The following is a 111,641-nucleotide window of genomic DNA, read 5'->3' on the forward strand; positions in this document are numbered from 1 at the left end:
CCGAGACGCCGATGGCGCGCACGCGCCGTGCGGGCTCGAAGACGATGGAAGTGGCGGTAGCGGCGGTCACTTGGCGTAGGCCTCCAGCGGCTTGTCGTTGGGTTCGGCGATGAGCTGCTTCAGCGTCGCGCTCATCGGCAGGTTCAGGCTGGTGTTCTTCGGCGGGATGGCCGCCACGAACCACTTGGTGTAGATCTTCTCGAGCTCGCCGCTCTTCATCATGCGGCGCAGCGAATCGTCCACCGCCGACTTGAAGGCCGGGTCGTCCTTGCGGAAGAGCAGTGCGATCGGCTCCGAGCCCAGCGGCTCGCCCACGATGCGGTAGGCCGAGGGGTTCTTCGAGTTCGCGATGATCCCGGCCAGCAGGTTGTCGTCGAGCACGAAGGCATCGGTGCGGCCCGACTCCATCAGGAGGAAGCTCTCGAGGTGGTCCTTGCCGAGCATGGTGTTGTACGAGACGTTCTGCGTGCGCTCGCGCTTGCGCAGCAACTGCACCGCCGTGGTGCCGGTGGAGGCCGACACGTTGCGGCCCGCGAGCTGGTCGAGGTTGGCGATGCCCGAGTCGACCCTGGTGGCCATGCGCACCTCGCTCACGTAGGTGGTGAGCGCGAAGGCCACCTGCTGCTGGCGCGCGGTATTGTTGGTGGTGGGGCCGCAGCCGATGTCGAGCGTGCCGTTCTGCACCAGCGGGATGGTGTTCTGCGCGGTCACGGCCATGTACTCCAGCTTCGCCTGCGGCGCGATCTCCTTCAGCACGCGCTCGCACAGCTCGACGTGGTAGCCCACATACTTCTCGCCCGCGCCCAGCATGTAGGCCATGGGTGGCGAGGCCTCGCGCACGCCGAGCACCACCTTGCCGCTGGACTTGATCTTGTCGAGCGTGCCGCCGGTGGCTGCCGCGGTCTGCACGGTCTGCGCGGCGGCGCCGAACGAAAGCGCGAGCAGGCCGACTGCTGCAATGGTCTTGAAGGGGATATTCATGTGCTCTGTCTCCTGATGGTTGTTTTTGACGGGAGGCGAAGGCCGTCCTGGCCTCGCACGGCCCTTTCGCGGGACATCGCGGAACCGGCTTTGCCGGGCCGCCGATGTCGCCCCCGGTGAGGGGGTTGGCGTAGCGACACGAAGTGCGCGAAGCCTGGGGAGAGACTCAGTCCCCGATGTCGAAGGTCACGCCCTGCGCAAGCGGCAGCGCGGTCGAGTAGTTGATGGTGTTGGTGGCGCGGCGCATGTACGCCTTCCAGCTGTCGGAGCCCGCCTCGCGGCCGCCGCCGGTCTCCTTCTCGCCGCCGAAGGCACCGCCGATCTCGGCGCCGCTCGGGCCGATGTTGACGTTGGCGATGCCGCAGTCGGAGCCCGAGCTCGACATGAAGCGCTCGGCCTCGCGCATGTTCAGCGTGAAGATCGACGACGACAGGCCCGCGCCCACCGCGTTGTGCTGCTCGATGGCCTCGTCGAGCGAGCTGTAGCGCACCACGTAGAGGATGGGCGCGAAGGTCTCGCGCAGCACCGGGCCCTGGTGCGACTTCAGCTCCACCAGCGCGGGGCGCACGTAGTAGGCGTCGCTCGTGCCGATGCCCTCCACGCGCTGGCCGCCGTGCACCTTCGCGCCGATCTCGCGGCTTTCGGAGAGCGCCTTCTGCATGCCGTCGAAGGCCGCGCGGTCGATCAGCGGACCGACCAGCGTGCCGGCCGCGCGCGGATCGCCCACCTGCACGTTGCCGTAGACCTTGGCGAGCTTGGGCACCAGCTGGTCGTACACGCTCTCGTGCACGAACAGGCGGCGCAGCGTGGTGCAGCGCTGGCCGGCCGTGCCCATCGCGGCGAAGGCGATGCCGCGCAGCGCGAGGTCGAGGTCGGCCGAGGGCGTGACGATGGCGGCGTTGTTGCCGCCGAGTTCGAGGATGGCACGTGCGAAGCGCGCGGCCAGCTTCGGGCCCACCTGGCGGCCCATGGCGGTCGAGCCGGTGGCCGACAGAACGGGCACGCGGTGGTCGTCCACCAGCACCTCGCCGATGTCGCGCTGGCCCAGCAGCAGGCCCAGCAGGCCTTCGGGCGCGTCGCCGAAACGCTCGAGGGCGCGCTGCGCGATGGCATGCACGGCCAGCGCGGTCAGCGGCGTCTTCTCGGAGGGCTTCCACACCACCGGGTCGCCGCACACCAGCGCCAGCGCCGCGTTCCACGACCACACGGCCACCGGGAAGTTGAAGGCCGAGATCACGCCGCACACGCCCAGCGGGTGCCAGGTTTCCATCATGCGGTGCTCGGCACGCTCGGTGGCCAGCGTGAGGCCGTAGATCTGGCGCGAGAGTCCGACCGCGAAGTCGCAGATGTCGATCATCTCCTGCACCTCGCCCGCGCCTTCGGACGGAATCTTGCCGGCCTCCAGCGTGACGAGGCGGCCCAGGTCGGTCTTGGCGGCGCGCAGTTCCTCGCCCAGCAGGCGCACCAGCTCGCCGCGGCGCGGCGCCGGAACGTTGCGCCAGGCCTTGAAGGCCTCGTGCGCGCGGCCGATGACTGCCGTGGCCTCGGCCGGCGAGGTCTGCGGCACCTGCGCCACCACCTCGCCGCTGACGGGCGAACGCACCGTCAGCTCGCCGCCGGTGTGGGCCGAGCGGGGCACGCCCAGGCGCTGCAGCAGCTGCGCGACTTCGGTGGCGACGGGAAGGGAGGTTTGGGCTTCGGACATGAGCGCTCCGGGGGACAGATGAAGGGAAAGACGGGAAGGCGGCGAGAGGCCTGATCCGCCCAATATCAGCGAATCGAACCCGATCGCCAAATGAAAATATCGAAGGATCTGGTGCGTTTCAGGAAGGACCTCAGCCTTTTGACGTGCGTCTAGCGCACCAACCTGGCTGCCGCCAGGACCCACAGCGCCACCAGCACCACGTTGCTCGCCGCGAACACGCCCAGCCGGTGCAGCACGTGGTTGTAGGTCAGGTGCACCGCGGTGTGCAGCGCCCGCAGCCCCACGTAGGCCCAGGCCAGCCACACCGCCGCGGGCGTCGGCTGCACCGCCACGTAGAAGAGCAGGCACACCACATAGAACAGCACCGGCAGCTCCAGCAGGTTCATATAGTTGCGGTTGGGGATGCGCACCGCGTCCGGCACCGCCGCCGACTCGCCCAGCCTGAAGTCGGCCGTGCGGACTTCGCGGCGCAGCAAGGCACGCACGCGCGTGAAGGGGATCAGCAGCAGCACCATGCCGGTGAGGGCCGCGAGGGCGAAGACGGGGTAGAGGATCGAGGGGTTGTTCATGGTCGCCTCCCTGCTCAGTCCGGCCGCGAGGCCTCGGGCAGCGGAATCTTCTGCCCCGCCGGCGAGCTCGCCAGGCTCTGCGCCGGCCGCCTCAGGGTCGCATCGAAGGGATTGATCCTCGGCCCGATCGCCGCCGCCTCGCGTTTCAGCAGCTCGACCACGGTCGGCATGCGGTCGGCGTTGAGCCGGTCGGCGATGGTGCCCACGCTCAGCGCGGCCACCGCGCGGCCTTCGCGGTCGAGGATGGGCACGGCCACGCCGGCCATGCCTTCGAGCAGGCCGGTGTTGCGGCCTGCGTAGCCCGCCTGGCGCACGCGCTCGATCTCGGTGCGCAGGTAGACCTCGTCGTACACGCCGTACTCGCGCACCCGCGAAAGGTTGAAGCGGATCACCTCCTCGCGCTCGGCCTCGGGCAGGAAGGCCAGGATCGCCAGCGCGCCCTGCCCCACGCCCAGCGCGATGCGCCCGCCGATATCGCCGGTGAAGGAGCGGATGGGAAAGGGCCCTTCGCTCCTGTCGAGGCACACGGCGTCGAAGCCGCTGCGCGCCAGAAGGAAGATGCTGTCACCGAGGCTCGCGCACAGGCGCAGCAGCACGGGCCGGCAGATGGAGCGCAGGTCGCCGGGATTGCCTGCGCTGGCGGCGAGCGCGAAGAAATCGATGCTCAGGCGGTAGAGCTTGCTGCGCTCGTCCTGCTCGACCATGCCTTCGGCCATGAGCGACTGCAGCAGCCGGTGCGTGGTGGCCTGCGTGAGGCCCACGGAACGCGCGATCTGGGTCACGCGGCCGCCCTCGGCCTGCACCGCGCCGAGCGCGCGGATCACCGAAAAGACGCGCGGCACGCCGCCGCTGGCCGCCGCTGCCGCCCCTGCACCGGCCGGGGTGTTCGCCGAAGAGCTCTCCATACCTTCCTCCTGCGGAATTCGATTCATCGATCGAAGCCATGATATTCCATTGAACGGAATAAATTGAAGAAAAATTCTGATTAATGGAATACCCGAGGCGATCTGGCGCAATCGTTGCAATAGAGTGAATTAAGGACAGCAAGCTGTCCATGGCCCGCACCAAGTCGAAGCAAGGTGCCCGGAGCCATCTTTTCGCCCCCGAAGAAAGGCCCGTTCCATGTCATTCCTGCGGCTCACCGACGTGACCAAGTTCTATGGCGCCACCCGCGCGGTGGCGGACATGAATCTCTCGGTGGAAAAGGGCGAGTTCGTCTCGCTGCTCGGGCCCTCGGGCTGCGGCAAGACGACCACGCTCCAGATGATCGCGGGCTTCGAGGCGGTGAGCGGCGGCCGCATCGAGCTCGCGGGCAAGGACATCACGCACGCCAAGGCCAACACGCGCGGGCTGGGCATCGTGTTCCAGACCTATGCCCTCTTCCCGCACATGACGGTGGCCGACAACGTGAGCTTCGGCCTCGAGATGCGCAAGATGCCGAAGGCCGAGCGCACCGAGCGCGTGAAGCAGGCGCTGGCGCTGGTTCATCTCGAGCAGCACGCCGCGCGCTACCCGCGCGAGCTTTCGGGCGGCCAGCGGCAGCGGGTGGCGCTGGCGCGCGCGCTGGTGATCGAGCCGCCGGTGCTGCTGCTGGACGAGCCCCTGTCCAACCTCGACGCCAAGCTGCGCGAGGAGATGCAGTTCGAGCTGCGCCAGATCCAGCGCAAGGTCGGCACCACCACGGTGATGGTCACGCACGACCAGAGCGAGGCCATGTCGATCAGCGACCGCGTGGTGGTGATGGAAGGCGGCCGCGCCACGCAGATCGACCATCCGCAGCGCGTGTACGAGCATCCGGGCACGCGCTTCATCTCCACCTTCGTCGGCAAGGCCAACCTGCTGGACTGCCGCGTGTCCGGCAGCGGCCCCGGGCGCACCTGCGTGGAGGTGGGCGCGCTCTCGCTCGACGTGGACGACACCGGCTTCGACGTGAACGCGGGCGCGCTGCTGAGCGTGCGGCCCGAGAAGCTGCAGCTGGTGGCCCCGGGCCGGGGCCGCATCGACGGCGAGGTGCTGGAGCGCTTCTTCCTCGGCAGCCAGTGGCTCTACCGCGTGGCGACTTCGGTCGGCGAGCTCATCGTGCTGAGCCCCAACGACGGACGCGAGGCGCTCGCGGAAGGCAGCCGCACCGGCCTCGACTGGCCGGCGCACTGCATGCGGCTGCTGCCGGCCGATGAGAAGGCTGTCGCGGCATGAGCACCTCGAAGAGCAAGGCCACGCCCTGGTGGCTCTCCGGCCCCGCGCTGCTGCTGTTCACGGTGCTGCTGGTGGTGCCGCTGGGGCTCACCGCGGTGCTGTCGTTCAACGCCTACGACCCGGCCACCGGACCGAAGACGGGCGAGTTCACGCTTGCGCACTACGCGCTGGTGTTCTCCGACTCCTACTACCTCGGCATCTTCTGGCGCACCTTCTGGGTCTCGGCGCTGGTCACGCTGATCTGCGTGCTGATCGGCGCACCCGAGGCCTACGTGCTCAGCCGCATGCGCAACCCGTGGCGCTCGGCGCTGCTGCTGGTGGTGCTCGCGCCGCTGCTGGTGTCGGTGGTGGTGCGGGCCTTCGGCTGGAGCATGCTGCTGGGCCCCGAGGGCGCGGTGAACGCGCTGCTGCAGCTCGTGGGCATCGGGCCGGTGAAGATCCTTTACACCAACGCGGCGGTGGTCATCGCGCTGGTCCACGTGATGCTGCCCTTCATGGTGATCCCGGTGTGGACATCGCTGCAGAAGCTCGACCCCGGCGTGGAGAACGCCGCCCTCTCGCTCAACGCCACGCCCTTCACCACGCTGCGGCGCATCGTGCTGCCGCAGGTGATGCCGGGCATTCTCTCGGGCAGCCTGATCGTCTTCGGGCTGGCGGCGAGCTCCTTCGCCATTCCGGGGCTGCTGGGCGGACGACGGCTGAAGATGGTCGCGACCATCGTCTACGACGAATACCTCAGCGAGCTCAACTGGCCGCTGGGGGCGGCGGTGGCGCTGGTGCTGCTAGTCGCCAATCTTGCGGTGATGCTCAGCTACAACCGGCTGGTCGAAGGCCGCTACAAGAAAGCGCTGGGATGAACATGACCCCCACGCTCCATCACTTCGTGTATTCGCTGCCTCCCGAGGGGGCGCGTGCCTCCCTTGTGACGGCCCGGCGGGAGGCGCCATGAACAGGAACGGTCCCATCGCCCTCGCGTTCAACGCGCTCGTCATCGTCTTCATGCTGGCACCGCTGGTGGTGGTGTGCGTGGTGGCGTTCACGCCCGAGAACACGCTGACCATCCCGACCACGCATTTCTCGCTGCGCTGGTTCGAGGCGGTGTTCGCGCACCCCGACTTCATGCAGTCGTTCTGGAACAGCCTGTGGCTCGCGCTGAGCTCGGCCACCATCGCGACGCTGCTCGCGGTGCCGGCCGGCATGGCGATCACGCGCTACGAGTTTCCGGGGCGCGACTTCCTCAACGGCCTGTTCCTCTCGCCGCTGATCGTTCCGCACCTGGTGCTGGGCGTGGCGCTGCTGCGTCTGTTCTCGCTGGTGGGCGGCGCGGGCAGCTTCGGCTGGCTGGTGCTGGCGCACGCGCTCATCGTCACGCCCTACACGCTGCGGCTGGTGGTGGCGGCGCTGGTGGGCTTCGACCGCAGCGCCGAGCAGGCCGCGCTCTCGCTGGGCGCGAGCCAGGCCACGGTGTTCCGCCGCATCACGCTGCCGATGATCCTGCCGGGCGTGACGGGCGGCTGGATGCTGTCGTTCATCAACAGCTTCGACGAAGTGACGATGTCGATCTTCGTCACCTCGCCGAGCACGGTCACGCTGCCGGTGCGCATGTACATGTACGCGACCGAATCCATCGATCCGCTGATGGCCGCCGTGTCGGCGCTGATGGTGGCGGTGACGGCCTTCGCGATGGTGCTGCTCGACCGCGTGTACGGCCTCGACCGCGTGCTGGTGGGGCGCAGATAGATGAAGACGACCATGACCGCACACGCATTGCTCCACCGCGTGGCCGAGAAGACCGGCCGCGCGACGGTGCCCTTCACGCTCGATGGCCAGCCGGCTAGCGCGCTGGCCGGCGACACCGTGCTGACCGCCGTGCTCACGCAGTGCGGCCAGCTGCGCCGCAACGAGTTCAGCGGCCTGCCGCGCGCGGGCTTCTGCATGATGGGCGCCTGCCAGGACTGCTGGATCTCCACCGACGAAGGCGAGCGTCTTCGCGCCTGCTCGACCTTCATCGCTCCGGGCATGGCGCTGGTCACAGGAAGGGACGGCGCATGACCGCCACACCGACAGCGACGTCGACACCGACAGGCGAAGTCCGCCCCGTGATCGTCGGCGCAGGCCCGGCCGGCGTGCGCGCCGCGCAGACGCTGGTGGCGCATGGCCTGAAGCCGGCGGTGATCGACGAGGCCTCGCGCGCGGGCGGACAGATCTACCGCCGCCCTCCTCCCGGCCTGGCCGCGCGCGACAAGCAGACGCTCTACGGCTTCGAGTCGAAGCGCGCCGACGCGGTGCACACGGCCTTCGACGCGCTGCAGGGCCGCATCGAACACCATGCCGACAGCCTCGCGTGGAACGCGCAGGACCAGGTGCTCGACGTGATGCACAACCCCACGCGCAGCAACCGCCGCGTGCCCTACAGCCATCTGATCGTCGCGACCGGCGCCACCGACCGCGTGCTGCCGCTGCCGGGCTGGACGCTGCCCGGCGTCTACACGCTGGGCGGCGCGCAGGTCGCGCTCAAGTACCAGGGTTGCGCCATCGGGCGCCGCGTGGTGTTCATGGGCACGGGGCCGCTGCTCTACCTGGTGGCTTATCAATATGCCAAGGCCGGCGTGGACGTGGCCGCAGTGCTCGACACCGCGCGCCTTGCCGACCAGATCGCCGCCGCACCCGCGATGCTGGCGCAGCCGGCCGTGCTCGCCAAGGGCATGTACTACGTGGGCTGGCTGCGCGCGCACGGCGTTGCGCTGCATGGCGGCGTGCGTCCGCTGCGCGTGCTCGGCGACGAGGCTCAGGCGCGCGTCACCGGCGTGGCCTGGCTCGACGGCGAGACCCAGCGCACGATCGACTGCGATGCGGTGGGCTTCGGCTACGCGCTGCGCTCCGAGACGCAGCTCGCCGACCTTCTCGGCTGCCGCTTCGACTACGCGCCGCTGCACCGCGCGCACCTGCCGGTGCGCGACGCGGCGGGACGCTCCAGCGTACGGGGCGTGTACCTCGCGGGCGACGGCGCCGGCATCATGGGCGCGGACGCGGCCGAATGGGCGGGCGAGCGTGCGGCGCTGGCGCTGCTGCAGGACGCGGGCATCGCATTCGACACCGCGCGTGCATCGGAACTCGAACGCAGGCTCGACAGGCTCGCCGGCTTCCGCCGCGGCCTCGAGCGCGCCTTTCCCGTACCGCAGGACTGGGCCGGGAACGCGAGCGACGACCTCGTGATCTGCCGCTGCGAGAACGTCACCGCCGGCACGCTGCGCCAGACCATCGCCAGCACCGGCGCCGACGAGATGAACCGCCTGAAGGCCCTGTCGCGCGTCGGCATGGGCCGCTGCCAGGGGCGCATGTGCGGCGCCGCGGCCGCCGAGATCCTCGCGCATGCGACGCGGCAGCCGTTGCAGCAGGTAGGCCGGCTGCGCGGGCAGGCGCCGATCAAGCCGATCCCGATCCGGCTCGTGCCGGCCGATGGGAGCGGCGCATGAGCTCGATCAGGAAGCTTCGCACCGACGTCGCCATCGTCGGCGGCGGCATCGTCGGCTCTTCCGCCGCGCTGGCCCTGCGCCGCATGGGCGTCGGCGTGGTGCTGCTGGAGCGCGATCTCTGCGGCTCGCGTTCCAGCGGCGTGAACTACGGCGGCGTGCGCCGCCAGGGCCGGCCGGTGAGCCAGCTGCCGCTGGCGCAGCGCGCGCACCGCATCTGGGGTAACCTGGCCGGGCTGCTGGGCACCGACGGCGAATACATCCGCTCGGGCCACTTCAAGATCGCGCGCAGCGAATCGGACATGGCCTCGCTCGAACGCTACCGCGCGCTGAGCAGCGACTTCGACCTGGGCCTGGAGCTGATCTCCGGCGCGCGCCTGCGCGAGCAATGCCCTTGGCTCGGCATGCGCGCGGTGGGCGGCTCGCTCTGCGCGGAAGACGGGCAGGCCAATCCGCGCCTGGTGTCGCCGGCCTTCGCGCTCGCGGCGCAGCGTGCCGGAGCGCAGGTCTTCGAGCGCCACAAGGTCGACGAGGTGGCGCACGACGGCGCGATGTTCATGGTGCGCAGCGGCAATGCGCTCGAGGTGCAGGCGCCGGTGCTGCTGAACTGCGCGGGCGCGTGGGCCGGCGCCATCGCCAGCCAGTTCGGCGAGACGCCGCCGATGTATGCCCGCAGCCCGCTGATGGCGGTGACCGAGCCGGTGCCGCATTTCATGAAATGGAGCCTGGGCGTGGAAGGCGGCGGCATCTACTGCCGGCAGGTCGAGCGCGGCAACGTGGTGCTGGGCGGCGGCACGGGCATCACGCTCGACGCCGAACGCTCCCGCGCCGAGCGCGAGGGCATCGCCGCGCTGGCGGTGCAGGCCATCGAGCTGCTGCCCGCGCTGCGCCACGCGCACATCATCCGCACCTGGGGAGGCACCGAGGGCTACCTGCCCGACCGCGAACCGGTGCTGGGCCCGAGCCGCACCACGCCGGGCCTCTTCCACGGCTTCGGCTTCGCGGGCGCGGGCTTCCAGATCGGCCCGGCCGCCGGCGAGGTGCTGGCCGAACTCGCACGCGACGGCCGCACCGACACGCCCATCGACGCCTTCGCCATCGAGCGCTTCGACGGCGCCGACGAATCACTCACCGCATCCCCCACCTGAACCTGAATGGAGAGCATCGCCATGTCCCAGAAGTCCTCGATCAGAACCCTTCCGCTGCTGGCCGCGCTGCTCGCGGCCGCCGGCATCGCCGGTGCGCAGACCAAGACCCTCTACATCGGCATGAACGGCGGCACGATGGAGAAGGCGTACACGCAGTACGTCTTCCCGGCCTTCGAGAAGGCCTACGGCGCGAAGGTGGTGGTGGTGCCGGGCACCTCGTCCGACATCCTCGCCAAGGCGCAGGCCAACAAGGACAAGCCGCAGATGCACGTGATGTTCCTCGACGACGGCGTGATGGTGCGCGCCATCGGCATGGGCCTGTGCCAGAAGCAGAAGCCCAGCCAGTCGCTCGGAGAGATCTACCCGGCCGCGCGCTTCAAGGACGACATGGCCAGCGGCGTGAGCCTGGGCATGACGGGCCTGGCCTACAACGCGAAGATGTTCAAGGAGAAGGGCTGGGCGCCGCCCACCTCGTGGATGGACCTGGCCGACCCGAAGTACAAGGGCAAGGTGGTGTTCCAGTCGGTGTCGTCGTCCTCCTTCGGGCTGCACGGCTTCCTGATGTTCAACCGCATCCAGGGCGGCAACGACAAGAACGTGGAGCCCGGCTTCAAGGCCTGGCCCACCACCATCGGGCCGAACGTGCTGGAGTACATCCCGAGCTCGGCCAAGCTCTCTGAGATGGTGCAGACCGGCGAGGCGGCGATCTTCCCGCTCACGCCCACGGCCGTGGCCGCGATGAAGAGCAAGGGCATCCCGGTCGAGTACGCGCCGCCCAAGGAAGGCGCGGTGGTGCTCATGGTCGGCCAGTGCGTGATCGCCAATAACACCGAGCCCGAGCTCTCGCAGAAGCTCGCCGAGTTCCTGCTGAGCCCGCTGGCGCAGGCCAACGTGCTGCAGTACGGCGCGCAGATCCCGACCAACCCGAAGGCGCCGGTGGTGGGCGACGGCGTGGCGCAGGTGGCCGACATCAACAAGTGGATGAAGACCGCGGTGACCATCGATTGGGAAAGCATCAACGCGAACCGCCCGGCGTGGAACGCGCGCTGGAACAAGACCATCGAGAAATAAGGCTCGCCCCCAGGCTGCGCGCACTTCGTGTCGCTTCGCCAACCCTCTTCCGGGGGCAACATCGCAGGCCCGGCAAAGCCGGTTCCTCGGTGTTTCCGGCATCACCGAGGTCAAAGCCAAGCTAGGTCCTGGGAGCCTTGCGCAGCAGCACCGGCATGCACAGCAGGTAGACCACCGCGCCCGCCAGCCACGCGATGCCGGGAAAGCGCAGGCGGAAGGCGAAGTAGAGCTGGCTGATGAGTAGCGGTCCGAACACCGAGGCCAGGCTCGACAGGCTCGCGAGCACGCCCTGCAGCCGTCCCTGCTCGGCCTCGCCCACGCGGGCCGAGAGCATCGACTGCAGCGCGGGCGCGCCGATGCCGCCCATGCAAAGCAGCGGCAGCAGCGCGAGCGCCATCCAGCCCTGCGTGGCGAAGGCCAGCAGCGCATAGGCGGTGCAGTCGGCCGCGGTGCCGATGGCGATGGCCGCGCGCTCGCCCCAGCGCTCGACCAGCGGCCCCGCCACGAAGCCCTGCATCAGCGCCTGGATCAGGCCGAAGACCGCGAGCGAGACGCCGACCATGGTGCCGTTCCACGCGAACTTGTCTTCGCCGTAGAGCACCCAGGTCGTGCCGGCGACCTCGCCCACCAGCATCAGCACCGTGAACACGCCGAGGATGGGCAGCAACGCGGGAAAGCTCTTCGCCCAGCGCAGCGGCGCGAGCGGATGCAGCACGCCTCGGTCGAAGGGCTGCGTGGCGAGCTTCGCGGGGCGCGACTCGCGCAGCAGCAGCAGCAGGGCCGCGAGGAAGGTCAGTCCGTTGAGCACGGCGGCGGCGATGAACGGCAGCCGCACGCCGTGGTCGCCGAGCACGCCGCCGAGCGCCGGCCCTGCGATGAAGCCGATGCCGAAGCACGCGCCCATGCGGCCGAACCAGCGCGCGCGCTGGTTCTCGGGCGTGAGGTCGGCGATGGCGGCGGAAGCCACCGCCATGTTCGCGCCCGTCATGCCGGCGATCGCGCGGCCCACGAACAGCATCCACAGCGAGGGCGCGAAGGCCATGAAGAGCGCGTCGACGGCCGCGCCCGCCACCGAGACCAGCAGCACCGGACGGCGGCCGAAGCGGTCGCTGAGCGCACCGAGCACCGGCGCGCAGAGGAACTGCATCAGCGCGTAGAGCGAGAGGAATGCGCCGAAGCGCCAGCCGAGGTCGCCCGTGTGGCCGACTTCGCGCAGCAGGCTGGGCACGATCGGCATGACCAGGCTGATGCCGATCGCGTCGAGCGTGACGATCGCGAGGATCACGGCCTGCGCATGGCGACCGCTCGCGAGGGGGTTTGGAAATGCGTCTGAATTTATCATCGATAAGGGATTATCAGCGATAAATTCCTGGGGCGTGAAGTACCCTCCCCGATCGACATCGGCACACACACGCACGCACGCGCGCACATCGGAAGAATGAAACTGGACCGCGAAGTGATCCTCGAGACAGCCCTCACGCTGCTCGACGAGGTGGGAATGGACAAGCTCAGCACGCGGCTCCTGGCCGAGCGGCTCGGCGTGCAGCAGCCCGCGCTGTACTGGCACTTCAAGAACAAGCGTGCGCTGCTCGATGCGATGAACGGCGAGATCCTGCGCCGCACCCACGAACGCAAGCTGCCGGAGCCCGGCGAGACCTGGGACGCCTTCCTGCGCGAGAACGCGCGCAGCTTCCGCCGTGCGCTGCTGGCGCGGCGCGACGGCGCGCGGCTGCATGCGGGCTCGGAGCCCGATCCGGCCGACCTCGACATGGTCGAGGCGCAGCTCGCCTCCGTGGTCCGCCTGGGCCTGCCCGCGCCGCAGGCGATGACGCTGCTGATCGCCCTGGGCCGCTACACCGTGGGCTGCGTGCTGGAACAGCAGGCGACGCCGCCCGACGCGGCCGAGCAGCAGCAGGCGCTCGACGCCGCCGCGGCCTCGCGCCCGCTGCTGGCCGAGGCCTTCGCCAACTACCGCAAGGCGGGGCCCGACGCGCTGTTCGAGATCGGCGTCGACCTCATGCTGGAAGGCGCGAAGGCGCGCATGGCGGGCAATGCCCCGGCCGCGCGCCGCCGCGCGATGGCGGACAAGCCGCCCGCAGCACCGCGTCGCTGAAGCCGCTCAGCGGTTGTCCTCGACGATCCAGCCGGCGGCCTTCTCGGCCATCATGAGCGTCGGGCTGTTGGTGTTGCCGCTGGTGATGGTGGGCATCGCGCCCGCATCCACCACGCGCAGGCCCTGCACGCCGCGCACGCGCAGGCGCGAATCGAGCACCGCCGCCGGGTCGTTGTCGGCGCCCATCTTGGTGGTGCCCACCGGATGGAAGATGGTGGTGGCGATGTCGCCGGCCAGGCGCGCCAGGTCCTCGTCGGTCTGGTACTGCACGCCGGGTTTCCATTCCTCGGGCTTGTACTTGGCGAGCGCGGGCTGCTGCGCGATGCGGCGCGTGACGCGCAGCGACTCGGCCGCCACCTTGCGGTCTTCGTCGGTGCTCAGGTAGTTGGGCGCGATGGCCGGGGCGTCCTCGAAGCGGTTGCTGCGGATGCGCACCGAGCCCCGGCTCGTCGGGTTGAGGTTGCACACGCTCGCGGTGAAGGCCGGAAAGCTGTGCAGCGGATCGCCGAAGGCGTCGAGCGACAGCGGCTGCACGTGGTACTGCAGGTTGGGCCATTCGCGATCGGGCGAGCTGCGCGTGAAGGCGCCGAGCTGCGACGGCGCCATGCTCATCGGGCCGCTGCGCTTGAGCACGTATTCGAGGCCGATCTTGGCCTTGCCGATCATCGACGAGGCCATCACGTTGAGCGTGGGTGCGCCCGCGATCTTGTAGACGGCGCGGATCTGCAGATGGTCCTGCAGGTTGGCGCCCACGCCGGGCGCGTCGAGCACCACGTCGATGCCGTGCTGCCTCAGCAGCTCGGAAGGGCCCACGCCCGAGAGCTGTAGGATCTGCGGCGAGCCGATGGCGCCGGCGCTCAGCACCACCTCGCGCGTGGCGCGCACCGTGACCTTCTCGCTGCCGTTCCACACCTCGGCGCCGGTGCACCGGCGCGTGCCGTCGGGCTGCGTCTCGAAGAGCAGGCGCGAGACCTGCGCGCCGGTCCAGAGCTCGAAGTTGGGCCTGCCGTAGCAGGTCGGGCGCAGGAAGGCCTTGGCGGTGTTCCAGCGCCAGCCGTTCTTCTGGTTGACCTGGAAGTAGCCCACGCCCTCGTTGTTGCCGCGGTTGAAGTCGGTGGAGTGCGGCACGCCGGCCTGCTCCGCGGCCGCGGCGAAAGCGTCGAGGATGTCCCAGCGCAGGCGCTGCTTCTCGACGCGCCACTCGCCGCCCGCGCCATGCATCTCGTCGGCGCCCAGGTAATGGTCTTCGTGCTTCTTGAAGGCCGGCAGCACGTTCTGCCAGCGCCAGCCGTCGTCGCCGGTGAGGTCGGCCCAGTGCTCGTAGTCGCGCGACTGGCCGCGCATGTAGATCATGCCGTTGATGCTGGAGCAGCCACCCAGCGTCTTGCCGCGCGGATAGCGCAGCACCCGGCCGTTGAGGCCCGCGTCGGGCTCGGTGCTGTAGAGCCAGTCGGTGCGCGGGTTGCCGATGCAGTAGAGATAGCCGACCGGGATGTGGATCCAGTGGTAGTCGTCCTTGCGGCCCGCCTCGATGAGCAGCACGCGCCGATTCTTGTCGGCGCTCAGGCGGTTCGCCATGAGCGAGCCGGCGGTGCCGGCGCCGATGACGACATAGTCGAAGGTGGTCTCGCTCAAGTGGTTGTCTCCTTCTGCTCGTTCTTGTCTGCATACGGCGCCCAGTGCACCGTTGCCATTTATCCGTCAGTACCAGTGCTCCCGCGGAACCGGCTCCGCCGGGCCGCAGGGAGCGCCCCCTCGAGGGGGGATGCGAGCGACACGAAGTGCGCGAGAGTCGGGGGTGGACTTATTTTGCCGTGGGCATCACGAACTCGGCGCCCTTGCCGATGCTCTCGGGCCAGCGCTGCATCACCGACTTCTGCTTCGTGTAGAAGCGCACGCCCTCTTCGCCGTAGGCGTGCATGTCGCCGAAAAGCGAACGCTTCCAGCCGCCGAAGCCGTGCCAGGCCATGGGCACCGGGATCGGCACGTTGATGCCGACCATGCCCACCTGGATGCGACGGCTGAACTCGCGCGCCACGTTGCCGTCGCGGGTGAAGCAGCTCACGCCGTTGCCGAACTCGTGCGCGTTGACGAGGTCGATCGCGTCCTTGAAGTTGGCCACGCGCACGCAGCTCAGCACCGGGCCGAAGATCTCTTCCTTGTAGATGCGCATCTCGGGCGTGACGTTGTCGAACAGCGTGCCGCCCATCCAGAAGCCGTCGCCGCAGCCTTCGCCGGCGGTGTTGCCGTCGAACTTGCGGCCATCGACCAAGAGCTTCGCGCCTTCCTTCTCGCCCAGGTCGATGTAGCCGGTGATGCGCTCGTGCGCGGCGCGGGTGACGATCGGGCCCATCTCGGCCGCGAGGTTCTCGCCGTTGAGCACCTTCAGCGTCTTCGTGCGCTCGACGAGCTTGGGAATGATCTTGTCGGCCACGTCGCCCACCAGCACCGCCACGCTGATGGCCATGCAGCGCTCGCCGGCCGAGCCGTAGCCCGAGCCGATCAGCGCATCCACGGTCTGGTCGATGTCGGCGTCGGGCATCACCACCATGTGGTTCTTCGCGCCACCCAGGGCCTGCACGCGCTTGCCGTGGCGGGCGCCGGTCTCGTAGATGTAGTTGGCGATGGGCGTGGAGCCGACGAAGCTGATGGCCTTGACGTCGGGGTGCTCCAGCAGTGCGTCGACCGCCGCCTTGTCGCCCTGCACCACGTTGAACACGCCGTCGGGCAGGCCGGCTTCCTTCAGCAGCTCGGCGATGCGCAGCGAGGGCGTCGGGTCGGTCGGGCTGGGCTTGAGCACGAAGGTGTTGCCCGCGGCGATGGCCACCGGGAACATCCACATCGGCACCATCACCGGGAAGTTGAAGGGCGTGATGCCGGCGACCACGCCCAGGGGCTGGCGCAGCGTCCAGTTGTCGATGCCGGTGCTGACCTGGTCGGTGTAGTCGCCCTTGAGCAGCTGCGGAATGCCGCAGGCGAATTCGACGATGTCGATGCCGCGGCTGACTTCGCCCTGCGCGTCGGTGAAGACCTTGCCGTGCTCGGCAGTGATCATGTGGGCGAGTTCGTCCTTGTGCTCGTTGAGCAGCTGCAGGAACTTGAACATCACGCGCGCACGGCGGATCGGCGGCGTGTCGGCCCAGGCCGGGAAGGCGGCCTGCGCGGCGGCGACGGCGGCGCCGACCTGGTCTGCATTGGCCAGGCCGACCTTGCCGGTGACGGCGCCGGTGGCGGGGTTGGTCACGTCCTGCGTGCGGCCGGAGGTGTTGGCGGCGAGCTTGCCGGCGATGAAGTGGTCGATGGAGGTAGGCATGGGGAGAACCCTGATGGAGGCTGTGTCCGGAGGAAGAATGCGGCCAGTTTAGGCAGCGCGTTGTTCCTCGCCTAGTCACGATGCTTGAACTTATTGTTCGCAATGGCGAACAATGCAGGCATGAAACCCCAAAATATCGAGTCGCTCTGGACCCACCTGCACTGGCTCACCGTGCTGGCGCAGCAGGGCAGCTTCACCGCCGCCGCGCTGCGCCTGGGCGTGAGCAAGGCGGCCATGAGCCAGCGCATCGCCGAACTCGAGCGCGCGGCCGGCGCGCCATTGGTGCAGCGCACCACGCGCAGCGTGCGGCTCACCGAGGCCGGCCAGCGGCTGGTGGACGACATGCGCGGCCCCTTCGAGCAGATCGCTCACAGCTTCGCCGGCGTGCGCGACCTCGCGGGCGTGCCGCGCGGGCTGGTGCGGGTGACGGCGCCTGTGGCCTTCGCGCGCCAGCAGCTGGTGCCCAGGCTGGCCGATTTCCTGCGCGCGCAGCCCGAGGTGCGCATCGAGCTCGACCTGTCCGACCGGCTCAGCTCGCTCGCGATGGAGGGCTTCGACCTCGCCATCCGCCACACCGCCGCCCCGCCCGACACGCACGTGGCCTGGACGCTGTGCGAGACCCGCTCGATGCTGGTGGCCAGCCGCGCCTACCTGCGCCGCCGCGGCACGCCGCGCGAGCCCCAGGCCCTGGCCGGCCACGACTGCCTGCACTACCCGCGCGCGCAGGAAACGCCGACCTGGCACTTCGAGACCAGGTCTTCGGCGCCGCGCATCACGGTGCCGGTCTCGGGTCCGCTGGTGGCCAACAACAGCGAGGCGCTGCGCGACGCGGCGCTCAGCGGCCTGGGCATCGCACTGGTGCCCGACTTCAGCGCGCAGTCGGCGCTGCAGTCGGGCAAGCTGCAGCAGGTGCTGCCGCAGTGGCGCTCGGTGGGCGCCTTCGGCGAGCGCCTGTACGCCATACGGCCCTACGCCACGCACGTGCCTCAGGCGGTGACGGCCTTCGTGGCCTGGCTGCGCGAAGCCCTGTCCAATGGCTTCGCACCCTGAAGGAAACATGAAGAAACGGCGTGGTGCCCTACGCGAACGAAGGGTCTGGCGTACCTTGACCTCGGATGCACGCGGTTACGATGCGCGCACCCGGCCCGGGTTTTGTTAACTTTTCCGCTCACCCGCCTCATTCTTCATCCCGCCATGTCTCCCGCCCCATCGCCTGCCGACGCCTCCGCCGCCGACAGCGCGTGGCCCCGCGTCGCGCAGCGCGAGCAGGACGGCCGCCAATGGACGGTGGCCAGCGGCCGGTGGACCACGCTGGCGATGTCGTCCAAGGCGGCGTGGCAGGCGCTGGCCGACAGCCTGAAGGCGGCCCCGCCCGCCGACGACCGCGCCTGGGACCTCCGGCCCGTCGAGCAGCTCGACCACATCGGCGCGCAGCTCCTGTGGGACCACTGGCGCCACGAGTGGCCCGCGACCATCGAGCTGTCGCCGCAGCACAAGGCCGTGCTCGATCACGTGGCGCAGCACACCGTCGCCACGCCCGACGAGCCCGCGCCCACGCTGAGCGACCGCATCCGCGCGTTCTCGCACAACGGGCCGCGGCTCATGTACGTGGTGCGCGACTTCACCGCGCTGGTCGGGCAGCTCGCGCTCGACCTGTGCCGGCTGGCGCGCGCGCCGCACCGCGGGCCGTGGCGCGATTTCTCCGGGCACCTCTACCAGTTCGGTGCCACGGCGCTGCACATCACGGCGCTGGTCGGCCTGCTGATCGGCGTGGTGCTGGCCTACCTGATCTCGCAGCAGCTGCGCCAGTACGGCGCCGAGACCTTCGTGGTGAACATCCTCGGGCTCTCGCTGATCCGCGAGCTGGGGCCGGTGCTGGCGGCCGTGCTGATCGCCGGCAGGTCGGGCTCGGCCATCACGGCGCAGATCGGCGTGATGCGCGTGACCGAGGAGCTCGACGCGATGCGGGTGATGGGCATCCCGCACGGCTTTCGCCTGGTGATGCCGCGCGTGCTGGCGCTGGCCATCGCGATGCCGCTGATCAGCCTGTGGACCTCGATGGCCGCGCTCGCGGGCGGCATGCTCGCTGCCGACGCGGCGCTCGACATCTCGCCGGCCTACTTCCTTTCGGCCCTGCCGCGCGCGGTGCCGATCTCGAACCTGTGGCTGGCGATGGCCAAGTCGGCGGTGTTCGGCATCCTGATCGCGCTGATCGGCTGCCACTTCGGCATGAAGGTGAAGCCGAACACCGAGAGTCTCGGGCGCGGCACGACCTCGTCGGTCGTCACGTCGATCACCGCGGTGATCCTGGTCGACGCATTGTTCGCCGTGCTCTTCAAGGGCATCGGCTTCCGTGCATGAACATGACCTGCTCCCCCAGTCTTCGCGCACTTCGCGTCGCTTCGCCAACCCCCTCGCCGGGCGCGACACCCGCGGCCCGGCAAAGCCGGTTCCGCGGTGTCCCTGGCCTCGGCCATGCGGTGTTCACGTATCGCGCACCTCGCTGGCGAAATGGATCAGCCGCATGAGCATGCCCGTGCGCCCCGACACCGACCCCACCGTGGTGGACATCCGCGGCCTTTGGACCGTGTTCGAGAGTCCCGACGGCGAGCAGGTGGTGCACCGCGACCTGCAACTGCACATCGACCGCGGCGAGGTGCTCTCGCTGGTGGGCGGATCGGGCACGGGCAAGACGGTGCTGCTGCGCCAGATCCTCGGACTGGAGAAACCCACGCGCGGCCATGTCGAGGTGCTGGGCCAGGAGCCCGGCGAGCTCAGCGCCTCGGGCGCGGCCAACGTGGGCATGCTGTTCCAGCACGGGGCGCTGTTCTCGGCCTTCAGCGTGCTGGAGAACATCGCCTTTCCGCTGCGCGAGCTGAAGCTCCTGCCCGACGAGCTCATCCGCCACGCGGCGCTGGTGAAGCTGCAGATGGTGGGCCTGGGCCCGCAGCACGCCAACAAGAGCCCGGCCGATCTTTCGGGCGGCATGATCAAGCGCGTGGCGCTGGCACGCGCGCTCATCATGGACCCGCCGCTGCTGCTGCTGGACGAACCCACGGCCGGCCTCGACCCCGAGGCCTCCGACAGCTTCTGCAACCTGCTGCGCGGCCTGCACCGCGAGCTGGGCCTCACGGTGGTGATGGTCACGCACGACCTGGACACCCTCTTCGACCTGAGCACCCGCATCGCGGTGCTGGCCGACCAGAAGGTGATCGTCACCGGCGCGGCGCGCGAGGTCATCGCGTATCCGCATCCCTTCATCCACGAATACTTTCTCGGCGGGCGCGGCCAGCGCGCCCTCGAAGCGCTGCATGACAAGCCGGCCCCCGAGCGGGCCGCTGAAAGGTAGGTAGCCACCATGGAAAACAAGGCCCACGCCCTCGCCGCCGGCGCCTTCGTGCTCGGACTGATCGCCGCGCTCGTCGCGCTGGTGGTCTGGTTCACGCGCGACAACACCGTGCGCAACATCTACGAGCTCTCCACCCGCGACGCGGTCAGCGGCCTGCAGCCGCAGGCCATGGTGCGCTACCGCGGCATCGCGGTGGGCAAGGTGGCGTCGATCGACTTCGACCCGAAGGTCAAGGGCAACGTGCGCGTGCGCATCACGGTCGACGAGCGCGTGCCGCTCACCACCTCCAGCTTCGCCACGCTGAGCTACCAGGGCGTGACCGGCCTGGCCTTCATCGCGCTGGACGACAAGGGCGAATCGACCGTCTCGCTCAAGCCCAACAACGACGACCCGCCGCGCATCCCGCTCAAGCCCTCGATGCTGGCGCAGCTGCAGGACCGCGGCGAGGCCATCATCAACCAGGTCGAGGAAGTGACCAAGCGCGCCAACCAGCTGCTGAGCGACCCCAACCAGAAGCGCGCCGCCGATGCGCTGGAGAACATCGCAGCCGCCTCGGCCAGCGCCAACACGCTGCTCCAGACGCTCGACAACACGGTGAAGACCGGCCTGAACCCGGCGCTCTCGAAGATGCCAGACGCACTGGCCTCGGTGAAGAAGGCCGCCGGCGACGTCTCGCGCGTGGCCAACAACTTCAACACCACCGTGGGCCGCCTGAACGCACCCGATGGCCCGGTCGAACGGCTGAGCGACGGCACCAAGGCGCTGGCGCAGGCGGTCGATTCGTTCAACGCCGCCACGCTGCCGCGCGTGAACCGCGTGGCCGACGACACCTCGCACGCGGTGCGCCGGCTGGGCCGCGCGGCGGACAGCATCAACGACAACCCGCAATCGCTGCTGTTCGGCAACGGCGGCGCGGCTGCGGGCCCCGGCGAACCGGGCTTCCAGGCGCCGGCCGCGACGCGGCCCTGATTCCCGACGAAGGGAGGATCACCGACCATGAACGCCATTCGCAAGACCCCTGCCGCCCTCGCGCTCGGCTGCGCCCTGCTGCTGGCCGCCGGCTGCGGCGCGCTGCCCGACAAGCCCGCGCGCGCCACGCTCTACGACTTCGGCCCCGGCCCGGCGATGCCTGCCGCGGCACCCGCGGCGGCCACGCTCCCGACGCTGTCGCTGGCCGAGTTCGAGAGCAATTCCCGCCTCGACGGCACGCAGATCCTCTATCGCCTGGGCTATGCCGACGCCAACGAACTGCGGCCCTACGGCCAGTCGCGCTGGAGCCTGCCGCCCTCGCAGCTGCTGCGCCAGCGGCTGCGCGACACGCTCTCGGAGCGCCGCATGGTGCTCGGCCCCGAAGAGGCGGCCACCATCTCGCGCGGCCGGGGCCAGGCGCCGGACACGCTGCGCATCTCGCTGGACGAGTTCAGCCACTACTTCGAATCCGCGAGCGCCAGCGTGGGCCTGGTGCGGCTGCGCGCCACGCTCGTGCGCAGCACCGCCGCCGGCGACCGCGTGCTGGGCCAGCGCCTGTTCACCGTGCGCCGCCCCGCGCCCAGCGCCGACGCGCCCGGCGGCGTGAAGGCGCTCATCTCCGCCAGCGACGCGGCCGTGGCCGAGGTGGTGCAGTGGGTCGACCAGTTGCAGCAGCAACAGCCGCGGCAGTAACCTGCGGCACCGCACGGAAGGAAGGAGCATCGTCCCATGAACGCAACCCGCATCGTCGGCATCCTGCTGATCGTGGCCGGCATCGCCGCATTGGCCCTGGGCAGCTTCAGCTTCACCAAGGAAACCCACCAGGCCAAGCTGGGGCCGCTGGAGTTCTCGGTGAAGGAGAAGGAAACGGTCAACCTGCCGGTGTGGGCCGGCGTGGCGGTGATCGTGGTGGGCGGGGCGCTGGTGCTGCTGGGCGGCCGGAAGGGCTGAGCCCCCTTCAGGCCCGCTGGCCCGACAGCCCGGCCAGCAACTGCGGCAGCAGGTCTTCGGAAGCACCGCGCAGCACCACGGCCGCCGCGTCGTCCAGGTGCGGCAGCGGCTCCAGGTTCAGCGTGATGAGGCGCGCGCCGTGCGCGAGCGCGGTCTGCGGCAGTTCGGCCGCCGGGTGGACGATGGTGGTGCTGCCCACCACCATGAACAGATCGCACTCCTGCGCCGCCACCTGCGCGTCGAGCAGCACGCCGGCATTCAGCATCTCGCCGAACATCACCACGTCGGGCCGCGCGTGCGCGCCGCAGCGCAGGCAGCGGTGGAAGGGCCAGGGGCCGCTTCGGTTGCCGCAGCGGTCGCAGCGCCAGCGGCGCAGCGAGCCGTGCAACTCCAGCACGTCCTGGCCGCCGGCCAGCGTCAGCAGGCCGTCGACGTTCTGCGTGACCAGCCGGGTCGCAGGGCGCAGCCGCTGCAGCAGCGCGAGCGCGGCGTGGCCCGGGTTCGGCTGCGCCGACTCGATCGTCGACAGGCGCTGCGCCCAGAACTTCGTGAAGCCCGACGGGTCGCGCTGCAGGTCCTCGGCGTGGGAGAACTGCAGCGCGTTCTGGCTCTTCCACAGTCCGTCGGCATCGCGGTAGGTGGGAATGCCCGAGGCGCGCGACAGGCCGGCGCCCGAGAACACGACGATGCGCCGGGCATTGCAAAGCAGCTCGATGGCCGCGTGGATGGGAGAAGCGGAAGAAGGGATATATGTTGTGACTGGCATCATCGCTCTGGTCTTGGGGAACTGGCTCCGGCCGCGGCCGCCTGCACCGGCGAGGCGCCGAGCCGCTGCGACACCGTGTCGGCGCAGGCCTTGAGCGCGCGGGCGATCTGGCCGTCCCACGCGGTGTCGAAGATGCCGGCCGGGCCGATGGCGGTGACGGCCAGCACGATGGCGCCAGTGTGGTCGAAGACGGGCGCGGCCATGGCGCTGACGCCCTCGATGACCTCGCCGTCGGAACGGCTGATGCCGTGGTCGCGCACTTCCTGCAGCTGGCGCTCGAAGTCGCTCCATGAAGGCAGCGGCTGCACCGGCGGCATGCCCGCGGGCGGCTGCGGCTCGCCGCCCTTGCGCTGCTTCTGGCGCTGGCGCTCTTCCTCGAGCAGGCTGCGCACCACATCGGCATCGAGGTAGGTGGCAAAGACGCGGCCCGAGGCGGTGTTGGTCAGCGAGAACACCGTGCCGTGCCGCATGTTCACGTGCACCGGCGAGGGCGACTCGGCCGTGCGCACGATGGTCGCGCCGCGCGCGCCCCAGACGGCCAGTGCCACGGTATGGCCGATCTGCTGCGCGAGCTGGCCGATCATCGGCGTGGCGATGTGCACCGGGTCGGCCTGCTGCAGGCTGATGAGGCCCAGTTGCAAGGCGAGCGGGCCGAGCAGATAGTGGCCGCTGGCGCGGTCCTGCTCGATGAGGCCCAGACGCCCGAAGCTGACCATGTACGGATGCGCCTTGGCCGCCGTCATGTCGGCCTCGCGCGCCAGGTCCTTCAGCGCCATGGGCCGGCCGTGATGCACCAGTGCGCGCAGCAGCTGGCCGCCGACTTCGATGCTCTGGATGCCGCGCTGGGCGCGGTCGCTGTCACTGGCTGCCATGGCCGGCCTCGCCTTCTGGTCGTTCGTTCATGAAGAAGGGATTAGACATTAACTGATCTGCGGCTTACACTGCGGTCATTCGTTAACTGCGAATTCGTTCGACTTAGACGAATTTCAAGATTCCACCCACCGACGGAGACACCCGATGAGCCAAGCCAAGAAATTCGCCAGCCAGGCCGACATGGAAGAGAAGAAGGTCACCTTCAGCCAGATCTCGGAACATGCCTGGGCCTACACCGCCGAGGGCGACCCCAACACCGGCATCGTGATCGGCGACGACTGCGTGCTGGTGGCCGACACCCAGGCCACCCCCGCCATGGCGGCCGACGTGGTGCGCCGCATCCGCGAGGTGACCGACAAGCCCATCAAGTACGTGGTGCTGACCCACTACCACGCGGTGCGCGTGCTGGGCGCGGCGGGCTACGGGGCCGAGCACATCCTGGCCAGCCAGGACACGCGCGACCTGATCGTCGAACGGGGCGAGCAGGACAAGGCCAGCGAGATCGGCCGCTTCCCGCGCCTGTTCCAGAACGTCGAGACCGTGCCGCCGGGCCTGACCTGGCCCACCATGACCTTCACCGGCAAGATGACCCTGTGGCTGGGCAAGCTCGAAGTGCAGCTGATCCAGCTCGGCCGCGGCCACACCAAGGGCGACACCGTCGTCTGGCTGCCGCAGGAACGCACGCTGCTGTCGGGCGACCTGGTCGAGTTCGGCGCCACGCCGTACGCGGGCGACGCCTACTTCAAGGACTGGCCGCAGACGCTGGACAACATCGCCGCGCTCAAGCCCGTGGCGCTGGTGCCCGGCCGCGGCGCCGCGCTGACCACGCCGGCCGAAGTGGCCGAGGGCCTGACGGGCACGCGCGACTTCATCTCCGACGTCTACGCCAGCGTGCAGGAAGGCGTGAAGGCCGGGCGCGACCTGAACGCGGTCTACAAGGAGACCTACGCGAAGCTGCAGCCCAAGTACAGCAAGTGGGTGATCTTCGACCACTGCATGCCCTTCGACGTGAGCCGCGCCTACGACGAGGCCTCGGGCCACGCCGACCCGCGCATCTGGACGGCCGAGCGCGACGTCGAGATGTGGAAGGCCCTCGAAGGCTGATCGAACTGCGCCCTCCCCCTCTGGGGGAGGGTTGGGGTGGGGGCAGGCAGAGCGCCCGAAGTGACGGCAGCTTGCCCCCATCCCGGCCTTCCCCCAGCGAGGGAAGGAGCGAAGACCCAAGACACGGAGACAAGTACGTGATCGACTATCAGAGCCTGCGCTTCGACTACAGGCGCCACGCCGACCAGGACGCGGCGGCACCGGCGCACCACCCCGTCGTGATCGTCGGCGCCGGCCCGGTGGGCCTCACGCTGGCCATCGACCTTGCATTGCGGCAGGTGCCCGTGGTGCTGCTGGACAACGACAACACCCTCTCGAGCGGCTCGCGCGCGATCTGCTTCGCCAAGCGCACGCTGGAGGTGTTCGACCGCCTGGGCTGCGGCGACCGCATGGTCGACAAGGGCGTGTCGTGGAACGTGGGCAAGGTGTTCTTCCACGACGAGCAGGTCTACCGCTTCGACCTGCTGCCCGAGCCCGGCCACGAGCGCCCGGCCTTCATCAACCTGCAGCAGTACTACGTCGAGGGCTACCTCGTCGAGCGCGCGGCGGCGCTGCCGCTGGTCGACCTGCGCTGGAACAACAAGGTCACCGGCATCGAGCAGGGCGACGACGGCGCAGTGCTGACGGTGGAGACGCCCGAGGGAAGCTACAGGCTGCAGGCGGACTACGTGGCCGCCTGCGACGGCTCGCGCTCCAACATGCGCCAGATGCTGGGCCTGGAGGCCAAGGGCCGCGTGTTCCGCGACCGCTTCCTGATCGCCGACATCACGATGGACGCCGACCTGCCCACCGAGCGGCGCTTCTGGTTCGACCCGTCGTTCCACCCCGGCCAGAGCGTGCTGCTGCACAAGCAGGCCGACGGCATGTGGCGCGTGGACTTCCAGCTCGGCTGGGACGCCGACCCGGTGGAGGAGCGCAAGCCCGAGAACATCACGCCGCGCGTGCGCGCCCTGCTCGACAGCATCGGCTTCGAAGGCGTGCAGTTCCGGATCGGCTGGGCCAGCGTCTACACCTTCGCCTGCCAGCGCATGGAGCGCTTCCGCCATGGCCACGTGCTGTTCGCGGGCGACTCGGCCCACGGCGTGTCGCCCTTCGGCGCGCGCGGCGCCAATTCGGGCGTGCAGGACGCCGACAACCTCGCCTGGAAGCTCGCCGCCGTGGTGCAGGGCCAGGCGCCCGATGCGCTGCTCGACAGCTACGCCAGCGAGCGCGAATACGCCGCCGACGAGAACATCCGCAACTCCACCCGCGCCACCGACTTCATCACGCCCAAGAGCGAGGTGAGCCGCCTCTTCCGCGACGCGGTGCTCGAGTTGACGAAGCGCCACGCCTTCGCACGCACGCTGGTCAACAGCGGCCGGCTCTCGGTGCCCTCGGTGCTGCGCGACTCGCCGCTGAATACGCCCGACGCCGACGCCGACGCCTTCGCGGGCGCGATGGTGCCCGGCGCAGCCGCGGCCGACGCGCCCGTGGTGCACGCGGACGGCAGTACGGGCTGGCTGCTGCGCGAATGCCATGTCGAGCAGTTCACCGCGCTGGTGTTCGGCCAGGGCGAGGCGGCAGAGCGCAGCCTGGCCGAGCTGAGCGCCAGCGACCGGCCGCTGCACGTGGTGCGCATGGAAGACGGCGCCCGAGGCAGCGAGCTCGCCGCGCAGCGCTACGACGCCCGGCCCGGCACCGTGTACCTGCTGCGTCCCGACCAACACGTGTGCGCGCGCTGGCGCGCCCCTTCGGCGGCGCAGGTGCGCAGCGCCGTCGATCGCGCGCTCGGCAAACACTGACACTGATGGGAACGACCCCATGACCGCATCCAACCCCAAGCTGATCACCGAAGCGCACCTCGAGGCGCCCGACGATTTCTACGAGGCGCTGATCGACGCGCACCAGGGCCTGAGCACGGAAGAGAGCAACGCCTACAACGCGCGCCTCGTGCTGGTGCTGGCCAACCACATCGGCTCGCTGGCCGTGCTGCGCGAAGCGCTCGCGGCTGCCAGGTAGGCAGACGAATGCGGACAGCCAGACGCCGGGAGCGTGAAAAGGCAAAGGAAGTCTTTGCAATTCCTTCTGCGTCCTTTGCGAAACCTTCGCGCCCTCTGCGTCCCGAGCCCGCCTTCCTCCCCAATTCAAGTCAATCCATGAGGACCCAATGACCGCCGCAACCTCCTCCACCGAGCGCCGCTACCAGAGCGGCTTCGGCAACGAATACGCCTCCGAGGCCGTGCCCGGCGCACTGCCGCAGGGCCGCAACAACCCGCAGCGCGGGCCTTTCGACCTGTACACCGAGCTGATCTCCGGCACCGCCTTCACCGCGCCGCGCCACGAGAACCGCCGCACATGGCTGTATCGCCGCCAGCCCTCGGTGGTCTCGGGCCGCTACCAGCCGTATGCGCAGCCGCTGTGGACCACCGGCGCCGACCGCGAGATCGCGCTGCCGCCCGAGCCCCTGCGCTGGCACCCGCAGCCGCTGGACGAAGCGGCCGCCAAGGCCGACTTCATCGACGGCATGCGCACCATCGCGGCCAACGGCGACGCCGAGGCGCAGACGGGCGTGGGCTCGCTGATGTACCTGGCGGGCCGCTCGATGGAGCGCCGCGCCTTCGTCAACGCCGACGGCGAGATGCTGGTGGTGCCGCAGCAGGGCCGCCTCGTCATCACCACCGAGCTGGGCGTGCTCGACGTGAAGCCCGGCGAGATCGCCGTGCTGCCCCGCGGCATGGCCTTCAAGGTGGCGCTGCCCGACGGCCTCTCGCGCGGCTACGTCTGCGAGAACTACGGCGCGCACTTCCGCCTGCCGGAGCTGGGCCCCATCGGCTCGAACGGCCTGGCCAATGCACGCGACTTCCAGGCGCCGGTGGCGGCCTTCGAGACGGAAGAAGGCGGCTACGAGATCGTCAAGAAGTTCGGCGGCCGCTTCTGGCAGGCGCCGATGAAGCAGTCGCCCTTCAACGTGGTGGCCTGGCACGGCAACCTCTCGCCGGTGAAGTACGACACGGCTCACTTCATGGTGATCGGCTCCATCAGCTTCGACCATCCCGATCCGTCGATCTTCACCGTGCTGACCTCGCCCAGCGACACGCCCGGCACGGCCAACTGCGACTTCGTGATCTTCCCGCCGCGCTGGATGGTGATGGAGAACACCTTCCGTCCGCCGTGGTTCCACCGCAACCTCATGAGCGAGTTCATGGGCCTGGTGCTGGGCGAGTACGACGCCAAGCCGGGCGGCTTCAAGCCCGGCGGCGCGAGCCTGCACAACTGCATGGTGCCCCACGGCCCCGACGAGGAAGCCTTCGACAAGGCCACCCACGCCGACCTGAAGCCGCACAAGCTGGACAACACGCTGGCCTTCATGTTCGAGAGCCGCTACCGCTTCATCCCGACGAACTTCGCGCTGAAGAGCCCGGCGCTGGACACCGACTACGCCGACTGCTGGGCCGGCCTCAAGGATCAATTCAAGAAATGAAGCCCACCCCCGTTTCTTGCTCACTTCGTGTAGCCGAATCCCCCCTCGAGGGGGCGACACCAGCGGCCCGGCAAAGCCGGTTCCGCGGTGTCTCCCGAATGGTCTTCGCTTCGCTCGCCGTTGCCGCGAGCGTCACGCTCGTTTCGCCGGTCACAGCGTTTGCTGCGGACTTCCCCTCAAAGCCCATCCGCTTCATCGTGCCCTACACCCCCGGCGGCACCACCGACCTGGTGGCGCGCACCGTGGGCCAGAAGGTGTCGGAGAAGCTGGGCCAGCCGGTGCTGATCGACAACCGCGGCGGCGCGGGCGGCAACATCGGCATGGATGCGGTGGCCAAGGCCGCGCCCGACGGCTACACCATCGGCTTCGGCGCGATCTCGACCAATGCGCTGAACCCGCACATCTACAAGTCGATGGCCTTCGATCCGCGCAAGGACTTCACCGCCATCAGCCTGCTGGGCACGTCGACCATCGTGCTCGAGGTGCCGGCGGCTTCGGCCATCAAGTCGGTGCCCGACCTGATCGCCGCCGCGAAGAAGAACCCAGGCCTGCCCTACGCCACCGCGGGCGCCGGCACCTCGATGAACCTGGCGGGCGTGATGTTCGCGCAGATGACCGGCACCGAGCTCGTGCACGTCGCCTACAAGGGCAGCGGCCCGGCCATCACCGACATGCTGGGCAACAACATCGGCGTGATGTTCGACAACCTGCCGGCCTCGCTGCCGCACATCCAGGCCGGCAAGCTGCGCGCGCTGGCGGTGGCGGGCCCGACGCGCTCTCCCTCGCTGCCCGACGTGCCGACCATGGCCGAGGCGGGCCTGAAGGGCTACGCGCTGGAGCCGTGGTTCGGCGTGTACGGGCCGGCGAAGCTGCCGGCGCCGGTCGTGAAGGCACTGAACGAGGCTTTCGTGGAAGCGCTCGCGATTCCCGACGTGAAGGCCAAGCTGGCGCAGGCCGGCTTCTCCCCGCGCGGCTCGACCGCGCAGGAGCTCGCGACGCTGACCGAGACCGAATACAAGCGCCTCGGCGAAGTCGCCAAGAAAGCGGGCATGACCGCGGAGTGAAGCTCGCCCCCAGGCTCGCCCACTTCGTGTGGCCGCCAACCCCCTTCCGGGGGCGACACCTGCGGCGCGGCGAAGCCGGTTCCGCGGTGTTCCCTGAAAAAGTCCGGACTCTTCTGAACATCTACTTGAAAGACACCCATGACCGCACTGAACGCCACCCATGACCCGAAGCTGCGCAGCTGGGTCGCATCGGCCAACGAGGCCGGCACCGACTTCCCGATCCAGAACCTGCCCTTCGGCCGCTTCCGCACCGCCGGCAGCAGCGAAGACTTCCGCATCGGCGTCGCCATCGGCGACCAGGTGCTGGACCTGCGCGCCACGGGCCTGATCGACACCGACGACATGAACGTGCTGATGAACGCCGGCACGAAGGAACGCCAGGCGCTGCGCGCCGCCATCTCCGCCGGCCTCGCCGAAGGCAGCGACAGGCAGGCCGCCTGGTCGAAGGCGCTGCTGCCGCAGGCCGAGGCCGAGATGACCGTGCCCTGCCGCATCGGCGACTACACCGACTTCTACACGGGCATCCACCACGCGACCACCATCGGCAAGCTGTTCCGCCCCGACCAGCCGCTGATGCCCAACTACAAGTGGGTGCCCATCGGCTACCACGGCCGTGCCTCGTCCATCGGCGTGAGCGGCCAGGTCTTCAAGCGCCCGAACGGCCAGACCAAGGCGCCCGACGCGGCCGAGCCGACATTCGGGCCGTCGAAGCGGCTGGACTACGAGCTGGAGCTGGGCTTCTTCATCGGCCGCGGCAACGCGCAGGGCGAACCCATCGCCATCGCCGACGCCGAGGAGCACCTGTTCGGCGTGACGCTGCTCAACGACTGGTCGGCACGCGACCTGCAGGCCTGGGAATACCAGCCGCTCGGCCCCTTCCTGTCGAAGAACTTCGCAAGCACGCTGTCGCCGTGGCTCGTGACGATGGAGGCGCTGGCGCCCTTCCGCTCGAAGTTCGAACGCCCCGCGGGCGACCCGCAGCCGCTGCCGTATCTCGACTCGGCCGCCAACCGCGAGAGCGGCGCGCTCGACATCACGGTCGAGGTGCTGCTGCAGACCGCGAAGATGCGCACCGAGGGCGTGGCGCCCGTGCGCCTCACGCGCGGCAGCGTCGCCGAAGCCGCCTACTGGACCGCCGCGCAGCTCGTCGCGCACCACACGGTGAACGGCTGCAACCTGCAGCCGGGCGACATGCTGGGCTCGGGCACGCTCTCGGGCCCGAAGCCCGACGAGGCAGGCTCGCTGATCGAGCTGACGCAGGGCGGCAAGCAGCCGATCACGCTGCCGAACGGCGAGAAGCGCACCTTCCTGGAAGACGGCGACACGCTGGTGATCCGCGGGTATTGCGAGCGCCTGGGCGCGGTGCGGATCGGGCTGGGCGAGGTTTCCGGCACCGTCGTCTGAGGGGCTTTTTTTCCTCTCCCCAAGGGGAGAGGGAGCAAGACATCAGGGCGCGGTGGCGGGCGTGGTCGACGCAGCCGGCCAGGCCACCTCGCTCGCCACGCGCGGCTTGCCGATCGGCGCGGTCGCCTTGCCGATCTTGATGGCGGCCATGTCGGCCTCGCTCGGGTATTGGTCGGCGAGCCAGTAGTCGAACACCCGGCGCGCGATGGGCGCGGCCGCGCCGGCGCCCCAGCCTGCGTTCTCCACGATCACCGCCAGGGCGATCTTCGGGTCGTTCACCGGCGCGTAGGCCATGAACAGGGCGTGGTCCCGCTGGTGCTCCTCGAGCGCGCGCGCGTTGTACTTGGTGTTCTGGCCCATCGACACGGCCTGCGCCGTACCCGTCTTGCCGGCCGCCTGGTAGCTCGCGCCTGCGAACACGCCGCGCGCAGTGCCGCTGGTGACCACGCTCGTCAGGCCCTCGCGGATCACCGCGATGTTGGCGGCCGTGAAGCCCAGGTTCTCCGCGGCGGGCTGCGGCAGGGGCATCACGCTGCCGCTGACGGTGTCGCGCGTGGCCAGCGCGAGGTGGGGCTTGTGCTTGAGGCCGCCATTGGCGATGGTGGCGGTGGCCTGCGCCAGCTGCAGCATGGTGAAGTTGTTGTAGCCCTGGCCGATGCCCAGCGAGATGGTCTCGCCCGCGTACCACTTCTTCTGCTCGGGGCGCTTGTAGGTGTTGCGCTTCCACTCGGTGCTGGGCAGCACGCCGCGCACCTCGCCGCCGAGGTCGATGCCAGTGATCTGGCCGAAGCCCAGCGGCTTCATGAAGTCGTGGATCATGTCCACGCCCATCTCGTTGGCCAGCGAGTAGTAGTAGATGTTGCTCGACAGCTGGATCGAGCGGCGCATGTCGACGCCGCCCAGGTTGCCTTCGGGACTGCCGAAGCGGTGGCCGCCGAAGTTGAAGTAGCCCGGGTCGTTCACCACCACGCTGGGGCCGCGCTTGCCGGTCTGCAGCGCCGCCAGCGCCATGAAGGGCTTGTAGGTGGAGCCCGGCGGGTAGGTGCCGCGCAGGGCGCGGTTCAGCAGCGGCTTGTCGATGGACTCGGTGAGCGCCGCCCAGCTCTCGTTGTCGATGCCTTCGACGAAGAGGTTCGGGTCGAAGGTGGGCTTGCTCACGAAGGCGAGGATCTCGCCGGTCTTGGGGTCGATGGCCACCAGCGCGCCGCGGCGGTCTCCGTACATGTCCTCCACCAGCTTCTGCAGCTTGATGTCGAGCGACAGCATGACCGTGTTGCCCGGCGTGGCCGGATGGCTGGCGAGGCGGCGCACGGCGCGGCCGCCGGCGGAAGTCTCCATCTGCTCCACGCCGGTCTGGCCGTGCAGCGTCTTCTCGTAGCTCTGTTCGATGCCGAGCTTGCCGATGTAGTCAGTGCCCTTGTAGTTGGCCTGGTCCTCCTCGTCCCAGTCCTCCATCGCGGTCTTCTCGCGCTGGTTGATGCGGCCGATGTAGCCCAGCACGTGCGAGGCGAGCTCGCCCTGCGGGTAGTTGCGGAACAGGCGCGCCTTGATCTCCACGCCCGGGAAGCGGTAGCGCTGGGCAGCGAAGCGGGCGACTTCCTCGTCGCTCAGGCGGGTGCGGATCGGGATGGAGTCGAAGCTGCGCGAGTCCTCGCGCAGGCGCTTGAAGCGGCGGCGGTCGCGCGGCGAGATCTCCAGCACCTGCGTGAGGCTGTCGATGGTTTCCTCGACATCGCCCACCTTCGAGGGCGTGATCTCCAGCGTGTAGGCCGAGTAGTTGGAGGCCAGCACGATGCCGTTGCGATCGAGGATGAGCCCCCGGTTCGGCACCACCGGCACCACCGCCGTGCGGTTGCTCTCGGCCTGCTCGGCCAGGTCCTCGTGGCGCGTGACCTGCAGGTAGACCAGCCGCGCGCACAGCAGCCCGAATGCGAAGAGCACCGCCAGGCCGATGACGATGACGCGGCGCTTGAAGCGCGCGAGATCGGCGGCGACGTTGCGGATTTCGGTCATGGCGATGGGAGCTTAGGCGCGTGCAGGTGCGAAGGCAAATGGGAGCCGAATGCCGCACGAAAGCGGGACGGATTGACTGGGGGACACCGCGGAACGGGCTTTGCCCGGCCGCCGGTGTTGCCCCCGGCGAAGGGGTTGGCGAAGCGACACGAAGTGCACGGAGCCTGGGGGAGAACTCATAGCGGACGGTTCTCGTCCGGTTCGGGGGTGCGGCGTTGAGGGGCCAGCAACAGCGCGGTCGCCAGGGGCCACAGCGCCGCCTCGATGGCCGGCGATGCCAGCACCGTCCAGCCCGGGAACACGCCGCCGCCGATCATCCGCGTGACCACTTCGATCAGCTGCGAGAGCGCGAAGAGCGGCAGCACCTGCAGCGCCTGCGAGGCCACCGGATACCACAGCAGCCGCCGGTGGATGGTGATCGCGAAGAAGCCCAGCGTGGTGTAGGACAGCGCATGCTGGCCCAGCATCGACGACTGGTGCACGTCCATGCACAGGCCGAACACGAAGGCCGCGCCGATGCCCACGCGCGCGGGCTGGTGCACGCCCCAGAACACGATCACCAGCGCCAGCAGGTCGGGCATCCAGACGGCGCGGCCGATCGGGATCATGTTGATGAGCAGCGCCACCACGAGGCTGCTCCACATGAAGACGGGGCTGACGGGCAGCAGCAGCTGCTGCTGGCCTGGACGCTTGATCATGGGCGTGCTCCCGGCTTCTTCTCGTTCTTGCCCGCGCCCGGCTTGCCCTCGGGGCGCTTGCGCTGGGTCACGGTGGACTGCGCGGGCGGCGGCGCGGCAGGCGTGCCCGTGGGTTCGAGCACCAGCACGTAGCGCGCGGCCGTCACATGGGCCAGCGGCACACAGTAGATGCGGGCGAAGGCGGAATCGGCGCGCCGCTCGATGCGCTCGATCTTCGCCACCGGCAGGCCGGCGGGGTAGATGCCGTCGACGCCGCTGGTGGAGAGCAGGTCGCCCTCCTGCAGGTCGGCGTTGGCGGCCATGAAGCGAAGCTCCAGCCCGCCGCCGTGCGCCGAGGCGTCGCCGAAGGCCACGCTGCGCACGCCGGTGCGGGTGTTCTGCACGGGAATGGAAAGGTCGCGGTCGATCACCAGCGTGACCTCGCTCGTGAAGGGCAGCACCTGCGTGACCTGCCCGAGCACGCCGCGCGCGTCGATCACCGGCGAACCGGGCTGCACGCCCTGGGCCATGCCCTGGTCGACGACGATCTTGCGGGTGTAGGGGTCGGCCGCGTCGTAGAGCACCTCGGCCGCGCGCCCGGGCGTGGTGGTGGTCTGGCGCAGCTCGAGCAGCTCGCGCAGGCGCGCGTTGTCCTGCGCCAGGGTGTCGGCCTGCGCGGCGCGCTCCGCCTGCGCGATCAGCGCCTTGCGGGCGTCGTCCTCGTTGCGCTGGGCAGTCTGCAGGTCCTCGAAGTAGCGCCCGCCGCCGAGCACCGCCTGCACCGGCTTCAGCGCCACCCACTGCACCGGATAGAGCACGGCCCCGATGGCCGCGCGGATCGGCTGCACGATGTGGAAGCGCGCGTCGGCCACCATGAGGAACAGGGAGAGCGCGCCGAAGAAGATCAGCTTGCTGAGTGCCGACTGGCCCTGGTTGAACAGGGGTGGCGCTGTGCGATCGAGCGTGCCCAGGGGCATGAATTCGGCCTAGTTTTCACCGCGCCTTGCGCGAGTTACGGCACAAGAAATTAACACATGACGATGCCAGGAATACCGCGGAACCGGCTTCGCCGGGCCGCTGGTATTGCCCCCTGCAAGGGGGTTGGCGCAGCGACACGAAGTGCGCGAAGCCTGGGGGTGTACCTCGGTTATTCGCTCGTGAAGATGCTGCCCAGGCGGTCCATGCGCTCCAGGGCGATGCCGCAGCCGCGCACCACGCAGGTCAGCGGGTCCTCGGCCACCAGCACCGGCAGGCCGGTTTCCTCGGCCAGCAGGCGGTCGAGGTCGCGCAGCAGCGCGCCGCCGCCGGTCAGCATCATGCCGCGCTCGGCGATGTCGGCGCCCAACTCGGGCGGCGTCTGCTCCAGCGCGTTCTTCACGGCCGAGACGATGTTGTTGAGCGGATCGGTCAGGGCTTCCAGCACTTCGTTGCTGCTGATGGTGAAGCTTCGCGGCACGCCTTCGGAGAGGTTGCGGCCCTTGACTTCCATTTCCTTGACTTCGGAGCCCGGGAAGGCCGAGCCGATGTTCTTCTTGATGACTTCGGCCGTCGGCTCGCCGATCAGCATGCCGTAGTTGCGGCGGATGTAGTTGATGATGGCTTCGTCGAAGCGGTCGCCGCCCACGCGCACGGAGCCCTTGTAGACCATGCCGCCCAGCGAGATCACGCCCACCTCGGTGGTGCCGCCGCCGATGTCCACCACCATCGAGCCCGAGGCCTCGCTGACGGGAAGGCCGGCGCCGATGGCCGCGGCCATGGGTTCCTCGATGAGGTAGACGGAGGTGGCGCCTGCCGCCTCGGCCGCGTCCTTGATGGCGCGACGCTCGACCTGGGTGGAGCCGCAGGGCACGCAGATGATGATGCGCGGGCTCGGCGTGAGCAGCGTGCGCGGGTGCACCATCTTGATGAACTGCTTGATCATCTGCTCGGTGATCACGAAGTCGGCGATCACGCCGTCCTTCATCGGGCGGATCGCCTCGATGTTGCCGGGCACCTTGCCCAGCATCGCCTTGGCCTCGCGGCCGACGGCCTGGATCACCTTCTTGCCATGCGGACCGCCTTCGTGGCGGATGGCGACGACCGAAGGCTCGTCGAGCACGATGCCCTTGTTGCGGGCGAATATCAGGGTGTTGGCGGTGCCGAGGTCGATCGCAAGGTCGGTGGAGAAATACCGACGGAAAGCTCCAAACATGTGCGGAATCCTCTGAGCACGGCCTGCGCGTCGGCAGGTCGTCGCTCTATTTTTTGGGTCGTTTGATGGGGTGAATTGATCGTTTTTGGCGCAAAAGCCGGCGCGTTCGCGGGGGTTGCGGCAAAGGCGGGATAATACCCGAATCCCCTCTGATTCCCGTATTAGCACCGGCTCCGGCGTGCGAATACCTAAGCTTTTCCGGGCCGTTCCGACCTATGTCACTCTCCGCTTCCGATATTGAGCGCATCGCCTCGCTGGCGAGGCTGCAGCTGGCTCCTGATGAAAGCGAGCGCATGCTCAGCCAGATCAACGGCTTTTTCGACCTCGTCGAGCGCATGCGTTCGGTGGACACCACCGGCGTCGAGCCGCTGGCCCACCCCGTCGCCGCCATCGAAGACGTCACGCTGCGCCTGCGCGACGACGTGGTGAGCGAACCGAACAACCGCGAAGCCAACCAGAAGAGCGCCCCGGCCGTCGAAGCCGGCCTGTTTCTCGTGCCCAAGGTAATCGAATGATGAGCAGCAGCGGTGAATTGCACCAATTGAGCGTTGTCGAGCTGGCGAAGGCGCTGGCCGAGCGCAAGGTATCGGCCGTCGAGGCCTCGCAGGCCTTCCTGGGCCGCATGAAGGCGCACGAGGCGCTGGGCACCTTCCTCGACGTGAACGAGGAAGCCACTCTGGCCCAGGCGCGCGCCGCCGACGCCCTCCTCGCCAAGGGCGACGCCCCGGCGCTGGCCGGCGTGCCGATCGCGCACAAGGACATCTTCGTCACCACCGACTTCGCCACCACCGCCGGCTCCAAGATGCTCGCGGGCTACCGCTCGCCCTTCGACGCCACCGTGGTGCGCCGCCTGGCCGATGCCGGCGCGGTCACGCTGGGCAAGCTGAGCTGCGACGAGTTCGCCATGGGCTCGGCCAACGAGAACGTCGCGGTGCCCGCCGTGGGCCACGACAAGGCCGCTCCCGTTCGCAACCCCTGGAACCTCGAACGCATTCCGGGCGGCTCCTCCGGCGCCAGCGCGGCTGCGGTCGCTGCACGGCTGGCTCCCGCCGCCACCGGCACCGACACCGGCGGCTCGATCCGCCAGCCCGCATCGTTCTGCGGCATCACCGGCATCAAGCCCACCTACGGCCGCGCCTCGCGCTACGGCATGGTTGCCTTCGCCTCGAGCCTCGACCAGGCCGGCCCGATGGCCCGCTCGGCCGAAGACTGCGCGCTGCTGCTGTCGGCCTTCTGCGGGCCCGACCTCGACCGCGACTCCACCTCGCTCGACAAGCCGGCCGAGAACTTCGGCCGCTCGCTGAACGACTCGCTCGAAGGCCTGCGCATCGGCGTGCCGAAGGAGTTCTTCGGCGAAGGCGTGGCGCCCGGCGTGCGTGCGGCCATCGACGCGGCGCTCGCGCAGTACGAGAAGCTCGGCGCGAAGCGCGTCGAGGTCACGCTGCCGCGCACCGAGCTGTCGATTCCCGTCTACTACATCCTTGCCGCGGCCGAGGCCTCGAGCAACCTGAGCCGCTTCGACGGCGTGAAGTTCGGCCACCGCGCCAAGGACTTCATCGACCCCGCGAGCAAGAAGAGCGCGCTCACGCAGATGTACGAGCGTACGCGCGCCGAAGGCTTCGGCGACGAAGTGAAGCGCCGCATCATGATCGGCACCTACGTGCTCTCGCACGGCTACTACGACGCCTACTACCTGCAGGCGCAGAAGGTGCGCCGCATGATCGCCGACGACTTCCAGCAGGCGTTCAAGCAGTGCGACGTGATCGCCGGCCCCGCGGCGCCGACCACCGCCTGGAAGATCGGCGAGCACGGCGACGACCCGGTGGCCGACTACCTTGCCGACATCTTCACGCTGCCGGCATCGCTGGCCGGCCTGCCCGGCATGAGCGTGCCCGCGGGCTTCGACGGCGGCATGCCCGTGGGCCTGCAGCTGATCGGCAACTACTTCGGCGAAGCGAAGCTGCTGAACGCGGCGCACCGCTTCCAGCAAGCCACCGACTGGCATTCGCGCACGCCGGAGGGCTTTTGAGATGAGCGAGACCGTGAACACATTCGAAGCACAACAACAAGGCCGCCCGACCGGCCCGCTGGTGCGCGGCTATGAAGTCATCATCGGCTTCGAGACGCACGCGCAGCTCTCCACCGCGAGCAAGATCTTCAGCCGCGCCTCCACCGCCTTCGGCGCCGAGCCCAACACGCAGGCCTGCGCGGTCGACCTGGCGCTGCCCGGCACGCTGCCCGTGATGAACAAGGGCGCGGTCGAACGCGCCATCAAGCTCGGCCTGGCGCTGGGCTCGCACATCGCGCCGCGCAGCGTGTTCGCACGCAAGAACTACTTCTATCCCGACCTGCCCAAGGGCTACCAGATCAGCCAGTTCGAGATCCCCGTGGTGCAGGGCGGCGCGGTGTCGTTCTTCGTGGGCGAGGAGCAGAAGACGGTGCGCCTGGTGCGCGCCCACCTCGAGGAGGATGCGGGCAAGTCGCTGCACGAGCACGAGGACTTCGTCGGCCAGAGCGGCATCGACCTGAACCGCGCGGGCACGCCGCTGCTGGAGATCGTGACCGAGCCCGACATGCGCTCCACCGCCGAGGCCGTGGCCTATGCGAAGGAGTTGCACAAGATCGTCACCTGGATCGGCATCTGCGACGGCAACATGCAGGAAGGCAGCTTCCGCTGCGACGCCAACGTGTCGGTGCGCCGCCCCGGCGAGAAGCTCGGCACGCGCCGTGAGATCAAGAACCTGAACAGCTTCAAGTTCATGCAGCAGGCGATCGACTACGAGATCCGCTGGCAGATCGACGAGATCGAGGACGGCCACAAGATCGAGCAGGCCACGGTGCTGTTCGACCCCGACACCGGCGAGACGCGCGCCATGCGCGCCAAGGAAGACTCGGCCGACTACCGCTACTTCCCCGACCCCGACCTGCCGCCGCTGGTGATCGCCGCCGACTGGATCGAGCGCGTGAAGGCCGAGATGCCCGAACTGCCGCGCGCGATGGCCGAGCGCTATGTGCGCGACCACGGGCTGTCGGAATACGACGCCGCGCAGCTCACGCAAAGCGCCGCGCTTGCCGGCTACTTCGACGAAGCCGTGAAGGCAGGCGCCACGCCCAAGCTCGCGAGCAACTGGATCACCGGCGAGATGGCGCGCCGCCTGAACGCCGCCGAGATCGGCATCGAGGCCGCTCCCGTGAAGGCGCAGCAGCTGGCTCAGCTGGTGAAGCGCATCGCCGACGGCACCCTGCCCAACAACGCCGCCCGCCAGGTGTTCGAGGCCCTCTGGACCGGCGAAGGCAGCGACGTCGACGCGATCATCGAGGCCAAGGACCTGAAGCCGATGAACGACGCCGGCGCGCTCGACAAGATCCTCGACGAGGTGATCGCGAAGAACGCGAAGAACGTCGAGGAATACCGCGGCGGCAAGGAGAAGGCACTCAACGCCCTCGTCGGCCAGGTCATGAAGGCCAGCGGCGGCAAGGCGAACCCGGCGCAAGTCACCGAGTTGCTGAAGGCCAAGCTCAGCTAAGTCTTTTCGGGAAACACCGCGGAACCGGCTTTGCCGGGCCGCAGGTGTTGCCCCCGCAGGGGGGTTGGCGAAGCGACACGAAGTGCGCGCAGCCTGGAGGGTTACTTCGGGTTCCCGCCGTTCTGCGGGGTCCAGAGCGCCTTCAAGCGAATGCGCTCCTCGTCGAAGCGCGCATTCACCCGCTTCTTCTCGTCTTCCTGCTCCGCGATGAAGCGGTTCTGCACCGCCACGCTCTTCGCGTTGTCGTCGATCCTGCGGCGCAGCGCGGCCGGCGCCTTGGTGGGGTCCTGCTTGTAGAACTCCATCTCCTCGTCGATCTTCTTGCGGTCTTCGCCCAGCTCGGAGATGCGTTTCCTCGCCGCTTCCGACACCGCATCGATCTGCGCGAGTGCCTCGGCGCGTTCGCGATCGTGCGTGGCGCTGTTGGGGTAGCGCACCAGCAGGGCACGCTCGCGGCGCCGCTCGTCGGTCTGCCGGGCGGCCACGATCGCGGCTTCGCGGGCACGGTCCTCGCGCTCCTGGAGTTCGCGCGCGGTGTAGGTCGGCTCCAGCTTGCGGCGGGTCGAGCCGCTCGGGTTCAGCTCGCGCTGCTCGCGGTCGTTGCACTCTGCGATCGGGCGGTCGGCCGTCAGCGTGCGGCCGCGGGCGTCGACGCAGGTGTAGATGCCGGCGGAGGCGCCTTCCACTTTCTGCGGTTGCGCTTGCAGAGCGCCGCAGAAAGAGGAAGCCGTGATGAAAAGGGATGCCGCCGCCAGCAGGCGGAACGTTCGGTCGTGATCGTCGCGTGCGCGGTGCATTCGGCGGCCCCGGTTCAGCTGGCGCCGTAGCGCGCGCGGTAGGCCAGCACGCGTTCGCGGTGCGCGCCGAGGTCGGCCGCGGCATCGCCCGAGAGGTAGCTCAGCAGGTCGTCGAGCGTGGCGATGGCGATCACCGACAGGCCGAGCTGGTTGCGCACGTACTGCACGGCGCTGTGGTCCACGTCGACGCCGTTCTCGGTGGCCTTCTCCTGCCGGTCGAGCGCGATGGCCACGGCATGCGGCGTGGCGCCTGCGGCCTCGATGGCGGCGATCGACTCGCGCACCGCAGTGCCGGCGGACATCACGTCGTCGACGATCAGCACGCGGCCCTTGAGCGGCGCACCGACCAGGTTGCCGCCCTCGCCGTGCGCCTTGGCTTCCTTGCGGTTGTAGGCGAAGGGGTAGTTGCGGCCCCGGCGGGCCAGCTCGGCGGCCACCGTGGCGCCCAGCGGGATGCCCTTGTAGGCAGGGCCGAAGATCATGTCGAATTCGAGGCCGCTCTCGATCAGGCGGTCTGCATAGAATCCCGCGAGCCGGGCGATCTTGGCGCCGTCGTCGAAGAGGCCCGAATTGAAGAAGTAGGGACTCATCCGACCGGCCTTGGTCTTGAACTCCCCGAAACGCAGTACGCCGGCATCCAGGGCGAACTGGACGAAATCCTGGGCGATCGCGCTGCTTTTGCTTTTCTCACCATCTACAGCCATCGGAAATTCCTTGTGTTCAAACTGACCAGTCTCAATCTCAATGGCCTGCGTTCGGCCGCAACCAAAGGCGTGGCCGACTGGGTGGCCGAACTTGCGCCGGATTGTATTTGCATGCAGGAGATCCGCGTCCAGGCCAGCGACATCGAGGGCCGGTTCGAGGAAATGGCCGGCCTCAAGGGCCATTTCCACTTCGCCGAGAAGAAGGGCTACGCCGGCACCGCCATCTACACCAAGCACGCTCCGAGCCAGGTGGTGGTGGGCTGGGGCGACGCCGAGTTCGACGCCGAGGGCCGGTACCTCGAACTGCGCTTCGACACTCCCAAGCGCAAGTTCTCCGTCATCAGCTGCTACTTCCCCAGTGGCAGTTCGGGCGAGGAGCGGCAGGAAGCCAAGTTCCGCTTCCTCAAGGGCTTCTTCCCGCACCTCGTGGCGCTCAAGAAGGAGCGCGAGTTCGTGCTGTGCGGCGACATCAACATCGCCCACAAGGAGATCGACCTGAAGAACTGGCGCGGCAACCAGAAGAACAGCGGCTTCCTCCCCGAGGAGCGCGCCTGGATGACGAAGCTGCTCGACGCCGGCGCCGACGGCGCGGGCCTGGTGGACGTCTACCGCATGCTCAAGCCCGACACCACGGGCGAGGCCTACACCTGGTGGAGCAACCGCGGGCAGGCCTATGCGAACAACGTGGGGTGGCGGCTGGACTACCACCTGGCCACGCCGAAGATCGCGGCGCTGGCGCGCACCGAGCAGATCTACAAGACCGTGAAGTTCAGCGACCACGCGCCGATCACGGTGGACTACGACTTCGAGCTGTAGGGCATGCGCGCGCCGCTCAGCGCGACAGCTCCGGCAGCGCCTTCTCCAGCGTAGTCACGAAGGCCTGCATCGCCTCCGTCTCGTACGCCCCGCGCTTGGTGATGCGGTAGAAGTCGAGCCCGACCTTCGGCTTGGTCAGAACGTCGGTGCGCACGCGATGGCGGCGGCAGGCGGCGAGCGCGAAGGTCGGCATCACGGCGGTGCCGAAGCCGGCCTCCACCATCGCGATCAGCGTGCCGAAGAAGTTGAAGGCGGTGCGCTGCGCGTCGGCGCGGCCGATGGCGGCGAGATGCTGGTCGATCACCTTCTGGATCGGATTGCCCGGCGGCAGCCCGACGAGCTCGGCGCCGCGCAACGCCGACCAAGGCGCAGAGCCCACGCCCCCCGGCTCCCCGTTCCCGGCCTCGTCCATCGGCGCCACCCGCATCAGGTGAAAGCGCCCCACCGGCTCGCGCGCCAGTCCCGGCGCCGCCTTGAAGAAGAAGCCCAGCCCCACGTCGGCCTCGCCAGCCGCCACCATCGCCTCCACGTCGCGCAGGTCGGCGTCGAACAGACGCAGGCTCACCTGCGGATGCGCTTCGCGGAAGCTGGCGAACACCTGCGGCAGCAGGTTCGACGACACCAGCGGTGTGGCCGCGATGCGCAGCGTCTGGCGCGCGGCGTCGCCCTCGGCGCCCAGCTCGGCGGCCACGTCGTCGAGGTCGGTCACCATGCGCTCGACCACCGGCAGCAGGCGCCGGCCCGCGGGCGTGAGGCTCACCACGCGCGTGGTGCGGTCGAAGAGGCGGCAGCCCAGCTGCCTTTCCATCTCGCGGATCAGGATGCTGAGCCCGGCCTGCGTGATGTGCGCCTGCTCGGCCGCGCGCGTGAAGTTGCCCACGCGTGCCACCTGCAGGAAGGCGCGCAGCTGGCGGATCGACAGATTCATATGGATTGATGATAAATCCATATCACATCTAAATTTCCCAAATGATCTTTCTGCGTTCCTAATGCGGGCCGAGACAAAGCAAGCAACGCATCGCAAAGACCGATCATCATGAGCAACGAAGTCATCATCCTGGGCGCCGGCATCGGCGGCCTCACCCTCGCGCTGAGCCTGCACCAGGCCGGCATTCCCTGCCGCGTGTACGAAGCCGTTCCCGAGCTCAGGCCGCTGGGCGTGGGCATCAACCTGCTGCCGCATGCGGTGCGCGAGCTCACCGAACTCGGGCTGCTGGAGGCCCTCGACAAGGTGGGCGTGCGCACGAAGGAAGCGGTGTTCTTCACCGAGCACGGACAGCTGGTCTTCCGCGAGGCCGCGGGCCAGCATGCGGGCTACGACTGGCCGCAGTTCTCCATCCACCGCGGCGACCTGCAGACGGTGCTGTACGAAGAGACGCTGAAGCGCCTCGGCCCCGACAGCGTGGTGTGCGGCCGCCGCTGCACGCACGTGGAGCAGGATGCGGACGGCGTCACCGTCCATTTCGCCGATGCGCCACCGGTGCGCGGCGCCGTTGCCGTGGGCTGCGACGGCATCCACTCCGCGCTGCGCAAGCAGCTCTATCCGGACGAGGGTGCGCCGCGCTACTCGGGCATCAACATGTGGCGCGGCACCGCGCGCCGGAAGCCTTTTCTGTCCGGCGGCAGCATGGTGCGCGCGGGCTGGCTCTCGGTCGGCAAGATGGTGATCTACCCGATCCGCAACAACATCGACGCCGAGGGCAACCAGCTCGTGAACTGGGTGGCCGAGATCCATGCACCGCAGCCCGCGATGCGCGACTGGAGCCGAACGGGCCGCGTCGAAGACTTCCTGCCGGCCTTCGCCGACTGGCATTTCGACTGGCTCGACGTGCCGGCGCTGATCCTCGCCTCCGACACCATCCTCGAATATCCGATGGTCGACCAGGACCCCCTGCCACGCTGGACGCACGGCCGCCTCACGCTGCTGGGCGACGCCGCGCACCCGATGGTGCCGCGCGGCTCCAACGGCGCGGGGCAGGCCATCATCGACGCGCGCTACCTCGCGGGTGCGCTGAAGAAGATGGGCGTCGGCACGGCCGCGCTCGATGACTACGACCGCGTGCGCGTCAAGGCCACCACCGACGTGGTGCTGACCAACCGCAGCAATCCGCCCGACACCATCCTGCGCGAAGTGTTCGAGCGATCGGGCGGCAAGCGCTTCGACAGCATCGAGGAGGTCGTGCCCGTCGCCGAGCTGCAGGCCATCTCGGACAACTACAAGCGCGTGGCCGGCTACGACCCGGCGGCCCTGAAGGCGCGCGCTTCCTACCTTTGAACAGCCCACCCCAAGAAGAACACGGAGACAAGAGACCATGCGATCGCTGATCAAGAAGACCCTCGCCACCCTGCTCGTCGCGGCCAGTACCGCGACTGTCGCCACCAGCGCCTTCGCCTGGCCCGACCAGGCCGTCACGCTGGTCGTGCCCTACACCCCCGGCACCGGCATCGACCTGATCGCCCGCCAGCTCTCGGCGAGGCTGCCCGCCAGGCTGGGCCAGCCGGTGATCGTGGAGAACGTGGCCGGCGCCAGCGGCAACATCGGCAGCGAGCGCGTGGCGCGCGCCAAGCCCGACGGCTACACGCTGCTGGTCCAGGTCAACACGCTGGTGATGAACCGCAGCCTCTACCGCTCGCTGAGCTACGACCCGGTGGCCGACTTCGCGCCGGTGTCCCTCACCTCGTGGGGCACGCTGCTGCTGGTGACCAACCCGAACGTGCAGAAGGCCTCGTCGGTGCAGCAGATGGTGAGCGCGGCCAAGGCCGAGCCCGGCAAGCTGACCTACGCCACGCCCGGCGTGGGCACGCCGCACCACCTGTCGATGGCGCTGCTCATGCAGGGCACGGGCACCGAGCTGCTGCACGTGCCCTACAAGGGCACGGCCGGCGCGGTGACCGACCTGCTCGGCGGACGCATCGACTACATGTTCCTGCCGGTGCACGTGGCGCTGCAGCACATCCAGGCCGGCAAGCTCAAGGCCATCGCAACCGGCAGCGGCAAGCGCCTGCCGCAGCTGCCCGACGTGCCCACGCTCGCCGAGGCCGGCGTGACCGCCGACAACGTCGACATGTGGTACGGCGTGCTCGCCCCCAAGGGCACGCCGCCGGACGTGGTGGCGCGGCTCAACAAGGAGATCGCGGCGGTGCTGAAGCAGCCCGAGGTGGCGAAGTCCTTCGAGTCGCAGGGCATGGTGCCGGCGAGTTCGACGCCGGCGGAGTTCGGCGCGTTGGTGAAGAAGGATGCGGACCGCTGGGCCGGCGTGGTGAAGCGCGGGAACATCACTGCCGACTGATCGGCGCACGGGCCGGCCTACATCGCCTCGAACAGCACGTCCTGGGCGCCCTCCCACAGCACCTTCGTCCCCAGCGCGCGCAGCTTCTCGCGCCCCTGGACGATGGTGAGGAAGTGGTTGCCCGCGAGCGTGCCCATCTTGCTGGCGAAGCTGCATGCGCCGTACGCCAGGATGATCTCGGTCTCACTGTAGCCGCCGGGATAGAACAGGATGTCCCCCGCCGACGGGTGGCTGGTGTGGTTCTCGAAGCCCACGCCGAGCTGGAAGTCGCCCAGCGGCACCCAGCATCCCTCGCCGCTCCATCGCACGTGGATGAGCTTCTGCCGGTAGGGCAGCAGCTTCTCGAAGGCCGCCACGGTGAGCGGCGCGTCGGGATGGGTCCGGGCGACGAAGTCGAACCCGCCCGCGACGATGCGGATGTGTCTTTCGCTCATGCCATCACCATCTCGTTCTTGCGCTGCGCCCAGCCGGTCATGCGGCGCTCGACCAGCGACGACACGGCATACAGCGCCACGCCCATCGCCGCGAGCAGGAAGAGCCCGGCGAACACCATCGGCACGTCGAAGTTGCCGCTGGCGATCATCATCACCGTGCCGATGCCCTTGTTGGCCGCCACCGTCTCGCTGAGCACCGTGCCGACGAAGGCCAGCGTGATCGCGATCTTCAGCGACGCGAACAGGTAGGGCAGCGTGCGCGGCAGTCCCACGTTCCACAGGATGTCCCGCCTGCGCGCACCCAGCACGCGCAGCACGTCCTCGAGTTCAGGCTCGGTGCTCGCGAGGCCGGTGGCCACGTTGACCACCACCGGGAAGATGCTGATGACCATCGACGTCAGCACGGCCGGCACGGTACCCGCGCCGAACCACACCACGAACAAGGGCACCACCGCCACCTTCGGGATGCTGGAGAAGCCCACCAGCAGCGGGTAGGTCACGTCGTAGGCGAGCTTCGAGGAGCCGATCGCCACGCCGATGACCACGCCGGCCGCCACGCCGAGCACGAAGCCCGCAAGCGTCGTGTAGAGCGTCTGCGCGGTGTGCGGCCACAGCAGAGGCATCTTCTCGAACAGCACCTGCGCGACCTGGCTCGGCCGCGGCAGCACCAGGTCCGAGATGCCGCTGGCCAGGCACAGCACTTCCCACAGCACGAAGAAGCCGACGAGCGCACCGGCGGAAAGCAGGCGCTGGCGCAGCACGGGAGAGATCGTCTTCATGCGGCCACCTCCGCGACGGGAAGCGACGCACGCGCCAAGGTCTCGTTCATCGCCGCGCCATCCACGCCTTCATCGCCACCGCGTGCCTGGGCGATGCGCATGCGAAGCTGCTGCACCAGCGCGGCGAACTCGGGCGCATAGCTGCTCTCCAGTGTCCGCGGGCGGGCGAAGCCGACCTCGCGCGTCTCAAGGATCCGCCCCGGCCGCGCACTCATCACGCAGATGCGGTTGGCCAGGTAGGCCGACTCGCGCAGGTCGTGCGTCACCAGCAGCACCGTGGGCCGACGCTCGATCCAGAGCTTCTGCATGATGTCCCACAGTTCCTCTCGGGTGAACTGGTCGAGCGCGCCGAAAGGCTCGTCCAGCAGCAGCAGCTCGGGTTCGTGCACCAGCGCGCGGCACAGCGAGGCACGCTGCAGCATCCCGCCCGACAGTTGCCAGGGCCGCCTGTCCCCGAAGCCCCTGAGGCCGACCTGCGCCAGCAGCGCATCGGCGCGCTCGGCGTATTCGCCTTTCTTCTTTCGCCGGTAGTCCTGGCGGAAGGGATCGACGATCTTCAGCGGGATCATCACGTTCTCGCGCACGGTGAGCCAGGGCAGCATCGTCGGGTTCTGGAACGCAAGGCCGATGCGCAGCCGCGGTGCGGCAGATGCGTGGTTGCCCGCCGGCGGCTGCACGCCGGTGGCGCCCACCTCGCGCCCGCCGGCGATCACGGCGCCGGCACTCGGCCGAAGCAGGCCGGCCACCAGCTTGAGGATGGTCGACTTGCCGCAGCCGCTGGGGCCCACGAGCGCCACGAAGTCGCCCTTCTCGATGTCGAGCGTGGTGTGGTCCAGCGCGATGGTGCCGCCGCCGTAGCGCAGCATCACGTCGGAGAGTTGGATGAATGCCTGTGCCATGGTTGCCTTCACAGTGTTGGATCGGATTCGGCCCGCGCCGCTCCGGCCGGCTCCTCGACGCGGACGATCGCGGCCACCGGCCCGCCTCCCGCCGGCCCCTGGTGCTCGGCGCCGCCGGAGACATACAGCGCGGTGTGGCCGGCTAGCGAAGCCAGCACGCCGCCGACCACCGCCCGCGCATGGCGCGTGGCGTGGATGTCCGAGTCGTTGAGCATGGTGTGGCGCTCGCCGCGCACGCGCCCGTCGGGGCTCGCCTCGGCCTTCGCAAGCAGGTTGACCAGCCGCCGCGAGACGGCCTGCGCATCGCGCTCGGCATCGAGGCCGAAGGCATCCCGCAGCAGGGCACGCACGCTGTGGCCGTCGATCGCATCGCGCATCACGCCATGGGCTATGCGCAGCGCGGAGACGCTCGCGCGCGCTTCGCCCAGCACGATGATCACGTTGCCCTCCAGCTCGATGCCGGCCGATGCAGAGGCGCGCGCGGAGAAGAGGCGCCAGTCGGCCAACACGCTCGCGTCGGCGATCGCCTCGCGCGCCGCCTCGCCGAGCGCGACCGCCACGCCCAGCGCCGAGGCGCCGCGCGAGTAGCCCATCGACTCGTAGCTGTCGTGCGTGGCCGGAGGCACCCCGCGCGACAGCGCATCCGCCACCTTGGCCGATGTCAGCAGGGGACACTTGACCTGCACGAAGTGCACGTCATCGGCGCTGTCGATCCCCGCATCGCGCATCGCCTCCGCCACCGCCTGCGCGGTGGCGTCGATCTGCGCGGCACGGCCGATCTCCTCGGGCAGGAAGTCGCGCGTGTGCGCGACGCCCACAGCCAGCCGCTTGCCGGCATGCGCCGGCGGCCATGCCGCCTCTGGCTCCCAGCGCCGCGCGAAGACGGTGAAGTGCGGCGACAGCACGCCCTCGGTGCCGCCCGACATCACCAGCGCCACCCGGCGGTGCACCTCGTCGGGCGTGCAGCCCAGCTCGGGCGCGAGCAGCTGGCACCACGCGGCCGATGCGTACTCGCGCGTGAAGTCGTTGACGCAGCCGTTGCCCTCCGTCTTGCCCATCACGGCGACGATCTCCGACGGCACGAGCTCGCCCGTCTCGATCAGCGCCCGCACGCCCTCCAGGTCACCGGGCCCGCGGCACGGAATGCGCCAGGCGCTGACCTTCTGGATGCGCGGCACGGTGCTCGACGGGCCGCCTGCGCCTGCGGCGGCGGAATCAGCCCGGCTATTCATGCCGCATTCCAGTCGAGTTCGCCGGTGGGCACTGCATTGGCTGGCACGCCCGGCGGCGTCTGCAGGATCGCGCTGCTGTAGTGCTCGGTGTTGCGCGGCTTCGACGCCGGCATGCGCTGCACCGCCTTCACCGAACGGCCCCAGCCCGCGGCACCGTCCACCAGGCGGCCGTCGCGCATCACGAAGCGGCCGCGCAGCAGCGTATGGAGCGGATAGCCCTGCACCGTGCGGCCATTCCAGGGCGAGATCTTGCTGATGCTCTGCAGCCTGTTCTGCGACAGCACGCCGGTGCGGCCCATGTCGACGAAGGCGATGTCGGCATGCGCACCCGGCGCGATCACGCCCTTGGTGCCGTACAGGCCCCAGGCCTTGGCCGGGTTCACGGCGCTCCAGCGCACGTAGTCCATCAGCGTGGCACGGCCCCGGTTGACTTCGGTGAGCATCAGCGGCATCTGCGTCTCGACGCCGGGAAAGCCGCAGTCGCATTCCCAGATGCTCTCGCGCGTCTTCTCTTCCGGCGCATGCGGTGCGTGGTCGGTGGCGATCATGTCGAGCGTGCCGTCCATGAGCGCGTCCCACAGCGGCTGGTTGTGGCGCGGCTCGCGGATCGGAGGGTTCAGCCGCATCACGCCGCCCAGCGTGCGCATGTGGTCGGTGTTCAGCAGCAGGTACTGCGGACAGGTCTCCGCGGTCACGTCGACGCCGCGCTCGCGCGCCTGGCGAAGCAGGAAGAGCGAATCGGCCGCGCTGTGGTGGGCGATGTGCACCCGCGCGCCGGTCCATTCGGCCAGCGCCAGCACGCGGCCCATGGCCTCGATCTCGGCGACCGCCGGTCGCGCCGCCAGATGCGCCATCGCGTCGATGCGGCCGGCGGCCTGCATCTTCTTCTGGCGGCGAAAGAGGATCGACGAGTTCTCCGCGTGCACCACCGTGCGGATTCCCAGCGGAGCGAGCTTCTCGAAACCCTCGAGCAGCGCGCCGTCGGTGGGCGCGGGCAGGTTGCCGAAGGTGTTGCCCACGAAGGCCTTGAAGCTGGTCACGCCCGCGTCGAGCAGTTCCTCGAGCCGCTCGACGGTGTCGTCGCCCAGCAGCCCGTGGATGCCGAAGTCCACGTAGGAAGACTCCGCCGCCTTCTGCTTCAGGCGCAGCGCCTCCACGGTGCCGGTGGGCGGATTGGTGTTGGGCATCTCGAACACCGTGGTCACGCCGCCCATCGCCGCGGCGGCCGAGCCGCTCTTCCAGGTTTCCTTGTGCGGGTAGCCCGGATCGCGGAAGTGCACGTGGCTGTCGATGGCCCCCGGCAGCAGGTACAACCCGTCCGCGCGCATTTCCTGCCGCGCCGGCGGCATGGTGTCGTCATGACCCACGGCCACGATGTGCTCGCCGGCCACGGCCACCGCGGCCTGGCAGATGCGTTCCGGCGACACCACGCTGGCGCCGCGGATCACGAGGTCGACTTCCTTCGTCATGTCGTCGCCCTCCTCAGAGCATCGCCCAGCCGCCGTCGACGGGCAGGTCGACACCGGTGATCTGGCGCGACACCTCGCTGGCCATGAAGAGGCATGCGTTGGCCACGTCGGTGTCGCTCGACACGCGGCGCAGGGCGTAGTCGGCGGCATGGCGCGTCATCGCCTCTTCCAGCGTGATGCCGAGCTTGCGGGCCATGTCGGCACAGACCTTCTCGCGGAAGCGCGGGCCGTCGACCATGCCGGGCGCCACGCAGTTCACGTTGATGCCGTAGGGCCCGGCCTCCAGCGCGAAGCTCTTGGTGATGCCGCGCAGGCCCCACTTGGATGCGGAGTAGGCCATGCGGCCGGCCCGCCCGCGCATGCCGAACGTGCCCCCGACGTTCACCACCTTGCCGCTCCTGCGCTCGATCATCGAGGGCAGCACGGCGCGCATGGTGTTGAAGCAGCCCGTCATGTTGAGCTGCACGATCTCGTCGAACTCTTCGGAGCTGGTCTCCCAGCCGGTCTTGCCTATCGGGCCCGAGCCGCCGGCCACGTTGACCAGCACGTCGATGCGCCCGAAGGCCTCCAGCGCGTGCGCGGCCAGGGCCTGCGTCTGTTCGCCCTTCGTGAGGTCGCAGGGCACCACGACGGCCGCGACACCGAGTGCGCGCGCCTCCGCGGCCACCGGTTCGATCGCTGCCGTGTCGCGCCCCGCGAGCACCAGCTTCGCACCTTCGCGGGCGAAGGCCAGCGTCACCGCGCGTCCCATCCCCTTGGCGGGGCCGGTGATGAGCACCACCTTGTCTTCGAGTTGCAGGTCCATGTGATTCCTTTTCGTCGTCTGTCGTTGTTCGGTCGTTGTTCGGTCGTTCCTGGCTATCGGTCGAGCCGGCCCGGGCCCGCGCTCAGGGCTGCCCCGCCTGCGTGCCCGAGGGCCGCTCGGCGCGCGCGGGCAGGAAGCCGCGGTCGAAGACCTCCTCGGGCGCCGGCAAGCGCGGCAACTGGTTGGCTTCGGCCACGATGGCGATCGCGCGCTTCATGCGCTCGAGGTCGATGTCGCCCAGGCCGATGCGCGCCACCTCGGGGTGGCTCATGTCGTTGCGCAGCGTGGCGAGCAGCTTCTCCTTTTCGACATCGCGCTTGAGCAGCGGCTCTCGCTTCATGACGGCGGCCACGCCTGCATCGGGATCGGCGATCACGTCCTTCACTGCGCGGTTCAGCGCCTTCACGAAGCCCTGCACCGCCTTCGGGTTCTCCTTCGCGAAGCTGCGCGAGAAGAACACGGTGTTCGAATACAGATCCATGCCGTGGTCGCCGTAGCGGATGAAGCGCAGGTCCTTCGCCGGATCGAGGCCCATCGCCTTGGCGCTGAAGCTCACGGTGGTGACGTAGCCGAAGGCAGCGTCGATCTGTCCGCGCGAGAGCATCTGTTCGCGCAGGTTGGGCGCCATGTTGGTGATGTTCACCTTGGCGGCATCGACCTTTGCGATCCTGGCGAAGGCCGGGAACAGCTTCAGCGCCCCGTCGTTCGCCGGGCCGCCGATGGTCTTGCCTTCCAGGTCAGCGGGGGTGCGGATCGGGCTGTCCTTCTTCACCACGAGCGTGAAGGGCGGCGTGTTGTAGAGCATGTAGACCGCCACCGGCGCGTCGGCCGGGCGCCTGGCCGAAAGGTCGATCAGCGCGTTGACGTCGCCGAAGCCGGCCTGGTATGCGCCAGCGGCCACCTTGGGAATGGAGGCGGCCGAGCCTTCGCCCTGGTCGATCTCGACATCGAGGCCTTCGGCCTTGAAGTAGCCCCTGTCCTGCGCCAGGAAGAACCAGGCCTGCGGCCCTTCGTACTTCCAGTTGAGCACGAGCTTGACCGGGGTCTGCGCTGCCGCGGGCAATGCCGAAGCGGCGAACCCACCGGCGGCGAGCAATGCTGCGGCCAGCAGGCGCGGCAGACGGCCGGGCCTGGAAGCGAAGGGAGTGGAAGAGAGCTGGAATGCGGGCATGTCGGTAACTCCTAGCGAAGGTTCTTGCGTTGGGAAAGCGACGTGCGCAGCGCCTCGGCCGTGGCCACGAAGCCGTGGAGCTGCTGCACGATGAAGTGGATGCCGCGCACGACATACGACGGCGAAGGCGTGCCGCAGGCGTCCTCCAGCAGCACGCAGTCGTAGCCGAGGAAGGCCGCGTCCTGCAGCGTGGAGAACACGCAGCGGTCGGTGTTGATGCCGGCGAAGAACAGCGTGCCCAGGCCCTGCTGGCGCAGCAGGCTGTCGAGCTCGTTGTCCCAGAAGCCGCTCAGGCGGTGCTTGTGGACGATGAAGTCGGCCGGATCGACCTCGAGCTCGTCGATCACCTGCGCGCCCCATTCGCCGCGCACCAGCGAAGGGCCGTGGTCGATGGGCGAGCGCTCCGCATAGCCCACGCCGCGTGCCGTGCGCTTGCCCTTGAAGTGGATGGTCGGGCTCAGGTTGCGCGCATCGGCGCGGATGCCCCAGTTGAGCCACACCACCGCGCCGCCGGCCGCACGCCACGCGGGCAGGAGCCCGGCGATCACGGGAATCGGCTTGCGCGCGGCCTTCACGCCGAGGCCCTTCTGCGCGAACCAGCCCTCGGGGTGGCAGAAGTCGTTCTGCATGTCGACCACCACCAGCGCGCTGCGCGCAAGGTCGAAGGTCACCGGCTGCGGCTCGGCCGCGATGCGCATCGGCCTGGGCCTCGGCACCGTGCGCACCAGGCTCACGCCCTCGGCGTCGAGCGTCCATGCGTTGTGCGGCGTGGGGCCGAATCGTGCGGCCTGTTCGTCTTTGGTGCGCCGGATGCGGGGGTTGCGGTTCATGCCTGCGAGGCACGCAGCCAACATGCCAAAAGGTGCGTCGTATCCGTACCTTTTCGCGGACTATGCGTTGCCGCAACGGCAACAGTTGATTGGCGCGATTCATGCAACCCGGTGCGGCGATCCGTTCACTTCCGGGCCGAATCCGACCCGGCCGTCCTCGCCTCGCCTCGCCTCGCCATGAACCATCTGCGATTCCTCCGCTACGCCGACGAGGTTGCCCGTGCCGGCTCGATCCGGCAGGCGGCCGAACGCCTGCACGTCGCGCCCTCGGCGGTGAATCGCCGCATCCAGGACATCGAGGAGGAACTCGGCACGCCCATCTTCGAGCGGCTGCCGCGCGGCATGCGGCTCACCACGGCGGGCGAGCTGTTCATCCGCTATGTGCGCGGCCGATCGGCCGAACTCGATCGCGTGCGCTCGGAAATCGAGGAACTCAAGGGCCTGCGGCGCGGCACGGTGCGGCTGGTGGCCAGCCAGGCGCTGGCCCCGCGCTTCCTGCCGTCGGCCATCCAGGCCTTTCGCGAGAGCCATCCGCTGGTGGCCTTCGAAGCCCGCATCGGGGACCACGTCCAGGCCGCCGATGCGCTGCGCAGCTTCGAGACCGATCTGGCGCTGGTATTCAACCTCGCACCGGAGGCCGACATCGAGCGTGCCGCCGCACTGGAACAGCGGCTGATGGCCATCATGCATGCGCGGCACCCGCTTGCGCAGGCGCCCGGCCTGCGGCTGCGCGACTGCGCCGACTATCCGGTGGTGCTGCCGAACCGCGACACGGGCGGGCGGCAGCTGCTGGAGCGCTTTCTTGCGCGCAGCTCGATCCGCATGCCGGCCATGGTCGAGAGCAACAGCTTCGAGTTCCTGCGCGGCTGCCTGCTCGACCGGCAGTCGATCTCGTTCCAGATGGCGATCGGTGCGCCGACGGACGACAGGGACTTCGTCGCACGCGAGATCGAAGACCGGGGCTTCCCGCGCGGCGAACTGGTGCTTGCCAGTTTGCGCGGACGTCAGCTGCCGGTCATCGCGTACGCGTTCGCGGAGTTCCTGCGCAAGCGGCTCGCCCAGACCCGCACGGACTGACCCGCCGCGGAGCCTGTCGGCATCAGCGCGTTGACGAGGCCTTCCCCGCGTGCCGCGCCAGATGCACCTGGTGCAGCGTGATCTTGCGCACCTCGGCCTGGCTGGTCTCGATGTGGGCGCGCAGCAGCATGGCGGCCTGGTCGCCGCGGTTCGCGCGCACGGCCTTCAATATCTTCGCGTGCTCGTCGTAGGTGGCGTCGATGCGCGGCTGCTTGGTGAAGTCGAGCCGGCGGATGATGCGGATGCGGTCGGTCACGTCGCCGTGCACGCGCGCCATCTCGGCATTGCCGGCGGCCGCCACCAGCGAGCAGTGGAAGGCCTCGTCCCACTGCGCCACCTGGGCCATGTCGGTGCTGCGCTGCGCCGCGGGCACGAGCCAGATGTCGGCCAGCGTGTCGAGCATGCCGCGGTCGATGTGGCGGTCGGTCTCGCACAGGCGGTGCACCGCGGTGGTCTCCAGCACCATGCGCAGGTCGTAGAGCTGCTCGAACTGGTCGAAGTCGAAGGGCAGCACGCGCCAGCCGCTGCGGAAGAGCACCTCGACGAAGCCCTCCTGCTGCAGCCTGAAGAGCGCCTGCCGCACCGGCGTGCGCGACACGCCGAGCCGGTCGCTGATCTCGCCTTCGGTGAAGCGGTCGCCGGGCACGAGGATGAAGTCGGCCACGTCGCGCTTGAGCTGCGCGTAGACCTCGTCGGCACGCGTGCGGAAGGCGGACGCGTCGGTGGCGGCTGGAGCGGAGGCTTCTGGGCGGGGGCGAACGGTGGACACGGATTGGATGTTAGTCGCTGGCGCGTTCGGCCATGGTCATGGTCATTGCTGCTGCCTGTTCTTCAGCGCCGCGACGAGCGCGGGGCCCGGCGCCGTCCAGCCGACGATGGCGCCCTGCGCGCGCACCATGTCCAGCGTCGCCGCCTTGAAGGCGGGAAAGTAGCTCTCGGTGCAGTCCTCGAGCAGCAGGCAGTCGTAGCCGCGGTCGTTGGCTTCGCGCATGCTGGTCTGCACGCAGACCTCGGTCGTGACGCCGCCGAATAACAGATGCGTGATGCCGCGCGCCTGCAGCAGCTCGTGCAGGCCGGTGGCGTAGAACGCGCCCTTGCCAGGCTTGTCGATCACGATCTCGCCCTCCACGGGCGCGAGCGCCTCGATGATCTGGTTGCCCGGCTCGCCCGCCACGAGGATGCGGCCCATCGGCCCATCGTCGCCGATGCGCAGCGTGGGGTTGCCGCGGTTGCGCTTGGCGGGCGGGCAATCGGAAAGATCGGCCTTGTGCGCCTCGCGCGTGTGCACCACGAGGCCGCCCGCCTCCCGCCATGCCTCCAGCACGGTCCTGGTCGCAGGCACGATGGCTTCGAGCAGCGACACGTCGTTGCCCAGCGTCTCGCCGAAGCCGCCGGGCTCGATGAAGTCGCGCTGCATGTCGATCAGCACGAGCGCAGTGTGCGAGATGTCGAATTCGTAGGGGAATGGGTTGGCTTGTTCTATGCGCATGCTGGTTCTCAAGAATGTGCCGGCCAACGACGGCCCTCGCCCAAAGACAGAGCCCGGCGGGCGGTGCGGCGCGGTCGCCCCCTCTGTGCCGCCGAGGAGCGCAGCGTTTCGCGGACAAGGGCTCGCGGCTGTTTGAGCGAAGCGAGTTCTGCGAGACCCCGCGAAACACGAGCACCGCAGGGCAGCCGCGAAGCGGCCGGCATCGTGGGGGCGGCCGGGCCGTGCCGCTCGCCGGGCGGAGCCGAAGAAGCAGGAAGAGCATTCATGCAGCCACCTAGTGATGCCCACCGCCCATGTGCGCCCCGATCACATGACGCTCGGCGCCAGCAGCCGATGTCTCGAACACGATCCGCCCCTCGCTCATCACGACGATGCGATCCGCCAGTTCGAGCAGCTCGTCGAGGTCCTCGCTGATGAGAAGGACAGCTCCGCCCTTCTCCCGCACCTGCACGATGCGCGAATGGATCTCCGCGACCGCCGCGAAGTCCAGCCCGAACACCGGGTTCGCCGCGATCAGCACATTGATGTCGCCCGCCAGCTCGCGCGCCAGCACCGCGCGCTGCACGTTGCCGCCAGAAAGGCTGCGGATCGGCGCGCCCTCGCCCCGCGTCTTCACGCCGTACTCGGCGATCCACTCGCGCGCCCTGCTGCGCCAGTAGGGAAAGTTCAGCACGCCCGCGCGCGACAGCGGCGGCCGGTCGAAGTCGCGCAGCGCCATGTTCTCCGCGACGCTCAGATCGCCGACGCAGGCATTGCGCAGTGGCTCCTCCGGCAGGCTGCGCACCTTGAGTTCCCGGTTCTCGGCGCGGCGCGCGGCGTAGGGCTGCCCCATCACGCTGACCTTGCCGGCCAGGCGAGGGCGCTGCCCGACGAGCGCTTCGACCAGCTCGCGCTGCCCGTTGCCGGAGACGCCCGCCACGCCGAGGATCTCCCCGGCACGGACCGACAGGCTCAGCCCGTGCAGCGCCAGCGTTCCGCGATCGCCCTGCGCCTGCAGTCCTTCGACCTGCAGAGCCACCGGCGCACCCGTCGACACGGCCCTTCTCGCGACCGCAGCCTGCGCCGGCGAAGCTGCAGCCTGCTCGCCGCCCATCATGGCCTGCGCCAGCTGCGCCGGACTGGTGTCGGCCACGCGGCAATGGTGCACCGCCCTGCCGCGCCTGAGCACCGTCACGCTGTCGGCATACGACATCACCTCGCGGAACTTGTGCGTGATGATCAGCACCGTGCACAGCCCGCTGCGCGCGAACTCGCGCACGTGGCCGAGCACCTCGTCGGCCTCCTGCGGCGTGAGCACCGAGGTCGGCTCGTCGAGGATCAGGAGGCGCGGCTTCAGGTACAGCTGCTTGAGCAGCTCCAGCTTCTGCTTCTCGCCGGCCGCGAGCTCCGAAGGCCGCACGTCGAGATCGAGGCTGAACGGCGTGGTCGCCAGGAAGGCCTCCAGCTCCGCGCGCTTGCTCTTCCAGTCGATGACCGCGGGCGTCTTGCCGCCGGCAAGCAGCAGGTTCTCGGCCACCGTCATCCCAGGTGCCAGCGTGAAGTGCTGGTAGACCATGCCGATGCCCAGCGCGCGCGCCACGATCGGGTTGGCGATGTCCTGTTCGCGCCCGTCGATCAGGATGCTGCCCTCCTCCGCGCGCTGGAAGCCGGCCACGCACTTCACCAGCGTGCTCTTGCCCGCGCCGTTCTCGCCGAGCAGCGCGTGCACCGTGCCGGGCTCGACGTGCATCGTCACGCGGTCCATCGCCGTGAAGTCGCCGAAGCGCTTGGTGAGCTCGTAGGTGTCGAGCGCGAGCGCACCGCTGCCCGCCGGCAGGCCGCCGATGGCGCGGGGGGAGGAAGACGCGGCGCCCATCGCGGTCAGCCGAGCGCGGCCAGCAGCGCCTGCGATGTGGCGTGCGCGCCGAACACGCCGCCCTGCATCGTGATCATCTTCAGCGCGGCGAGGTGGTTGCCGTAGTCCGTGGCGGCCGTGCAGTCGGACAGCAGCAGGCACTCGAAGCCGCGGTCGTTGGCATCGCGCATGGTGGTGTGCACGCACACGTCGGTGGTGATGCCCGCGAGGATGATGTTCTCGATGCCGCGCGTGCGCAGGATCAGCTCGAGGTGGGTCGCGTAGAACGAGCCCTTGCCGGGCTTGTCGATGATCACCTCGCCCGGCAGAGGTGCCAGCTCCGGAATGATCTCCCAGCCCGGCTCGCCGCGCACCAGGATGCGCCCGCAGGGCCCGTCGTCGCCGATGCCGACGCCGTTCGCGCCGATCTGCCGCGAGCGCCATCGCTTGTTGGCCGGCAGGTCGCCGAGGTCGGGCCGGTGGCCCTCGCGCGTATGGATGATGTGATAGCCCAGCGGCCGCAACGCCGCCAGCGTGCGCGCGATCGGCTGGATCGGCGCCTGCACCAGCGACAGGTCGTAGCCCATCACGTCGACATACCCGCCCTTGCCGCAGAAGTCGGTCTGCATGTCGATGACGACGAGCGCGGTGTTGTCGGGGCGCAGCGCGCCGTTGTAGGGCCAGGCGTAGGGCTCGGCGGCGACGTGGCGTTCGGTGGTATTGGCGATGGAGGTGGTCATGGGTTCATCCTGCGTAGTTGCGCTGCGGCGGCGCGAAGCCGCAACTCGTACCGTCGGTCACCTTCACCTCGGCGCTCCACCGCAGCCTGTAGGTGCCGGCGGCCATGTCGTGCATGTAGGTGTAGGGGCAATCCTGCGCGCCGCCCTTCACCGCGACGTATCCGCGGTGGTAGAGCTGGTAGATGTTGTTCTCCACACCCCAGCCCGTGCGGGCCTCGCGCACGAGGTCGGGGCGCAGTTCGGCGGTGATGATCTCGTCGACGCGGCCGCCGCCCTCGACCAGCACCGTGCCGTCGAAGTTGCAGAACATGCCCTCGCCCATCGAGTCGAAGCTGCCGTCGCTGCCGCACAGGCACACGCTCGCGGTGTAGGCGAGATTGCAGAAGGCGTTGGCCTGGTTGGTGATCTTCCAGGCGTGGCGGATGGGCGCGGTGTAGCCGGCGGTGCGCAGGATGATGTCCGCACCCTTGTACGCGGCCTCGCGCGCCATCTCGGGGAACATGCCGTCATGGCAGATGATGAGCGAGAGCTTGCTGCCGTTGGGTCCATCGCATACCGGAATGCCGAGGTTTCCGGGCTCCCATGGCTCGACCGGCACCCAGGGGTGCAGCTTGCGGTAGTAGAGCCTGATCTCGCCATGGTCGTCGATGATCAGGCCGCTGTTGTACGGGTTGCCGCCGGGGTTGGCCTCCATGATGGAGAAGCAGCCCCAGATGCGGTGTTCGATGCAGGCACTCCTGAAGGCCGACACTTCCGGGCCGTCGAGCGTGCACATGATCTCCGGGTTGGTGTCCATCGAGAGCCCGTGCAGCGCGTACTCCGGGAACACCACCAGGTCCATGGTCGACTGGTTGCGGCGCGCCTTGCCCACCATCTCGCAGATGCGCTGCGCTTGTGCGCGGAGATCGGCCGGTGTCTTCACGTTCGGCAATTGCAGCTGCACGAGCCCGACGACGACGCCGTGCGGCGATTTGTTGAGGCCTCCGAGACCGCTCATGAGGTTCAGCTCCTTGTCGATGAAAGTTCGCCGGGGCTGCCGGCGGCGGCGCTGCCCGGCCTGCAGGTGAGCACGAGGATCACCAGCGTGAGCACATAGGGCACGGTGTTGAAGAGGTGGTAGCCCCAGCCGATGCCGATGGACTGCAGCGCCGGCCCGATGGCTCCGGCCCCGCCGAAGAGCAGCGCGGCGCCCACGCAGCGCAGCGGGCTCCAGCGCGCGAAGATCACCAGCGCCACCGCGATCAAACCCTGGCCGCTGGAAATGCCTTCGTTCCAGCTGCCCGGATAGAAGAGCGTGAGCGATGCACCGCCCAGCCCCGCGATGAAGCCGCCCGCCGTGGTGGCCGCGATGCGCAGGCCCGAGACCGAGTAGCCGAGCGCACGAGTCGCCTGCGCCGAGTCGCCCGCCATGCGCACCAGCAGACCGGCGCGCGTTCGGGCGAAGCCCCACCACAGCAGCACCGCGAGCGCCACGCCCACCGGCACCAGCGCATTGAGCTGCAGGGCCGAACGCACGACGGGGTTGTCGCTCCAGAAGCCCAGCGGGATTGCCGGGATCTGCGGCGCCTGCGGCTGGATCAGCGGCTTGCCGAGATAGAACGCGAGCCCCGTGCCGAGCAGCATCAGCGCGATGCCGGTCGCCACGTCGTTCACACGGTCGAGCGAGCACAGCAGCCCGTGCAGCAGCGCGAGCGCGGCGCCGGCCACCGCGCCGATCAGCACGCCGAGCCACGCGGAGTCGGTGAGGTACGCGCCGCCGAAGGCCGCCATGGCCGACAGCACCAGCACGCCTTCGAGGCCGAGGTTGATGCGGCCCGACTTCTCGGTCAGGCACTCGCCCAGGCTCACGAAGAGGAAGGGCGCGCCCACGCGCAGCGCACCGCCGACGATGCCTGCGATCAGCGCGATCCACTGGTCGGCGGTCATGTGTAGCTCCTTGCCTCGGGCAGCATGCGGTCGCCGAACTTCTTCCAGTTGACCGTGCGCAGGCCCTCGCTCGCGAGGATCAGCACGAAGGCGATGCCCTGCAGCACCAGCACCGACGCATCGGGCAGGCCGAGCCGCCGCTGCAGCAGGCTGCCCGCCGCGCCGAAGCCGCCGAACAGGATGGCCACCGGCACGATGGCCACCGGGTTGTGCCGCGCGATGAAAGAGACGAGGATGCCCGCGTAGCCATAGCCCGCGATCAACGAGGCGTTCGCATTGGTGTGCACTGCCGCCACCTCGATGGCGCCCGCGAGCCCCGCGCATGCGCCGCCGAGCCCGCAGGCCGAAAGAATCAGCCGCGTGGCCGGCAGTCCCACGAGCTGCGCGGTGCGCGGATTGCCGCCCACCACCCGCACCGAGAAGCCCGAGGCCGTGGCGCGCAGCCACCAGCCGAGGCCCAGGCAGGCCACCACGCCGACCACCAGGCCCCAATGCACGTCGGAGCCGCCGATGCCGCCGATCAGCAGCCCGTCGTTCAGCGCGTAGGTCGATGGCTTGTTGAGGCTGGCCGGATCGCGCAGCGGCCCTTCGACCAGGTGCTTGAAGACGCCGATGGCGATGTAGGCCAAGAGCAGGCTGCTGATGGTCTCGTTGATGCCGCGGTACTGGCGCAGCCAGCCCGCGAGCACGATCCACAGCGCGCCGATGACGGCGCCCGCGATGCAGACGATCGCCGTGCCGACGGCGTTGCCGGGCAGCGGCACCGCATGCGCCAGCGCCGCGCAGGCCAGCCCGCCCAGCACCAGCGCGCCCTCGCCGCCGATCACGATGAGGCCCGCGCGCGCAGGCAGCGCCACGCACAGCGCGGTCAGCATCAGCGGTGCCGCGCGCTGCAGCGTGTTCTGCCACGAGAACCAGTCGCCGAACGCGCCCTTGAACAGCGTGGCCCACACCTCCGCCGCGTCGATGCCGGCGAAGGCCACCACCAGCCCGAACAGCAGCAGCGCCGCAGCGATGGCGAACACCGGCAGGGAGAACTCCTTGAGGACACTGCGCATGATGAGGTTTGCTTTCAGGCCAGGGCCGTCGCGGAACCGGCTTCGCCGGGCCGCTGACAGCGCCCTCTTGCAACGGGGGTGGGCGAAGCGCCGCGCAGTGCGCGAAGCCGGGGCGATGTCATCCGATGCTTCCCAGGACGCCTTCGACCAGGTAGTTCATCTTCTCGAGTTCCAGGTCGGTCTGCTTCAGGACCTTGCCCGCGGGCACGACGACCGCGCCCTTGTTGTCCTTGATGCCGTCCTTGAAGATGTCGAAGCTGCCGGCGATCATCTTCGCCTTGATCTCGTCGGCCTGCTTCTTCGCGGCGTCGGGCACCATGGGGCCGTAGGCCGACATCTTCACGTAGCCCTCCTTCAGGCCTCCGCGCAGGAAGTTGGGGTGCGGCTTGCCGGTCTGTGCGGCCTCGATGACGGTCTTGTAGGCAGTGAGCCAGTTCCACTCGGCGCCCGTGAGGTACGCATTGGGCGCCAGCTTGGCCTGACTCGCGTGATAGCCGCAGACCATCTTGCCGCGCTTTGCGGCCGTCTCGACCACCACCTTGGGGCCGTCCACGTGCATGGTGAACACGTCGCAGCCCTGGTCGGCCAGGCTGTTGGTGGCCTCGGCCTCCTTCACCGCCATCGACCAGTCGCCCGTGAAGATCACGCTGCAGGTGATGTTCGGCTTGACCGAGCGCGCGCCGAGCGTGAAGGCGTTGATGTTGCGCAGCACCTGCGGAATGGGCTTGGCGGCGACGAAGGCGATCTTGTTGCTCTTCGTCATGTGCGCGGCGATCACGCCGTTGAGGAACTGGCACTCGTCGATGTAGCCGAAGAAGCTGCCGACGTTCTTCGGATGCTTGCCTTCGGTCCAGAGGCCGCCGCAGTGCGAGAAGCGCACGTCGGGGTTCTTGGGCGCCACCGCGAGGATGTGCGGATCGAAGTAGCCGAACGAGGTGGGAAAGAGCAGGCCCGCGCCGTCCTGCGAGATCATGCCGGTCATGGTCTTCTGCACCGCGGCGGTCTCGGGCACGTTCTCTTCCTCGACTACCTTCACACCGGGCAGCTTCTTGATCTCGGCGGCGGCCATGGCGTGCGCCTGGTTGTAGCCGTAGTCGTCGCGGGCGCCGACGTAGATCACGCCGACGGTGAGCGGCTTGGGCTTGGCCTGGGCGGCGGCGAGCGCACTCCAGCTTCCGAGGCTGCCGGCGGTGCCCAGCGCGGCAAGTGTCTTGAGCGAATCGCGGCGATTGAGATGGCGGGTCATGGCGTTCTCCGTTACAGGTTGGGGTGCAAAAAACGTGCCCTTGCGAGGGCTCAGCCGAGCAGACTCACGTGGGCGGCGACCACGCGCCAGCCTTCGTGCGTGCGCATCCAGGTCTGGCTCTGGCGGCCGGTCTGGAAGCTGCCCTCGCGGCGGAATTCGACGTTCGCGGTCGCGAAGTCGCGGCCGTAGGTGGTGATGACGGTGCTCAGCAGCTCGCGCGGCGGGCTCTGCACGGGCAGCGAGGCGCGGAAGGCCGCGATGTCGGCGTGGCCGTAGTGGTTCTCAGAGAAGCCGTAGCGCAGGGTGTGCGGGCTGTCCCAGAACAGCTCGTCGAGCGTCGCGCGGTCGTTGCCGATGAGCGCCGCCTCGTAGCGCGCGAACACGGCCTGCACTTCGGCGAGCACCTCGGGAATGTTGATTTGGGGCGTCATGACCCATCCTTTCCAGAAATACCGCGGAACCGGCTTTGCCGGGCCGCGGGTACTGCCCCTGCAAGGGGGAAGGCGTGAGCGACACGAAGTGCACGAAGACTGGAGGTGGGTTTCATGCTACCTGCGGACCTCGCGCTGGAAGATGTCGAGGCTGAGCTTCTTCATCGCGACGAAGCTCTCGGTGCTGAGCGTGTCGACGGTGCGCGGGCGCGCGTCGCCGTAGCGCAGGATCTCGGCCACTCTCGTGGGCCGCTTGGTCAGCAGCAGCACCTCGTCGGCGAGGTACACCGCCTCCTCGAGATCGTGCGACACCAGCAGCATCGTGGTGCCGGTCTGCATGAAGACCTCCTGGAGCTTCTCGCGGATGAAGAGCGTCATCTCGAAGTCGAGCGCCGAGAAGGGCTCGTCGAGAAACAGCACTTCGGGGTTGGGCGCGAGCGCACGCATGATCGACGCGGTCTGCTGCTGGCCGCCCGAGAGTTCGTACGGGTAGCGCGCGAGGTCGAACTTCACGTCGAAGGAAGCCACCAGTTCCTCCATGCGCCGGTCGACCTCGGCCTTGCTGCGCCCTTCGAGCTTCAGCGGATAGGCGATGTTGTCGATGGTGCGCATCCACGGGAACATCGCCTCGCGGTAGTTCTGGAACACGTAGCCGATCTTGGTGTCCTTGCGCTGCTTGCCGTCGAACAGGATCTCCCCCGAGTCGATGGGAATGAGCCCCGCGATCATGTTGATGAGCGTGGACTTGCCGCAGCCGTTGGGGCCGAACACCGAGACGATCGCGTGCTTGGGGATGTCGAGGTCGAAGTTCTCGTACAGCGGCCAGCCCGCGAAGTACTTGGTGAGCCCGCGGATTGTGATGTGCGTGCCTGCGGGGCCGGGTTTGAAGGCCGGCTTCGGCACGTCGGCGTACACCGGGCCGTTGAGAACGATTTCGGATGAAGCTCGCATGGATACGCTCCTGTGCTGATCAGTACATGGGCCGACGCGGAAGCGGCTTTGCCGGGCCGCAGGCGGCGCCCCCTTGCACGGGGTTGGCGGCTACGCGAAGCGAGCAGGCCTGGGGGTGGTCCATTACCTTCCGCTCCAGTGCACGATGCGGCGTTCTGCGACCAGGAAGAGGATGTTGAGCGCGTAGCCCAGCGCACCCGCCGAAAGGATCGCCGCGTACATGCTCTTCACGTTGAGCACCTGCTGCGCGTCGATGATCCGGTGGCCCAGCCCGGTGTCGGAGCCGATGAACATCTCGGCCACGATGACGATCACCAGCGCCATCGACACCGCAGAGCGCAGGCCCACGAAGCTGGGCTGCAGGCTTTCCCACACCAGCACGTCCTTGAAGATCTGCCAGCGCGAGGCGCCCATGACGCGCGCCGCCATCACCCGCTGCTTGCGTGCGTTGATGACGCCGTAGGCACTGTTGAACACCACGATGAGCAGCGCGCCGAAGGCCGCGATGGCCACCTTGTTGACGTCGCTCACGCCGAAGATCAGCAGGAACAGCGGAATGAGCGCCGACGACGGCGTGGAGCGGAAGAAGTCGATCAGGAACTCCACGCTGCGGTAGGCCTTCTCGTTGCTGCCCAGCAGCACGCCCAGCGGCACGCCGACGACCGCCGCGATGACGAAGGCCTGCACGGTGCGCCACACGGTCATGGCGAAGTCGGTGAGCAGCGGTCCGCCGGCCAGGCCGGTGACGAGCGCGGAGACGGTGTCGGCGGGCGTGGGCAGCAGGATCGGCTTGATGAAGCCGAGCCGCACCACCAGGTCCCACACGATGAACAGCACCACCGGACCGATGAAGGGCAGCATGCGGTCGCGCAGCGGCGGCTTCGGCGCAGCGGTGGCCGTGCCGGCCGGCGGGGTCCACGGCACGGCCGTGGTCGAGCTTGCGTCGGCCATGGTCGTCAGGCTTTGTAGAGCAGGCCGTCCACCGCCACCTTCTTCTCGAAGATGCCTTTCTCGGTGAACAGGTCGTAGAACTTCTGGAAGTACGCGACGTCGCTCGGCTTGAACTCGTTGTAGAGCATGTACGACGCGAGCGGCACCTCGGCGGTGAGCTTGCCCTCGATGGCGGTGTAGCCCTTCATGAACTGGCGCGCCTCGTCGGGCTTGCTGCGCACCAGCTCCACGCCGCGTGCATAGGCGGCGATGTACTTCTTCGCGACCTCGGGGTTCTTCTTGATGAAATCGCTGGTGAGGCTGGCCGCGCCGCCATGCCACGGGGCCATCGGGTCGCCGAGGATGTATTTGGCGACCACGCCGGCCTCGACGACACGCGTGGTGCCGTTCATGCGGCCCACGGTGCCGGTGGGCTCCAGCGTGTAGCAGGCGTCGACCTGGCCCGCGACCAGCGCGGCCACGTGCTGGCCGATGGGCAGCTCGCTCACGGTCGCGCCCTTGGCGCCCGCGCGCTCCAACATGGTCTTGCACAGGGTGACGTTCTGGATGCCGGGGCCCGACGCGACCTTCTTGCCGGCCAGCTCGGCCACGCTCTTGACGGGGCTGTCCTTGGCGACGATGAATTCGTCGAGCACGTACTTCGCGTTGCTCGGATTGGTGCAGAAGATCTTGAACAGGCCGGGCTGTGCGATCTCGCCGATGGCGAGGTTGGCCGAGCCGGTGCCGTTGGCGCTGCCGTCGCAGCGGCCGGCGAGCATGCCTTCCATCACCTGCTGCGCACCGGCGAACTTCAGCGGCTCCACGTCGAGGCCTGCTTCCTTGAAGTAGCCCTTGTCGACCGCCGCGAAGAACGGCAGGCCCGCGGCCACGGGCCAGAAGCCGATGCGCAGCTTCGCAGCCGCGCCCTGCGCGCGCACGATGGCGGGTGCCGCCAGCACGGCCAGGCCCGCGGCGCCGGCCTGCAGCAGCTGGCGTCGCTGGCGTGCGGCGGGAGAGTTTTGTTGGATGCTCATCGGAACTCCTCTGATCAGTTGGAACTCGGGTTGGCGCGGCTCGCGACGTAGGCGCGCCAGCCGCCGTGATGGGTCACGTCCTGCGCGCCGGCCAGCGCATGGCCTTCGCAGATGAATCCCTTCACCCAGCTGCCGTCGGCCAGCTCGACGCTGCCGAGGCCCAGCGGTGGCGGGATGAGCGCGAGGAAGCTGCCGACCTGCGCGAGCGGCACGGCCCACACCTCCAGCGCGATGGCGGCGCCTTCATCGCCTTCGGCCACGCGCCGCAGTCCGGGCTTGGGCGGCACGGTGCCCGGCAGCGCGTGGAGCCTGTAGGCCGGCGTGGTGGTGGTGGCGCGCATCAACGTGGCGCCGCGCTCGGTCAGCTGGCTGTTGAGCGGCATGCCCGAGAGATGCGCGCCGACGACGGCGATCGGCAGGGTGCCGGCGTCCGGCGCCGCGAGCCCCGGAATGGCGCGCGGTGGCGGCAGAGGCTGGCCTGTCGCGCCTTGCGCGAGGCCGGTGGCATGGTGAAAGCGCTGGCCCAGCTCGGCCAGCGCGAGGTCGCTGCCGCAGGGGCCGATCAGCGTGATGCCGAAGGGCAGGCCGTCCGCGCGCAGGCTGCTGGGCACCGAGAGCGCGGCGTAGTCGAGCAGGTTGACGAAGTTTGTGTAGGCGCCGAGGTTGCGGTTGAGCGCGACCGGATCGGCGCGCATCTGCTCGCGCGTGTAGTGCGTGGGCGCGGTGGGCACGAGCAGCAGGTCGATGTCGCGCCACATCGGCTCGACCTTCTGCGCGATGGCGCGCAGCCGCGCCTGGGCCTCGAACACGTCGGCGGCGTCGTACTGGCGGCCGCTCGCGAGGATGCCGCGCACGGGCTCGACGACGTCGTCGGCGTGCGCGTCGAAGAACTCGCGCACCGCGGCGTAGCGCTCGGCGACCAGGGCGCTCTCGTAGAGCATCCCGGCGGCTTCCGCGAGCGGCGCATAGGCGATGGTGACGGGCGTGCCGCCCATCGCGAGCAGCCGCGCGACCGCATCGCCGAAGGCCTGCTCGGCGGCGGCGTCGCCGAAGAAGCTCAGCCGGTCGGGCACGCCGAAGCGGAAGCGCGCGGGCAGCGGCTCGCGGCGCAGGTCGATGTCTCTCGAATATGGATCGCGCGCGTCGTGGCCCGCGGCTGCGAGCAGCACGTCGACCGCGGTGGCGACGGTGCGCGCGAAGATGGAGACGCAGTCGGCGCTCTGTGCGGCGGGCACGACGCCGAAGGCGCTCAGCAGCCCGCGCGAGGGCTTGAGGCCGACGATGTTGTTGAGCCCGGCCGGCACGCGGCCGGAGCCGGCGGTGTCGGTGCCCAGGGCGAAGTCGACCTCGCCCGTGGCCACGACGTAGGCCGATCCCGAACTGGAGCCGCCCGACACGTAGCGCGCGTCGAAGGCGTTGGGCACCTCGCCATAGGGAGAGCGCGTGCCGTTAAGTCCGCAGGCGAACTGGTCGAGATTGGTCTTGCCGGCCAGCGATGCACCGGCTTCGAGCAGGCGCTGCACCGCGCCCGCATGCACTTCGGGCAGGCGCTCGAAGGCCGGGCAGGCGGCGGTGGTGGGCACGCCGGCCACGTCGATGTTGTCCTTGACCGCGAAGCACAGCCCCGCGAGCGGCAGGGCGAAATCCAGCGCCACCGCGGCGTGCGTGTGCGCCAGGGGCGAGGCGAACCTGGCGATCCAGGCGGCGTCTGGCGTTCCGCTTTTCGGGTTTTCTTCGTGCACCATCTTCAGGCATCCAAACATGTGTACAAGTTGAGATGCAAGCGGCATGCCAGCGCAAAAAGCCGGGAGGGCGCGGATGGGGAACGTGTTCGGATTGGCTCCCTCTCCCGTGGGGAGAGGGTTGGGGCGAGGGCAGGTGCGCAGAACGAAGCGCGGCTTCTATCTGGAGGCCGTCACCCTCACCCCGGCCCTCCCCCCAGGGGAGAGAGAGCAGGAAGCTCAGCTCTTCCTAGCGTCGCGGTAGAGCTTCTCGACCTTGGGCAGGTTCGCCTCGAGCTTCGCGATGCGATCCGGCCCGCTGGGGTGCGTCGACAGGAAGCTCAGGCCGCCCTGGTTCTTCGACGCCGTGGCCATCTTCTGCCACAGCGACACCGACGCCTTCGGATCGTAGCCCGCGCGCGCCGCGAGTTCGAGTCCCACGAGGTCGGCCTCGGTCTCGTCGCTGCGGCTGAACTTGAGCGTGAGCAGCTGCGTGCCGGCGCGCGCTGCCAGGTCGCCCACCTGCCCCCATCCGAGCAGCTGCGCACCGATCGAGAGCGCGGCGCCCGTGCCCGCGCTCTTGGCCAGGCGGGCGCGTGCGTGCTCGCGCAGGGCGTGGGCCATCTCGTGGCCCATCACCATCGCGACCTCGTCGTCGGTGAGCTTGAGCTGATCGAGGATGCCGGTGAAGAAGGCGATCTTGCCGCCGGGCATGCAGAAGGCGTTGATCTGCTTGCTGCCGATCAGGTTGACCTCCCACTTCCAGTCGCGCGCGCGTGCGTTCCACGGCGTGGCGAACGGGATGAGCCGCGCGGCGATGGCCCGCAGGCGCTGCAGCTGCGGATTGCCGTCGCCCGCGAGCGCCCCCTTGGCGCGGGCCTGCGCGAGCAGCTGGCCGTACTGCTGCACGCCGGCCGTCTCGACCTGCTCGACCGGCACGATGTTGCGCGCCACCGAGGCCTTGCCCACGTCGACCTGCGCGAGGGCGGGCTTCGCGAGCACCGCTCCGGCCGCCGCCAGCAGGAAGGCGCGCCGCGGATTCCACGCGGAAGCCACGGAAGGAACGGGAACGGCGGAAAAGGGGCGATCGCATCGTGTGCACATAGGAGCGGGATGATAGGAACAAATGAAGACAAGAAGCCCGGGAACCCGGGCCGTCGCTCATGGACAATCCGGGGCACATGTCCGCCTCGCCCGCAGAAACCCCCACGCCCCCCTCACCGCCCTGGCGCGACGCGCTGAAGGTCTACCTGGAACCCGCCACCCTGCGCATGCTGGCGCTGGGCTTCTCGGCCGGGCTGCCGCTGCTGCTGGTGCTGGGCACGCTGAGCTTCCGCCTGCGCGAGGCGGGCATCGACCGAACCACCATCGGCTACCTGAGCTGGGTCGGGCTGGCCTACGGCTTCAAGTGGGTCTGGGCGCCGCTGGTCGACCGGATGCCGCTGCCGCCGCTGACCACCTTGCTGGGGCGCCGCCGCGGCTGGCTGCTGCTGGCGCAGTGCATGGTCGTCGCGGGACTGGCGGGCATGGCGGTCAACGACCCGCGCCACGGGCTCACGCCGCTGGTCTGGTGCGCGCTGCTGGTGGCCTTCGGCTCTGCCACGCAGGACATCGCGCTCGACGCCTTCCGCATCGAATCGGCCGAGCCGCGCAAGCAGGCCGCGCTGGCCGCCGCCTACCAGACGGGCTACCGGCTCGCGATGATCTGGGCCGGCGCCGGCGTGCTGTGGGTCGCGGCCTGGGCCGAGGTGGCGCCCGCTGCAGCAGCGGCGGCAGCCACGGGTGCCGCGGCCTACCAGAACGGCGCCTGGAAGACGGCCTACCTGGTCATGGCCGCCTCGATGGCCGTCGGCGTGGTCACGGTACTGCTGTCGCCCGAGCCGGTGCCCGGCGCGCCGCCCAAGGCCCGCAGCGCCGCCGAGTGGCTGCGCAACGTGCTGGTCGAGCCCTTTGCCGATTTCATCCGCCGCTACAAGTGGCAGGCCGTGCTGATCCTCTCGCTGATCGCCATCTACCGCATCAGCGACGTGGTGATGGGCATCATGGCCAACCCGTTCTACGTGGACATGGGCTTCACCAAGGACGAGGTGGCCTCCGTCAGCAAGATCTACGGCGTGATCATGACGCTGGTGGGCGCCTTCGTCGGCGGCGTGCTGTCGATGCGCCTGGGCGTGATGCGCGTGCTGATGATGGGCGCCGTGCTCAGCGCGGCCAGCAACCTGCTCTTCGCCTGGCTGGCCACGCGCGGGCACGACCTGACGGCGCTGATCGCGGTGGTCTCGGCCGACAACCTGGCCGGCGGCATCGCCTCGGCGGCCTTCATCGCCTACCTGTCGAGCCTCACCAACATCAGCTACTCCGCCACGCAGTACGCCCTGTTCAGCTCGCTGATGCTGCTGCTGCCGAAGTTCCTGGCCGGCTACTCGGGCGCCTTCGTGGACGCCTACGGCTACAGCAGCTTCTTCGTCGGCACCGCCCTGCTGGGCGCGCCGGTGCTGGTTCTGGTGGCGCTGGCCTCGCGGCTGACGGCGACGGCAAGCCCCCAGGAGCGCCGATAGCGCCCGGCCGTATAGGAAACGGCCGACGCCGCGCCGGCCGCGCTGCTGTTAGGCTGTACCGGTATACATTCGTTTCTTTCAATATCCTTTCCTTCCCGTCGCGCCCCTGCCGTACGCCGCGCGCCGACCGACAGCCCAACACCCCTACAAGATCGTGCCGTCCAGAATCTCTCCTCTTCAGATAAGCGCCTACACGGCCACCAGCGCCGTCGGTGTCGGCAAGGAAGCGCTGGCCGACGCGCTCGCGCAGTCGCGCAGCGGGCTGCGCGCCAACGACTTCGGCGACGCGCCGCTGCCCACCTGGATCGGCCGCGTCGACGGGCTCGAGGAGGCCCGGCTGCCCGAGCCGCTCGCGCAATGGGACTGCCGCAACAACCGGCTGGCCTGGGTGGGCCTGCAGGCCGACGGCTTCATCGAGGCCGTGGCCGCGGCGCGCGAGAAGTACGGCGCCTCGCGCATCGCGCTCGTGCTGGGCACCTCCACCGCCAGCATCGGCGAGACCGAACTGGCCTACACCCAGCTCGACGAGCAGGGCATGTTCCCGCCCTACCAGCGCCGCGCGGCAGTGCACACGCCGCACTCGCTGGCCATGTTCACGCAGCAGCTGCTGGGCATCAGCGGGCCCAGCGAGACGATCTCCACCGCCTGCTCCTCCAGCGCCAAGGTGTTCGCATCGGCCGAGCGGCTGATCCGCCTGGGCCTGGCCGACGCAGCCGTGGTCGGCGGGGCCGACACGCTGTGCGGCAGCGTGCTGTTCGGCTTCAACTCGCTCGAGCTCGTGTCCGCCGAGCCGTGCCGCCCCTTCGATGCCGACCGCAAGGGCATCAGCCTGGGCGAGGCCGCGGGCTTCGCGCTGGTGGAGCGCGTGCAGGCCGGCGCCGACGCGTCGCCGCTGCTCCTGCTGGGCTACGGCGAGGCGAGCGACGCGCACCACATGTCGACGCCGCACCCCGAGGGACTGGGCGCCGAGCGTGCGCTCGACGATGCGCTGGCGCGCGCCGGCCTCGCGCCCGAGGCGATCGACTACATCAACATGCACGGCACCGCGAGCCAGAAGAACGACGAGGTCGAGGGCGCGCTGGTGGCGCGCCGCTTCCCGGCGCGCACGCACGCCAGCTCGACCAAGGGCTTCATGGGCCACACGCTGGGCGCCGCGGGCATCGTCGAGGCCGTCATCAGCCTGCTGGCCATCGAGCGCGGCCTGATGCCCGGCACCGTCAACACGAAGACTCTGGACGAGGGCTTCGGCCCGCAGATCCGGCTGGAGCCGGCGCGCGGCGAGGTGCGCTACGCCCTGAGCAATTCCTTCGGCTTCGGCGGCAACAACTGCTCGCTGGTTTTCGGCAAGGCGCAAGCATGAAGCTCGCCCCCAGGCTCCGCGCACTCCGTGTCGCTCCTCCACCCCCCTTCCGGGGGCAACACCAGTGGCCCGGCAAAGCCGGTTCCCCGGTGTTCCGCGAGAAGGCAATCCAATGACAACCACGACAAGCGCGCCCACCCGCCCCACCCTCTACATCGAAGGCCCCGCCTTCTGGACTCCCACGCTGCCCGGCTGGGACGCCGCGCGTGCGGCCTTCCGCGGCGAAGGCGCGCTGGCCGATCCGCCCGTGAAGCGGCCCTCGCCGCAGGTGCTGGCCCCGGCCGAGCGCCGCCGCGCGCCCGACACGGTGGCGCTGGCGCTCGAGGTGGCCGCGGCGTCCCTCGCCGCCTCGGGCCGCAACGCGGCGGACGTGCCCTGCGTGTTCACCTCGGCGCATGGCGACCTGGCGATCAACGACTACATGTGCAGCACGCTCGCGAACGACCCGAAGATGCTGTCGCCCACCAAGTTCCACAACTCGGTGCACAACGCGGCCGTCGGCTACTGGACCATCGGCACCGGCTGCACGGCGGCGAGCAACGCGGTCTCGGCCTTCGAGCACAGCTTCGCCTCCGGCCTGCTGGAGGCGGCGGTGCAGTCCGCCTGCGACCAGGAACCGGTGCTGCTGGTGGGCTACGACGCGCCGTCGGTGGGCGCCGTGACCTCGGTCACCGACAGCCGAGGCCTGCTCGCGGTGGCGCTGGTCATCGCCAGCGAGCCCAGCGAGCGCACCGTGGCGGTGCTCGACTGGTCGCTCGCCAGCGAGGACGGCAAGGCGCCGGCGGCCACGCCGCCGCGCTCGGAAGCGGCGAAGTCGCTGGCCGAGATCAATCCCATGGCCCTGTCGCTGGGCCTCTTCGAATCGCTGGCCCATCTCGATGACGGCAGCGGCGACGGCGCGGGCACGCCGGTCGACCTGCCGGTTTCCGCGTCCCTGTCGCTGCGGCTGCAGTTGCGGCCGTTTGCGCGGGGCTGAGCCCACGGCCGCTGCAACCGGCGCTATGCTTTTTGCAGCACGGCCGGTTGACAGGGGTTGCCGAGGTTTACCCAACTTTACGGAGCGTTCAAGCCCGCTTGCTCCCGGTGGACGACCATGAAGCGCATGAGCACCCCCCAACTCCTGATGATCGAAGACGACGCCCGCCTGGCGCAGATGGTGGGCGAGTACCTGACGCAGTCGGGCTTCGCTTTCAACCATGCCGGCGACGGCGCCACCGGGCTCGAGCAGCTGCAGCAGCACGCGCCCGACCTGGTGATCCTCGACCTGATGCTGCCGGACACGGACGGCCTCGAGGTCTGCCGCCGCATCCGCGCGCTGCCCGGTCCGCTGTCGAAGGTGTCGGTGCTGATGCTCACGGCCAAGGGCGACCCGATGGACCGCATCATCGGCCTGGAGATCGGTGCCGACGACTACCTGCCCAAGCCCTTCGAGCCGCGCGAGCTGCTCGCGCGCATCCGCGCCGTGCTGCGCCGCCGCTCCGAGAGCGCCACCGAGGCCGAGGCCTCGTCGGTGATGCGCTTCGGCACGCTGGAGATCGACCGCAACGCGCGCACCGTGTCGGTGGGCGGCGCGCTGGCCGACCTCACCTCCTACCAGTTCGACCTGCTGACCGCGATGGCCGAGCGCGCAGGCCGCGTGCTCACGCGCGACCAGATCATGGAAGCCGTGCGCGGGCGCGAACTCGAAGCCTTCGACCGCTCCATCGACGTGCACATGGGCCGCATCCGCGCCGCCATCGAGGTCGATGCGAAGAACCCCAAGCGCATCCTGACCGTGCGCGGCGTGGGCTACGTCTTCGCCAAGCAGCAGGACTGAAGCGGGAACGCAGGAAGGGTTCCGGCAGATGCTGCGCAACCTCTATTCGCGCCACCTCTACGTGCGCATCTGGCTCGCGGTGGTGGGCGGCGTGGTCATCCTCACGCTGATGGCCAACTGGATCGTGCGCGAGGCCGCCGAGGCCGAGCGCGAGCGGCTCGCACCGGTGCCGCGCAACGTGGTGGTGCTGGACGCCCAGGACAAGCCCATCGGCGCGGGCACCGCGCTGCGCGTGCCGGGCCAGGGCCTGGAGTTCGACGTGACGCTCAGCGACGGCAAGGCCATCACGCTGCGCGTGGCGCCGCGCGAGCGGCCCACCGGCACCGGCGGCTTCGCACCGTGGCGCACGCCCTTCGGGCTGGGCTGGATGATCGCGCTGGTGGGCGTGGCGGTGGCGCTGGGCGTGTACCCGATCGTGCGGCGCATCACGCAGCGGCTGGAGTCGCTGCAGCGCGGCGTGCAGCGCTGGGGCGAGGGCGACCTCTCGGTGCGCGTGACAGAAGAAGGGCAGGACGAAGTGGCTGATCTATCCAAACGATTCAACGCGTCGGCCGAACGCATCGAGCAGCTGGTGCGTTCGCACAAGTCGCTGCTGGCCAACGCATCGCACGAGCTGCGCTCGCCGCTCACCCGCATCCGCATGGGGCTGGAGCTGATGGGCGAGCATCCGAGCCAGTCGGCGCGCGAGGAGATATCGCGCAACATCGGCGAGCTCGACCAGCTCATCGACGAGATCCTGCTGGCCAGCCGGCTCGACGCCAGGGAGGCCGACATGGGCACCATCGAGCCGGTCGACCTGACCGGCCTTGCGGCCGAGGAATGCTCGCAGGTCAACGCCGAACTCGACCTGGCCGAGGGCACCGACAACGCCAGCCTCACGGTGCCGGGCGTGTCGCGCCTGCTGCGCCGCGCCATCCGCAACCTGCTGGAGAACGCGCGCCGCTACGGCGCCGGCGAGATCGCGGTGGAGCTCGGCAGCGCCAACGGCTATGCCACCGTGCGCGTGAACGACCGCGGCCCGGGCGTCCCGCCCGCCCTGCGCGAACGCATCTTCGAGCCCTTCTACCGCCTGCCCGGCGCCAGCGAGCGCAACGGCGGCGTGGGCCTGGGTCTGGCGCTGGTGAAGTCGATCGCCGAGCGGCACGGCGGCACCGTGCGCTGCGAGGACCGCCCCGGCGGCGGCGCCAGCTTCGTGATCCGCCTGCCGGCGGCCGCACGCAGCCACTGACAACCCGTTCGCCGATCGTCCCTGCTCCATTCGGGGACGCTGCGGACCCTGCTTCGGCGGGCCGCAGGCGTCGCTCCCGGTGAGGGGGTTGGCGCAGCGACACGAAGTGCGCGAAGCCCTGGGGAAGAGCCAGGTCAGGTTGGCTGCGGGGGCGCCAACCTAAAATCCCGCCCCTATGCAGAGATCGCACATCGTTCGGCCCGCGGCCATGTTCTGGGGGCTGGTGGTGTTCATGCCGGTCGGCGTCACCTATCTTTCAGCCATCGTGCTGCTGCTCACCATGCTGGTGGCAGGCGGCCTCGGCGAGCGCTATGCGCGGCTGCGCGCCAACCCGCTGTGGTGGCCGGTGATGGCCTACTTCGCGTGGACCTTCATCGTGCTGGCCATCGGGCAGCACTATCCCGAGACCGGCTCCAACCTGTTCCACGGCATACGCATCGGCCTCACGATGCTGATGGCGATGGCGCTCACGCGCGAGGAGGCCGTCTGGGCGCTGCGCGGCTTCCTGCTGGTCGCGGCGCTGAACATCGTGCTGGTCATCGTCTTCTACGCGGTCGGCGGCTTCAACATCTGGTCGCCGCTGCGCGCGGTGGTGATGGAGGTGGGCAACAAGTCGATCAGCAATGCGCTGCTGTTCAGCGTGGTGGCCTCCACCGCCGCCGTATGGGGTATCGCGCAGATCGCCGCCCACAGGCCGCTGCGCGCCATTCCGGCCTTCGTGCTGATGCTCGGCCTGGGCCTGGTGGTGGCGCTGCCGCTGACCTCGCGCACCTCGGTGCTGGCGCTGCTGCTGGTGATCCCGGTGGTCTGCGTCCACCAGTGGCGCAACCACCTGAAGATGCTGGTGGGCGCGCTGGTGCTGGGTGCCGTGGTGATGGGCGCCGGGCTCTACCAGCTGCCGCAGCTGCAGCACAAGGTCGAAGTGGGTGTGCAGGAACTCGAGGAGGCGCAGGCCGGCGCGGTCTTCAAGGGCAGCTGGGCCATCCGCTACTACATGTACCGCGACACCGGCCTCATGATCGCCGACCGACCGCTCACCGGCTGGGGCATCGGCGGCTGGACCGACCAGTGGCACAAGCGCGGCCCCGCCCTGCTGGCCGACTCGAACATGCCGCACAACGACTTCCTGTGGGTCGGCGCGCAAGGCGGCCTGCCCGCGCTGCTGAGCCTGCTCTTCATCATGGTCGCCGCCGTCTGGCAGGCATGGAAGCGGCCCGACATCGCCGGCCGCTACGCGCTGGCTGCGACGCTGATCGCGCTGATCGCCTCGAGCGTGAACTCGGCCATGCGCGATGCGCAGATCGGCCTGGCGCTCCTGTTCATTGCGATGGTCTACCTGCGGCTCGCGCAGGAGAAGAACGATCCGGCCCCTTGGCGCGGGCTGTGGCCCTCGCGCCTCAAAAACCTGGAGCGCCTGGAAAAAGACCCCGCCCGCCCGGTTGCCTGAAGAGGCATCGGACGGCCGGGGCCGTTCGGTTCAGCGGCGCTGGGGCTCGCCGGGCTCAGTGCCGCGCCGACACCGCCTCGCCGGCCTTCAGCCGGTACACCGTGCCGCAATACGGGCACTTGGCCTCGCCGGTGCGCGCCACGTCGAGGTAGACCTTCGGGTGGCTGTTCCAGAGCTTCATGTCGGCCTTGGGACTGGGGCAGAAAACGCCGCCCTGATGATTGAGCTCCTTGGCCAGGAGTTCGACTACTGCATTGGTGGACATGGGATCGTTCTCTTCTGCTCAGACTTTGGTGAGCCAGTGTGCGTACTTGGGATTCTTGCCGTTCACGATGTCGAAGAAGGCCGCCTGGATCTTCTCGGTGATCGGGCCGCGCGCGCCGCCGTCGCCGCGGTTGCCGATCTCGATGCGGTCGAGCTCGCGGATCGGCGTGACTTCTGCGGCCGTGCCGGTGAAGAAGGCTTCGTCGGCGACGTAGACCTCGTCGCGCGTGATGCGCTTCTGCACCAGTTCCAGGCCCAGGTCCTTGCACACGTGCAGGATGGTGTTGCGGGTGATGCCGTTGAGCGCGCCGGCCGACAGGTCGGGCGTGTAGACCACGCCGCCCTTGACCACGAAGATGTTCTCGCCCGCGCCTTCCGACACGAAGCCGCTCGCGTCGAGCAGCAGCGCCTCGTCGTAGCCGTCGTCCAGCGCTTCCATGTTGGCCAGGATCGAGTTGGTGTAGTTGCTCACCGTCTTGGCCTGCGTCATCGTGATGTTGACGTGGTGGCGGGTGTAGCTCGAGGTCTTCACGCGGATGCCGCGCTTCATGCCCTCTTCGCCCAGGTAGGCGCCCCAGGACCAGGCCGCGACCATGGCGTGCACCTTGTTGCCCTTGGGGCTCACGCCCAGCTTCTCGGAGCCGATCCAGATCAGCGGGCGCAGGTAGCAGCTCTCGAGCTTGTTCTCGCGCACCACCTGCTTCTGGGCCTCGTTGAGCTGCTCCTGCGTGAAGGGAATCTTCATGCGCAGGATCTTGGCGCTGTTGAACAGGCGCTCGGTGTGCTCGGCCAGGCGGAAGATCGCGGTGCTGCCGTCGGCCGTCTTGTAGGCGCGCACGCCCTCGAAGGCGCCGCAGCCGTAGTGCAGCGTGTGGCTCAGCACGTGGATCTTGGCGTCGCGCCAGTCCACGAGTTCGCCGTCCATCCAGATCTTGCCGTCACGGTCGTCCAGCGAGGGGGGGATCGAGCTCATTTCCTGATTCCTTTGGGATCGGTGTGGGGGTGCGACAGGAAGGGAAGTCGCAAAAGCTTGCGATTTTACGGCGCCGGGCCGAACAGGCTGCCCGACAATGGCCGGCTGTCCAAACCGTTGGAAAAAGGGTTTCCGTGTCCGTATTCAAGAACGTCATCGTCTATCGCATCGAACCCGCCTGGTCCCAGACACTGGCCGAGGCGGAGGAAGGCCTGGGCAGGCAGCGCTTCGAGCCCTGCGGCCCCTCGCAGGAGAAGTCCGCCGGCTGGATCGAGCCGCGCGGCGAAGCCAACGGCCCGTTGATCGAATCCATCGACGGCCAGTGGCTGGTCGAATACATGATCGAGAGCAAGCAGGTGCCCGGCTCGGTCGTGCGCCGCAAGGTCGACGAGCGCTGCGCCCACATCGAGGCCACCACCGGCCGCAAGCCCGGCAAGAAGGAAAAGAAGGAGCTCAAGGAAGACATCACCCTGGAGCTGCTGCCCATGGCCTTCACGCGCACCGCCCGCGTGACCGTGTGGATCGACAAGGCCGAGAACCGCCTGGTGATCAACACCGGCAACGCCTCGCGCGCCGACGAAGTGGTCACCAGCCTCGTGAAGTCGCTCGACGGCTTCGCGGTGGCACTCATCAACACCCAGGTCGAGCCTGCCGCCGCCATGGCCAACTGGCTGCTCACGCAGGAGCCGCCGGCCGGCTTCACCATCGACCGCGAGTGCGAGCTCAAGGCCAGCGACGACTCCAAGGCCGTGGTGCGCTACGCCAAGCACCCGCTGGACATCGACGAGGTGAAGCAGCACATCACCGACGGCAAGCGCCCCACCCGCCTCGCGCTGACCTGGGACGACCGCGTGTCCTTCGAGCTCACGCACGGCCTGCTGATCCGCAAGATCGCCTTCCTCGAAGGCACGGGCGACGGCGCGGCCGGCGGCAAGAAGGAAGACAACTTCGACGCCGACGTGGCCATCGCCACGGGCGAGCTGGGCCAGCTGGTGCCCGCGCTGCTCGATGCGCTGGGCGGCGAGGCGGCTTTCTCTGCAGCAGCGCCGGACGAAACACCCAAGCCCGCTGCTGCAGCCGCGCCCACGACGACCGTGCCGGCCGATGCGCCCGAGGAGGAAGACGCGCCGTTCTAGGTCTTAGATCAAGGCGCACCGAAGGCGTGAGGAAGCCGTAGCGAGCAGCCCCAGCTTGCATCGAGGACCGGAACCGTACTTGCGTGCGGCGAGGACCGCAGATGCGAGACCGGGTTGCGCAGCAGGTTTGTTCACGTCTTCGCCAGGTAGGTCTGCGCCAGGCGCACCCAACAGGCGGCACCCAGCGGCAGCACTTCGTCGTTGAAGTCGTAGCCGGGGTTGTGGACCATGCAGCCGCCGAATTCGCCCTCGCCGTTGCCCAGCAGCAGGTAGCAGCCCGGCAGTTCGGAGAGCATCCAGGCGAAGTCCTCGCTGCCCGAGAAACCCTTGGGCGCCTGCCTGACGACATTCTCCTCGCCCACCAGCTCGGCGCACACCTGCGCCGCAAGCTCGGTCTCGGCGGCGGTGTTGACCACCGGCGGCACGAGCTGGCGGTAGTCGATGTCGGCTTCCACGCCGTGCGCCTGCGCGGTGAGGCTCACGATCTCGCGGATGCGCTGCTCGACCAGCGCGCGCGTCTCGGGCCGCGCCGCGCGCACGTTCAGGCCCAGCGACACCGACTGAGGGATCACGTTGTGCGTGGCACCGCCGCGGATGAAGCCGACCGACACCACCGCCGTGTCGTCGGGCGCCACGTTGCGCGCCACCACCGTCTGCAGGGCCGTCACCACCGCCGCGGCGGCCGCGACCGGGTCGCGCGCGCGGTGCGGCATGGCGCCATGCCCGCCCACGCCCTTGATGGTCACGTCGGCCACGTCGGACGACAGCGTGACCGGGCCTTCGATCGCCATCATCGTGCCCACCGGCACGCCGGGCGCGTTGTGCAGCGCGTAGACCGCGTCGCAGGGGAAGCGCTCGAACAGGCCGTCCTCGATCATGGTGCGCGCGCCGCAGAGGTTTTCTTCATCGGGCTGGAAGATCAGGTTCAGCGTGCCGTCGAAGTTGCGCGCCTTCGCCAGCGCCCTGGCCGCTGCCAGCAGGATGGCCGTGTGGCCGTCGTGCCCGCAGGCGTGCATGCGCCCGGCGTTGCGGCTGGCGTACGGCAGGCCGGTGGCCTCGGTGATGGGAAGCGCGTCCATGTCGGCGCGGATGCCCAGGCGGCGCGTGCCGCTGCCGAGCCTGAGCTGCGCCACGATGCCGGTGCGGCCGATGCCGGTGTGCACCTCGTAGCCCCAGCTGCGCAGCAGGTTCGCGACCAGCTCGCTGGTGGCGTTCACCTCGAAGCCGAGCTCGGGGTTGGCGTGGATCTGCCTGCGGATGTCGACGAAGGCCTGCGTGTCGACGTCGGCCTGCGGCAGCAGGCGCGACAGGAGCTTGTGGGTCTGGGGGCTGAGTTGGCGGGTCATTCGTGGAGCTTCCTGCTTGTGATCGTCGTGAGGTTCATGCCGCCTTGCGTTCGCGCAGGCTCAGCAGCGCGCAGAGGCTGATCACCCCGCAGGCCATCATGTAGAAGGCCGGCGAGAGGGGGTTGCCGGTCTTGGCGAGCAGCCAGGTCACGATGAACTGCGAGGAGCCGCCGAACACCGTCACGCCCACGCTGTAGATCACCGAGATGCCGCTGGCGCGCACGCCGGCCGGCAGCATCTCCAGCAGCATCAGGAACATGGGCGTGGTGCCGATGTTCACGCTCGCGGTGAGCAGCGCAGAGAGTGCCAGCACCAGCGGCACGCTCGGGTACTGCCCGATGAGCCAGAACACCGGGTACACCGCGATCACGCTGAAGAGCAGCGAGCCGACCACCAGCGGCTTGCGGTTCGGCAGCCGGTCGGCCAGCCGGCCCGCCACCAGCGACACCGCGAACAGTGTGATGCCCGTGACGCAGCCCGACAGCAGCGAGAGCGACGGCGGCATGTGCAGCACGCGGATCATGTAGGTGGGCATGAAGAACACCACGAGGTACATCGTGGCCGTGCCGGCCGTGGTCGCCAGGATGCCCTTGAGCACCAGTCCGCCGTGGTTGCGCAGCAGCCGGCCGATGGGGCTGGCCTCGTGGCTCTCGGCAACGTGCGTCTCTTCGAGGTGTGCGCGGATGTAGAGACCCACCGGCGCGATCAGCAGCCCCAGCAGGAATGGCAGCCGCCAGCCCCAGCTCTCCAGCGAGGCCTGCGGCAGCGCGGCATACAGCGCGGCGCCGGTGAGTGCGCCCAGCAGCGCCGACACGCCCTGGCTCGCGAGCTGCCAGCTCACGCGGAAGCCGCGGCCCTTCACGCCGCCCGCCTCCATCAGCATCGACGTGGCAGCGCCCACCTCGCCGCCGAGCGAGAAGCCCTGCAGCAGCCGGCCCGCGAGGATCATCAGCGAGCCGAACACGCCGGCCGATGCATACGGCGGCGCGAACGCGATGCACAGCGTGCCGAGCACCATCAGGCCGATGGTCAGCGTCATCGCGGCCTTGCGGCCCTTGCGGTCGGCGTAGTTGCCGATGATCACGCCGCCCAGCGGCCGCATCACGAAGCCGATGCCGAAGGTGGCGACGGCCAGCAGCAGCGAACCGTAGGGGCTGTCGGAGGGGAAGAACAGCTTGCCGATCAGCAGCGAGAAGAAGCTGTAGACGGTGAAGTCGTACATCTCCAGCGCGTTGCCCAGCGAGCAGGCGGCGATCAGGCGGAACTGGCTCTGCTTTGCCTTGCCGTGCGCCGCGGCGCCAGTTGAAGAAGAGCCCAGGATCGGGCTTGCGGGCAATGCGGCTTCGCTCATCTAATGTCACTCCAACGTACAGGTTGCGGTGGGCCTCCGCATCGACCGTCGGCCCGTTCGCGGCGGAGTATTCAGGCAAAGCGCTGCGGCGAAGAATCACAAATTTTCATGCTGATAACCAAACGGCATCCCCGTCATAAACAGGCGCCCGAAGCCATCGGGACAAGCCCCAGGAAGCCACTTTTCGAAAGCGCCGCACCACGATGAAGCTGCAACAGTTGCGCGTACTGCTGGCCGTGGCGCAGCACGGCAGCATCCACGAGGCCTCCCGCAGCCTGCACACCACCCAGCCTGCGCTGTCGAAGACCATCTCGGAGCTGGAGCGCGAGCTCGGCGTCACGCTGATGTCGCGCTCCACGCGCGGCGTGAGCCTCACGGCCTACGGCGCGGCGCTGGTCAAGCGCGCGAGCGTGGTCGAGCAGGAGCTGCGGCATGCGCTGGAAGACATCGAGGCGATCCGCGGACACGACGAGGCGCAGCTCAACATCGGCTTCACCGCCGTGGCCTCCAGCGGCCCGCTGCCCGATGCGATGGCCTCGTTCCGCAGGCGCTTTCCGAACGTGGCGCTGCGCGGCTTCGAGCTGCGGCCGCAGCAGATCTTCGAGGGCCTGCGCGAAGGCCGGCTCGACCTGGGGCTGGTCTCCACCTGCAACGGTCCGGGCACCAACGCGTTCCAGTGGGAGCCGCTGTTCTCGGTGGCCATGCACCTGTCGGTGCGCATCGGCCATCCGCTGCGGCGCGTGCGCAGGCTTCAGCCGCTGGTGGACGCCGACTGGCTGGTGCTCGACCCCATCGACGATGCGGGCAGCCCGCTGGTGAGCATGATGAACATGCACGGGCTGGAGATGCCCAGGCGCATGGTGCACAGCGCCTCGAACCTGCTGGGCCTGCAGCTGGCCACGCAGACCGACCTGATCAGCATGTGGTCGGACTTCGTGTTCCACGGGGCGGGGCCGCTGCGGCTGCAGCCGCACCTGCTGGAGAAGCTGCCGATCACCGACGAGCTGCCGGACTTCGACGTGTTCCTGGTCTACCGCTCGGCCGACCTGATGACGCACGCATGCGCCGAGTTCGCGAAGGAGGCGCGGCACCAGGCGAAGGCCAATCCGCCCTGGCGGCAGCCCGGGCGCAAGGGGAGCGCAGCCTAGGCCGCGGTGTTGTTGCCCTCGTCGTCGGCCGGCGTTTCGGGGCGGGTGAGGGTCCAGCTCTGCAGCTTGCCGCCGTTGAACACGGTGTCGACATACGAGCCGCCGCCGTCGGTCCAGCGGTAGTGCTCGGGCTGTTCGTCCTTGGGCGAGCGCAGTTCGCCGAGGGCGCGCGTCATCGCGATCACGTGCATCAGCGTCACGCCCGGCTTGAGCTTGGCGTTGAGCATCACGGCGCTGGCCACGTAGCCCACGGGCCGCTCGGCCGCGCGCTTGAGCACCTGCATGGCGCGGTTGAAATGGAGCAGCAGGAACATCACGATCGCGCCGCCGGCCAGGGCGACACCGCCCCATCCACCCGCGCGCCAGGCCAGCGCCATGACGACGATGGCGCCCAGAGGCAATAGAAAGTTCTTGAAATTCATGGCGCGCATTGTCGCCGCCCCTCGAGTGCCCCTTCGAAGTAGCCACCCCGACTACCGCAAGGGGCGAAAAACGGTACTCGGCTTCAAAAGCGATCCGCACCGGCGCATCGGCAGGCACATTTCGCCGCACGGGCATCTGCCCGGGCCACCGAAAAGCGTATGACCATTCCGCGCTCCGTCACATTCGTTCGTCTCACCCTCGCCGCCACGCTCACGGCCGCCGCGCTCAGCGGCTGCTACGTCGTGCCGCTCGGGCAACCCGCTCCGGCAGCGCCGCCTTGGCAGGCCTACGCGGTCGCACCGGGCCCGGTCGCACAGACATTCGCCGCGCGGCTGTATCCGTCGAATGCCGAAGCCTCGCGCTACGGCGTCGTCGCCGGCACCGTGACCAACGACATGAACGGCCGCGGCCACTTCAACGCGCAGATCGGTGGAGAACAGTTTCAGGGAGAGGCAACCCGGGTCGCCGGCTCGCGGGTCAACGGTGTGGCGAACGCTACCGGAAGCCGCGGCGGCAACCTGAGTTGCCAGTATTCGATGAATTCGGCCACGCTGGGCAGCGGCCAGTGCGTGCTCAACAGCGGGCCGGCGTTCACGATGCACATCGGGGGATAGGGAGGGTAGGCCCGGCGCGCCATCGCGCGCGCCGGGTCATTTTTTCCCGGTTTCAGTCGAGGCGGCGGACGACGTCCATCGCCTCCTCGATGCGGTCCACGGCGTGGATCGTCAGCCCTTCGATTTCCTTCGCGCCCTTTTTGGGCGCGTTCGCCTTCGGCACCACCGCCACGCTGAAGCCCAGCTTGGCGGCCTCGCGCAGGCGCTCCTGCCCGCGCGGCGCGGGGCGCACCTCGCCGGCCAGGCCCACTTCGCCGAATGCGATGAAGCCCTTGGGCATGGGCTTGCCGCGCAGGCTCGAGGTGATGGCCAGCATCACGGCCAAATCGGCCGCGGGCTCGCTGATGCGCACGCCGCCCACCGCGTTCACGAACACGTCCTGGTCCATGCACGCCACGCCCGCGTGGCGGTGCAGCACCGCCAGCAGCATCGCGAGGCGGTCGCGGTCCAGGCCCACCGAGAGGCGGCGCGGGCTGGGCCCGCCGTTGTCGACCAGCGCCTGGATCTCCACCAGCATCGGGCGCGTGCCTTCCAGCGTGACGAGCACCACGCTGCCCGGCACCGGCTCGGCATGCTGGCTCAGGAAGATCGCGCTCGGGTTGGTCACGCCCTTCAGGCCGCGCTCGGTCATGGCGAACACGCCGATCTCGTTGACCGCGCCGAAGCGGTTCTTGATGGCGCGCACGAGGCGGAAGCTCGAATGCGTGTCGCCCTCGAAGTACAGCACCGTGTCGACCATGTGCTCGAGCACGCGCGGGCCGGCGAGCGCGCCCTCCTTCGTGACGTGGCCCACCAGCACCACGGCCGTGCCGCTGGTCTTGGCGAAGCGCGTGAGGTGCGCGGCGCATTCGCGCACCTGCGCGACGGAACCGGGCGCCGAGGTCAGCTGGTCGGAATACACGGTCTGGATCGAGTCGATCACCGCGATGGCCGGGCGCGTGGCGTCGAGCGTGGCGATGATCTTCTCGAGCTGGATCTCGGCCAGCACCTGCACCTGCGAGTGGTCGAGGCCTAGCCGCCTGGAGCGCAGCGCAACCTGCGAGCCGCTCTCCTCGCCAGTGACATAGAGCGCGTTCTGCCCTGCGTGCTGCAGCGCATCGACCGCCTGCAGCAGCAGCGTCGACTTGCCGATGCCGGGGTCGCCGCCGATCAGCGTGACGCCGCCCGAGACGATGCCGCCGCCCAGCACGCGGTCGAGCTCGTCGATGCCGGTGGGCGTGCGCGCGACGTCGGTCGCCTCGATCTCCGAAAGGGTCGCGAGCTCCGATGCGCCCGCGAGCGATGCGAACTGGGTGCCGAAGCGGTTGTTGGCGGGCCCGCTGCCCGCGCCCGCGACCTGCTCGACGAGCGTGTTCCATGCGCCGCAGCTGGGGCATTTGCCCAGCCACTTCGGGCTGGTGCCGCCGCATTCGCTGCAGACGAAAAGTGATTTGTCCTTGGCCATCCTTCGAGTGTAGGTGGCCGTGCGCGGCGCATCGTCAGTCGTTGGCCTGGAAGTTCACCGCCTTCATGATGGCCGCCCATCGCGCGGTGTCCTCGCGCATGGTCTTCAGCAGCGCCTCGGGGCCGTCGCCGACCGGGTACATGCCGTTCTGCAGCAGCTGCTGGCGCACCTCGCGCGAGTTCACCGCGCGCGTGAACTCGTCGCGCAGCTGGTCGAGCACCGGCTTCGGCGTCTTCTGCGGCGCGTAATAGGCGAACCAGGCAGTCGCCACCACGTCCTTGAACCCGCTCTCGACGAAGGTGGGCAGGTTCGGCATCAACGGCGAGCGCTTCTCGCCGCTGGTGGCGAGCACCTTCACGCGGCCGCCGGGCACCATCTGCAGCGCGCCGCCCACGGTGTCGAAGTAGGCGGGCACGGTGCCGCCCATCACGTCCTGGCGCGCCGGCGTGGAGCCGCGATAGGGCACGTGCACCATCGACAGCCCCGCCGCGCGGTTGAGCATCTCGCCGAGGAAATGCGAAGGCGTGCCTGCGCCGTACGACGCGAAGCTCACCCCGCCCGGCTGCTTCCTGGCCCAGGCGATGAATTCGGCCACCGTGTTGGCCGGCACGTCCTTGTGCACCACCAGCGCGAGCTCGAAGCGGGCCGCGTTGATGATCGGCTGGAAGTCCCTGATCGGGTCGTAGCTCAGGTTCTTGTACGCGCTCGGGAACATGGTCATCATGCTCGCGGCACCCAGCAGCAGCGTGCGGCCGTCGGGCGCGGCGGTCTTCACCGCCTCGACCGCGATGCGCCCTGCGGCGCCCGAGCGGTTGTCGACGATGAGCGGGCCGAGCGACTCGCGCACTTCCTGCGCGATGGCGCGCGTGAGCACGTCCTGCGTGCCGCCGGCGGGCACGCCGATCAGCACGCGCACCGGCGTGCCGCGCGGGATGGTCTGCTGCTGGGCCTGCGCCGCCACGGACATCGGCGCGAGGGCCATGCCGCCGAGCGCGGCCAGCATGCGGCGGCGCCCTGGAAGATGCAGGGAGTGCGGGTCTGTCGTCATCTGTCTTGTCTCCGTTGCTTGCTGTCTGCGCAGCGCCATGGGTCGCGGCCACTGTAGAGCGCCGACAATTGGTTCATCTAATCAATCATTGCCCGGGCAAACCCCTATGCCGATGCACGCGCAGCCCCACACGCTCGACGACATGCTGCTCTACCGCACCAGCCGGCTCCTGTCGGTGGCGGGCAGCATGGTGATCCGGCTGTGCGAGGGCCGCTTCGGCATCACGCGGCGCGAATGGCGCCTCATCGCCACGCTCGCGGGGCACGGTGCGCTGGGCTCGTCGCAGCTGGCCGAGCATGCGCAGCTCGACCGGGCACGCACCTCGCGCGCGGTGAGCTCGCTGGTCGACAAGGGCCTGGTCTCGCGCGAGCAGCCCGCGGGCGACCGCCGCCACGTGCGCCTGCGGCTCACCGCGCGAGGCACGAAGCTCCATGCGGAGCTCTATCCGCTGGTCTGCGCGATCAACACCGAACTGCTCGGCGCGCTGAGGACCGACGAAGTGGCGCTGCTCGACGACATGCTGCAGCGCCTGCACGCGCGCGGAGAGGCGATGGTGGCTGCCGCGGCCGACCTCCCCAAGGCCGACCGGCGGCGCCGCGAGACATCCGCCGCGCGCTGAAGCCCGCCGCACGGCTCATCCGTGCATACCCTAGGTTTGCGAATCGATCGCGCAATCGGCTAGGAAAGCCGCGACGATTCATTTAACATGTTAAGTAATTTCGGAAGAGACAAGCCTTGAGCACCACATTCACTCATCGCAACCTGCCGCGGCTGCTGCTGCAGGCGCGCGAGGCCGTGATGGCCCACACGCGGCCCAGCCTGCGCGAGCACGCGCTGTCCGACCAGCAGTGGCGCGTGCTGCGCGTGCTGGGCGAGCACGGCGCGGTCGACACCGGCCGCGTGGCGCGCGAGGCCTTCATCCTCGGGCCCAGCCTCACCGGCGTGCTCGCGCGCATGGAGCGCGACAACCTCATCACCCGTTCGCGCGATCCGGCCGACCAGCGCCGCACCGTGGTCGAGGCCACGCCGCACGGCATGAAGCTGGTGAAGCGGCTCGGAACCAGCATCGAGGCGCACTACGACTGGATGGAGAAGTCCCTCGGCAAGGCCAAGCTCGCGCAGCTCTACGGGCTGCTCGACGAACTCATCGCACTGGAGCAACCCTCGCCATGAGCAGCACTCCCCATTTCCTGCCCACGGGCACGGTGTACGGCACCCTGCTCAACTTCCGCGCGGAGGTGGAGGCGCTCGCGCCGCAGATGACGCAGCCGCCCTACAAGGCTCCGCCGAAGGCGCCGGTGCTCTACGTGAAGACGGCCAACACCTGGAGCCCGCACGGCAGCGCCATCATGGTGCCGGCCGGCGTACCTGAAGTCGAAGTCGGCGCGAGCATCGGCATGGTGATTGGCGCAGAGGGCGACGTCGAAGGCTTCGTGCTGATGAACGACCTGTCGATCCCGCACGCGAGCTTCTTCCGCCCGCCGGTCAAGTTCAAGTGCGTCGACGGCTTCCTCGGCGTCGGCCCCGTGCTGCGCGACGCGCAGGAAGTGGCCGATCCCGCGGGCTTTCGCGTCGAGGTTCGCATCAACGGCGAGCTGAAGCAGTCGCTCGACTTCTCGCAGCTCGTGCGACCGGCGCAGCAGCTGCTCGCCGACGTCGGCGAATTCATGACGCTCGCGCACGGCGACGTGCTGATGCTCGGCTGCGGCCCCGACCGCCCGCTGGCACGTGCGGGCGACCGCATCGACATCTCCGCGCCGGGGTTCGAGACCCTGAGCAACACGCTGGTGAAGGAAGCCACGGCATGAAGCACGCACGCGTCATCTTCGAAGGCCGCGAGCACACCGGCACCAGCCACGAGTTCGACGGCCGTCCCGACGCCGCGGTGCGGCTGGACGACGGCCGCGTCGTGCCGCAGGAGGAGCTGGTGTGGCTGCCGCCGCTCGCGCCCACCGCACGTCCGCGCACCATCCTCGCGCTGGGCCTCAACTACGCCGACCACGCCAAGGAACTGGAGTTCAAGGCGCCCGAGGAGCCGCTGGTGTTCGTCAAGGGCCAGAGCACGCTCATCGGCCATCGCCAGCAAACGCACCGCCCTGCCGGCGTGCAGTTCATGCACTATGAATGCGAGCTCGCCATCGTGGTCGGCAGGACCGCGAGGAACGTGAAGCGCGAGGACGCCTACGACTTCATCGGCGGCTACACGGTGGCCAACGACTACGCCATCCGCGACTACCTGGAGAACTGGTACCGCCCCAACCTGCGCGTGAAGAACCGCGACACCTGCACGCCGCTGGGGCCATGGTTCGTGGACGCGGCCGACATCGCCGACCCGATGTCGCTCGCGCTGCGCACCACCGTGAACGGCACGGTCACGCAGCAAGGCAACACGCGCGACATGATCTTCGACGCGCCCTTCCTCATCGAGTACTTCAGCCGCTTCATGACGCTCTCGCCGGGTGACCTGATCCTCACCGGCACGCCCGACGGCGTGGTCGACTGCAGGCCGGGCGACGTGGTCGTCACCGAGATCGAGGGCGTGGGCGCACTGGTCAACACCATCGCGGCCGCCTGAGCTTGCGCGTCACCTGCCCGCCGCTTCGGCACGCACCGCGACGCACCTTCCTTTCATTGCCACATCCACAACCAGATCAGCGGAGACAACACGACATGATCACCGGCAGAAAGCTCCTCCAGTCCACCGCGGCCGCGCTGGCCCTGGCCGTCTCGGCCGTGGCCCTCGCGCAGACCGCCTACCCCGCCAAGCCCGTGCGCTGGGTGGTCGGCTACCCGGCCGGCGGCGGCACCGACTTCCTCGCGCGCACCGTGGGCGCGCAGGTCTCGCAGCAGCTGGGCCAGCCGGTGCTGGTGGACAACCGCCCCGGCGCGGGCGCGATCATCGCGTCGGAGAACGTGGCGCGCTCGCCGGGCGACGGCTACACCGTGTTCTCCGCCGACAACGGCGTGCTGGTCTACAACCCCGCGCTCTACAAGAAGCTGCCCTACGACGCGGAGAAAGACTTCGCGCTCGTCGGCATGATGGGCCGCTCGCCGCTCATCATCACCGCCGCGCCCAACGCGGGCATCGCCGATGCGAAGGCGCTGCTGGCCGCGCTCAAGGCCTCGCCCGGCAAGTACAGCATCGCGACGCCGGGCACCGGCAGCCCGCACCACCTCGCCTACGAACTGTTCCAGCGCGAGGCCGGCGTGTCGATGCTGCACGTGCCCTACAAGGGCGGCGCCCCCGCCCTGCAGGACCTGATGGGCGGCCAGGTCGCGCTCATGATGCTCGACCTGCCCAGCGGCGTGAGCGCGATCAAGGCCGGCAAGGTGATCCCGCTGCTGGCCATGTCGGGCGAGCGCGTGCCGCAGCTGCCCAACGTTCCCACGGCCAAGGAGCTCGGCTTCGCCAACGTCGAGGCCTACACATGGCAGGGCCTCGTGACGCCCGCGGCCACGCCCAAGGAAGTGCAGGCGAAGCTGGGCAGCGAGCTGCAGAAGGCCATGGCCGACGCCGGCGTGAAGCAGAAGCTCTACGACGCCGGCTGGGAGGCACGCCCCGCCGAAGCCGCCGAAATGGCGCGCTACGCCGATTCGGAGCGCAAGAAGTGGCACGCCCTCATCAAGGCGCGCGACATCAAACTGGACTGACAGATCCGGACCCTTTTTGGACCTTTTCCATGCAACAGATCGACCATCTCATCGGCGGCAAGTCCGTCAAGGGCTCGGACTACTTCGAGACCGTCAATCCCGCCACGCAGGAAGTGCTGGCCGAAGTCGCCTCGGGCGGCGAAGCCGAGGTCAACGCCGCGGTGGCCGCCGCGAAGGAAGCCTTTCCCAAGTGGGCCGGCATGCCCGCGCCCGAGCGCGCGAAGCTCATCCGCAAGCTCGGCGACCTCATTGCGAAGAACGTGCCCGAGATCGCGCAGACCGAGACCAACGACTGCGGCCAGGTCATCGCGCAGACCGGCAAGCAGCTGGTGCCGCGCGCGGCCGACAACTTCTACTACTTCGCCGAGATGTGCACGCGCGTGGACGGCCACACCTACCCCACGCCCACGCACCTGAACTACACGCTGTTCCATCCAGTGGGCGTGTGCGCGCTCATCAGCCCGTGGAACGTGCCCTTCATGACGGCCACCTGGAAGGTCGCGCCCTGCCTGGCCTTCGGCAACACCGCCGTGCTGAAGATGAGCGAGCTCTCGCCGCTGACGGCCGCGCGCCTGGGTGAACTGGCGCTGGAGGCCGGCATTCCGCCCGGCGTGCTGAACCTGGTGCACGGCTACGGCAAGGAAGCCGGAGAGCCGCTGGTGAGCCACCCCGACGTGCGCGCCATCTCGTTCACCGGCTCCACGGCCACCGGCAACCGCATCGTGAAGAGCGCGGGCCTGAAGAAATTCAGCATGGAGCTCGGCGGCAAGAGCCCCTTCGTGATCTTCGAGGACGCCGACCTCGACCGCGCGCTCGATGCGGCCGTGTTCATGATCTTCAGCAACAACGGCGAGCGCTGCACGGCCGGCTCGCGCATCCTGGTGCAGCAGTCGATCTACGCCGACTTCGCCGCGAAGTTCGCCGAGCGCGCGAAGCGCATCACGGTGGGCGACCCCCTGGACGAGAAGACCATCGTCGGCCCGATGATCTCGCAGGCCCACCTGGCCAAGGTGCGCAGCTACATCGAGCTGGGCCCGAAGGAAGGCGCGACGCTGCTGTGCGGCGGGCTGGAAGCCCCGTCGAACCTGCCCGAGCGGGTGAAGAAGGGCAACTACGTGGTGCCCACCGTCTTCGCCGACGTCGACAACCGCATGAAGATCGCACAGGACGAGATCTTCGGACCCGTCGCCTGCCTCATTCCGTTCAAGGACGAGGCGCACGCCATCGAGCTGGCCAACGACATCCAGTACGGCCTCTCCAGCTACGTGTGGACCGAGAACATCGGCAAGGCGCACCGCGTGGCCGCCGCCGTGGAAGCCGGCATGTGCTTCGTCAACAGCCAGAACGTACGCGACCTGCGCCAGCCCTTCGGCGGCACCAAGGCCTCGGGCACCGGCCGCGAAGGCGGCACCTGGAGCTACGAAGTGTTCTGCGAGCCGAAGAACGTGGCGGTGTCGCTGGGCTCGCATCACATTCCGCACTGGGGCGTGGCGTGAGCCACGATCCAACAGCCGTGCAGAGGCGTGGCGTGAGTCACGATCCGACAGTCGTGCAAGGGCGTGGCGTGAGCATGCAACGCCGCACGCTGCTGCAAGGCGCGGCCGCCCTCGCGGCCCTGCCCTCGCTCGCACGCGCGCAGGGCACATGGCCCGCCAAGCCGATCCGCGTGATCGTGCCCTTCACACCCGGCGGCACCACCGACTTCGTCGCACGCCTCGTCGGCACGGAGCTGTCGAAGACGCTGGGCCAGCCGGTGATCGTTGACAACAAGCCCGGCGCGGGCACGGTGATCGGCGTCGACGCCGCGGCCAAGGCTGCGCCCGACGGCTACACATTCGTCTGCGTGGCCAACAGCTTCACGGCCAACCAGACGCTGATCCGCAAACTGCCCTACGACACGCAGAAGGACCTGCGCCCGGTCGCGCTCATGGGCATGTCGGAGCACGTGCTGGCCACGCATCCGGGCAGCGGCCTGAAGACGCTGGCCGACCTGCGCAACGCCGCCAAGGCGAAGCCCGGCACGCTGAGCTTCGCTTCCTTCGGCAACGGCACCTCGGCCCATCTCTCGGGCGAGATGCTCAGGCTGCAGATGGGGCTGGACATCGTGCACGTGCCCTACAAGGGCCAGGGCCCCGCGCTCACCGACCTGCTCGGCGGGCAGGTGACGATGATGTTCGGCAACTGGCCCGAGTTCCGCGGCCACATCCAGAGCGGCAAGCTGGTGGCGCTGGGCATGGCGACCGCGCAGCGCTCGCAGTACGCGCCATCCATACCCACACTGGCCGAACAGGGCGTGGCCATCGAGTCCAATTCGTGGAACGGACTGCTGGCGCCCGCCGGCACGCCCGATGCCGTCGTGCAGCGCATGAACGCCGAGGTGAACCGCGCGCTCGCGGGCCCCGCCGTGGCCGATGCCTTCCAGAAGGGCGGCATCGCGTCGCTGTCGGGCACGCCGGAGCGCTTCGCGGCCTTCATCCAGAGCGAGATCGCGAAGTACGCCGAGGTGATCCGCAAGGCCAACATCCAGATCGAAGGCTGAACCATGAGCCTCTATGCGATGCAGAAATTCCTCTTCGCGCTCAACCGCGAGCCCGAGGTGCAGCGCCGCTATGCCGAGGGCGGCGAGACGCGCGCGGCGCTGCTGGGCGCCTATGACTTCACCGAGGAGGAACGCGAGGCCATCGACACCGGCGACATCGGCAAGCTCTACGTGCTCGGCTGCAACGGCCAGCTGCTGATGCACTTCGCGCCGCTGCTGGGCATTCCGTGGGCCGACTACCTCGAGGCCATGCGCGAGGGCGTGCGCAAGTACGGCCCGGTGCGCGCGGGCATCTACGCAATGACAACGGGCACGGACGAAAAGGTGGCAGGAATATGAAGACCCCCACGCTCCCCACTTCGTGTGGTTTGCTGCCCCCCGAGGGGGCGCTCGATGCCCTTCGGGCGGCCGGGCGGGCATCGATATGAGCCTCGTATTCGCAGGCGTGTGCAGCCACGCCCCCGGCATCACCGGCCGCGCGCACCTGGCCGACCCTGCCGTGAAGGACGAGTTCCACGCGCAGTTCCATCGCTTCGGCGAGGCGATGCGCGCGACCAGGCCCGACGCGGTGATCGTGATCGCCGCCGAGCACTTCGCGAACTTCTTCATGAACAACATGCCGGCCTACGCGATCGGCATGGCCGACAGCTACGAAGGCCCGATCGAAGACCCGAAGTGGCTGGGCATCGAGAAGCACCGCATCCCCGGGGACGCCGCGCTGTCTCAGCGGCTGATCCGCGAGGTGATGCAGACGGTGGACGTGGCCTACGCGGAGGAGTGGAAGTTCGACCACGGCATCATGGTGCCGCTGAATTTCCTCACGCCTGCGTTCGACACCAAGGTCATTCCCGTGAACATCAACTGCCAGGGCCCGCCGCTCACGCCGCTGCACCGCGCGTGGGCCTTCGGCGAGGCGCTGCGCCGCGCCTGCGACAAGCTGCCCGAGCGCATCGCGCTGGTGGGCACGGGCGGCATCTCGCACTGGCCGGCCACGCCCGACTCGGGCAAGGTCAACGCCGAATGGGACGCCGAATTCATGCGCCGCTGGTGCGCCAACGACCGCGAGGCGCTGCTCTCGCAGGACGACTACGGCGACGAGGCCACCTACCGCGAAGCGGGCCAGGGCGGCTTCGAGATCCGCACCTTCATCAGCGTGGCGGCCGCCGCGCGCGGCAAGGGCGAGATCTTCCACATGAAGGCGATCCCGATCTTCGCGGTGACCTGCACGGCCGCGACGATGTCGGTCGAATGAACCGGAGGAAGCGACGATGCCCCACCTGGTGATCCTCTACACGCCGAACATCGAGGCCGAGACCGACATGTCGGCCCTGTGCCGCACGCTGGCCGACACCATGCTCGCGCAGCGCGACGAAACCGGCAAGGCGGTGTACCCCACCGGCGGCACGCGCGTGCTGGCCTACCCGGCAGCGCACTTTGCAGTGGCCGACGGCAAGGCGGACTACGCCTTCGTCTACCTCAACCTGCGCATGGCCGCGGGTCGCTCCGAGGCGGTGAAGAAGAAGGCCGGCGACGACCTGCTGGCGGCCGTGCGCGCGCACTTCGCGCCGATCTTCGAAAAGCGCCACATCGGCATCACGCTGCAGATCGACGAAAGCCCCGGACAGGTGTACGACGGCAAGCACAGCAACCTGCATCCGCTGTTCAACAAGAGCTGAACGACAGGAAAAGAACGGACCCACATGCTCTCCCAAGCCACCATCGCCCAACTGGCCGCCGAGCTGCACGAAAGCGAGAAGTCGCGCGTGCAGGTCGAGCACTTCTCCAAGCGCTTTCCCGAGATGACCATCGAGGACGGCTACGCCATCTCGCGCGAATGGGTGAAGGCCAAGATCGCCGAGGGCCGCACCGTCAAGGGCCACAAGATCGGCCTGACCTCGCGCGCGATGCAGCAGTCCAGCCAGATCGACGAGCCCGACTACGGCACGCTGCTGGACGACATGTTCTTCGAGCAGGGCGGCGACATCCCGTTCAACCGCTTCATCGCGCCGCGCATCGAGGTGGAGCTGGCGTTCGTTCTGGGCAGGAAGCTGCAGGGCCCGAACGTGACGATGTTCGACGTGCTGGCCGCCACGGACTACGTGGTGCCCGCCATCGAGATCATCGACGCGCGCATCGAGCAGTTCGACCGCCACACCAAGGCGCCGCGCAAGGTGTTCGACACCATCTCCGACAACGCGGCCAACGCCGGCATCGTGATGGGCGGGCGGCCGGTGAAGCCCGACGCGGTGGACCTGCGCTGGGTGAGCGCGCTGCTGTTCAAGAACGGCGTGATCGAGGAATCGGGCGTGGCCGCCGCCGTGCTCAACCACCCGGCCAACGGCGTGGCCTGGCTCGCGAACAAGCTCGCACCGTGGGACGAGTGCCTGGAAGCCGGCGAAGTGGTGCTGGGCGGCTCGTTCACGCGGCCCACGACGGCCGTGCCCGGCGACACTTTCCACGCCGACTACGGCCCGCTCGGCTCTATCTCATTCCGCCTTGTATGAAGCTCGCCCCCAGGCTTCGCGCACTTCGTGTCGCTTCGCCACCCCCCTACCGGGGGCAACACCTGCGGCCCGGCAAAGCCGGTTCCGCGGTGTTCCACGAATAGAGACACCCCCTTTCCCTCCCAGGACTGAACATGCACACACCCATCAACACCTTCAAGCAGGCCCTCGCGGCCGGCAAGCCCCAGATCGGCCTGTGGGTCGGGCTGGCCGACGGCTACGCGGCCGAGATCCTGGCCGGCACCGGCTACGACTGGCTGCTGGTCGACGGCGAGCACGCGCCCAACGACGTGCGCTCGGTGCTCGCGCAGCTGCAGGGCATTTCCAGCGCGTGGTCGGCGCAGGCCGAGGCCGACCGCTCGCATCCCATCGTGCGCATCCCGGTGGGCGACACCACGCTGATCAAGCAGTACCTCGACATCGGCGCGCAGACGCTGCTGGTGCCGATGGTCGACACCGCGGAGCAGGCCGCGCGCCTGGTGCAGGGCATGCGCTACCCGCCCGAGGGCATCCGCGGCATGGGCAGCGCGCTCGCCCGCGCCTCGCGCTGGCAGGCCTACCCCAACTACCTGCACGAGGCCAATGCGCAGACCTGCCTGCTGGTGCAGGCCGAGACGGTGGAGGCGATGAAGAACCTCGACGCCATCGCGGCCACGCCGGGCGTGGACGGCGTCTTCATCGGCCCGGCCGACCTGTCGGCCTCGATGGGCTTCGTGGGCCAGCCCAACCACCCGGAGGTGCAGGCGGTGATCGCCGATGCGATCGCGCGCATCCTCAAGGCGGGCAAGGCGCCGGGCATCCTCTCGACCACCGAGGAGCAGGCGCGCAAGTGGCTCGCGGCCGGCGCGCTGTTCGTGGCGGTCGGCGTGGACACCATCGTGCTGGCGGCGGCGGCGAAGCAGCTGCTGGCCAGGTACAAGGCGGCGCCCGGCGCGGCCTCACCCAACGGTTACTGACAACGGCCACCGATCCTCTTCACATGGGAGCACCTGCAATGCAACGCACCACCCTCGCCGCGATGGCCGCGGCCGCCACCCTGTTCCTCGCCGCCTGCGCGCCCATGGGCGGCGGCAAGCCCGGAACCACCGCCCAGCAGGAGGCGAACCGCCAGGCGGTGCTCGCCTTCTATGAGAAGGGCCTGAACCAGAAGGACGCCGACGCGGCCCTGAAGTACGTGGGCAACCGCTACGTGCAGCACAACCCCACGGCGGCCGACGGCCCCGAGGGCTTCCGCAAGTTCATCGCCTTCCTGCGCGAGAAGTTCCCGAACTCCAGGAGCGAGATCAAGCGCAGCTTCGTCGACGGCGACTACGTGATCCTGCACGTCAACGCGATCCGCGAGCCGGGCACGCGCGGCAGCGCCATCGTCGACATCTTCAAGCTCGAGAACGGGAAGATCGTCGAACACTGGGACGTGGTGCAGCCCGTGCCCGAGACCGCCGCCAACAGGAACGGCATGTTCTGACCGCCCTCCTTGCGCAATACAACCCGCCAGCCGACGCCAGCCCGATGACCAAGCCCGACGACACGAACGACAGCCGCAGCAACGACAGCAGCAGGCGCTTCCGCTCCGCCACCATCCGCGAGGGCACGATCCGCGCGACCACGCGCAGCTTCCTGCACGCGCTGGGCCAGGACGACGAGGACATCGCGCGCCCGCACGTCGGCGTGTTCCACACCGGCGGCGAGATGAGCCCGTGCAACCTCAACCTGCGCGAGCAGGCGCAGCACGCCAAGACCGGCATCTACGCCGGCGGCGGCACGCCCCACGAGTGCCCGGTGGTGTCGATCAGCGACGGGTTGACGATGGCGCACTCGGGCATGCGCTTCTCGCTGATCTCGCGCGAGCTCATCGCCGACAGCGTGGAAGCCTCCACGCGGGGCCACCAGTGGGACGGCATCTTCGCCATCGGCGCCTGCGACAAGAACCTGCCGGGGCTGATGATGGGCATGGTCCGCTGCAACGTGCCCAGCGTGTTCGTGCACGGCGGCTCGGCGCTGCCGGGCCAGATGCCGGGCCCCGACGGGCAGGACCTCAACGTGGTCGACACCTACGAGACCATCGGCAAGGTGCTGGCAGGCACCGCGACGCACGACGAACTCGACGCCATGAGCCGCGCCTGCCTGCCCACGGCCGGCGCCTGCGCGGGGCAGTTCACGGCCAACACCATGGGCATGGTGTCGGAGGCGCTGGGCCTGGCGCCGATCGGCTCCAGCATGGTGCCCGCCGTGTTCAGCGAACGCGCGCCGCTGATGCGCCGCGCTGCGAAGCAGCTCATGAAGGCGGTCATGGGCGACGGCCCACTGCCGCGCGACATCGTCACGCGCAAGGCGCTGGAGAACGCCTGCGCCATCGTGTCGGCCACGGGCGGCTCGACCAACGCGGCGCTGCACCTGCCGGCCATCGCGCACGAGGCGGGCATCAGGTTCCACCTCGACGACGTGGCCGAGATCTTTGCCCGCACCCCGCTCGTCGCCGACCTGCGCCCGGGCGGCAAGTACCTGGCGCGCGACGTGTTCTACATCGGCGGCGCGGGCGTGATCCTGCGCACGCTGCTGGAGCAGGGCTTCCTGCACGGCGACGCGCTCACCTTCACCGGCCGCACGATGGCCGAGGAACTGGCCGGCGCGCTGGCTCCGGACGGCCGCGTGGTGCGCGAGGCGGGCAACCCGATCACGCGCGACGGCGGGCTGGCGGTGCTCAAGGGCAACCTGTGCCCCGACGGCGCGCTGCTGAAGACGGCCGGGCTGAAGACGCTGGTGCACCGCGGCCCGGCGCGGGTCTTCAATTCCGAGGAAGAGGCGCAGGCCGCCGTGCAGAACCGCCGCTACGAGGCGGGCGACGTGATCGTGATCCGCAACGAAGGGCCCAAGGGCAGCCCGGGCATGCGCGAGATGCTGGGCATCACCGCCCTGCTCTATGGCCAGGGCATGGGCGACAAGGTGGCGCTGCTGACCGACGGGCGCTTCTCCGGCGCGACGCGCGGCCTGTGCATCGGCTACGCCGGGCCCGAGGCGGCGGACGGCGGCCCTATCGCGGCGCTGCGCGACGGCGACATGGTGTCCATCGACGCGCGCGCGCAGGCGCGCTCGATCACGGTCGACCTGACGGCCGAGGAAATCGCGTCGCGGCTTGCCGGACGTGAGGTAAACGCGGGGGTCGCGCGAGGCGGCCTGCTGGAAAAATACGCGCTCACCGTGCGCCCTGCCCACCAGGGCGCCGTGACCCACTCGGGCGCGGTCACCTGGCTGCGCGACGAGTCTTGATCGACCCCTCCACAACCACCGTCCGGAGAGAGACACCATGAGCTTCACGCGCCGCCAGATCCTGCAGACCACCAGCGCATCCGCCCTGATCGCCAGCCTCGGCCAGAACGTCTTCGCGCAGGCGACGACCAACCTCGAGACCGCCACCATCGTCACCGGCTTCGCGGCCGGCGGCACCTCCGACACCACCTGCCGCCGCCTGGCGACCAAGCTCGGCGGCGACTACGCGAAGACCGTGGTCGTCGACAACCGCACCGGCGCAGGCGGGCAGATCGCCGTGGGCTACGTCAAGGGCCGCCCGGCCGACGGCAGCACCATCCTGCAGACGCCGACCTCGATCCTCACGATCTACCCGCACATCTACAAGAAGCTGCCGTACGACCCGATGGTCGACATCACGCCGGTGAGCCTGGCGTGCATCTTCGACTTCGGCTTCGCGGTGGGCCCGGCGGTACCGGCCAGCGTGAAGACCGTGCCCGAGTTCCTGGCCTGGGCCAAGGCGAACCCGGCCGGCGCCAACTACGGCTCGCCGGCCGCGGGCTCCACGCCGCACTTCATCGGTGCGCTGCTGGGCAAGAAGGGCGGCGTGGAGCTCAAGCACGCGGCCTACCGCGGCACGCAGCCGGCCATGCTCGACCTGCTGGGCGGCAACATCTCGGCGGTCTCGGGCCCCATCGGCGACATCACGCAGCACCTGCCCACGGGCAAGGTGCGCATCCTGGGCGTGTCCGGCGCCAAGCGCAGCCGCTTCGCTCCCGAGGTGCCCACCTTCGGCGAACAGGGCCTGAAGGACATGGCGCACAGCGAATGGTTCGCCTTCTTCCTGCCGGCCAAGGCCTCGCCCGAACTGGTGGCGAAGCTGAACGCGGCGATGAAGAACGCGCTCGTGCAGAAGGACGTGATCGACGGTCTCGGCACCTTCGGGCTGGAGGCGATGTCCTCCACCCCGGCCGAGCTGACGGAACTGCTGAAGAAGGACACCGCCAAGTGGGGGCCGATCGTGAAAGAGGTCGGCTTCACCGCGGAGGGATAGACCACCCCCGTTTCTCGTTCACTTCGTGTAGCCGAATCCCCCTCGAAGGGCAACACCCGGCGGCCCGGCAAAGCCGGCTCCGCGGTGTTCCTTCTTAAGGGCAGAGGCGGACGCGGTGGGCGAGCCATCCAGATAGAAGGAACTGCCATGAACGCAATCGCCACCGCCGCGCCGTCTTCCACGTCTGCGCTTGTCCATCCCTCGATCCATCCGGACGAGCGCGCCGCGCGCGAGCAGCTCGCGGCCTGCTATCGCGTGTTCGCGATGCTGGGCTGGACCGAGATGATCTACAACCACATCACGGTGCGGCTGCCCGACAGCGTGACCGGCGGCGAGAAGCAGTTCCTCATCAACCCCTTCGGCCTGCACTACAGCGAGGTCACGGCCAGCAACCTGGTGAAGATCGACCTGCAGGGCAATGTGCTCGACGGTTCGTCGTACCCGGTGAACCCGGCCGGCTTCACGGTGCATGCGGCCATCCACGACGGGCTGGAGGGCGCGCACTGCGTGATGCACACGCACACCACGGCCGGCGTGGCCGTGGCCTGCCTGCAGGGCGGCCTGCAGCAGACCAATTTCTATACGGCGCAGCTGCACGACATGGTGGCGTACCACGACTTCGAGGGCATCACGATCCATGCCGACGAAGGCCCGCGCCTCCTGAAGAGCATCGGCGACCGCAACGCGGTGATCCTTCGCAACCATGGCCTGCTGGCCTGGGGGCAGACGCTGCCGCAGACCTTCGCGATCCTGTGGACGCTGCAGCGCGCCTGCGAGATCCAGATGGCGACCTTCTCCATGGGCCAGGCCATCCCGGTGAGCGAGGAGATCGCGCGGCGCTGCACGCGCGACGCGCTGCAGTTCAGCCCCGAGCACGGCGCGGGCCAGGACGTTTTCAACGCGCTGGTGCGGCAGGTGGACCGCATCGACGCCTCGTACCGCAACTGAACCGAAGCGACCGAGCTCATGAAGATCTGCATTTACGGCGCCGGCGCGATCGGCGGATGGATCGGCGTCGGCCTCGCCCAGGCGGGCGAACGGCTGAACGTGGTGGCACGCGGCGCCACGCTCGAGGCCCTGCAACGCGACGGCCTGTCGCTGATGCGCGGCAGCGCGGGCGGAGAGGTGCGCACGCGCGTGCCGGTCAACGCGGTGGCCGACCCGGAGTCGCTCGGCGTGCAGGACCTGGTGGTCATCGCGGTGAAGGCACCGGCGCTGGCCGGTGTCGCCGAGCGCATCGGGCCGCTGATCGGCGCCGACACCATCGTGCTGGTGGCGATGAACGGCGTGCCGTGGTGGTTCCTGGAAGGCGGCTTCGGCGGCCCGATCAGCGGCCACCGGCTCGCGGCGGTGGACCCCGAAGGCGCCATCGCGCGCGCCATTCCCTCGCGCAACGTGGTCGGCTGCGTGGTACACGCGAGCTGCTCGCTCGACGCGCCGGGCGTGGTGCGGCACCACTTCGGCAACGGGCTGATCATCGGCGAGCCCTCGGGCGAGGCCACGCCGCGCGTGCAGAAGCTGCTGGCGCTGCTCAACAGGGCCGGCGTCGACACCACGCTGTCGCCGCAGATCCAGAAGGACGTGTGGTTCAAGCTCTGGGGCAACATGACGGTGAACCCGATCAGCGCCCTCACCGGCTGCACCACCGACCTGATCATGGGCGACGACTACGTGCGCGGCTTCATCTCGGCGGTGATGCTGGAGGCCAAGGAGATCGGCCGGCGCATCGGCATCGAGATCACCCAGAGCCCGGAAGACCGGCACGAGATCACCAAAAAGCTGGGCGCCTTCAAGACTTCCATGCTGCAGGACGTGGAGGCCGGGCGCTCGGTGGAGCTCGACGCGCTGGTGACGGTGGTGCGCGAACTGGGCGAGCTGACCGCCGTGGCCACGCCGTTCACCGACGCGCTGCTGGGACTGGCGCGGCTGCGCACGCGGCAGCTCGGGCTCTACTGAGCACCGGGCCACCGGCCAGAGTCAGGCCGCGCACAGGTTCGGCCCGCAGACTGAAAAGAGACGGGGGCGGGGATTGCGGGGGCCGCAAACCCTGTACCTGCGCCTTTCTTCTTGGGCTATCCTCTCGCCACTCAAAAATGCACGTAGCGATTTATTACACACCACCAAGGCTGCATGCATGTCCGAGCACAAGGGGAGACGGATGCGTTTGATCTTCATCGAGCTGCTGGTGGCGCTGGTGCTGCTGCCCATCAGCGGCCTGTTCTGGTGGTGGGCCTTCGGCATGGGCGGCCTCGCGGTGGCCGGCTTCGTGGTGGTGGCCGGCGGTGCCCTCTATCTGGTGGTGCGGGGCGTTCGCTCCGCCAAGAAGCAGCTCGGCCACCCGGGCGACGATCGCGAAGATTAGACAAAGCCGGGCCTGCAACGGGCCTGGACGCCACGGCCGTGGCGCAGAAACATTCGCATTCAATTCGCCGGCGATCGGCACCGGATTTCTCTTCGATTCGTACACCCTGCGCCATCTCATGGGGCACGGATGAACTCTTTTTTCTGATTTATTTCGATCGCGACGGCCATTACGCACGTTTCAATGATCGAAATATGAAACACATCCTGGCGCCCAAAAGCGCCAAGCTCAAAAGGCAATACGAAAGTTTTGTCCGCATCGAAGAAATTCCGAACCTGCACGAATAGCCTTCCAATTAGGCTGAAATCACTATTCAGCCGAATGGAACGTCATTGCACGCACTTGGTGATTTCAGCCCCGACACGGGGCGTCCCCGCTTCGGGATTAATCAGAAAACCGTAATTCCAGAGCGGCGCAGGGGGATGGAACGCCGACAACACCACCCCACGATGCACTGTCGCCTCCAGCAGGCAAGTTGATGCTCCCGGCCCACGCCTTGTCGGTCGATTCCTACTTCGATACATCTCATTACAAAATCGAACGCAATATCAAAAACCCTATGGGACCTGACTTTGTGGAACGAAAACCACAATCTCCCGACGGTGCGGGGTAATAAATAGGTCGCAATTCAGCGGCTTCGGAAGTGCCTGCAAAACGGGCAGTGCACACCCCCTTTTCCGAGTGAAAAACGCACTCCGCAGGCCATGTTCCGGCATGACCCTCTGGGCGGCGTGGTCGACGCACGAATAGACACGTCATTTGCGTCTACTCCACCAAAAAGTCGCCTCGCGAAGGCAGCGAGAATTCGCGCTCCTGCAGGCCTGCCGATAAATCGACGGGGCCCCGGTCAATTCGAATTCATCAAAAAGAATTAACCGGTGCAATCGAGCAATTTCAGGCTCGGGCTTTGCATGTGGAATCGCAGTTTTTGAAATAACCCAAGTTCGCAATGGAGTTCCATTTGTCACGCTACCTGTACCTGACGGGTTGGAGTGCCGCCCTGGTTGGGGCGTTGGCGCTTCAGGGCTGCGCGCCGGGCTTCGGCTCGGTGGCGGCCTACGAGCCCGACCGGAGTCCGGCGCCGGCACTGGCGGCCGACGGCATGCCGGCCGAGGGCGGGCTGGTGCCGATCTCGCCCAGCCTCATCAGGGCCATGTCCGACGCACGGCCCACGGCGGTGCCGCCGGACGTGAAGGCGCTGTTCGGCGAAGCGCCGCCCTACACGATCGGGCCGGGCGACGTGGTGGGCGTCATCGTCTACGACCATCCCGAGCTGCTGCCGCATGCCGGCGCCGTGATCTCCCAGCAGGTGGACCCCACCGGCATCAGCGTGGCGCCCGGCTTCATCGTCGACGCCTCGGGGCAGATCAGCTTTCCCTACATCGGACGCGTGAAGATGCAGGGCCTCACCGAGATCGAGGCCTCCGACCTGATCGCCAGGCAGATCGCCAGGTACATCAAGGACCCGCAGGTGACGGTGCGCATCCAGTCCTTCCGCAGCCGCCGCGCCTTCGTCGAGGGCGAGGTGAACTCGCCGGGCCTGCAGATCTTCACCGACGTGCCGATGACGCTGGCCGAGGCGCTCAACCGCGCGGGGGGCATCACCGCCGCGGGCGACCGCTCGTTCATCACGCTCACGCGCGGCGACAGGACCACGCTGATCGACCTGCCGAGGCTGCAGGACATCGGCATCGGCGCGAGCCGCATCCCGCTGCACAACGGCGACGTGGTGCAGGTGCGCAACCGCGACGAGAGCAAGGTGTTCGTGATGGGCGAGGTGCTCAAGCCCTCGGCGCTGAACATGCACAACGGCCGGCTCAGCCTCAACGAGGCGCTGGGCGAGGCCGGCAGCGCGAACCTGGGCACGGCGAACACGGGGCAGATCTACGTCGTGCGGAACAACCGCAACGGCGAGGGCACCGATGCGACGAGCACGCCCTCGGTCTTCCACCTGAACGCGAAGAACCCGGCCGCGCTCGCACTGGCCGACCGCTTTCCGCTGCAGCCGCGCGACGTGGTCTACATCGACTCCGTGCCGCTGGCCAGCTGGAACCGCGTGGCCAGCCTGATCCTTCCCGCAGCGCAGGTGCTCGACATCGGCGACCGCGTCTACATGAACCACCGATGAGATCCGTGCTGACAGTCTGCATCGGCAACATCTGCCGAAGCCCGATGGCGGAAGGCCTGCTCGCCGCAGGCCTGCCGCAGCTGCGAGTGTTCTCGGCCGGCACGGGCGCGCTCGTCGGCCGGCCGGCGGACGCCACCGCGCGCAGGCTCATGCAGCTGCGCGGCATCGACATCTCGGGCCACGTCGCGCAGCAGGTGAGCCAGCTGCTGTGCCGGCAGGCCGACCTGATCCTGGTGATGGACCGCGACCAGCGCCGCCATCTGGAGACGGCCTACCCCTTCGTGCGGGGCAAGGTGTTCCGCATCGCCGAGTTCGAGGGCCACGACGTGCCCGACCCCTACGGCAAGGACGAGGCTGCGTTCGAGCATGCCCTGGCGCTGATCGATGCCGGCGCGCGCGCGTGGATCGACCGCATTCTGAAAATCACGAAACCCGAGCAGCAACCGACATGAACGCAACCCAGCAAGCCGCGCTGCCGCTGCAAGCCATGGAAGAGGATGGTGATGGCATCAACCTGGCCGAGTACCTCGACATCCTGATCGACAACCGCTGGCTCGTCGCGGCCATCGCCCTCGTGGCGGTGCTGCTGGGCACGGCCTACGCCTTCCTCGGCAAGCCGGTCTACGAGGCCAATCTCGCGGTGCAGGTGGAGGACAGTGGCAACTCCGCGGGCAGCTTCCTCGGCGATGCGGCCTCCTCGCTGCTGAGCGTGAAGACGCCGGCCGCGGGCGAGATCGAGATCCTGCGATCGCGCGCCATCCTCGGCAAGGCGGTGGAGAACACCAAGCTCTACATCAGCGCACGGCCGCGCTATGCGCCCTTCGTGGGCAGCTGGCTCGCGCGCCGCGCCACCGGGCTTTCGGAGCCCGGCTTCATGGGGCTGTCGGGCTACGTGACGGGCACCGAGAAGATCCTCGTGCCCCGCTTCGACGTGCCCGCCGACTTCGAGGACAAGCCGTTCACGCTGACCCTGGGCACCGACGGCAGCTACGAACTGAGCAGCGCCGACATCGAAGCGCCTTTGAAGGGCACCGTCGGCACGCTGCTGGAGGCGAAGCTGCCCGGCGTCGCCAACGGCAACCTGAGCCTGATGGTGAGCAGCATCGAAGCCAGGCCCCGCGCGCAGTTCGTGCTGGTGCGCTCTTCCGCGCAGCTCACCCTGCTGGCGCTGCAGGACGCGCTCAAGGTGGTCGAGAAGGGCAAGCAGTCGGGCGTGCTCGACGTGAGCTGGAAGAACCCCGACCCCGAGAAGCTGACGCAGCTGCTCAACGAGATCGGCCGGCTCTACGTGCGGCAGAACATGGAGCGCAAGGCGGCCGAGGCCGAGAAGACGCTGGGCTTCCTCGATGGTGCGCTGCCCCAGTTCAAGAAGCAGCTCGAGCAGTCCGAAGACATCTACAACCGCTACCGCAACCAGAACGGCACCGTGAGCCTCGACGACGAGGCGAGGAACGCGCTGGCCCAGACGGTGGACCTGCAGTCCAAGCTGCTGGAGGCCGAGCAGAAGCGGCGCGAGCTCACCTCGCGCTTCACGAACGAGCACCCGAGCGTGCAGACGCTCGACGCGCAGGTCGCCGCATGGAAGAGCGCGCTGGCCGCCGTCGACGCACGCATCCGCAAGATGCCCGAGCTGCAGCAGAACACGGTGCGCATGCAGCGCGACATCAAGGTCAACACGGACCTCTACGTGTCGCTCCTCAACAGCTCGCTGCAGATGCGGCTGGCGAAGGAAGGCAAGGTCGGCAACGTGCGCCTGCTCGACGAGGCCATCGTTCCCGAAGAGCCGGTGTGGCCGAAACGGCCGCTGGTCATCGCGCTGGCGGCGATCCTCGGGCTGGCGGCGGGCCTGGGCGCGGCGATCGCGCGCAGCTCGTTCTTCGGCGGCATCCGCAACCCGGCGGAGATCGAGAGCCACACCGGCCTCAACGTCTACAGCAGCGTCCCGCTGAGCACTGCGCAGCGCACCATCGACAGGAACATCGAGAACAAGGTGGCCGGCAAGCACGTGCTCGCGCACCTGCAGCCGGAAGACCCGGCGGTGGAGAGCCTGCGCAGCCTGCGCACCGCGCTGCAGTTCGCGATGCTGGAGGCGACCAACAACCGCCTGCTGATCTCGGGCGCGACGCCGGGCGTGGGCAAGACCTTCGTCTCGGTGAACTTCGCGGCGATCAGCGCGGCCACGGGCAAGCGGGTGCTGCTGGTCGACGCCGACCTGCGCAAGGGCCGGGTCAGCCAGTTCTTCTCGATCCCGCGCTCCGCGGGGCTGTCGGAGCTGATCGCCGGCACGCTGAGCCTCGAGCAGGCCATCCGCCCTGCCGTGCTGCCCAACCTGGACGTCATCACCACCGGAGTGCTGCCGCCCAACCCGGCGGAGCTGCTCACCAGCGAGTCGTTCGTGGAGGTGCTGGAGAAGCTGTCGCCGCTGTACGACCTGGTCGTGATCGACACGGCCCCGGTGCTGGTGGCCGCCGACACCGCCTCGGTGGCGCCGCTGGCCAGCACCCTGCTGCTGGTGGCGCGTGCCGAGAAAACCCAGCTCGGCGAATTGAACGAGACCGTCAGAAGGCTCGCCCATGCAGGCAGGAGCGTAAATGGCGTAATTCTGAATGCTATTGATTTAAGCCGCAGGCATGCCGGAAGCGGCGGCTACAAATATGGCGCTTACAAACAGTTGCAATACACATACAATACCAACAGGGATTCCACTTAGACCGTCTGAATTGGAGTTAAATTCAAAATCATGCGACGGATTTCGGTCTCTCACATTGATTGAATACTCAAATAGTATTCGGCATCAAAAGGCATTACAAATGATCGTTAATTCATTCGTATTGCCTTCATCGAGTCATTTGGCCGCGCAATAGTGCGTGCATACGCAGGCACCAAGAGGCATTTGTGCGGATAGTGTCGGCCAAAAAAACAGGGCCATAACCGAGGATCTGCGGGCAATTGCCCGCATGAGGAAAGGTGCGTCAAAAAATGAAAGCATTTCGACGGGAAATATTGTCGCGCTTCAAATCCGGATGGAAAGACCCCGTGGGAAACCTCCATTCGGAGGAGTCGCTCGTACCGCAGGGCTGGGACATCGACGCAGGCGCCGGCATGTCGCGCGGTCCATCTCGATCAGGGTCCCACTCCGGAATCAACCATTCGCCATTGCTGAAAGTCGCGAAAAGATCGGTGGACATCAGCGCCGCCCTTTTCTTCTTCATCGCCTTCGGCTGGCTTTTCGTGCTGCTGGGGCTTTGCGTCTTCGCGAGCTCGGGTGCGCCGGTGCTCTATTACCAGCCGAGGTACGGCAAGAACGGGCGCGTATTCCGCTTCTACAAATTCCGCTCGATGATCGCCAATTCGGCGCAGGTGCTGGAGGAACACCTGAAGAACGACCCCGAGGCGCGGCGCCAGTGGGACGAATACCAGAAGCTCGACCACGATCCGCGCATCACTCGTTTTGGCAAATTCATCCGCAAGACCAGCCTGGACGAATTGCCGCAATTCTGGAACGTGCTGGTGGGCGACATGAGCCTGATCGGCCCGCGTCCCTGCATGCTGGAGCAGAAGGAGCTCTACGGCCAGAGCTGGTCGCACTACTGCGCGGTGCGGCCCGGCATCACCGGCCTCTGGCAGGTCAGCGGGCGCAACCAGCTGACCTACAACGCGCGCGTCGCGCTCGACGTGAGGTATGTCGAAACCCTTTCCGTCGGGAAGGACCTCGACATCTTCTTCAGGACCATCTGGGTGGTCGCTGCCGGTCACGGGTCGCGGTGAGTTCCGCCATCCCCTGCTGACCGGCTGCCCCGGCTCCGGCCCCGCCGCCCGGGAGCAAGTCTTTCACGCAGTCCACGCCGCAAGGCCGGACAGACCTTCCTTCGCTTTGGAATCGATCGGATCGGAATCCACATGCCGATGAGCCACGCCATTGCAGCGCCGGCCGCGCAAGCACGCCCCCCGATGGCCGCGGGAAGAAGGGGCTCGCGCCGCTTCAACCCGTATTCCGTGGCGGGAGTGCTGATCGTGCTCGTGTACGTGGTCATCTACGCGTTCTTCAGGGAGATGCTTCCCGAGAAATGGAGCGTCGACTCGGCCAAGATCCTCGAGATCCTGAATTACGGCGGCACGGACGAAATGGACAATTCGTTCGCCGTGACGGCTGCGCTTTTCAGCATCATCGGATCGAACAATCTCGACGTATTCACCTGCGCCAGCAGCGCGGTATTTCTTTTCTTCGCGACGCGCAATATCCGCCGGGCCGGTGATTTCTTTTCCAGGCTGCTGCTGATCGCGCCCTGCATCATGCTGAACATGTTTGCGCCGTCGAAGGAGACGGTGGTGCTCATCATGACCATGTGCATCACGGTGACGACGATCTATTTCCGGACATCGAAATTTCTCACCATCGGCGCATTCCTGGGCCTTTATGCGATCTACGGCGTTTTCGTCCGGAATTACTATCTCCTGATCGTCGGCGCGTTCTTTGCCGTGCACTGGCTCTGGCGGCGGCCGCTCAAATACCATTTACTGGCCGCGATCCTGGCCGCCGGCGCCATCATGGCGGCGCCTTCCAATCTCCTGCAGACGCTGCAATCGCCGCGCGACACCTCCAATGCGTACGCGGAGCAGATCGGCAGCGACAACCGCACTGCATTCACCAATATCGCCTCGCCCGCCACCGGTCCCGGATTCCTGGTGAATTACGTCTATGCGGCGACGGTGCTGATCACACCCGTCATCTATTTCCACACTCCGAGCGATGCGTTCATGCAGATGATGATCGTGGCGATGCTGCTCATCCTCTACAAGGCGCGGCGAAGGTCGAGGCGGAATCCAGGGGAATTCGAGCCCCGTTTCTTCGGCAGCCTTTTCGTCGCCCACATCCTCGTCCAATTGATATTCGAACCGGACCTCGGCAGTTTCACCCGGCACCTGACCTCGGTGATGCTTTATCTGATCGCCATCAAGGTTTCCGGAAATCAGAGACCCGTTGCAGGTATTCCAAGATGAAAAAGATCCTGATCTGCGCTGTGCCCTTCAGCGACAACCTGGGCGACGGCGTCATCGCGGCGTCGCTGGCCCACATCGCGGCCATGAAGTACCCGGAGGCGAAGGTCGAGTTCCTCGACATCGCCGGGCGCGTGGGCTTCGACGAATCCAACCTGCGCGGCGGCGGCGCCTTCGGCATCTTCCAGAAGCTGCCCTCGCTGCTGCGCTCCGCCATCGTCTTCGCCTACTGCCTGAAGAACTACCTGCTGAGCTGGCGCCGGCAATGGCAGGCGGCGGTGGCCGATGCCGACCTGGTGCTGATCGGCGGCGGCCAGCTCTTCTGCGACGTGGCGCTGAACTTCCCGTCGAAGCTCTTCTTCCTAGGCAGGCTGCTGCGCGGAAAGCGGGTGGCGGTGGTGTCGGTCGGCGTCACGGGCAGGTGGTCGTTCTGGGGAAGGCTGCTCGTGGGCAAGTTCTTCCAGAACGCCGCGCCGGTCTACTACGCCACGCGCGACGTGGACTCGGCCAACAACCTGCACGCGTTCTTCCGCATCCCGCGCAGCCGCATCAGCGTGGTGCCCGATCCGGCACTGGTCTGCGCGAGCGCCTTCTCCGAGGAACTGTCGCCCGAGAAGAAGTGGGACGTGGGCATCTGCGTCAGCAGCCTCGACGCGCTGGTGATGAACTCCGAATACGGCAGCAAGCGCGCCGGCGGCTCGGCCGAGTTCTTCTCGGGCCTCGCGCAGGCCTTGCGGGCCGAGGGCGCGCGGGTGCTGTACTTCACCAACGGCGCGGCGGAGGACAACCGCGTGCTCGCCGAGATCTCCGAGCGCACCGCGGCGGCGGACGATTTCTCCTTCGCCGTGCCGAAGCGCCCCGACGACCTGGTCGCGCTGATCAGCGCCTGCTCCTGCATCGCGGCGCACCGGCTGCACGCGAACATCGTCGCCTACAGCCTGAGCATCCCGTCCATCGGCATGAACTGGGACAAGAAGGTCGAGTCCTTCTTCCGGCTCACGAACCGCACCGAGTTCCTGTTCGGCCTCTCGCCGCGCCATGACGAGCTGAAGGCCAGCGTGCTGAACCTGCTTCGGCAGCGCAACGACCCGCACCGGCTGGGCGAACTCCAGTCCGAAGTCATCGCCGGCACCCACGCACTGATCTGAGCAGCGAGGAGCGAGAAAGCCATGAAAGTCCTGCACGTCGCGGAAACGCTCAAGGGCGGGCTGGAGACCTATCTCCGGATCGTCTCGAACTTCCAGCGCAACTCGCCGGAGATCAGCCAAGTGAAGTTCATCCTGCCCGGGCAGGTCGACTGGCTGAGCCCCGAGAGCGCGCACGTGGTGCCCACCGCGCGCAGCCCGCTGTCGCTGGTGGGCTACGCCAAACGGGTGAAGAAGATCATCGAGTCGGAGCGGCCCTCGGTGCTGCACCTGCACAGCTCGATCGCCGGCGGCATCGTGCGCTCGATGGCGCTGCTGGGCCAGATCCCGCGCGAGGTGAAGATCGTCTACTGCTCGCACGGCTGGGCCTTCGACCAGGCAGCGTCGCGTTACAAGAAGTCGGCCTACCGCTGGATCGAGCGGCTGCTGTCCTCGCGCAGCGACGCCATCATCTGCATCAGCCGCCACGAGGTGCGGATCGCGGCCGAATCGGGCATTCGGCGCTGCACCTGCATTCCCAACGGCATCGATGCCGTGAGCACCGACGCGGCCCCCGCGCCCGAGCCGCAGCCGCCCGAGGGCGCAGGCAGGCCTGCGCCGCGCACCATCCTGTTCGTCGGCCGGCTCGACCGGCAGAAGGGCATCGACCTGCTGCTGGACGCCTACGCCCGCGTGCGGCCCGACTTCAGGCTGATCGTGGTCGGCGACGCGGTGCGCAAGGACCTGCAGCTCGCCCAGCCCGAGCGCGTCGAGTTCAAGGGCTGGCTAGAGAAGGACTCGCTCGACGCGGTCTACCAGTCGTGCGACGCCATCGTCGTGCCCTCGCGCTGGGAAGGCTTCGGGCTGGTCGCGGTCGAGGCGATGGCCAGGAGCAAGGCGGTGTTCGCATCGGCCGTCGGCGGCCTGGTCGACATCGTCGAGAACGGCCGCAGCGGCCGGCTCTTCGAGCTGGAGCACATCGACCAGATGCTGCGCGAGATCGACCGCATGCCCATCGAGACCCTGCGCGAGATGGGCCGGACCGGCCGGCGGATCTTCGAGGAGAAGTTCACCTCGCAGCGCATGAACGCCGCCATCGTCGACCTGTACAAGGAGTCGGTACTGCCATGAAGAAGAAGACCCTCGCCAGCCTGCTGGGCGCCCTGCTCTTCGCGGCCGCCTCGGTCGTGCCGGCCGCTTCGGCGCATGCCAGGGGCATCGGCACGCTGAGTTCGGAGTACCCGGTCTCCCTGAGCGTGCAGATCGATCCCGCGACCATCACCGACGACGACCTGCGCGAGATCCGTGCGGCCGGCTTCGAGTTCGTGCGCTTCGGCGTGCGTCCGCCGATCAGGAGCGTGAATCCGGGGCTCACCGACTATTCGAAGCTGATCCAGCGCGTGCGCAAGGCCAGGCTCGATGCCATGGTCACGCTGTTCGGCGGCAAGGAGATCTGGGGCCACGAGCCCGGCGACATGCGCGGCGGCGGTGGCGGCAGCGGCAGCGGCAGCGGCAGCGGCAGCGGCAGCGGCAGCAAGGAAGACCGCTTCGCCGACTTCGCGGCCGACTTCATCAAGGCGCACTCGGCCGACGTCGCCATCTGGGAAGTGTGGAACGAGCCCGACAACAAGACCTTCCTGCAGCCCGCTCTGGTGCGCGACTTCGGCGCGGCCACCTCGGCGCTGTGCGAGCGGCTCGCGCAGCGGCAGATCCGCCCGGACATCATCGTCGGCTTCGGCTTCGCGAAGCTGCCCTTCGTCGGCGGCGGGGGAGGCGGCGGTGGGGGGAAGGTGCCCTCGGAGCTGGAAGACGCCTTCGTCTCCGCCGCGCGCAGCGACTGCCTGACGGACATCTCCATCCACCCCTACCGTTCGGTGCCCGAGACCGCGCTGGCCGACTACCAGAGGCTGCGCGCGCAGCTCGACAGGCGCCAGCTGAACAAGACCGGCATCGTCGCCTCCGAATGGGGCTACGCCTCGTACATGCCGGTGCGCAACCAGGGCGCGCAGGCTTCGCTGATCTTCAGGGAGTACCTGATCAACGTCGCGGCCGGCATCCGGCTGCTGAACCTGTACTCGTGGCGCGACCGCGGCCAGTCGTACTTCTCCAAGGAAGACAACTTCGGGCTCATGTCGAAGTCCGGCGAGAAGAAGGAGGCCTACTCGGCGCTGACCGAGTTCCTGAAGATCGCGCGGCACTCGCAGAAGGTCTCCTACGACGACGCGCGCGGCGCGAGCCGGCTGGTGCTGCGCCGCGGCGAGTCGATGCTGCACGTGGTCTGGACGCAGGGCGCGGAGCAGAGCGTGTCGGTGCCCGCGGCCGCGGGCGCGAAGTGCACGCGCGTCGACTTCTTCCCGCAGATGCGCGAAGGCAGCTGCGGCAGCCGTTCGGGCGAGGGCTTCAGCGTGAAGGCGACCTCCAGCCCGGTGCTGCTTTCCATCTCGGGCTAGGTGGATGAAGCAACGGCTCTCCGGACTCGGCAAACGCCTCGGCGGTCCCATCTATGCCGTCGCCGACCAGTGCATCTACAGCGCGAGCCAGCTGCTGCTCAGCTTCGCGCTGGCCCGCGTGCTTTCGCCCGCGGACTTCGGCGTGGCCTCCGCGTTCCTCGCGGTGATCAGCTTCCAGTACATCCTGCACATGGCGATGGTGCACGAGCCCCTGCTGATCCGGCGCCATTACGCCGACCGCTCCTCCGCCTGGCGGACCTGGGCGCTGGTGGTGCTGTTCTCGCTGCTGGGCTTCCTGGCATGGCAGATCGCCGCGTTCCCGGGGCAGCTGCACTGGGTGGGCGTGGCGCTGATCGTGGGCTACGAGATCTTCTGGATCTCGCGCAGCCTGCTGCTCGCGGGGCGGCGCTACGGCGTGCTGTGCGTCTCGGGCGCGCTGATCTCGGCGGGCTACGTCGTCGTGCTGAATGCCGCCAGGCCCGCGGGCTGGAAGGAGGCGCTGCTGCTGGTCTCGGTGCTGCAGCTGCCCTTTCTCTTCCTGGTGCTCGCGAACACGCGCCACACCGTCCTTCCGCTGCCGGCCGCGAAGGACGCCCACGGCCTGACGGCGCGCGAATCGATGGCCTACGGCTGGAAGGCCAGCCTCTCGCAGTTCATGAGCTGGATCATGACCGGCGGCGCCATCCTGCTGCTGGGCTCCTCGGCCGATGCCGAGCAGGGCGGCCTGCTGAAGATCTACATCACCTTCCTGCTGCCGATGCAGTACGTGCTGTCGGCGCTGGGCTACTACCTGCTGCCGCAGCTGGCGGCCAACTGGAAGTCGGCGGACGACGCCAGGAGGAAGAAGTC

The 111,641-nt window shown here is 68.7% G+C and carries 110 protein-coding genes (2 of these 110 running past the window's edge); 64 read left to right on the forward strand and 46 right to left on the reverse strand.

Annotated features, from left to right (window positions below):
- The 5 genes from FHY06_RS16730 to FHY06_RS16750 form a co-directional block, all read right to left on the reverse strand.
- A protein-coding gene (locus tag FHY06_RS16730; protein WP_184605826.1) for a pyridoxal phosphate-dependent aminotransferase crosses the window boundary here: on the reverse strand, positions 1–70 show its 5' portion. Its footprint begins 1,160 nt before the window's first position; 70 of the gene's 1,230 nt are visible here — the first part of the coding sequence; the start codon lies at positions 68–70; the stop codon falls past the left edge of the window.
- Complete coding sequence (locus FHY06_RS16735) at positions 67–981, reverse strand: amino acid ABC transporter substrate-binding protein (RefSeq protein ID WP_184605827.1); 915 nt, start codon at positions 979–981, stop codon at positions 67–69. The genes FHY06_RS16730 and FHY06_RS16735 overlap by 4 nt, the downstream gene beginning before the upstream one ends.
- 166 nt (positions 982–1,147) lie before the next feature.
- A complete protein-coding gene (gene amaB / locus FHY06_RS16740; RefSeq protein WP_184605828.1) occupies positions 1,148–2,686 on the reverse strand; it encodes an L-piperidine-6-carboxylate dehydrogenase in 1,539 nt (512 codons plus the stop codon).
- A 149-nt stretch (positions 2,687–2,835) separates the two neighbouring features.
- Positions 2,836–3,255: an MAPEG family protein gene (locus FHY06_RS16745; protein ID WP_126184096.1), complete on the reverse strand. Its 420-nt coding sequence runs from the start codon at positions 3,253–3,255 to the stop codon at positions 2,836–2,838.
- Positions 3,256–3,269: 14 nt separating this feature from the next.
- A complete protein-coding gene (locus tag FHY06_RS16750) occupies positions 3,270–4,160 on the reverse strand; it encodes an IclR family transcriptional regulator (protein WP_019655441.1) in 891 nt (296 codons plus the stop codon).
- A gap of 217 nt (positions 4,161–4,377) precedes the next feature.
- On the opposite strand from FHY06_RS16750, the gene FHY06_RS16755 reads away from it, so the two are divergent.
- From FHY06_RS16755 to FHY06_RS16785, 7 genes are all read left to right on the forward strand, one after another.
- Positions 4,378–5,451, forward strand: a complete 1,074-nt coding sequence (locus tag FHY06_RS16755) for an ABC transporter ATP-binding protein (protein WP_132800094.1) — start codon at positions 4,378–4,380, stop codon at positions 5,449–5,451.
- The gene (locus FHY06_RS16760) at positions 5,448–6,308 is read left to right on the forward strand and encodes an ABC transporter permease (RefSeq protein WP_019655439.1); all 861 of its coding nucleotides are present in this window, start codon (positions 5,448–5,450) and stop codon (positions 6,306–6,308) included. The genes FHY06_RS16755 and FHY06_RS16760 overlap by 4 nt, the downstream gene beginning before the upstream one ends.
- Before the next feature lie 88 nt (positions 6,309–6,396).
- On the forward strand, positions 6,397–7,191 hold the full coding sequence (locus FHY06_RS16765) for an ABC transporter permease (protein ID WP_126184098.1): 795 nt from the start codon (positions 6,397–6,399) through the stop codon (positions 7,189–7,191).
- A gap of 12 nt (positions 7,192–7,203) precedes the next feature.
- On the forward strand, positions 7,204–7,503 hold the full coding sequence (locus FHY06_RS16770) for a (2Fe-2S)-binding protein (RefSeq protein WP_020723150.1): 300 nt from the start codon (positions 7,204–7,206) through the stop codon (positions 7,501–7,503).
- On the forward strand, positions 7,500–8,927 hold the full coding sequence (locus FHY06_RS16775) for an FAD/NAD(P)-dependent oxidoreductase (RefSeq protein ID WP_184605829.1): 1,428 nt from the start codon (positions 7,500–7,502) through the stop codon (positions 8,925–8,927). Before FHY06_RS16770 ends, FHY06_RS16775 begins: the two co-directional genes overlap by 4 nt.
- On the forward strand, positions 8,924–10,072 hold the full coding sequence (locus FHY06_RS16780; protein WP_126184100.1) for an NAD(P)/FAD-dependent oxidoreductase: 1,149 nt from the start codon (positions 8,924–8,926) through the stop codon (positions 10,070–10,072). The genes FHY06_RS16775 and FHY06_RS16780 overlap by 4 nt, the downstream gene beginning before the upstream one ends.
- Before the next feature lie 21 nt (positions 10,073–10,093).
- Entirely contained in the window at positions 10,094–11,143 is a 1,050-nt protein-coding gene (locus FHY06_RS16785; protein ID WP_126184101.1) for an ABC transporter substrate-binding protein, read from the forward strand.
- Positions 11,144–11,264: 121 nt separating this feature from the next.
- Here FHY06_RS16785 and tet read toward each other — a convergent pair whose 3' ends face one another.
- The gene (tet, locus tag FHY06_RS16790) at positions 11,265–12,485 is read right to left on the reverse strand and encodes a Tet(A)/Tet(B)/Tet(C) family tetracycline efflux MFS transporter (protein ID WP_184605830.1); all 1,221 of its coding nucleotides are present in this window, start codon (positions 12,483–12,485) and stop codon (positions 11,265–11,267) included.
- Between the two features lie 96 nt (positions 12,486–12,581).
- On the opposite strand from tet, the gene tetR reads away from it, so the two are divergent.
- Complete coding sequence (gene tetR, locus FHY06_RS16795; protein WP_019655432.1) at positions 12,582–13,256, forward strand: tetracycline resistance transcriptional repressor TetR; 675 nt, start codon at positions 12,582–12,584, stop codon at positions 13,254–13,256.
- Positions 13,257–13,262: 6 nt separating this feature from the next.
- Here the strand turns inward: tetR and FHY06_RS16800 are convergent, their stop codons facing one another.
- Positions 13,263–14,891: a GMC family oxidoreductase gene (locus FHY06_RS16800; protein ID WP_184605831.1), complete on the reverse strand. Its 1,629-nt coding sequence runs from the start codon at positions 14,889–14,891 to the stop codon at positions 13,263–13,265.
- A 169-nt stretch (positions 14,892–15,060) separates the two neighbouring features.
- Positions 15,061–16,569 (reverse strand): CoA-acylating methylmalonate-semialdehyde dehydrogenase, encoded by a 1,509-nt coding sequence (locus tag FHY06_RS16805; RefSeq protein ID WP_132751917.1) that lies wholly within the window; start codon positions 16,567–16,569, stop codon positions 15,061–15,063.
- A 120-nt stretch (positions 16,570–16,689) separates the two neighbouring features.
- Between FHY06_RS16805 and FHY06_RS16810 the strand changes: the two genes are divergently transcribed.
- The 6 genes from FHY06_RS16810 to FHY06_RS16835 all read left to right on the forward strand — a co-directional run bounded on the left by FHY06_RS16810 (position 16,690) and on the right by FHY06_RS16835 (position 21,838).
- Entirely contained in the window at positions 16,690–17,619 is a 930-nt protein-coding gene (locus tag FHY06_RS16810; protein WP_184605832.1) for a LysR family transcriptional regulator, read from the forward strand.
- A 144-nt stretch (positions 17,620–17,763) separates the two neighbouring features.
- Positions 17,764–18,930 (forward strand): MlaE family ABC transporter permease, encoded by a 1,167-nt coding sequence (locus tag FHY06_RS16815; protein ID WP_019655428.1) that lies wholly within the window; start codon positions 17,764–17,766, stop codon positions 18,928–18,930.
- A 163-nt stretch (positions 18,931–19,093) separates the two neighbouring features.
- On the forward strand, positions 19,094–19,918 hold the full coding sequence (locus tag FHY06_RS16820) for an ABC transporter ATP-binding protein (RefSeq protein ID WP_019655427.1): 825 nt from the start codon (positions 19,094–19,096) through the stop codon (positions 19,916–19,918).
- A 9-nt stretch (positions 19,919–19,927) separates the two neighbouring features.
- On the forward strand, positions 19,928–20,887 hold the full coding sequence (locus tag FHY06_RS16825; RefSeq protein ID WP_184605833.1) for an MlaD family protein: 960 nt from the start codon (positions 19,928–19,930) through the stop codon (positions 20,885–20,887).
- A 27-nt stretch (positions 20,888–20,914) separates the two neighbouring features.
- Positions 20,915–21,580, forward strand: a complete 666-nt coding sequence (locus tag FHY06_RS16830) for an ABC-type transport auxiliary lipoprotein family protein (protein ID WP_019655425.1) — start codon at positions 20,915–20,917, stop codon at positions 21,578–21,580.
- Between the two features lie 36 nt (positions 21,581–21,616).
- Positions 21,617–21,838 (forward strand): hypothetical protein, encoded by a 222-nt coding sequence (locus FHY06_RS16835; RefSeq protein WP_019655424.1) that lies wholly within the window; start codon positions 21,617–21,619, stop codon positions 21,836–21,838.
- A 7-nt stretch (positions 21,839–21,845) separates the two neighbouring features.
- Here FHY06_RS16835 and FHY06_RS16840 read toward each other — a convergent pair whose 3' ends face one another.
- Both FHY06_RS16840 and FHY06_RS16845 read right to left on the reverse strand, forming a co-directional pair.
- Positions 21,846–22,604, reverse strand: coding sequence for an SIR2 family NAD-dependent protein deacylase (locus FHY06_RS16840; RefSeq protein WP_260310481.1), 759 nt, complete (start codon positions 22,602–22,604; stop codon positions 21,846–21,848).
- Entirely contained in the window at positions 22,604–23,476 is an 873-nt protein-coding gene (locus FHY06_RS16845; protein WP_184605835.1) for an IclR family transcriptional regulator, read from the reverse strand. Before FHY06_RS16845 ends, FHY06_RS16840 begins: the two co-directional genes overlap by 1 nt.
- Before the next feature lie 145 nt (positions 23,477–23,621).
- Between FHY06_RS16845 and FHY06_RS16850 the strand changes: the two genes are divergently transcribed.
- The 6 genes from FHY06_RS16850 to fahA all read left to right on the forward strand — a co-directional run bounded on the left by FHY06_RS16850 (position 23,622) and on the right by fahA (position 30,509).
- Positions 23,622–24,581, forward strand: coding sequence for an MBL fold metallo-hydrolase (locus FHY06_RS16850; RefSeq protein WP_019655421.1), 960 nt, complete (start codon positions 23,622–23,624; stop codon positions 24,579–24,581).
- A gap of 137 nt (positions 24,582–24,718) precedes the next feature.
- The gene (locus FHY06_RS16855) at positions 24,719–26,362 is read left to right on the forward strand and encodes an FAD-dependent oxidoreductase (protein WP_184605836.1); all 1,644 of its coding nucleotides are present in this window, start codon (positions 24,719–24,721) and stop codon (positions 26,360–26,362) included.
- A gap of 19 nt (positions 26,363–26,381) precedes the next feature.
- Positions 26,382–26,579 carry a DUF2783 domain-containing protein gene (locus FHY06_RS16860; RefSeq protein WP_019655419.1) on the forward strand — a complete coding sequence of 66 codons (198 nt, stop codon included), beginning with the start codon at positions 26,382–26,384 and terminating at the stop codon, positions 26,577–26,579.
- A 148-nt stretch (positions 26,580–26,727) separates the two neighbouring features.
- Positions 26,728–28,041, forward strand: coding sequence for a homogentisate 1,2-dioxygenase (gene hmgA / locus FHY06_RS16865; RefSeq protein WP_019655418.1), 1,314 nt, complete (start codon positions 26,728–26,730; stop codon positions 28,039–28,041).
- 98 nt (positions 28,042–28,139) lie between these two features.
- A complete protein-coding gene (locus FHY06_RS16870; protein WP_184605837.1) occupies positions 28,140–29,105 on the forward strand; it encodes a Bug family tripartite tricarboxylate transporter substrate binding protein in 966 nt (321 codons plus the stop codon).
- 138 nt (positions 29,106–29,243) lie between these two features.
- Positions 29,244–30,509, forward strand: coding sequence for a fumarylacetoacetase (gene fahA, locus FHY06_RS16875; protein ID WP_184605838.1), 1,266 nt, complete (start codon positions 29,244–29,246; stop codon positions 30,507–30,509).
- A gap of 42 nt (positions 30,510–30,551) precedes the next feature.
- Here the strand turns inward: fahA and mrdA are convergent, their stop codons facing one another.
- From mrdA to FHY06_RS16895, 4 genes are all read right to left on the reverse strand, one after another.
- Positions 30,552–32,522: a penicillin-binding protein 2 gene (gene mrdA / locus FHY06_RS16880; protein ID WP_184605839.1), complete on the reverse strand. Its 1,971-nt coding sequence runs from the start codon at positions 32,520–32,522 to the stop codon at positions 30,552–30,554.
- A gap of 176 nt (positions 32,523–32,698) precedes the next feature.
- Positions 32,699–33,220 carry a rod shape-determining protein MreD gene (mreD, locus tag FHY06_RS16885; RefSeq protein ID WP_019655414.1) on the reverse strand — a complete coding sequence of 174 codons (522 nt, stop codon included), beginning with the start codon at positions 33,218–33,220 and terminating at the stop codon, positions 32,699–32,701.
- Positions 33,217–34,176, reverse strand: a complete 960-nt coding sequence (mreC, locus tag FHY06_RS16890) for a rod shape-determining protein MreC (protein WP_184605840.1) — start codon at positions 34,174–34,176, stop codon at positions 33,217–33,219. Before mreC ends, mreD begins: the two co-directional genes overlap by 4 nt.
- A 170-nt stretch (positions 34,177–34,346) precedes the next feature.
- Complete coding sequence (locus FHY06_RS16895) at positions 34,347–35,390, reverse strand: rod shape-determining protein (protein ID WP_007833435.1); 1,044 nt, start codon at positions 35,388–35,390, stop codon at positions 34,347–34,349.
- 215 nt (positions 35,391–35,605) lie between these two features.
- Between FHY06_RS16895 and gatC the strand changes: the two genes are divergently transcribed.
- From gatC to gatB, 3 genes are read left to right on the forward strand one after another with little or no spacing between them, the layout of a single operon-like run.
- The gene (gene gatC, locus FHY06_RS16900; protein ID WP_019655412.1) at positions 35,606–35,905 is read left to right on the forward strand and encodes an Asp-tRNA(Asn)/Glu-tRNA(Gln) amidotransferase subunit GatC; all 300 of its coding nucleotides are present in this window, start codon (positions 35,606–35,608) and stop codon (positions 35,903–35,905) included.
- Positions 35,905–37,419 (forward strand): Asp-tRNA(Asn)/Glu-tRNA(Gln) amidotransferase subunit GatA, encoded by a 1,515-nt coding sequence (gene gatA / locus FHY06_RS16905; RefSeq protein WP_019655411.1) that lies wholly within the window; start codon positions 35,905–35,907, stop codon positions 37,417–37,419. Before gatC ends, gatA begins: the two co-directional genes overlap by 1 nt.
- A gap of 1 nt (position 37,420) precedes the next feature.
- Positions 37,421–38,917, forward strand: a complete 1,497-nt coding sequence (gene gatB / locus FHY06_RS16910) for an Asp-tRNA(Asn)/Glu-tRNA(Gln) amidotransferase subunit GatB (protein ID WP_126184113.1) — start codon at positions 37,421–37,423, stop codon at positions 38,915–38,917.
- 101 nt (positions 38,918–39,018) lie between these two features.
- Here the strand turns inward: gatB and FHY06_RS16915 are convergent, their stop codons facing one another.
- Together FHY06_RS16915 and pyrE are read right to left on the reverse strand one after the other, a co-directional pair.
- Positions 39,019–39,603, reverse strand: a complete 585-nt coding sequence (locus FHY06_RS16915; RefSeq protein WP_311733704.1) for a DUF4124 domain-containing protein — start codon at positions 39,601–39,603, stop codon at positions 39,019–39,021.
- Between the two features lie 125 nt (positions 39,604–39,728).
- Positions 39,729–40,418 (reverse strand): orotate phosphoribosyltransferase, encoded by a 690-nt coding sequence (pyrE, locus tag FHY06_RS16920; RefSeq protein WP_019655408.1) that lies wholly within the window; start codon positions 40,416–40,418, stop codon positions 39,729–39,731.
- A 12-nt stretch (positions 40,419–40,430) separates the two neighbouring features.
- Between pyrE and FHY06_RS16925 the strand changes: the two genes are divergently transcribed.
- The gene (locus tag FHY06_RS16925) at positions 40,431–41,234 is read left to right on the forward strand and encodes an exodeoxyribonuclease III (protein WP_126184115.1); all 804 of its coding nucleotides are present in this window, start codon (positions 40,431–40,433) and stop codon (positions 41,232–41,234) included.
- Between the two features lie 16 nt (positions 41,235–41,250).
- Here the strand turns inward: FHY06_RS16925 and FHY06_RS16930 are convergent, their stop codons facing one another.
- Positions 41,251–42,162: a LysR family transcriptional regulator gene (locus FHY06_RS16930; RefSeq protein WP_184605841.1), complete on the reverse strand. Its 912-nt coding sequence runs from the start codon at positions 42,160–42,162 to the stop codon at positions 41,251–41,253.
- 108 nt (positions 42,163–42,270) lie between these two features.
- Between FHY06_RS16930 and FHY06_RS16935 the strand changes: the two genes are divergently transcribed.
- Complete coding sequence (locus FHY06_RS16935; protein ID WP_184605842.1) at positions 42,271–43,509, forward strand: flavin-dependent oxidoreductase; 1,239 nt, start codon at positions 42,271–42,273, stop codon at positions 43,507–43,509.
- A 37-nt stretch (positions 43,510–43,546) separates the two neighbouring features.
- Entirely contained in the window at positions 43,547–44,524 is a 978-nt protein-coding gene (locus tag FHY06_RS16940; RefSeq protein WP_019655404.1) for a Bug family tripartite tricarboxylate transporter substrate binding protein, read from the forward strand.
- Between the two features lie 17 nt (positions 44,525–44,541).
- On the opposite strand, the gene FHY06_RS16945 is transcribed toward FHY06_RS16940, so the two are convergent.
- The 8 genes from FHY06_RS16945 to FHY06_RS16980 all read right to left on the reverse strand — a co-directional run bounded on the left by FHY06_RS16945 (position 44,542) and on the right by FHY06_RS16980 (position 52,143).
- Positions 44,542–44,958, reverse strand: a complete 417-nt coding sequence (locus tag FHY06_RS16945) for a DUF3830 family protein (protein WP_132800135.1) — start codon at positions 44,956–44,958, stop codon at positions 44,542–44,544.
- Entirely contained in the window at positions 44,955–45,737 is a 783-nt protein-coding gene (locus tag FHY06_RS16950) for an ABC transporter permease (protein ID WP_184605843.1), read from the reverse strand. The genes FHY06_RS16945 and FHY06_RS16950 overlap by 4 nt, the downstream gene beginning before the upstream one ends.
- A complete protein-coding gene (locus tag FHY06_RS16955; protein WP_184605844.1) occupies positions 45,734–46,636 on the reverse strand; it encodes an ABC transporter ATP-binding protein in 903 nt (300 codons plus the stop codon). The genes FHY06_RS16950 and FHY06_RS16955 overlap by 4 nt, the downstream gene beginning before the upstream one ends.
- A gap of 8 nt (positions 46,637–46,644) precedes the next feature.
- On the reverse strand, positions 46,645–47,868 hold the full coding sequence (atzD, locus tag FHY06_RS16960; RefSeq protein ID WP_184605845.1) for a cyanuric acid amidohydrolase: 1,224 nt from the start codon (positions 47,866–47,868) through the stop codon (positions 46,645–46,647).
- Positions 47,865–49,337 (reverse strand): allantoinase AllB, encoded by a 1,473-nt coding sequence (gene allB / locus FHY06_RS16965; RefSeq protein ID WP_184605846.1) that lies wholly within the window; start codon positions 49,335–49,337, stop codon positions 47,865–47,867. Before allB ends, atzD begins: the two co-directional genes overlap by 4 nt.
- Before the next feature lie 13 nt (positions 49,338–49,350).
- Complete coding sequence (locus FHY06_RS16970) at positions 49,351–50,142, reverse strand: SDR family NAD(P)-dependent oxidoreductase (RefSeq protein ID WP_126184123.1); 792 nt, start codon at positions 50,140–50,142, stop codon at positions 49,351–49,353.
- 82 nt (positions 50,143–50,224) lie between these two features.
- Positions 50,225–51,313, reverse strand: coding sequence for an ABC transporter substrate-binding protein (locus FHY06_RS16975; protein WP_132751906.1), 1,089 nt, complete (start codon positions 51,311–51,313; stop codon positions 50,225–50,227).
- Between the two features lie 11 nt (positions 51,314–51,324).
- Complete coding sequence (locus tag FHY06_RS16980; protein WP_184605847.1) at positions 51,325–52,143, reverse strand: cysteine hydrolase family protein; 819 nt, start codon at positions 52,141–52,143, stop codon at positions 51,325–51,327.
- 177 nt (positions 52,144–52,320) lie between these two features.
- On the opposite strand from FHY06_RS16980, the gene FHY06_RS16985 reads away from it, so the two are divergent.
- A complete protein-coding gene (locus FHY06_RS16985) occupies positions 52,321–53,220 on the forward strand; it encodes a LysR family transcriptional regulator (protein WP_126184126.1) in 900 nt (299 codons plus the stop codon).
- 22 nt (positions 53,221–53,242) lie between these two features.
- Here FHY06_RS16985 and FHY06_RS16990 read toward each other — a convergent pair whose 3' ends face one another.
- The 14 genes from FHY06_RS16990 to FHY06_RS17055 all read right to left on the reverse strand — a co-directional run bounded on the left by FHY06_RS16990 (position 53,243) and on the right by FHY06_RS17055 (position 67,684).
- Positions 53,243–53,989 carry a GntR family transcriptional regulator gene (locus tag FHY06_RS16990; RefSeq protein ID WP_126184127.1) on the reverse strand — a complete coding sequence of 249 codons (747 nt, stop codon included), beginning with the start codon at positions 53,987–53,989 and terminating at the stop codon, positions 53,243–53,245.
- A gap of 42 nt (positions 53,990–54,031) precedes the next feature.
- A complete protein-coding gene (locus FHY06_RS16995; protein ID WP_184605848.1) occupies positions 54,032–54,709 on the reverse strand; it encodes a cysteine hydrolase family protein in 678 nt (225 codons plus the stop codon).
- Positions 54,710–54,983: 274 nt separating this feature from the next.
- The gene (locus FHY06_RS17000; protein WP_184605849.1) at positions 54,984–56,564 is read right to left on the reverse strand and encodes an ABC transporter ATP-binding protein; all 1,581 of its coding nucleotides are present in this window, start codon (positions 56,562–56,564) and stop codon (positions 54,984–54,986) included.
- A gap of 5 nt (positions 56,565–56,569) precedes the next feature.
- On the reverse strand, positions 56,570–57,283 hold the full coding sequence (gene biuH / locus FHY06_RS17005) for a biuret amidohydrolase (protein WP_184605850.1): 714 nt from the start codon (positions 57,281–57,283) through the stop codon (positions 56,570–56,572).
- 4 nt (positions 57,284–57,287) lie between these two features.
- The gene (locus FHY06_RS17010) at positions 57,288–58,280 is read right to left on the reverse strand and encodes a formamidase (protein WP_184605851.1); all 993 of its coding nucleotides are present in this window, start codon (positions 58,278–58,280) and stop codon (positions 57,288–57,290) included.
- Positions 58,281–58,285: 5 nt separating this feature from the next.
- Positions 58,286–59,209 (reverse strand): ABC transporter permease, encoded by a 924-nt coding sequence (locus FHY06_RS17015; RefSeq protein WP_019655398.1) that lies wholly within the window; start codon positions 59,207–59,209, stop codon positions 58,286–58,288.
- Positions 59,206–60,267, reverse strand: a complete 1,062-nt coding sequence (locus FHY06_RS17020; RefSeq protein ID WP_145760272.1) for an ABC transporter permease — start codon at positions 60,265–60,267, stop codon at positions 59,206–59,208. Before FHY06_RS17020 ends, FHY06_RS17015 begins: the two co-directional genes overlap by 4 nt.
- Positions 60,268–60,385: 118 nt before the next feature.
- Positions 60,386–61,513 (reverse strand): BMP family ABC transporter substrate-binding protein, encoded by a 1,128-nt coding sequence (locus tag FHY06_RS17025; RefSeq protein ID WP_184605852.1) that lies wholly within the window; start codon positions 61,511–61,513, stop codon positions 60,386–60,388.
- 50 nt (positions 61,514–61,563) lie between these two features.
- Positions 61,564–61,944 carry an oxalurate catabolism protein HpxZ gene (gene hpxZ / locus FHY06_RS17030; RefSeq protein WP_184605853.1) on the reverse strand — a complete coding sequence of 127 codons (381 nt, stop codon included), beginning with the start codon at positions 61,942–61,944 and terminating at the stop codon, positions 61,564–61,566.
- Between the two features lie 117 nt (positions 61,945–62,061).
- Positions 62,062–62,895 carry an ABC transporter ATP-binding protein gene (locus FHY06_RS17035; RefSeq protein WP_019655394.1) on the reverse strand — a complete coding sequence of 278 codons (834 nt, stop codon included), beginning with the start codon at positions 62,893–62,895 and terminating at the stop codon, positions 62,062–62,064.
- Between the two features lie 123 nt (positions 62,896–63,018).
- Positions 63,019–63,846, reverse strand: coding sequence for an ABC transporter permease (locus tag FHY06_RS17040; RefSeq protein WP_132800162.1), 828 nt, complete (start codon positions 63,844–63,846; stop codon positions 63,019–63,021).
- A 5-nt stretch (positions 63,847–63,851) separates the two neighbouring features.
- Complete coding sequence (locus FHY06_RS17045; RefSeq protein ID WP_019655392.1) at positions 63,852–64,859, reverse strand: ABC transporter substrate-binding protein; 1,008 nt, start codon at positions 64,857–64,859, stop codon at positions 63,852–63,854.
- A gap of 14 nt (positions 64,860–64,873) precedes the next feature.
- On the reverse strand, positions 64,874–66,604 hold the full coding sequence (gene atzF, locus FHY06_RS17050) for an allophanate hydrolase (protein ID WP_184605854.1): 1,731 nt from the start codon (positions 66,602–66,604) through the stop codon (positions 64,874–64,876).
- A 216-nt stretch (positions 66,605–66,820) separates the two neighbouring features.
- On the reverse strand, positions 66,821–67,684 hold the full coding sequence (locus tag FHY06_RS17055; RefSeq protein ID WP_026346467.1) for a M48 family metallopeptidase: 864 nt from the start codon (positions 67,682–67,684) through the stop codon (positions 66,821–66,823).
- A gap of 59 nt (positions 67,685–67,743) precedes the next feature.
- Between FHY06_RS17055 and FHY06_RS17060 the strand changes: the two genes are divergently transcribed.
- From FHY06_RS17060 to FHY06_RS17085, 6 genes are all read left to right on the forward strand, one after another.
- The gene (locus FHY06_RS17060; RefSeq protein ID WP_019655388.1) at positions 67,744–69,138 is read left to right on the forward strand and encodes an AmpG family muropeptide MFS transporter; all 1,395 of its coding nucleotides are present in this window, start codon (positions 67,744–67,746) and stop codon (positions 69,136–69,138) included.
- A 154-nt stretch (positions 69,139–69,292) separates the two neighbouring features.
- Entirely contained in the window at positions 69,293–70,498 is a 1,206-nt protein-coding gene (locus FHY06_RS17065; protein ID WP_184605855.1) for a beta-ketoacyl-[acyl-carrier-protein] synthase family protein, read from the forward strand.
- Between the two features lie 112 nt (positions 70,499–70,610).
- Positions 70,611–71,474, forward strand: coding sequence for a beta-ketoacyl synthase chain length factor (locus tag FHY06_RS17070; protein ID WP_126184137.1), 864 nt, complete (start codon positions 70,611–70,613; stop codon positions 71,472–71,474).
- Positions 71,475–71,591: 117 nt separating this feature from the next.
- On the forward strand, positions 71,592–72,314 hold the full coding sequence (locus FHY06_RS17075; protein WP_126184138.1) for a response regulator: 723 nt from the start codon (positions 71,592–71,594) through the stop codon (positions 72,312–72,314).
- Between the two features lie 28 nt (positions 72,315–72,342).
- On the forward strand, positions 72,343–73,542 hold the full coding sequence (locus FHY06_RS17080; protein WP_126184139.1) for an ATP-binding protein: 1,200 nt from the start codon (positions 72,343–72,345) through the stop codon (positions 73,540–73,542).
- Between the two features lie 175 nt (positions 73,543–73,717).
- On the forward strand, positions 73,718–74,989 hold the full coding sequence (locus FHY06_RS17085; protein WP_126184140.1) for an O-antigen ligase family protein: 1,272 nt from the start codon (positions 73,718–73,720) through the stop codon (positions 74,987–74,989).
- Between the two features lie 55 nt (positions 74,990–75,044).
- On the opposite strand, the gene FHY06_RS17090 is transcribed toward FHY06_RS17085, so the two are convergent.
- Positions 75,045–75,254 (reverse strand): zinc-finger domain-containing protein, encoded by a 210-nt coding sequence (locus FHY06_RS17090; RefSeq protein WP_013538728.1) that lies wholly within the window; start codon positions 75,252–75,254, stop codon positions 75,045–75,047.
- 18 nt (positions 75,255–75,272) lie between these two features.
- Positions 75,273–76,226 carry a branched-chain amino acid transaminase gene (locus FHY06_RS17095; protein ID WP_019658018.1) on the reverse strand — a complete coding sequence of 318 codons (954 nt, stop codon included), beginning with the start codon at positions 76,224–76,226 and terminating at the stop codon, positions 75,273–75,275.
- A gap of 134 nt (positions 76,227–76,360) precedes the next feature.
- On the opposite strand from FHY06_RS17095, the gene FHY06_RS17100 reads away from it, so the two are divergent.
- Positions 76,361–77,362, forward strand: coding sequence for a recombination-associated protein RdgC (locus tag FHY06_RS17100; protein WP_019658017.1), 1,002 nt, complete (start codon positions 76,361–76,363; stop codon positions 77,360–77,362).
- Positions 77,363–77,493: 131 nt separating this feature from the next.
- On the opposite strand, the gene FHY06_RS17105 is transcribed toward FHY06_RS17100, so the two are convergent.
- Positions 77,494–78,708: a M20 aminoacylase family protein gene (locus FHY06_RS17105; RefSeq protein WP_184605856.1), complete on the reverse strand. Its 1,215-nt coding sequence runs from the start codon at positions 78,706–78,708 to the stop codon at positions 77,494–77,496.
- Positions 78,709–78,742: 34 nt separating this feature from the next.
- Entirely contained in the window at positions 78,743–80,059 is a 1,317-nt protein-coding gene (locus FHY06_RS17110; RefSeq protein ID WP_184605857.1) for an MFS transporter, read from the reverse strand.
- A 203-nt stretch (positions 80,060–80,262) separates the two neighbouring features.
- On the opposite strand from FHY06_RS17110, the gene FHY06_RS17115 reads away from it, so the two are divergent.
- Positions 80,263–81,207, forward strand: a complete 945-nt coding sequence (locus FHY06_RS17115; protein WP_184605858.1) for a LysR family transcriptional regulator — start codon at positions 80,263–80,265, stop codon at positions 81,205–81,207.
- Here the strand turns inward: FHY06_RS17115 and FHY06_RS17120 are convergent.
- Complete coding sequence (locus FHY06_RS17120; protein WP_126184143.1) at positions 81,204–81,638, reverse strand: glycerate kinase; 435 nt, start codon at positions 81,636–81,638, stop codon at positions 81,204–81,206. The two genes, FHY06_RS17115 and FHY06_RS17120, sit on opposite strands and share 4 nt — an antisense overlap.
- A gap of 150 nt (positions 81,639–81,788) precedes the next feature.
- Here FHY06_RS17120 and FHY06_RS17125 point away from each other — a divergent pair, with 150 nt between their 5' ends.
- Positions 81,789–82,244, forward strand: coding sequence for a hypothetical protein (locus FHY06_RS17125; RefSeq protein ID WP_184605859.1), 456 nt, complete (start codon positions 81,789–81,791; stop codon positions 82,242–82,244).
- A 52-nt stretch (positions 82,245–82,296) separates the two neighbouring features.
- On the opposite strand, the gene radA is transcribed toward FHY06_RS17125, so the two are convergent.
- Both radA and FHY06_RS17135 read right to left on the reverse strand, forming a co-directional pair.
- Positions 82,297–83,688, reverse strand: a complete 1,392-nt coding sequence (radA, locus tag FHY06_RS17130; RefSeq protein ID WP_126022430.1) for a DNA repair protein RadA — start codon at positions 83,686–83,688, stop codon at positions 82,297–82,299.
- Between the two features lie 34 nt (positions 83,689–83,722).
- Positions 83,723–84,736: a Bug family tripartite tricarboxylate transporter substrate binding protein gene (locus tag FHY06_RS17135; protein ID WP_184605860.1), complete on the reverse strand. Its 1,014-nt coding sequence runs from the start codon at positions 84,734–84,736 to the stop codon at positions 83,723–83,725.
- Between the two features lie 106 nt (positions 84,737–84,842).
- Between FHY06_RS17135 and FHY06_RS17140 the strand changes: the two genes are divergently transcribed.
- From FHY06_RS17140 to FHY06_RS17275, 28 genes are all read left to right on the forward strand, one after another.
- The gene (locus tag FHY06_RS17140; RefSeq protein ID WP_184605861.1) at positions 84,843–85,355 is read left to right on the forward strand and encodes a MarR family winged helix-turn-helix transcriptional regulator; all 513 of its coding nucleotides are present in this window, start codon (positions 84,843–84,845) and stop codon (positions 85,353–85,355) included.
- A 116-nt stretch (positions 85,356–85,471) separates the two neighbouring features.
- The gene (gene hpaR, locus FHY06_RS17145; RefSeq protein ID WP_019658008.1) at positions 85,472–85,909 is read left to right on the forward strand and encodes a homoprotocatechuate degradation operon regulator HpaR; all 438 of its coding nucleotides are present in this window, start codon (positions 85,472–85,474) and stop codon (positions 85,907–85,909) included.
- Positions 85,906–86,544, forward strand: coding sequence for a fumarylacetoacetate hydrolase family protein (locus FHY06_RS17150; RefSeq protein WP_184605862.1), 639 nt, complete (start codon positions 85,906–85,908; stop codon positions 86,542–86,544). Before hpaR ends, FHY06_RS17150 begins: the two co-directional genes overlap by 4 nt.
- Positions 86,541–87,311, forward strand: a complete 771-nt coding sequence (locus tag FHY06_RS17155) for a fumarylacetoacetate hydrolase family protein (protein ID WP_184605863.1) — start codon at positions 86,541–86,543, stop codon at positions 87,309–87,311. The genes FHY06_RS17150 and FHY06_RS17155 overlap by 4 nt, the downstream gene beginning before the upstream one ends.
- Positions 87,312–87,406: 95 nt before the next feature.
- Positions 87,407–88,387, forward strand: a complete 981-nt coding sequence (locus FHY06_RS17160; RefSeq protein WP_184605864.1) for a Bug family tripartite tricarboxylate transporter substrate binding protein — start codon at positions 87,407–87,409, stop codon at positions 88,385–88,387.
- Between the two features lie 29 nt (positions 88,388–88,416).
- Entirely contained in the window at positions 88,417–89,883 is a 1,467-nt protein-coding gene (hpaE, locus tag FHY06_RS17165) for a 5-carboxymethyl-2-hydroxymuconate semialdehyde dehydrogenase (RefSeq protein WP_145760281.1), read from the forward strand.
- A gap of 74 nt (positions 89,884–89,957) precedes the next feature.
- The gene (locus FHY06_RS17170; protein ID WP_184605920.1) at positions 89,958–90,926 is read left to right on the forward strand and encodes a tripartite tricarboxylate transporter substrate binding protein; all 969 of its coding nucleotides are present in this window, start codon (positions 89,958–89,960) and stop codon (positions 90,924–90,926) included.
- Positions 90,927–90,929: 3 nt separating this feature from the next.
- Positions 90,930–91,265: an aromatic ring-opening dioxygenase subunit LigA gene (locus FHY06_RS17175; protein ID WP_019658002.1), complete on the forward strand. Its 336-nt coding sequence runs from the start codon at positions 90,930–90,932 to the stop codon at positions 91,263–91,265.
- 85 nt (positions 91,266–91,350) lie between these two features.
- The gene (locus FHY06_RS17180) at positions 91,351–92,178 is read left to right on the forward strand and encodes a DODA-type extradiol aromatic ring-opening family dioxygenase (protein WP_132751886.1); all 828 of its coding nucleotides are present in this window, start codon (positions 91,351–91,353) and stop codon (positions 92,176–92,178) included.
- 16 nt (positions 92,179–92,194) lie between these two features.
- Positions 92,195–92,602, forward strand: a complete 408-nt coding sequence (locus FHY06_RS17185) for a 5-carboxymethyl-2-hydroxymuconate Delta-isomerase (RefSeq protein WP_184605865.1) — start codon at positions 92,195–92,197, stop codon at positions 92,600–92,602.
- Between the two features lie 24 nt (positions 92,603–92,626).
- Positions 92,627–93,430: a 2-oxo-hept-4-ene-1,7-dioate hydratase gene (gene hpaH, locus FHY06_RS17190; protein WP_184605866.1), complete on the forward strand. Its 804-nt coding sequence runs from the start codon at positions 92,627–92,629 to the stop codon at positions 93,428–93,430.
- Between the two features lie 134 nt (positions 93,431–93,564).
- A complete protein-coding gene (hpaI, locus tag FHY06_RS17195) occupies positions 93,565–94,386 on the forward strand; it encodes a 4-hydroxy-2-oxoheptanedioate aldolase (protein ID WP_019657998.1) in 822 nt (273 codons plus the stop codon).
- 38 nt (positions 94,387–94,424) lie between these two features.
- Positions 94,425–94,895: a nuclear transport factor 2 family protein gene (locus FHY06_RS17200; protein ID WP_184605867.1), complete on the forward strand. Its 471-nt coding sequence runs from the start codon at positions 94,425–94,427 to the stop codon at positions 94,893–94,895.
- Between the two features lie 44 nt (positions 94,896–94,939).
- A complete protein-coding gene (ilvD, locus tag FHY06_RS17205; RefSeq protein ID WP_019657996.1) occupies positions 94,940–96,697 on the forward strand; it encodes a dihydroxy-acid dehydratase in 1,758 nt (585 codons plus the stop codon).
- Between the two features lie 37 nt (positions 96,698–96,734).
- Positions 96,735–97,730: a Bug family tripartite tricarboxylate transporter substrate binding protein gene (locus FHY06_RS17210; protein WP_019657995.1), complete on the forward strand. Its 996-nt coding sequence runs from the start codon at positions 96,735–96,737 to the stop codon at positions 97,728–97,730.
- Between the two features lie 147 nt (positions 97,731–97,877).
- Positions 97,878–98,678: a class II aldolase/adducin family protein gene (locus tag FHY06_RS17215; protein ID WP_132800198.1), complete on the forward strand. Its 801-nt coding sequence runs from the start codon at positions 97,878–97,880 to the stop codon at positions 98,676–98,678.
- Between the two features lie 18 nt (positions 98,679–98,696).
- Complete coding sequence (locus FHY06_RS17220; protein ID WP_184605868.1) at positions 98,697–99,686, forward strand: 2-dehydropantoate 2-reductase; 990 nt, start codon at positions 98,697–98,699, stop codon at positions 99,684–99,686.
- Positions 99,687–99,888: 202 nt separating this feature from the next.
- Positions 99,889–100,092 carry a hypothetical protein gene (locus FHY06_RS17225; protein ID WP_184605869.1) on the forward strand — a complete coding sequence of 68 codons (204 nt, stop codon included), beginning with the start codon at positions 99,889–99,891 and terminating at the stop codon, positions 100,090–100,092.
- A 38-nt stretch (positions 100,093–100,130) separates the two neighbouring features.
- Positions 100,131–100,379 (forward strand): hypothetical protein, encoded by a 249-nt coding sequence (locus tag FHY06_RS17230; protein WP_184605870.1) that lies wholly within the window; start codon positions 100,131–100,133, stop codon positions 100,377–100,379.
- Between the two features lie 662 nt (positions 100,380–101,041).
- A complete protein-coding gene (locus FHY06_RS17235) occupies positions 101,042–102,220 on the forward strand; it encodes a polysaccharide biosynthesis/export family protein (RefSeq protein ID WP_019657990.1) in 1,179 nt (392 codons plus the stop codon).
- A complete protein-coding gene (locus tag FHY06_RS17240; RefSeq protein ID WP_019657989.1) occupies positions 102,217–102,672 on the forward strand; it encodes a low molecular weight protein-tyrosine-phosphatase in 456 nt (151 codons plus the stop codon). Before FHY06_RS17235 ends, FHY06_RS17240 begins: the two co-directional genes overlap by 4 nt.
- Positions 102,669–104,930, forward strand: a complete 2,262-nt coding sequence (locus tag FHY06_RS17245) for a succinoglycan biosynthesis protein ExoP (RefSeq protein ID WP_184605871.1) — start codon at positions 102,669–102,671, stop codon at positions 104,928–104,930. Before FHY06_RS17240 ends, FHY06_RS17245 begins: the two co-directional genes overlap by 4 nt.
- A gap of 392 nt (positions 104,931–105,322) precedes the next feature.
- The gene (locus FHY06_RS17250; protein ID WP_184605921.1) at positions 105,323–105,988 is read left to right on the forward strand and encodes a sugar transferase; all 666 of its coding nucleotides are present in this window, start codon (positions 105,323–105,325) and stop codon (positions 105,986–105,988) included.
- Between the two features lie 138 nt (positions 105,989–106,126).
- A complete protein-coding gene (locus FHY06_RS17255) occupies positions 106,127–107,221 on the forward strand; it encodes a hypothetical protein (RefSeq protein ID WP_240650013.1) in 1,095 nt (364 codons plus the stop codon).
- On the forward strand, positions 107,218–108,366 hold the full coding sequence (locus FHY06_RS17260) for a polysaccharide pyruvyl transferase family protein (protein ID WP_132800204.1): 1,149 nt from the start codon (positions 107,218–107,220) through the stop codon (positions 108,364–108,366). The genes FHY06_RS17255 and FHY06_RS17260 overlap by 4 nt, the downstream gene beginning before the upstream one ends.
- A 21-nt stretch (positions 108,367–108,387) precedes the next feature.
- Complete coding sequence (locus FHY06_RS17265) at positions 108,388–109,473, forward strand: glycosyltransferase (protein WP_184605872.1); 1,086 nt, start codon at positions 108,388–108,390, stop codon at positions 109,471–109,473.
- Positions 109,470–110,792, forward strand: coding sequence for a hypothetical protein (locus FHY06_RS17270; protein WP_184605873.1), 1,323 nt, complete (start codon positions 109,470–109,472; stop codon positions 110,790–110,792). Before FHY06_RS17265 ends, FHY06_RS17270 begins: the two co-directional genes overlap by 4 nt.
- Before the next feature lie 4 nt (positions 110,793–110,796).
- On the forward strand, positions 110,797–111,641 hold the 5' portion of the coding sequence (locus FHY06_RS17275; protein ID WP_184605874.1) for an oligosaccharide flippase family protein. 412 nt of this gene lie beyond the right edge of the window; the window shows 845 of its 1,257 coding nt (coding positions 1–845); the start codon lies at positions 110,797–110,799; the stop codon falls past the right edge of the window.

Source organism: Variovorax atrisoli (genome assembly GCF_014195185.1).
Taxonomy (GTDB): Bacteria; Pseudomonadota; Gammaproteobacteria; order Burkholderiales; family Burkholderiaceae_C; genus Variovorax; species Variovorax atrisoli.

Bases quoted from the DNA above. Each gene is read 5' to 3' on its own strand.
- FHY06_RS16735 (WP_184605827.1), bottom strand. From the start codon at position 981: ATGAATATCCCCTTCAAGACCATTGCAGCAGTCGGCCTGCTCGCGCTT.
- amaB (WP_184605828.1), bottom strand. From the start codon at position 2,686: ATGTCCGAAGCCCAAACCTCCCTTCCCGTCGCCACCGAAGTCGCGCAG.
- FHY06_RS16745 (WP_126184096.1), bottom strand. From the start codon at position 3,255: ATGAACAACCCCTCGATCCTCTACCCCGTCTTCGCCCTCGCGGCCCTC.
- FHY06_RS16750 (WP_019655441.1), bottom strand. From the start codon at position 4,160: ATGGAGAGCTCTTCGGCGAACACCCCGGCCGGTGCAGGGGCGGCAGCG.
- FHY06_RS16755 (WP_132800094.1), top strand. From the start codon at position 4,378: ATGTCATTCCTGCGGCTCACCGACGTGACCAAGTTCTATGGCGCCACC.
- FHY06_RS16760 (WP_019655439.1), top strand. From the start codon at position 5,448: ATGAGCACCTCGAAGAGCAAGGCCACGCCCTGGTGGCTCTCCGGCCCC.
- FHY06_RS16765 (WP_126184098.1), top strand. From the start codon at position 6,397: ATGAACAGGAACGGTCCCATCGCCCTCGCGTTCAACGCGCTCGTCATC.
- FHY06_RS16770 (WP_020723150.1), top strand. From the start codon at position 7,204: ATGACCGCACACGCATTGCTCCACCGCGTGGCCGAGAAGACCGGCCGC.
- FHY06_RS16775 (WP_184605829.1), top strand. From the start codon at position 7,500: ATGACCGCCACACCGACAGCGACGTCGACACCGACAGGCGAAGTCCGC.
- FHY06_RS16780 (WP_126184100.1), top strand. From the start codon at position 8,924: ATGAGCTCGATCAGGAAGCTTCGCACCGACGTCGCCATCGTCGGCGGC.
- FHY06_RS16785 (WP_126184101.1), top strand. From the start codon at position 10,094: ATGTCCCAGAAGTCCTCGATCAGAACCCTTCCGCTGCTGGCCGCGCTG.
- tet (WP_184605830.1), bottom strand. From the start codon at position 12,485: ATGATAAATTCAGACGCATTTCCAAACCCCCTCGCGAGCGGTCGCCAT.
- tetR (WP_019655432.1), top strand. From the start codon at position 12,582: ATGAAACTGGACCGCGAAGTGATCCTCGAGACAGCCCTCACGCTGCTC.
- FHY06_RS16805 (WP_132751917.1), bottom strand. From the start codon at position 16,569: ATGCCTACCTCCATCGACCACTTCATCGCCGGCAAGCTCGCCGCCAAC.
- FHY06_RS16810 (WP_184605832.1), top strand. From the start codon at position 16,690: ATGAAACCCCAAAATATCGAGTCGCTCTGGACCCACCTGCACTGGCTC.
- FHY06_RS16815 (WP_019655428.1), top strand. From the start codon at position 17,764: ATGTCTCCCGCCCCATCGCCTGCCGACGCCTCCGCCGCCGACAGCGCG.
- FHY06_RS16820 (WP_019655427.1), top strand. From the start codon at position 19,094: ATGAGCATGCCCGTGCGCCCCGACACCGACCCCACCGTGGTGGACATC.
- FHY06_RS16825 (WP_184605833.1), top strand. From the start codon at position 19,928: ATGGAAAACAAGGCCCACGCCCTCGCCGCCGGCGCCTTCGTGCTCGGA.
- FHY06_RS16830 (WP_019655425.1), top strand. From the start codon at position 20,915: ATGAACGCCATTCGCAAGACCCCTGCCGCCCTCGCGCTCGGCTGCGCC.
- FHY06_RS16835 (WP_019655424.1), top strand. From the start codon at position 21,617: ATGAACGCAACCCGCATCGTCGGCATCCTGCTGATCGTGGCCGGCATC.
- FHY06_RS16840 (WP_260310481.1), bottom strand. From the start codon at position 22,604: ATGCCAGTCACAACATATATCCCTTCTTCCGCTTCTCCCATCCACGCG.
- FHY06_RS16845 (WP_184605835.1), bottom strand. From the start codon at position 23,476: ATGGCAGCCAGTGACAGCGACCGCGCCCAGCGCGGCATCCAGAGCATC.
- FHY06_RS16850 (WP_019655421.1), top strand. From the start codon at position 23,622: ATGAGCCAAGCCAAGAAATTCGCCAGCCAGGCCGACATGGAAGAGAAG.
- FHY06_RS16860 (WP_019655419.1), top strand. From the start codon at position 26,382: ATGACCGCATCCAACCCCAAGCTGATCACCGAAGCGCACCTCGAGGCG.
- hmgA (WP_019655418.1), top strand. From the start codon at position 26,728: ATGACCGCCGCAACCTCCTCCACCGAGCGCCGCTACCAGAGCGGCTTC.
- FHY06_RS16870 (WP_184605837.1), top strand. From the start codon at position 28,140: ATGGTCTTCGCTTCGCTCGCCGTTGCCGCGAGCGTCACGCTCGTTTCG.
- fahA (WP_184605838.1), top strand. From the start codon at position 29,244: ATGACCGCACTGAACGCCACCCATGACCCGAAGCTGCGCAGCTGGGTC.
- mrdA (WP_184605839.1), bottom strand. From the start codon at position 32,522: ATGACCGAAATCCGCAACGTCGCCGCCGATCTCGCGCGCTTCAAGCGC.
- mreD (WP_019655414.1), bottom strand. From the start codon at position 33,220: ATGATCAAGCGTCCAGGCCAGCAGCAGCTGCTGCTGCCCGTCAGCCCC.
- mreC (WP_184605840.1), bottom strand. From the start codon at position 34,176: ATGCCCCTGGGCACGCTCGATCGCACAGCGCCACCCCTGTTCAACCAG.
- FHY06_RS16895 (WP_007833435.1), bottom strand. From the start codon at position 35,390: ATGTTTGGAGCTTTCCGTCGGTATTTCTCCACCGACCTTGCGATCGAC.
- gatC (WP_019655412.1), top strand. From the start codon at position 35,606: ATGTCACTCTCCGCTTCCGATATTGAGCGCATCGCCTCGCTGGCGAGG.
- gatA (WP_019655411.1), top strand. From the start codon at position 35,905: ATGAGCAGCAGCGGTGAATTGCACCAATTGAGCGTTGTCGAGCTGGCG.
- gatB (WP_126184113.1), top strand. From the start codon at position 37,421: ATGAGCGAGACCGTGAACACATTCGAAGCACAACAACAAGGCCGCCCG.
- pyrE (WP_019655408.1), bottom strand. From the start codon at position 40,418: ATGGCTGTAGATGGTGAGAAAAGCAAAAGCAGCGCGATCGCCCAGGAT.
- FHY06_RS16930 (WP_184605841.1), bottom strand. From the start codon at position 42,162: ATGAATCTGTCGATCCGCCAGCTGCGCGCCTTCCTGCAGGTGGCACGC.
- FHY06_RS16935 (WP_184605842.1), top strand. From the start codon at position 42,271: ATGAGCAACGAAGTCATCATCCTGGGCGCCGGCATCGGCGGCCTCACC.
- FHY06_RS16940 (WP_019655404.1), top strand. From the start codon at position 43,547: ATGCGATCGCTGATCAAGAAGACCCTCGCCACCCTGCTCGTCGCGGCC.
- FHY06_RS16945 (WP_132800135.1), bottom strand. From the start codon at position 44,958: ATGAGCGAAAGACACATCCGCATCGTCGCGGGCGGGTTCGACTTCGTC.
- FHY06_RS16950 (WP_184605843.1), bottom strand. From the start codon at position 45,737: ATGAAGACGATCTCTCCCGTGCTGCGCCAGCGCCTGCTTTCCGCCGGT.
- FHY06_RS16955 (WP_184605844.1), bottom strand. From the start codon at position 46,636: ATGGCACAGGCATTCATCCAACTCTCCGACGTGATGCTGCGCTACGGC.
- atzD (WP_184605845.1), bottom strand. From the start codon at position 47,868: ATGAATAGCCGGGCTGATTCCGCCGCCGCAGGCGCAGGCGGCCCGTCG.
- allB (WP_184605846.1), bottom strand. From the start codon at position 49,337: ATGACGAAGGAAGTCGACCTCGTGATCCGCGGCGCCAGCGTGGTGTCG.
- FHY06_RS16970 (WP_126184123.1), bottom strand. From the start codon at position 50,142: ATGGACCTGCAACTCGAAGACAAGGTGGTGCTCATCACCGGCCCCGCC.
- FHY06_RS16975 (WP_132751906.1), bottom strand. From the start codon at position 51,313: ATGCCCGCATTCCAGCTCTCTTCCACTCCCTTCGCTTCCAGGCCCGGC.
- FHY06_RS16980 (WP_184605847.1), bottom strand. From the start codon at position 52,143: ATGAACCGCAACCCCCGCATCCGGCGCACCAAAGACGAACAGGCCGCA.
- FHY06_RS16985 (WP_126184126.1), top strand. From the start codon at position 52,321: ATGAACCATCTGCGATTCCTCCGCTACGCCGACGAGGTTGCCCGTGCC.
- FHY06_RS16995 (WP_184605848.1), bottom strand. From the start codon at position 54,709: ATGCGCATAGAACAAGCCAACCCATTCCCCTACGAATTCGACATCTCG.
- FHY06_RS17000 (WP_184605849.1), bottom strand. From the start codon at position 56,564: ATGGGCGCCGCGTCTTCCTCCCCCCGCGCCATCGGCGGCCTGCCGGCG.
- biuH (WP_184605850.1), bottom strand. From the start codon at position 57,283: ATGACCACCTCCATCGCCAATACCACCGAACGCCACGTCGCCGCCGAG.
- FHY06_RS17010 (WP_184605851.1), bottom strand. From the start codon at position 58,280: ATGAGCGGTCTCGGAGGCCTCAACAAATCGCCGCACGGCGTCGTCGTC.
- FHY06_RS17015 (WP_019655398.1), bottom strand. From the start codon at position 59,209: ATGACCGCCGACCAGTGGATCGCGCTGATCGCAGGCATCGTCGGCGGT.
- FHY06_RS17020 (WP_145760272.1), bottom strand. From the start codon at position 60,267: ATGCGCAGTGTCCTCAAGGAGTTCTCCCTGCCGGTGTTCGCCATCGCT.
- FHY06_RS17025 (WP_184605852.1), bottom strand. From the start codon at position 61,513: ATGACCCGCCATCTCAATCGCCGCGATTCGCTCAAGACACTTGCCGCG.
- hpxZ (WP_184605853.1), bottom strand. From the start codon at position 61,944: ATGACGCCCCAAATCAACATTCCCGAGGTGCTCGCCGAAGTGCAGGCC.
- FHY06_RS17035 (WP_019655394.1), bottom strand. From the start codon at position 62,895: ATGCGAGCTTCATCCGAAATCGTTCTCAACGGCCCGGTGTACGCCGAC.
- FHY06_RS17040 (WP_132800162.1), bottom strand. From the start codon at position 63,846: ATGGCCGACGCAAGCTCGACCACGGCCGTGCCGTGGACCCCGCCGGCC.
- FHY06_RS17045 (WP_019655392.1), bottom strand. From the start codon at position 64,859: ATGAGCATCCAACAAAACTCTCCCGCCGCACGCCAGCGACGCCAGCTG.
- atzF (WP_184605854.1), bottom strand. From the start codon at position 66,604: ATGGTGCACGAAGAAAACCCGAAAAGCGGAACGCCAGACGCCGCCTGG.
- FHY06_RS17055 (WP_026346467.1), bottom strand. From the start codon at position 67,684: ATGTGCACACGATGCGATCGCCCCTTTTCCGCCGTTCCCGTTCCTTCC.
- FHY06_RS17060 (WP_019655388.1), top strand. From the start codon at position 67,744: ATGGACAATCCGGGGCACATGTCCGCCTCGCCCGCAGAAACCCCCACG.
- FHY06_RS17070 (WP_126184137.1), top strand. From the start codon at position 70,611: ATGACAACCACGACAAGCGCGCCCACCCGCCCCACCCTCTACATCGAA.
- FHY06_RS17075 (WP_126184138.1), top strand. From the start codon at position 71,592: ATGAAGCGCATGAGCACCCCCCAACTCCTGATGATCGAAGACGACGCC.
- FHY06_RS17080 (WP_126184139.1), top strand. From the start codon at position 72,343: ATGCTGCGCAACCTCTATTCGCGCCACCTCTACGTGCGCATCTGGCTC.
- FHY06_RS17085 (WP_126184140.1), top strand. From the start codon at position 73,718: ATGCAGAGATCGCACATCGTTCGGCCCGCGGCCATGTTCTGGGGGCTG.
- FHY06_RS17090 (WP_013538728.1), bottom strand. From the start codon at position 75,254: ATGTCCACCAATGCAGTAGTCGAACTCCTGGCCAAGGAGCTCAATCAT.
- FHY06_RS17095 (WP_019658018.1), bottom strand. From the start codon at position 76,226: ATGAGCTCGATCCCCCCCTCGCTGGACGACCGTGACGGCAAGATCTGG.
- FHY06_RS17105 (WP_184605856.1), bottom strand. From the start codon at position 78,708: ATGACCCGCCAACTCAGCCCCCAGACCCACAAGCTCCTGTCGCGCCTG.
- FHY06_RS17110 (WP_184605857.1), bottom strand. From the start codon at position 80,059: ATGAGCGAAGCCGCATTGCCCGCAAGCCCGATCCTGGGCTCTTCTTCA.
- FHY06_RS17115 (WP_184605858.1), top strand. From the start codon at position 80,263: ATGAAGCTGCAACAGTTGCGCGTACTGCTGGCCGTGGCGCAGCACGGC.
- FHY06_RS17120 (WP_126184143.1), bottom strand. From the start codon at position 81,638: ATGCGCGCCATGAATTTCAAGAACTTTCTATTGCCTCTGGGCGCCATC.
- FHY06_RS17125 (WP_184605859.1), top strand. From the start codon at position 81,789: ATGACCATTCCGCGCTCCGTCACATTCGTTCGTCTCACCCTCGCCGCC.
- radA (WP_126022430.1), bottom strand. From the start codon at position 83,688: ATGGCCAAGGACAAATCACTTTTCGTCTGCAGCGAATGCGGCGGCACC.
- FHY06_RS17135 (WP_184605860.1), bottom strand. From the start codon at position 84,736: ATGACGACAGACCCGCACTCCCTGCATCTTCCAGGGCGCCGCCGCATG.
- FHY06_RS17140 (WP_184605861.1), top strand. From the start codon at position 84,843: ATGCCGATGCACGCGCAGCCCCACACGCTCGACGACATGCTGCTCTAC.
- FHY06_RS17150 (WP_184605862.1), top strand. From the start codon at position 85,906: ATGAGCAGCACTCCCCATTTCCTGCCCACGGGCACGGTGTACGGCACC.
- FHY06_RS17155 (WP_184605863.1), top strand. From the start codon at position 86,541: ATGAAGCACGCACGCGTCATCTTCGAAGGCCGCGAGCACACCGGCACC.
- FHY06_RS17160 (WP_184605864.1), top strand. From the start codon at position 87,407: ATGATCACCGGCAGAAAGCTCCTCCAGTCCACCGCGGCCGCGCTGGCC.
- hpaE (WP_145760281.1), top strand. From the start codon at position 88,417: ATGCAACAGATCGACCATCTCATCGGCGGCAAGTCCGTCAAGGGCTCG.
- FHY06_RS17170 (WP_184605920.1), top strand. From the start codon at position 89,958: ATGCAACGCCGCACGCTGCTGCAAGGCGCGGCCGCCCTCGCGGCCCTG.
- FHY06_RS17175 (WP_019658002.1), top strand. From the start codon at position 90,930: ATGAGCCTCTATGCGATGCAGAAATTCCTCTTCGCGCTCAACCGCGAG.
- FHY06_RS17180 (WP_132751886.1), top strand. From the start codon at position 91,351: ATGAGCCTCGTATTCGCAGGCGTGTGCAGCCACGCCCCCGGCATCACC.
- FHY06_RS17185 (WP_184605865.1), top strand. From the start codon at position 92,195: ATGCCCCACCTGGTGATCCTCTACACGCCGAACATCGAGGCCGAGACC.
- hpaH (WP_184605866.1), top strand. From the start codon at position 92,627: ATGCTCTCCCAAGCCACCATCGCCCAACTGGCCGCCGAGCTGCACGAA.
- hpaI (WP_019657998.1), top strand. From the start codon at position 93,565: ATGCACACACCCATCAACACCTTCAAGCAGGCCCTCGCGGCCGGCAAG.
- FHY06_RS17200 (WP_184605867.1), top strand. From the start codon at position 94,425: ATGCAACGCACCACCCTCGCCGCGATGGCCGCGGCCGCCACCCTGTTC.
- ilvD (WP_019657996.1), top strand. From the start codon at position 94,940: ATGACCAAGCCCGACGACACGAACGACAGCCGCAGCAACGACAGCAGC.
- FHY06_RS17210 (WP_019657995.1), top strand. From the start codon at position 96,735: ATGAGCTTCACGCGCCGCCAGATCCTGCAGACCACCAGCGCATCCGCC.
- FHY06_RS17215 (WP_132800198.1), top strand. From the start codon at position 97,878: ATGAACGCAATCGCCACCGCCGCGCCGTCTTCCACGTCTGCGCTTGTC.
- FHY06_RS17220 (WP_184605868.1), top strand. From the start codon at position 98,697: ATGAAGATCTGCATTTACGGCGCCGGCGCGATCGGCGGATGGATCGGC.
- FHY06_RS17225 (WP_184605869.1), top strand. From the start codon at position 99,889: ATGCGTTTGATCTTCATCGAGCTGCTGGTGGCGCTGGTGCTGCTGCCC.
- FHY06_RS17235 (WP_019657990.1), top strand. From the start codon at position 101,042: ATGGAGTTCCATTTGTCACGCTACCTGTACCTGACGGGTTGGAGTGCC.
- FHY06_RS17240 (WP_019657989.1), top strand. From the start codon at position 102,217: ATGAGATCCGTGCTGACAGTCTGCATCGGCAACATCTGCCGAAGCCCG.
- FHY06_RS17245 (WP_184605871.1), top strand. From the start codon at position 102,669: ATGAACGCAACCCAGCAAGCCGCGCTGCCGCTGCAAGCCATGGAAGAG.
- FHY06_RS17250 (WP_184605921.1), top strand. From the start codon at position 105,323: ATGTCGCGCGGTCCATCTCGATCAGGGTCCCACTCCGGAATCAACCAT.
- FHY06_RS17255 (WP_240650013.1), top strand. From the start codon at position 106,127: ATGAGCCACGCCATTGCAGCGCCGGCCGCGCAAGCACGCCCCCCGATG.
- FHY06_RS17260 (WP_132800204.1), top strand. From the start codon at position 107,218: ATGAAAAAGATCCTGATCTGCGCTGTGCCCTTCAGCGACAACCTGGGC.
- FHY06_RS17265 (WP_184605872.1), top strand. From the start codon at position 108,388: ATGAAAGTCCTGCACGTCGCGGAAACGCTCAAGGGCGGGCTGGAGACC.
- FHY06_RS17270 (WP_184605873.1), top strand. From the start codon at position 109,470: ATGAAGAAGAAGACCCTCGCCAGCCTGCTGGGCGCCCTGCTCTTCGCG.